87 protein-coding genes and 4 pseudogenes (1 of these 91 running past the window's edge) are annotated in these 115,343 nt (G+C 70.2%); 48 read left to right on the top strand and 43 right to left on the bottom strand.

The genetic code is table 11. The features are described 5' to 3' along the window. From E1161_RS12940 to E1161_RS12925, 4 genes and pseudogenes are all read left to right on the top strand, one after another. On the top strand, window positions 1-1,004 hold the 3' portion of the coding sequence (locus tag E1161_RS12940; RefSeq protein WP_165939773.1) for a PAS domain-containing sensor histidine kinase. 19 nt of this gene lie to the left of the window's left edge; only the last 1,004 of its 1,023 coding nucleotides appear in the window; the start codon falls outside the window, past its left edge; it ends in the stop codon at window positions 1,002-1,004. Between the two features lie 128 nt (window positions 1,005-1,132). Further along, complete coding sequence (locus E1161_RS12935) at window positions 1,133-1,609, top strand: cupin domain-containing protein (RefSeq protein ID WP_132623008.1); 477 nt, start codon at window positions 1,133-1,135, stop codon at window positions 1,607-1,609. A 158-nt stretch (window positions 1,610-1,767) separates the two neighbouring features. Next, window positions 1,768-2,037: pseudogene (locus E1161_RS12930) on the top strand (IclR family transcriptional regulator domain-containing protein); the annotation flags it as partial. A gap of 161 nt (window positions 2,038-2,198) precedes the next feature. Further along, window positions 2,199-2,735: a sigma-70 family RNA polymerase sigma factor gene (locus E1161_RS12925; protein WP_132623004.1), complete on the top strand. Its 537-nt coding sequence runs from the start codon at window positions 2,199-2,201 to the stop codon at window positions 2,733-2,735. A gap of 4 nt (window positions 2,736-2,739) precedes the next feature. Here the strand turns inward: E1161_RS12925 and E1161_RS12920 are convergent, their stop codons facing one another. Next, the gene (locus E1161_RS12920) at window positions 2,740-4,557 is read right to left on the bottom strand and encodes an Hsp70 family protein (RefSeq protein WP_235874995.1); all 1,818 of its coding nucleotides are present in this window, start codon (window positions 4,555-4,557) and stop codon (window positions 2,740-2,742) included. Window positions 4,558-4,716: 159 nt separating this feature from the next. Between E1161_RS12920 and E1161_RS12915 the strand changes: the two genes are divergently transcribed. The 3 genes from E1161_RS12915 to E1161_RS12905 all read left to right on the top strand — a co-directional run bounded on the left by E1161_RS12915 (window position 4,717) and on the right by E1161_RS12905 (window position 7,857). After that, window positions 4,717-5,253: a sensor histidine kinase gene (locus E1161_RS12915; protein ID WP_132623002.1), complete on the top strand. Its 537-nt coding sequence runs from the start codon at window positions 4,717-4,719 to the stop codon at window positions 5,251-5,253. Further along, the gene (locus E1161_RS12910; protein ID WP_235874994.1) at window positions 5,217-5,909 is read left to right on the top strand and encodes a response regulator transcription factor; all 693 of its coding nucleotides are present in this window, start codon (window positions 5,217-5,219) and stop codon (window positions 5,907-5,909) included. The genes E1161_RS12915 and E1161_RS12910 overlap by 37 nt, the downstream gene beginning before the upstream one ends. 127 nt (window positions 5,910-6,036) lie before the next feature. Beyond that, window positions 6,037-7,857, top strand: coding sequence for a hypothetical protein (locus tag E1161_RS12905; RefSeq protein ID WP_132622998.1), 1,821 nt, complete (start codon window positions 6,037-6,039; stop codon window positions 7,855-7,857). Here the strand turns inward: E1161_RS12905 and E1161_RS12900 are convergent. Then, window positions 7,835-8,782 (bottom strand): sensor histidine kinase, encoded by a 948-nt coding sequence (locus tag E1161_RS12900; RefSeq protein WP_132622996.1) that lies wholly within the window; start codon window positions 8,780-8,782, stop codon window positions 7,835-7,837. The genes E1161_RS12905 and E1161_RS12900 overlap by 23 nt on opposite strands. Before the next feature lie 155 nt (window positions 8,783-8,937). Between E1161_RS12900 and E1161_RS12895 the strand changes: the two genes are divergently transcribed. From E1161_RS12895 to E1161_RS12875, 5 genes are all read left to right on the top strand, one after another. Continuing rightward, window positions 8,938-10,101: a 4-oxalomesaconate tautomerase gene (locus E1161_RS12895; RefSeq protein ID WP_132622994.1), complete on the top strand. Its 1,164-nt coding sequence runs from the start codon at window positions 8,938-8,940 to the stop codon at window positions 10,099-10,101. Then, window positions 10,098-11,120 carry an amidohydrolase family protein gene (locus E1161_RS12890; protein WP_132622992.1) on the top strand — a complete coding sequence of 341 codons (1,023 nt, stop codon included), beginning with the start codon at window positions 10,098-10,100 and terminating at the stop codon, window positions 11,118-11,120. The genes E1161_RS12895 and E1161_RS12890 overlap by 4 nt, the downstream gene beginning before the upstream one ends. Window positions 11,121-11,349: 229 nt before the next feature. Further along, window positions 11,350-12,033, top strand: coding sequence for a 4-carboxy-4-hydroxy-2-oxoadipate aldolase/oxaloacetate decarboxylase (gene ligK, locus E1161_RS12885; RefSeq protein WP_132622990.1), 684 nt, complete (start codon window positions 11,350-11,352; stop codon window positions 12,031-12,033). After that, window positions 12,023-12,931: an amidohydrolase family protein gene (locus E1161_RS12880; protein ID WP_132622988.1), complete on the top strand. Its 909-nt coding sequence runs from the start codon at window positions 12,023-12,025 to the stop codon at window positions 12,929-12,931. Before ligK ends, E1161_RS12880 begins: the two co-directional genes overlap by 11 nt. Before the next feature lie 201 nt (window positions 12,932-13,132). Further along, complete coding sequence (locus E1161_RS12875) at window positions 13,133-14,494, top strand: MFS transporter (protein WP_132622986.1); 1,362 nt, start codon at window positions 13,133-13,135, stop codon at window positions 14,492-14,494. Between the two features lie 26 nt (window positions 14,495-14,520). Here E1161_RS12875 and E1161_RS12870 read toward each other — a convergent pair whose 3' ends face one another. The 4 genes from E1161_RS12870 to E1161_RS12855 all read right to left on the bottom strand — a co-directional run bounded on the left by E1161_RS12870 (window position 14,521) and on the right by E1161_RS12855 (window position 17,496). Continuing rightward, window positions 14,521-15,096: a thiamine pyrophosphate-dependent enzyme gene (locus E1161_RS12870; RefSeq protein ID WP_132622984.1), complete on the bottom strand. Its 576-nt coding sequence runs from the start codon at window positions 15,094-15,096 to the stop codon at window positions 14,521-14,523. Further along, a complete protein-coding gene (locus E1161_RS12865; RefSeq protein ID WP_132622982.1) occupies window positions 15,096-15,638 on the bottom strand; it encodes a thiamine pyrophosphate-binding protein in 543 nt (180 codons plus the stop codon). The genes E1161_RS12870 and E1161_RS12865 overlap by 1 nt, the downstream gene beginning before the upstream one ends. Before the next feature lie 268 nt (window positions 15,639-15,906). Continuing rightward, on the bottom strand, window positions 15,907-16,281 hold the full coding sequence (locus E1161_RS12860; RefSeq protein ID WP_132622980.1) for an ArsR/SmtB family transcription factor: 375 nt from the start codon (window positions 16,279-16,281) through the stop codon (window positions 15,907-15,909). Between the two features lie 297 nt (window positions 16,282-16,578). Next, window positions 16,579-17,496, bottom strand: a complete 918-nt coding sequence (locus E1161_RS12855; RefSeq protein WP_207920217.1) for an endonuclease/exonuclease/phosphatase family protein — start codon at window positions 17,494-17,496, stop codon at window positions 16,579-16,581. Window positions 17,497-17,907: 411 nt separating this feature from the next. Between E1161_RS12855 and E1161_RS12850 the strand changes: the two genes are divergently transcribed. Further along, window positions 17,908-19,122 carry a S8 family peptidase gene (locus E1161_RS12850; RefSeq protein WP_132622978.1) on the top strand — a complete coding sequence of 405 codons (1,215 nt, stop codon included), beginning with the start codon at window positions 17,908-17,910 and terminating at the stop codon, window positions 19,120-19,122. Between the two features lie 73 nt (window positions 19,123-19,195). Here E1161_RS12850 and E1161_RS12845 read toward each other — a convergent pair whose 3' ends face one another. After that, window positions 19,196-20,104: a hydroxymethylglutaryl-CoA lyase gene (locus tag E1161_RS12845; RefSeq protein ID WP_235874993.1), complete on the bottom strand. Its 909-nt coding sequence runs from the start codon at window positions 20,102-20,104 to the stop codon at window positions 19,196-19,198. Window positions 20,105-20,230: 126 nt separating this feature from the next. Here E1161_RS12845 and E1161_RS12840 point away from each other — a divergent pair, with 126 nt between their 5' ends. The 5 genes from E1161_RS12840 to E1161_RS12820 all read left to right on the top strand — a co-directional run bounded on the left by E1161_RS12840 (window position 20,231) and on the right by E1161_RS12820 (window position 24,613). After that, entirely contained in the window at window positions 20,231-20,890 is a 660-nt protein-coding gene (locus E1161_RS12840; RefSeq protein WP_207920216.1) for a GntR family transcriptional regulator, read from the top strand. Further along, window positions 20,887-22,092: a CaiB/BaiF CoA transferase family protein gene (locus tag E1161_RS12835; protein WP_132622974.1), complete on the top strand. Its 1,206-nt coding sequence runs from the start codon at window positions 20,887-20,889 to the stop codon at window positions 22,090-22,092. Before E1161_RS12840 ends, E1161_RS12835 begins: the two co-directional genes overlap by 4 nt. Window positions 22,093-22,255: 163 nt before the next feature. Beyond that, window positions 22,256-22,450, top strand: a complete 195-nt coding sequence (locus tag E1161_RS12830; RefSeq protein WP_132622972.1) for a hypothetical protein — start codon at window positions 22,256-22,258, stop codon at window positions 22,448-22,450. Beyond that, a complete protein-coding gene (locus E1161_RS12825; protein ID WP_132622970.1) occupies window positions 22,447-23,961 on the top strand; it encodes a sodium:solute symporter family protein in 1,515 nt (504 codons plus the stop codon). The genes E1161_RS12830 and E1161_RS12825 overlap by 4 nt, the downstream gene beginning before the upstream one ends. 106 nt (window positions 23,962-24,067) lie before the next feature. Next, entirely contained in the window at window positions 24,068-24,613 is a 546-nt protein-coding gene (locus tag E1161_RS12820) for an AAA family ATPase (RefSeq protein ID WP_132623129.1), read from the top strand. 58 nt (window positions 24,614-24,671) lie between these two features. Here the strand turns inward: E1161_RS12820 and E1161_RS12815 are convergent, their stop codons facing one another. After that, on the bottom strand, window positions 24,672-25,562 hold the full coding sequence (locus tag E1161_RS12815) for a poly(ethylene terephthalate) hydrolase family protein (protein WP_132622968.1): 891 nt from the start codon (window positions 25,560-25,562) through the stop codon (window positions 24,672-24,674). A 183-nt stretch (window positions 25,563-25,745) separates the two neighbouring features. Here E1161_RS12815 and E1161_RS12810 point away from each other — a divergent pair, with 183 nt between their 5' ends. Both E1161_RS12810 and E1161_RS12805 read left to right on the top strand, forming a co-directional pair. After that, the gene (locus E1161_RS12810) at window positions 25,746-26,333 is read left to right on the top strand and encodes a TetR/AcrR family transcriptional regulator (protein ID WP_132622966.1); all 588 of its coding nucleotides are present in this window, start codon (window positions 25,746-25,748) and stop codon (window positions 26,331-26,333) included. An 88-nt stretch (window positions 26,334-26,421) separates the two neighbouring features. Continuing rightward, window positions 26,422-27,858, top strand: coding sequence for a M20/M25/M40 family metallo-hydrolase (locus E1161_RS12805; RefSeq protein WP_132622964.1), 1,437 nt, complete (start codon window positions 26,422-26,424; stop codon window positions 27,856-27,858). Window positions 27,859-28,053: 195 nt separating this feature from the next. Here the strand turns inward: E1161_RS12805 and E1161_RS12800 are convergent, their stop codons facing one another. The 5 genes and pseudogenes from E1161_RS12800 to E1161_RS12780 all read right to left on the bottom strand — a co-directional run. After that, window positions 28,054-29,532 carry a SulP family inorganic anion transporter gene (locus E1161_RS12800; RefSeq protein ID WP_132622962.1) on the bottom strand — a complete coding sequence of 493 codons (1,479 nt, stop codon included), beginning with the start codon at window positions 29,530-29,532 and terminating at the stop codon, window positions 28,054-28,056. A 154-nt stretch (window positions 29,533-29,686) separates the two neighbouring features. Then, window positions 29,687-30,052, bottom strand: a complete 366-nt coding sequence (locus E1161_RS12795; RefSeq protein ID WP_165939778.1) for a MerR family transcriptional regulator — start codon at window positions 30,050-30,052, stop codon at window positions 29,687-29,689. A 95-nt stretch (window positions 30,053-30,147) separates the two neighbouring features. Beyond that, window positions 30,148-31,338: an SPFH domain-containing protein gene (locus E1161_RS12790; RefSeq protein ID WP_132622958.1), complete on the bottom strand. Its 1,191-nt coding sequence runs from the start codon at window positions 31,336-31,338 to the stop codon at window positions 30,148-30,150. A gap of 10 nt (window positions 31,339-31,348) precedes the next feature. Further along, a complete protein-coding gene (locus tag E1161_RS12785) occupies window positions 31,349-31,777 on the bottom strand; it encodes an NfeD family protein (protein WP_132622956.1) in 429 nt (142 codons plus the stop codon). Between the two features lie 236 nt (window positions 31,778-32,013). Continuing rightward, window positions 32,014-32,561, bottom strand: a pseudogene (locus E1161_RS12780) (aromatic ring-hydroxylating oxygenase subunit alpha); the annotation flags it as partial. Window positions 32,562-32,850: 289 nt separating this feature from the next. On the opposite strand from E1161_RS12780, the gene E1161_RS12775 reads away from it, so the two are divergent. After that, window positions 32,851-33,192 (top strand): bifunctional 3-phenylpropionate/cinnamic acid dioxygenase ferredoxin subunit, encoded by a 342-nt coding sequence (locus E1161_RS12775; protein WP_132622954.1) that lies wholly within the window; start codon window positions 32,851-32,853, stop codon window positions 33,190-33,192. Window positions 33,193-33,476: 284 nt separating this feature from the next. Here the strand turns inward: E1161_RS12775 and E1161_RS12770 are convergent, their stop codons facing one another. Next, the gene (locus tag E1161_RS12770) at window positions 33,477-35,909 is read right to left on the bottom strand and encodes a PEP/pyruvate-binding domain-containing protein (protein ID WP_132622952.1); all 2,433 of its coding nucleotides are present in this window, start codon (window positions 35,907-35,909) and stop codon (window positions 33,477-33,479) included. A 156-nt stretch (window positions 35,910-36,065) separates the two neighbouring features. Here E1161_RS12770 and E1161_RS12765 point away from each other — a divergent pair, with 156 nt between their 5' ends. Together E1161_RS12765 and E1161_RS12760 are read left to right on the top strand one after the other, a co-directional pair. Beyond that, window positions 36,066-36,548, top strand: coding sequence for an Lrp/AsnC family transcriptional regulator (locus tag E1161_RS12765; RefSeq protein WP_132622950.1), 483 nt, complete (start codon window positions 36,066-36,068; stop codon window positions 36,546-36,548). Between the two features lie 129 nt (window positions 36,549-36,677). After that, a complete protein-coding gene (locus E1161_RS12760; RefSeq protein ID WP_207920215.1) occupies window positions 36,678-37,826 on the top strand; it encodes a trans-sulfuration enzyme family protein in 1,149 nt (382 codons plus the stop codon). A 57-nt stretch (window positions 37,827-37,883) separates the two neighbouring features. Here E1161_RS12760 and E1161_RS12755 read toward each other — a convergent pair whose 3' ends face one another. The 6 genes from E1161_RS12755 to E1161_RS12730 all read right to left on the bottom strand — a co-directional run bounded on the left by E1161_RS12755 (window position 37,884) and on the right by E1161_RS12730 (window position 42,199). After that, entirely contained in the window at window positions 37,884-38,273 is a 390-nt protein-coding gene (locus E1161_RS12755; protein WP_132622948.1) for a VOC family protein, read from the bottom strand. Next, window positions 38,239-38,553, bottom strand: a complete 315-nt coding sequence (locus E1161_RS12750; protein ID WP_207920214.1) for an ArsR/SmtB family transcription factor — start codon at window positions 38,551-38,553, stop codon at window positions 38,239-38,241. The genes E1161_RS12755 and E1161_RS12750 overlap by 35 nt, the downstream gene beginning before the upstream one ends. Window positions 38,554-38,730: 177 nt before the next feature. Continuing rightward, a complete protein-coding gene (locus E1161_RS27145) occupies window positions 38,731-39,411 on the bottom strand; it encodes a hypothetical protein (protein WP_165939772.1) in 681 nt (226 codons plus the stop codon). Then, window positions 39,404-40,105: a hypothetical protein gene (locus E1161_RS12740; RefSeq protein WP_132622946.1), complete on the bottom strand. Its 702-nt coding sequence runs from the start codon at window positions 40,103-40,105 to the stop codon at window positions 39,404-39,406. The genes E1161_RS27145 and E1161_RS12740 overlap by 8 nt, the downstream gene beginning before the upstream one ends. Window positions 40,106-40,119: 14 nt before the next feature. After that, entirely contained in the window at window positions 40,120-41,772 is a 1,653-nt protein-coding gene (locus E1161_RS12735; RefSeq protein WP_132622944.1) for a WXG100 family type VII secretion target, read from the bottom strand. Between the two features lie 4 nt (window positions 41,773-41,776). After that, window positions 41,777-42,199 (bottom strand): YbaB/EbfC family nucleoid-associated protein, encoded by a 423-nt coding sequence (locus E1161_RS12730; protein ID WP_235874992.1) that lies wholly within the window; start codon window positions 42,197-42,199, stop codon window positions 41,777-41,779. Between the two features lie 162 nt (window positions 42,200-42,361). Between E1161_RS12730 and E1161_RS12725 the strand changes: the two genes are divergently transcribed. The 3 genes and pseudogenes from E1161_RS12725 to E1161_RS27580 form a co-directional block, all read left to right on the top strand. After that, on the top strand, window positions 42,362-43,138 hold the full coding sequence (locus E1161_RS12725; RefSeq protein ID WP_165939771.1) for an adenylate/guanylate cyclase domain-containing protein: 777 nt from the start codon (window positions 42,362-42,364) through the stop codon (window positions 43,136-43,138). Window positions 43,139-43,280: 142 nt separating this feature from the next. After that, complete coding sequence (locus tag E1161_RS27585) at window positions 43,281-43,913, top strand: glycosyltransferase family protein (RefSeq protein ID WP_328591251.1); 633 nt, start codon at window positions 43,281-43,283, stop codon at window positions 43,911-43,913. 228 nt (window positions 43,914-44,141) lie between these two features. After that, window positions 44,142-44,396, top strand: a pseudogene (locus E1161_RS27580) (glycosyltransferase); the annotation flags it as partial. Window positions 44,397-44,578: 182 nt separating this feature from the next. On the opposite strand, the gene E1161_RS12715 reads toward E1161_RS27580, so the two are convergent. Continuing rightward, window positions 44,579-45,358, bottom strand: a complete 780-nt coding sequence (locus E1161_RS12715; protein WP_132622942.1) for an arylamine N-acetyltransferase family protein — start codon at window positions 45,356-45,358, stop codon at window positions 44,579-44,581. Between the two features lie 185 nt (window positions 45,359-45,543). On the opposite strand from E1161_RS12715, the gene E1161_RS12710 reads away from it, so the two are divergent. The 5 genes and pseudogenes from E1161_RS12710 (at window position 45,544) to E1161_RS28675 (ending at window position 49,604) form a co-directional block, all read left to right on the top strand. Then, window positions 45,544-46,188 (top strand): TetR/AcrR family transcriptional regulator, encoded by a 645-nt coding sequence (locus tag E1161_RS12710; RefSeq protein WP_132622940.1) that lies wholly within the window; start codon window positions 45,544-45,546, stop codon window positions 46,186-46,188. Continuing rightward, window positions 46,185-47,789, top strand: coding sequence for an MDR family MFS transporter (locus E1161_RS12705; protein ID WP_132622938.1), 1,605 nt, complete (start codon window positions 46,185-46,187; stop codon window positions 47,787-47,789). The genes E1161_RS12710 and E1161_RS12705 overlap by 4 nt, the downstream gene beginning before the upstream one ends. 16 nt (window positions 47,790-47,805) lie before the next feature. Further along, window positions 47,806-48,183 (top strand): annotated as a pseudogene (locus E1161_RS28680) (alpha/beta hydrolase); the annotation flags it as partial. A gap of 19 nt (window positions 48,184-48,202) precedes the next feature. Then, the gene (locus tag E1161_RS27135; RefSeq protein ID WP_165939770.1) at window positions 48,203-48,772 is read left to right on the top strand and encodes an alpha/beta hydrolase; all 570 of its coding nucleotides are present in this window, start codon (window positions 48,203-48,205) and stop codon (window positions 48,770-48,772) included. A gap of 250 nt (window positions 48,773-49,022) precedes the next feature. Beyond that, on the top strand, window positions 49,023-49,604 hold the full coding sequence (locus E1161_RS28675) for a substrate-binding domain-containing protein (RefSeq protein ID WP_132623117.1): 582 nt from the start codon (window positions 49,023-49,025) through the stop codon (window positions 49,602-49,604). Here the strand turns inward: E1161_RS28675 and E1161_RS12690 are convergent. The 5 genes from E1161_RS12690 to E1161_RS12670 form a co-directional block, all read right to left on the bottom strand. Continuing rightward, window positions 49,540-51,381 carry a hypothetical protein gene (locus E1161_RS12690; RefSeq protein WP_235874991.1) on the bottom strand — a complete coding sequence of 614 codons (1,842 nt, stop codon included), beginning with the start codon at window positions 51,379-51,381 and terminating at the stop codon, window positions 49,540-49,542. The genes E1161_RS28675 and E1161_RS12690 overlap by 65 nt on opposite strands. A 278-nt stretch (window positions 51,382-51,659) precedes the next feature. Further along, window positions 51,660-53,168, bottom strand: a complete 1,509-nt coding sequence (locus tag E1161_RS12685) for a PucR family transcriptional regulator (protein ID WP_132622936.1) — start codon at window positions 53,166-53,168, stop codon at window positions 51,660-51,662. 395 nt (window positions 53,169-53,563) lie between these two features. Continuing rightward, window positions 53,564-54,253: a type 1 glutamine amidotransferase domain-containing protein gene (locus E1161_RS12680; protein WP_132622934.1), complete on the bottom strand. Its 690-nt coding sequence runs from the start codon at window positions 54,251-54,253 to the stop codon at window positions 53,564-53,566. A gap of 330 nt (window positions 54,254-54,583) precedes the next feature. Further along, window positions 54,584-55,213: a nucleoside/nucleotide kinase family protein gene (locus tag E1161_RS12675; protein WP_132623113.1), complete on the bottom strand. Its 630-nt coding sequence runs from the start codon at window positions 55,211-55,213 to the stop codon at window positions 54,584-54,586. Next, complete coding sequence (locus E1161_RS12670) at window positions 55,213-56,592, bottom strand: sugar porter family MFS transporter (protein WP_132622932.1); 1,380 nt, start codon at window positions 56,590-56,592, stop codon at window positions 55,213-55,215. The genes E1161_RS12675 and E1161_RS12670 overlap by 1 nt, the downstream gene beginning before the upstream one ends. A gap of 167 nt (window positions 56,593-56,759) precedes the next feature. On the opposite strand from E1161_RS12670, the gene E1161_RS12665 reads away from it, so the two are divergent. Beyond that, entirely contained in the window at window positions 56,760-57,755 is a 996-nt protein-coding gene (locus tag E1161_RS12665; protein WP_132622930.1) for a LacI family DNA-binding transcriptional regulator, read from the top strand. 53 nt (window positions 57,756-57,808) lie between these two features. On the opposite strand, the gene E1161_RS12660 is transcribed toward E1161_RS12665, so the two are convergent. The 4 genes from E1161_RS12660 to eccCa all read right to left on the bottom strand — a co-directional run bounded on the left by E1161_RS12660 (window position 57,809) and on the right by eccCa (window position 66,905). Next, on the bottom strand, window positions 57,809-58,339 hold the full coding sequence (locus E1161_RS12660) for a sigma-70 family RNA polymerase sigma factor (protein WP_235874990.1): 531 nt from the start codon (window positions 58,337-58,339) through the stop codon (window positions 57,809-57,811). Between the two features lie 505 nt (window positions 58,340-58,844). Beyond that, entirely contained in the window at window positions 58,845-61,685 is a 2,841-nt protein-coding gene (locus E1161_RS12655) for an ATP-binding protein (RefSeq protein WP_165939769.1), read from the bottom strand. A 142-nt stretch (window positions 61,686-61,827) separates the two neighbouring features. Next, the gene (locus E1161_RS12650) at window positions 61,828-62,982 is read right to left on the bottom strand and encodes a S8 family serine peptidase (protein ID WP_132622924.1); all 1,155 of its coding nucleotides are present in this window, start codon (window positions 62,980-62,982) and stop codon (window positions 61,828-61,830) included. Beyond that, complete coding sequence (gene eccCa, locus E1161_RS12645; RefSeq protein ID WP_132622922.1) at window positions 62,979-66,905, bottom strand: type VII secretion protein EccCa; 3,927 nt, start codon at window positions 66,903-66,905, stop codon at window positions 62,979-62,981. The genes E1161_RS12650 and eccCa overlap by 4 nt, the downstream gene beginning before the upstream one ends. Window positions 66,906-67,200: 295 nt before the next feature. Between eccCa and eccD the strand changes: the two genes are divergently transcribed. The 13 genes from eccD (at window position 67,201) to E1161_RS12580 (ending at window position 97,703) form a co-directional block, all read left to right on the top strand. Then, window positions 67,201-68,622, top strand: a complete 1,422-nt coding sequence (gene eccD, locus E1161_RS12640; RefSeq protein WP_132622920.1) for a type VII secretion integral membrane protein EccD — start codon at window positions 67,201-67,203, stop codon at window positions 68,620-68,622. A gap of 264 nt (window positions 68,623-68,886) precedes the next feature. Further along, complete coding sequence (gene eccB / locus E1161_RS12635) at window positions 68,887-70,311, top strand: type VII secretion protein EccB (RefSeq protein ID WP_132622918.1); 1,425 nt, start codon at window positions 68,887-68,889, stop codon at window positions 70,309-70,311. Window positions 70,312-70,379: 68 nt separating this feature from the next. Then, window positions 70,380-70,691, top strand: a complete 312-nt coding sequence (locus tag E1161_RS12630; protein WP_132622916.1) for a hypothetical protein — start codon at window positions 70,380-70,382, stop codon at window positions 70,689-70,691. A gap of 252 nt (window positions 70,692-70,943) precedes the next feature. Further along, window positions 70,944-71,231, top strand: a complete 288-nt coding sequence (locus E1161_RS12625) for a WXG100 family type VII secretion target (protein WP_132622914.1) — start codon at window positions 70,944-70,946, stop codon at window positions 71,229-71,231. A gap of 167 nt (window positions 71,232-71,398) precedes the next feature. After that, entirely contained in the window at window positions 71,399-71,782 is a 384-nt protein-coding gene (locus E1161_RS12620) for a hypothetical protein (RefSeq protein WP_132622912.1), read from the top strand. A gap of 81 nt (window positions 71,783-71,863) precedes the next feature. Then, window positions 71,864-74,779 carry a proline-rich domain-containing protein gene (locus tag E1161_RS28355; protein WP_132622910.1) on the top strand — a complete coding sequence of 972 codons (2,916 nt, stop codon included), beginning with the start codon at window positions 71,864-71,866 and terminating at the stop codon, window positions 74,777-74,779. 241 nt (window positions 74,780-75,020) lie between these two features. Then, window positions 75,021-75,458: a YbaB/EbfC family nucleoid-associated protein gene (locus E1161_RS12610; RefSeq protein WP_132622908.1), complete on the top strand. Its 438-nt coding sequence runs from the start codon at window positions 75,021-75,023 to the stop codon at window positions 75,456-75,458. Then, window positions 75,448-75,780: a hypothetical protein gene (locus E1161_RS12605; RefSeq protein ID WP_132622906.1), complete on the top strand. Its 333-nt coding sequence runs from the start codon at window positions 75,448-75,450 to the stop codon at window positions 75,778-75,780. Before E1161_RS12610 ends, E1161_RS12605 begins: the two co-directional genes overlap by 11 nt. A gap of 80 nt (window positions 75,781-75,860) precedes the next feature. Then, complete coding sequence (locus tag E1161_RS12600; RefSeq protein WP_132622904.1) at window positions 75,861-88,859, top strand: WXG100-like domain-containing protein; 12,999 nt, start codon at window positions 75,861-75,863, stop codon at window positions 88,857-88,859. Between the two features lie 96 nt (window positions 88,860-88,955). Continuing rightward, window positions 88,956-92,372 (top strand): hypothetical protein, encoded by a 3,417-nt coding sequence (locus tag E1161_RS12595; RefSeq protein ID WP_132622902.1) that lies wholly within the window; start codon window positions 88,956-88,958, stop codon window positions 92,370-92,372. After that, entirely contained in the window at window positions 92,369-93,337 is a 969-nt protein-coding gene (locus E1161_RS12590; RefSeq protein WP_132622900.1) for a hypothetical protein, read from the top strand. The genes E1161_RS12595 and E1161_RS12590 overlap by 4 nt, the downstream gene beginning before the upstream one ends. Further along, window positions 93,334-96,729 carry a right-handed parallel beta-helix repeat-containing protein gene (locus tag E1161_RS12585; protein ID WP_132622898.1) on the top strand — a complete coding sequence of 1,132 codons (3,396 nt, stop codon included), beginning with the start codon at window positions 93,334-93,336 and terminating at the stop codon, window positions 96,727-96,729. Before E1161_RS12590 ends, E1161_RS12585 begins: the two co-directional genes overlap by 4 nt. A 101-nt stretch (window positions 96,730-96,830) precedes the next feature. Continuing rightward, a complete protein-coding gene (locus E1161_RS12580) occupies window positions 96,831-97,703 on the top strand; it encodes a macrolide 2'-phosphotransferase (protein ID WP_165939768.1) in 873 nt (290 codons plus the stop codon). A gap of 229 nt (window positions 97,704-97,932) precedes the next feature. On the opposite strand, the gene E1161_RS12575 is transcribed toward E1161_RS12580, so the two are convergent. The 11 genes from E1161_RS12575 to E1161_RS12525 are packed head-to-tail and all read right to left on the bottom strand — an operon-like array spanning window position 97,933 to window position 109,399. Continuing rightward, window positions 97,933-98,487: a GNAT family N-acetyltransferase gene (locus E1161_RS12575; RefSeq protein ID WP_235874989.1), complete on the bottom strand. Its 555-nt coding sequence runs from the start codon at window positions 98,485-98,487 to the stop codon at window positions 97,933-97,935. Window positions 98,488-98,527: 40 nt separating this feature from the next. Beyond that, on the bottom strand, window positions 98,528-99,988 hold the full coding sequence (locus tag E1161_RS12570; protein ID WP_235874988.1) for an ABC transporter ATP-binding protein: 1,461 nt from the start codon (window positions 99,986-99,988) through the stop codon (window positions 98,528-98,530). Next, a complete protein-coding gene (locus tag E1161_RS12565) occupies window positions 99,985-100,782 on the bottom strand; it encodes an ABC transporter permease (protein WP_207920211.1) in 798 nt (265 codons plus the stop codon). The genes E1161_RS12570 and E1161_RS12565 overlap by 4 nt, the downstream gene beginning before the upstream one ends. Continuing rightward, entirely contained in the window at window positions 100,779-101,717 is a 939-nt protein-coding gene (locus E1161_RS12560) for an ABC transporter permease (protein WP_235874987.1), read from the bottom strand. The genes E1161_RS12565 and E1161_RS12560 overlap by 4 nt, the downstream gene beginning before the upstream one ends. After that, a complete protein-coding gene (locus E1161_RS12555; RefSeq protein WP_132622894.1) occupies window positions 101,714-103,240 on the bottom strand; it encodes an ABC transporter substrate-binding protein in 1,527 nt (508 codons plus the stop codon). The genes E1161_RS12560 and E1161_RS12555 overlap by 4 nt, the downstream gene beginning before the upstream one ends. 11 nt (window positions 103,241-103,251) lie before the next feature. Further along, complete coding sequence (locus E1161_RS12550) at window positions 103,252-104,067, bottom strand: class I SAM-dependent DNA methyltransferase (protein ID WP_132622892.1); 816 nt, start codon at window positions 104,065-104,067, stop codon at window positions 103,252-103,254. Continuing rightward, entirely contained in the window at window positions 104,052-105,317 is a 1,266-nt protein-coding gene (locus tag E1161_RS12545; protein ID WP_132622890.1) for an MFS transporter, read from the bottom strand. The genes E1161_RS12550 and E1161_RS12545 overlap by 16 nt, the downstream gene beginning before the upstream one ends. Continuing rightward, entirely contained in the window at window positions 105,314-106,321 is a 1,008-nt protein-coding gene (locus E1161_RS12540) for a dipeptide epimerase (protein WP_235874986.1), read from the bottom strand. Before E1161_RS12540 ends, E1161_RS12545 begins: the two co-directional genes overlap by 4 nt. After that, complete coding sequence (locus E1161_RS12535; RefSeq protein ID WP_132622888.1) at window positions 106,318-107,367, bottom strand: PLP-dependent cysteine synthase family protein; 1,050 nt, start codon at window positions 107,365-107,367, stop codon at window positions 106,318-106,320. Before E1161_RS12535 ends, E1161_RS12540 begins: the two co-directional genes overlap by 4 nt. Beyond that, the gene (locus E1161_RS12530; RefSeq protein WP_235874985.1) at window positions 107,364-108,143 is read right to left on the bottom strand and encodes a hypothetical protein; all 780 of its coding nucleotides are present in this window, start codon (window positions 108,141-108,143) and stop codon (window positions 107,364-107,366) included. Before E1161_RS12530 ends, E1161_RS12535 begins: the two co-directional genes overlap by 4 nt. Next, the gene (locus E1161_RS12525; RefSeq protein ID WP_132622886.1) at window positions 108,140-109,399 is read right to left on the bottom strand and encodes an ATP-grasp domain-containing protein; all 1,260 of its coding nucleotides are present in this window, start codon (window positions 109,397-109,399) and stop codon (window positions 108,140-108,142) included. The genes E1161_RS12530 and E1161_RS12525 overlap by 4 nt, the downstream gene beginning before the upstream one ends. A 94-nt stretch (window positions 109,400-109,493) precedes the next feature. Between E1161_RS12525 and E1161_RS12520 the strand changes: the two genes are divergently transcribed. After that, window positions 109,494-110,891 carry an alpha/beta hydrolase gene (locus E1161_RS12520; protein WP_132622884.1) on the top strand — a complete coding sequence of 466 codons (1,398 nt, stop codon included), beginning with the start codon at window positions 109,494-109,496 and terminating at the stop codon, window positions 110,889-110,891. A gap of 85 nt (window positions 110,892-110,976) precedes the next feature. Beyond that, the gene (locus E1161_RS12515) at window positions 110,977-111,603 is read left to right on the top strand and encodes a maleylpyruvate isomerase family mycothiol-dependent enzyme (RefSeq protein WP_132622882.1); all 627 of its coding nucleotides are present in this window, start codon (window positions 110,977-110,979) and stop codon (window positions 111,601-111,603) included. Between the two features lie 174 nt (window positions 111,604-111,777). Here E1161_RS12515 and E1161_RS27130 read toward each other — a convergent pair whose 3' ends face one another. Next, window positions 111,778-111,948: a hypothetical protein gene (locus E1161_RS27130; protein WP_165939767.1), complete on the bottom strand. Its 171-nt coding sequence runs from the start codon at window positions 111,946-111,948 to the stop codon at window positions 111,778-111,780. Window positions 111,949-112,086: 138 nt separating this feature from the next. After that, window positions 112,087-113,403: an FAD-binding protein gene (locus E1161_RS12510; RefSeq protein ID WP_132622880.1), complete on the bottom strand. Its 1,317-nt coding sequence runs from the start codon at window positions 113,401-113,403 to the stop codon at window positions 112,087-112,089. A gap of 291 nt (window positions 113,404-113,694) precedes the next feature. Here E1161_RS12510 and E1161_RS12505 point away from each other — a divergent pair. After that, a partial coding sequence (locus E1161_RS12505; RefSeq protein WP_408011986.1) for a bifunctional metallophosphatase/5'-nucleotidase occupies window positions 113,695-115,343 on the top strand: 1,649 nt, incomplete at its 3' end.

Below are 115,343 nucleotides of genomic sequence, written 5' to 3'. Positions count from 1 at the left end.
AGGACGTCGGAGACCAGCACCTGGCGACGGCCTCCGCGGACGGGATCGTCGCGGTCGACCACCGAGGATTCATCCGCTCGTGCAACCCGGCCGCCGAGGTGATGTTCGGCCGACCGGCGGAAGACCTCGTCGGAACCCCGTTCGGCTTTCCGGTGGTCGCCGCCGAGACCAGCGAAATCGACTTGCTCGCACCCGGCAGACCACCGCGGGTGGTCGAGATGCGGGTGACCAGCACGACCTGGCAGGGCGAACGCATCCACGTCGCGGCCCTGCGCGACGTGACACGGCGCAAGGAAGTCGAGCACGACCTCGAAAGCGCCTTGGAACGCCAGACGGCGATCGTCGCTGTCGCCGCCCACGAGCTCCGCGCGCCGGTCGCTGCGATCAGGCTGCTCGTGCACCTCCTCCGCGACCACCTCTCCACGAACGACGACGAGCACGGCGTCGAGGTGGTGGACCAGGTGATCCATCGCGTGGACGGCCTCCAGGCGCTCATGCGCAAGCTCCTCGCGGCGTCGCGGATCGACGCGGAGGAATCTCGCTCCTTCCCCGAACGCGTGGCGGTGCTCGCGCTCATCCTCGAACGACTCGCTGACTGGGGGGACAAGGCCCAGCACGTGAAGGTCTCGTGCAGCCCGGATCTCGCGGTGCTCGTGGATCGTCAGGACTTCTCCGAGATGCTCACCATCTACCTGGAGAACGCGTTCACCTACGGAAGCCCGCCCATCGAGGTTCGGGCCGCCGAGCAATCGGGCCGGGTGGAGCTCCGGGTGTGCGACCACGGGCCGGGCGTGCCGGCGGAGTTCGTGCCCCACCTCTTCGAGCGCTTCAGCCGCGAGCCGAGCGCCCGTCGGGGAGTGGAAGGAACCGGTCTCGGGCTGTGGATCGTCCGCAACCTCACGGAGGCCAACGGCGGAAGCACGTGGTACGAGCCAACCGACGGGGGTGGGGCCTGCTTCTGCCTCCGCCTCGAGCTACCCCGGCATCCCGATTCGACCGGGTAGGAATCGGCCCGATCCGTGGTACCTCCGTTCAGCCGTCCCACATCGCACTGTTGATGTCCCACACGGCTCGAACGTGGCAGGGTCGGCAACAAGGCCGACCACCATGCAGGAACAGCGAGGAGAAGTCCTTGTCGAGCAACGAGAACCGGCCCGGCGGCACCGCGGACTGGCATCGGAGGCTGGAGCACGTCCGCGGCGGCGGGCTCACCTCCGACACCAACCAGACATCCGGGATGCGGCGCTTCGAAGCCATTTCGGGCAAGACCGTCGGCTCGGAGAAGCTGTGGATGGGCCGCACGCACGTGGGACCGGCCACCAATTCCGGCGACCACCACCACGGCGAGGCGGAGACCGCCATCTACGTCGTCTCCGGTCACCCCGTGTTCGTCTTCGCCGAAGGCCCTGAGGAGGTCCGCGTCGAGACCGAGCCGGGCGACTACATCTTCGTGCCGCCCTACGTCCCGCACCGCGAGGAGAACCCCTCCACCGACGAGGAGGCCGTGGTGGTCATCGCCCGCAGCACCCAGGAGGGCATCGTGGTGAACCTGCCGAGCCTGTGGGCCGAGGTCGACCCGAACCCCGGGGGCGGCCCAGGTCGGAGCTGACCGGGGAACAGCGCTCGGGCACCCAGTCGGTGGACCGGTGAGGGCCGTCCTGCGCTGCTTCGAGAAGGGCCGAGGCCGACCACCACCGCCGTGGCCACGACCCTGCTGGTCTTCGGCACCGAGCCGGCCACCATGCGCGAGCCGTTCCTAGCGCAACACCCCGAACACGACCAACCCACGCCGAGCTCGCCTCCGAACTCGCCCGTATCCGGTCGAGGGGTCACGCGTTGAACAACGAGGAACGTCTCGTCGGCGTGCGATCCGCAGCCGCCCCGGTGCACGACCAGACCGGGTACGGCATCGCCTCGGCCGTCGTCCAGGGACCCACCGTGCGCCTCGGCGACGACAGGATGGACGATCTGGTCGGCGCGGTCGCCGTCACGGCCCGAGAGCTGTCGTCGCTCCACCGGACGTCGGGTGGGGGATAGCCCTACCCCCTCGCGCGGGGCAGCCTCCCCCGAAAGTGCGGGACAGCACCGGGGAACGGAGGGACAGACCCGACGATTCCTGCCGCGAAACGCGAAAGCATTCCTCTTGGTCACGGCCGGGTAGGGCTTCCCGGATCATCCGTCGAGAGAGGAATGGCGAAATGGACACCAAGAGCACCATTCGGCCCGTAGCTACCGACATGGACGGTGTCATCCGCGAGCACGGTGCCGCGCTGCTCTCCTACGCCACTCGCTTGACGGGGGACAGGTACCTCGCCGAGGACATCGTGCAGGAGACCTGGCTGCGGGCGTGGCGGCACGCCGACCGGCTCAGCAACGGCAACGGATCGGTGCGCGGCTGGCTGCTGCGCGTCGCCCACAACGTCGCCGTCGACCAGCACCGCAGCCGCAAGGCGCGACCCACCGAGGTGGCGTTCGAGAGCGAGGAGTTGGCGAACCGGGCCGTGCAGTCCGCGCCCAGCGACGAGGTCGAGAGCCGGATGGTCGTCGACGAGCTGCTGGACCACCTCTCCCCGGCGCACCGCAGCGCGGTCGTCGAGGTCTACGTCACCGACCGCACCACCGCGTCGGCCGCGACCGCCCTCGGCGTCCCGGTCGGGACGGTGAAGAGCCGCCTGCACCACGCGATCCGGTCGCTGCGCACCCGGTTCGCGCCGCGCGTGCTCGAAGCCGCGTGACGCCTCAGCTCAGCGCGTTGCAGGGAGTCGCGTCGGGCACCTGGGCTTCGATGCGCACGTCGGCGAAGGTGATGTCCATCCGACGCTGGGACCACACCAGGAACGGCGTGTTGACCCGCCGTTGGTCGAGCCCACGGTTGACGAAGCACGAAAGCGGGATCTTCACCGTGGTGCGGTGTTCCGGCTGGAGGTTGGCGAACAGGTGGCTGGCCGGGACCTCGGAGCGGCAGGGGAACTCGCAGTGCATCCCGATCTTCGTGGTCTCGCCGATCGGCGGGGTGTGCACGATCGCGTCGAAGACCAGCGCCCCGCCGTTCGCGGAGTAGGGCGTGAAGTCGAGCGGGGCGCGTGGGCTGTTGGTCTGCAAGTACACCTGGGCGGGCTTGTCCTCCATCCAGGACACCCGCAGGCCTTCGTTGGCGGGGTCGGCGACGGCCTTGATCACCGTGCCCTGCTCGGTGCCCTCGTCGAAGATGTAGGAGCCGCCCCAGTTGACGTCGGATCCGAGGTATCCGGCGAAGGGTTCGAGCACCTTGCCGTCGTAGACCGGCAGCGGACCTCCTGGCGGAGCGGGCTTCTCGGCGACCCCGCCTCTGGTCGCGGCGGAATCGCTGCCGGTGGTGGCGAACACGGTCACGCCCACGCCGATGACCAGGGCTGCCAGGGCCGCGACGGCGGGCACCAGCCAGTTCTTCGTGCGCGCGGGCTCCTCCGGAACTGGCTGGGGGCCAACAGGTTCCGGAGCCGCTTCGGGCGCGGGAGCGGGTCGCGGACGCGTCGCGGTGCGCGCCGCGCCCAGCGCGACGGTGAACTTCGGGTGCAGCGTGACCCGTACCGGCTTGTTGAACTCCTGGGACAGCATCTGCGCGACCAGCGGGACGCGGGACGAACCGCCCGCGAGCAGCACCGCCGAGAGGTCGTCGGCGCTCAGCCCCGCCGAGGTCGTGGTCCGGTGCAGCGCCTCGGCGGTCAGCTGCACCGACGGCCGGATCATCTCGTTGAACTCCAGCCGCGTGATGGTCACGCCGCGCGGGCCGGAGGGCAGCGGGATCGTGAGGTTCACGTCCGGCTCGGTGGAGAGGTCTTCCTTCGCGCGCACGCACATCGCCTGGATCGTGGCGAGCGCGGACGCCGCCCTGGGCTCGGTCGCGTCGAGCCGGCTGATCGCGCCGTCGAGCCGCTGGTCGATGTGGGCCAGCAGCGCCTCGTCGAAGTCGATGCCGCCCAGGTGCTCGATCCCCTCCGGAGTGCCGAGGATCTCCATGCGTCCGGCGCGCATGCGCAGGATCGTGGTGTCGAACGTACCGCCGCCGAGGTCGTAGACGGCGACGACCTCGCCGTCTTCGAGCCTGCGCTCGGTGGAGTAGTGGGTGGCGGCCGCTTCCGGCTCGGTGATCAAGCGGAAGTCCTCCACGCCTGCCAGCCGCGGAACCTCGGTGAAGTGCTCCTGCCGGTAGGGGCCCCAGATCGCCGGGTAGGTCAGCGCGACGGATTCCGGCGCTGCGCCCATCTCCCGGGTCACGATGTCGAGGACGTCGCGCAGCTGCGCGGCCATCAGCGCCGCGGGCGAGTAGGCGGAGCCGCCGAGCACGAGCGGTGTGGGATCGCCCAGCCTCCGCTTGAAGTTCCGGGCCACCTGAGCCGGGTCGGACACCGCGCTCAGCGCGGAGTTCCCGGTCAGCAGCGCACCGTCCGGAGCAGGGTGCGCAACTGAGGGGATGACCACCTCGGATGACAACGACACCATGCGGGTACCGCCCTCGCCGCTGACCGCAGCGGAGGTGAACGAAGTCCCGAGGTCGATGCCAACGCCGTAACGCACCTTGTGTGCTCCCTTCGCGTCAGCAAAAGATAATCACAACTCAGCTCGCGTCAACCCTATGGGAGCCGGACAACCGTGGGGATAGCCCTACCACCGCAACGGGCTGGCACCCTTTTGCCGGGCAGCCGTTCGCGCGAGGCTGGGACGATGGTCGGGAGTGTGGGCAGGATTGACGTGCGGGGCGGCAGGTGGCTGCCCGGCTGGCTGCGCGTGCCCGGCCGAGGTGCCGCCGAGTACCGGTTCGAGCTGGAACGTGCGCTCAACGACGGCCCCGCGGCGGGGCTGTCGGCACTGGCGGTCGAACTGGACCTGTGCTCCGCCGGGGTCGCGGATCTGCGGGTTTCCTCCCGGATCGAAACCCTGAGGGAAACGGTCATCTCGCTCATCGAGAACCTGCGCCAGCTCGGCGGGGCGATCCACCCGCCGGTGCTCGCCGAAGGCCTGGAACCGACGTGCCTGTCCCTCGCCGAGCGCTACGACCTGCTGATCCGGCTGGATCTTCCGGCGCACGAGCTCGGCCCGCAGGCGCGAGTGCGGACCGGTCTCCTCGTCGCGGATCACCTGGCTAGTCTTGAGCCCGGTACGACCGTGCGGGTGCGAGTGCGAGGCAGGAGGGTCGTGCGCGTGCGCATAACCGAGCAACGGCCGGGTTCGTCGGCGTGGCGCAACCTGCGGGCGGTGCTGCTGTGCGGGTAGCCATCGCCGAGGACGGCGCGCTGTTCCGGGAGGGGTTGGTGCTGCTGCTGCAGGCCGCCGGGCACGAGGTCGTCGGCTGCGTCGGCGACGGTGATTCGCTGCTGGGAATCGTGGCCACCGAGGAGGTGGACGTGGCGGTCCTCGACATCAGGATGCCCCCGGAACCCGACGGAGGGTTGACCACCGCCGAGAAGATCCGGGCGCGCAGCCCCGGAACGGGCCTGCTGCTGCTGTCGCACTACGCCGAGACGCACTACCTGATGCGCGTGCTGGAGATCGGCGCCGAACGCATCGGCTACCGGCTCAAGGAGCGCGTCGCGGGCGTTCAGGTGCTGGCCGACACGCTGGACCGCATCACCGCCGGTGAGATCGTGATCGAGCCGACGCTGGCGAAACGCCTGGTCGAGGCGCCCGCCAAGCGGGCCGACAGCCCCATCTCGTCGCTGACGGACCGGGAAGTGGACGTGCTGCGCCTGATGGCCGAGGGCCACGCCAACAACGCGATCGCCAAGGAGCTGTTCGTCTCCGCCAAGGTCGTCGAGAAGCACACCGCATCGATCTTCACCAAGCTGGGTCTTCCGCGAGACCAGGCCATGCACCACCGCAGAGTCCTGGCCGTCCTCGCTTACCTGAGGTCCAGCCGGATCGAGGGTTAGGAGCAGTTGAGGAATCGCTTCGCTCGGCGGTGGGGGTGGCAGGGATCGAGGACCTGCGGCGGTGCGAGCTTGAGTCCCACACCTGGAACAGCGGCTCCGCCGCCCTCTTGAACAGGACCTAGCGGTGATGCGGAAGAACCGGCGCGCGCACGACGTGGTGGCGTCCGCGCCTCGGGAGCGGTTGGCCGGTGCCCTGGTCGACCAGCTGGCCGACCTCGTCGGCGGGCAGGCCGCTTACTGCGTGCCCGCGGCCGACCGGCCAGAGCACTTCGACGTCGTCGCTGCGTCCCCGGCGCAGGAGCACACCGGACCCGTCGAGGAGTCCGCCCGGGAGCCGGTGCGCGGCGGGGGAGTGCTGCTGGTCGCCGGTGCCCGGCGCTGGGGCGCCAAGGAGCAGGCAGCGTTGCGCGACACCGCGGGTTGGCTGGCGGTGACGACCGACGTTGACCGGCTGCGCGAGGACCACGCCCGGGCCGAGGAGCGCTTCCGCGCGTTGCGCGGCGAGGTGACCGCCGCGCGGGAGCGGCTGGCGCACGTGCGGGATCTGGAGCGGCGACGGCTCGTCCGCGCGATCACCACCTCGACGCTGCGCGACCTCGACGAGCTTCGTCGGCGGCTGCGCGGTTTCGGCGAGCACCTCGCCGAGGGAGGCGAGATGGCGCGGATCACCGAGCTCGGCACCGCCGTGGACGACATGCTCGAGGACTTCCGCACCGTCGTGCGCGGCGTGTACCCGGCGATGCTGCCGGACAAGGGTCCGCGGGCGGCGCTGGAGGAGCTGGCGGCGACGTTGCCGCACCCGGTCCGGTTCTCCGGCGATCTGGGCAGGCGCGTCGGTTGGCAGATCGAGTCCGGCTTCTACCACGGGGTTGCGGCGGTGCTGAACCTGTTGGCCGGCGAGGGGATCAACCGCGAGAACCCTGCCGTCGAGGTGGGATTCGGGCGTGACGAAGCGCTCTTCGCGCGGCTGCGGACTCCGATCGGCGAGCTGTCGGCGGCCGATCTGCGCGCCGCGCTGCACCAGGACGCCGAACGCCTCGCCGTCCTCGGCGGCGCGATGGAGTGCTCGGTGACCGGAGGTGTCGCGGTGGTGTCGGTGCGCCTCGCGGACCGGACGACGACCACCACCACCTCACGAGGTGAGGCCAGCGCACTGTTCCAACTGGTCACCGACTTGGTGAAGCAGGGCCAGGAAGCGGCGGGCACAGGGCCCGCCCGGGCGGGCTGGGACGCCGTGGCCGCGCGGCTGGTGCAGCCGCCGCGCCTGGCCGTGGTCTCCGACGCGGGCGGACCTGATTCGTCCGAAGTGGACAGCGCGTCACTGCTCGGCGTGACCGTGGTGCTCGCCGATGGCCCCGCCGACCGCGCGCTGGCCGAGGAGGTCGTGGCCGACGACGGTCCGCGCGGCTCGGTCGACGCGGTGCTGTGCCGGGTGCCGCCCACCTCCGGGTTCCGGGCGGCGCTGCGCAGCGACCGGCACCGGGTGGAGCTCAGCGAGACCGCGAGCGCGGACGAGCTGGCGCGCAGGTTGATCACCTGGGCACCGGTGATCGCGGCCCGGCGCGCGATCGTCTCGGTGCGCGAGCTGCTGCCGGGACTGCCCGCCGACCACTCGTTGCGGTGGTCGGTGGACCGGATCGCCGCCGAAGCCCACGAGATCACCGAACTGGACCTGCTCGACGAACTCCTGGGCGGGGAGACGCGCCTGCTGCGCGGGGTGTCCGAGGACGCCGCGCGGCTGCTCGGAGCGGAGGGCACCGACCCGCGCTCCCGCCTCGGCCTGGAGCCGGAGGCCAACGACGAGCAGGTGCGCGTCGCCGCGCAGCGAGCCGCGGAGCGGTGGCGGGCGCACGCCGTCCGGCCCGTCACCGGCGGCCGGGACGCGTCGGTGTGCGAGGTGCTGGTGCGCACCGCCGAGGGGCTGCTCAGCGCGGGACGACGCCCGTGATCGTGGTGCCCTGACCGGGCGCTGAGCGGACGTCGATTGTTCCCCCGACGGTGGCCATCCGCGCGGAGAGGTTCGGCAGTCCGGGATTGCGGTCGGTGATTGCGAACCCGGGCCCGTCGTCGGAGACCACGAATTCGAGCCCCCGCGCGGTGTCCCGGACGACGACGGTGATGGTCGCGCCGGGCGCGTGCTTGTGCCCGTTGTTGACCGCTTCCAGGCACGCGAAGTACACGGTGGACTCCACCAGCGGCGGGTAGCGGCGGTGGAATCCCTCGGTGTCGAGGGAAACGTCGGCGTGCGCGTCGAGTTCGGCGGCGAGCGCGCCCGCGAGACCTCGGGTGGACAGCGGAATCGGCAGGATCCCCGCGGCGGTGTCGGTCAGCGCCTTCTCGGCGGCGTCCAGTTTGGACTCCAGCTCGGCGAGCCGTTCCGGGGTGGCGCCGGTGTGCTCGACCAGCGCCATCGACATCTTCAGCGCGACCAGGTGGTGCTGGGCCCCGTCGTGCAGGTCGCGTTCCAGGCCGCGCCGCTCCTGCTCCATCTCGACCGTCGTCCGCCACCGGTCGTCGACGAGCTCGCGCGCGGCCGCGTCGCCGTCGCGGCGGAGCCGGTCGGTCTCGGCGGCCAGTCGCAGCGCCGTGAGCGGGGGGCCGAGGACGGTCACCAGCGAATCAACCGGCCCGGCCGACTCCGGGGCCACGGCCAGCACCGCCTGCACCTCGCCGTCGCGCTCGATCGGCCGGCTGAGCCAGCGCTCGGCGCCGTGCCCCCACTGGTGGCGCTCATCGGCGATGGTGAGCGCGCAGCCGGTCGCCCCGAGCGCGGTGCCGATGACCTGCGCTAGCGACAGCGCGTCGGGGGTGAGGTCCAGGCGGGCGAGGTGGTCGGTCACGGCCTCGACGGCTCGTTTCTCCTGAGCGCGCATCCCCCGAACGGTAGCGGTGCGTGAGGAGGTCGTCGCCGTGCGGTCCGGCTGATCAAGTGAGTCCAATCTGGCGACTAATTTTGTCGAAAAGATTGTGAACAATCGTGTCCATCGTTTAGGTTCCTCGCAACCAGATGACCCGATGGAGGACTGCCATGCCAGCCGACACCGCGCGCCGCCGCGGTTCGCAGACCGCGATCCCGTGCCTGCTCATGAGGGGTGGTACCTCGCGTGGACCGTTCTTCGACGAGCGCGCGCTGCCCGCGGACGCCCGGGCTCGCGACGCCGTGCTGCTGGCCGCCCTCGGCTCACCCGACGAGCGCCAGATCGACGGGATCGGGGGAGCGCACCCGCTGACGAGCAAGGTCGGCATCGTCGCCCCGGGCACGCGGCCCGGTGTCGACGTCGAGTGGACGTTCGGGCAGGTACAGCCCGGTGGCGCAGCCGTCGACGTGACCGCCAACTGCGGGAACATGCTGGCCGCCGTGTTGCCGTTCGCCGTCGAGACCGGCATGGTCGAACCCGCCGGCGAGCTGACCACCGCACGGGTGCTCACCCGCAACACCGGCATGATCGCCGAGATCACCGTCCGCACACCCTCCGGACCCGACGGTCGGCGCCACGTCGAATACGCAGGTGAGGCGCGCATCGACGGCGTCCCCGGAAGCGCGGCGCCGATCGAGATCGGCTTCCTCGACACCGCGGGCTCGGTCGCGAGTTCCCTGCTGCCCACCGGCAACGTCCGCGACACCGTCGAGGTCGCCGGGATCGGGCAGGTCGAGGTGACGCTGATCGACAACGGCCAGCCGCTGGTCGTCGTCAACGCCGCCCGGCTCGGCGCCACCGGCTACGAGACGCCCGTCGAGATCGACGCCGATGACGCGCTCAAGGCCAAGGTGGAGGCCCTGCGCTTGGTCTGCGGCCGCGCCATGGGGCTCGGCGACGTCACCGACATGAACTACCCGAAGATGACGCTCGTGGCGCCGCCGGAGCACGGCGGCAGCGTGTCCACCCGCAGCCTCATCCCCCGTGTCGCCCACCGGTCCATCGGAGTGCTCGCGGCCGTCACCGCCGCCACAGCCTGCGTGCTGGAGGGCAGCGTCGCCCACGACGTCGCCACCGGCGTCACCGGCACCGAACCGACGGTGTCGGTCGAACACCCCTCCGGGGAGTTCAGCGTGACCCTCGGGCTCGACCCCGCTGATCCCCAGCGCGTCGTGCGCTCGGCGCTGCTGCGCACCGCCCGCCTGCTGATGTCCGGCGACGTCCTCGTCCCGCCGTCCCCGCTCACCCCCGTCGCGAAGGAGCGTTCCGCGTGATCATCGACGTCCACGGTCACTACACCACCGCCCCGTCCGCGCTCGGCCGCTGGCGCGACGCCCAGGTGGCCGGACTCGCCGACCCGGCCCGGCGGCCCGACCCGGGTGGGCCGGTCATCAGCGACGACGAGATCCGCGAGTCGCTGGAGACGCAGCAGCTGCACCAGATGGACGAACGCGGTATCGACGTCACCGTGTTCTCCCCGCGAGCCTCCTTCATGGCGCACCACGTCGGCGACTACGAGACCTCCTCGACGTGGGCGCGCATCTGCAACGACCTGTGCCACCGGGTCGCCGAGCTCTACCCGCGGCGCTTCGCCTTCGGCGCGATGCTGCCCCAGTCGCCCGGCGTCGACCCGGCCACCGTGGTCTCCGAGCTGGAGCGGGTCGTGGACCTGGGCGCGGTCGCGGTGAACATCAACCCGGACCCGTCCGGCGGGCACTGGAGCGCGCCGCCGCTGACCGATCGCCACTGGTACCCGGTGTGGGAGAAGCTCGTCGAGCTGGACGTGCCCGCCATGGTGCACGTCTCGACCAGCTGCAACCCGGCCTTCCACACCACCGGCGCGCACTACCTCAACGCCGACACCACCGCCTTCATGCAGCTGCTGCAGGGTGAGCTGTTCAGCGACTTCCCCGGGCTGCGCTTGGTGATCCCGCACGGCGGTGGCGCCGTTGCCTACCACTGGGGGCGCTTTCGCGGTCTGGCGCAGGCGCTGGGCAAGCCCGAGCCCGAGGAAGCGTTGCTGGGCAACGTCTTCTTCGACACCTGCGTCTACCACCAGCCGGGCATCGACCTGCTGCTGGACGTGATCCCGCACTCCTCGGTGCTGTTCGCCTCGGAGATGATCGGCGCGGTCCGCGGCGTCGACCCGCGCACCGGTCACCACTTCGACGACACCCGCCGCTACGTCGAGAACGCCGGACTGCCCGCCGAATCCCTCGCCGCCATCGAAGAGGGCAACGCCCGCCGCGTCTACCCGCGCCTGGATGCCCGCCTGACCGCCCAGGGCCGCTAGGAACTGTTGAGGAGGTGCTTCGCGTAGCGGTGCGGGTAGCAGGACCTGAGCGGTTCGCGGGCTCCGTGCGCCGCTCATCATGTGTGCCGATGCACGGCGGCGCGGTGCACTCGCCACGAAACCGCTCAGGACCTGCGGCGGTGCCGGCTGAGTCCCACACCCGGAGCAGCGGCTCCGCCGCAGTGCTCACCAACTCATGACCCCGCCACCAACGAAGGAGTCCTCCACCGTGCACGAACTCGGAGTCGTCCACCGCACCGTCGAGCGCGCCGACAGCGGAGCCGTCGAGGCCCTGTCCCGGTTCGGCGTGGCCACGGTGCACGAGGCCATGGGCCGGGTCGGTCTCATGCGCCCCTACATCCGGCCGGTGTACCAGGGAGCGAAGCTCTGCGGCACGGCCGTCACCGCACTCCTGCAGCCCGGCGACAACTGGATGCTGCACGTCGCCACCGAGCAGGTGCAGGACGGCGATGTCGTCGTGGCCGGCTGCACCACCGAGAGCGAGGACGGCTTCTTCGGCGAACTGCTCGCCACCTCGATGCGCGCCCGGGGCGCTCGTGGCCTGATCATCGACGGCGGTTGCCGCGACGTCGACGACCTGCGGGAGATGAACTTCCCGGTGTTCTCCCGCGCCGTCAACGCCAAGGGCACCGTCAAGGCCACCCTCGGCTCGGTCAACGTGCCGGTCGTGGTGGCGAACGCGCTGGTCAACCCGGGCGACGTCATCGTCGCCGACTCAGACGGAGTCGTCGTGGTGCCGGCCGCCAAGGCCGCCGACGTCGCGGCCGCGGCGGCCGCGCGCGAGGCCAACGAGGCGGGCAAGCGCGAGAGGTTCCAGGACGGGGTGCTCGGCCTGGACCTCTACGACATGCGCACCGGGCTCGCCGACCTCGGACTGACCTATGTGGACTGAAGTGACCCCGGGGTGGTTGCCCTGGCACCCGGACCCGAGCGAACCGACCTTCACCGCGCCAGGTGGTGCCGTTGACGCGCACTGCCACGTCTTCGGCCCGGCAGAGGAGTTCCCGTTCGCGCCCGAGCGCAAGTACACGCCGGTGGACGCGGGCAAGGAGCAGCTGTTCGCGCTGCGCGACCGCCTCGGGCTGTCCCGCAACGTCATCGTGCAGGCGACCTGCCACGGCAGCGACAACAGCGCCCTGGTCGACGCGCTGCGAGCCTCTGACGGCCGAGCGCGCGGGGTGGCTTCGGTGACCTCCGACGTGACGCGCGAAGAGCTGGAACGCCTGCACGCGGCGGGTGTCCGGGGCGTGCGCTTCAACTTCGTCAAGCGGCTCGTCGACGCCGCGCCGACCGACGCCCTGGAGACCATCGCCGCCAAGATCGCACCGCTGGGCTGGCACGTGGTCATCTACTTCGAGGCACCGGACCTGCCCGACCTGCGGGACTTCTTCCTGTCGCTGCCGGTCACCCTCGTGATCGACCACATGGGGCGGCCTGACGTCAGCGCGGGCCCCGAAAGCCCCGAGTTCAGCGGGTTCCTCGACTTCGTCGCCCGCAGCGGCGCATGGGTCAAGGTGTCCTGCCCGGAGCGCCTGACCAAGACGGGACCGCGCGCGCTGGACGGCGAGCAGCACGCGTACGCCGACGTCGTCCCGTTCGCCAGGAAGGTCGTCGAGACCTTCCCGGACCGCGTCCTGTGGGGAACGGACTGGCCGCACCCGAACCTCACCGACCACATGCCCGATGACGGCCTCCTGCTCGACCACGTCCCGCAGATCGCCGTCACCGCCGAGCAGCAGCGAGCGCTGCTCGTCGACAACCCGATGCGCCTGTACTGGCCGGAGGAGTGACCCCGTTCTCGGACCTTCGTGCGAAAGGGGTAGCCGCGAGGCGTGAGAACCCCTCGCAACCTGCACACCGCCGTGCATTGGCACCTCAGGCGTGGCGCCCGGAGTCCAGACGGCGTCTCGGTTCCGCTCCCGCACAGCAACGCGCTACCCGCACAGCAACGCAGTCCAACCGCACACAAGTGCCTTCAGTAGGAGACCGCAGTGCCGCACTCCGCTACGAACTCGGCCAACCGGCTCGACCGGTTGCCGATCTCCAAGTTCCACAAGACCACGATCGTCGCGCTGGCGTTCGCCTACTTCTTCGAATTCGCCGACATCAACACCTTCGCCATCACCGCGCCCAAGGTGCGCGTTCTGTGGGGATCCGACGTCAGCCACATCGCCTACGTGACGTCGCTGTCGTTCGTGGGCATGTTCATCGGCTCGATCGTGGCGGGCGGACTGGCCGACCGGCTCGGCCGCAAGCGGACCCTGACGCTGACCACGACGTGGTTCTCGGTGTGGTCGCTGGCCACCGTCTTCGCCTGGGACATGTTGTCGATGGGCGTGTTCCGCGTTCTGACCAGCGCAGGCCTGTCCGCGATGACCGTGGTCGCCGTCGTCTACCTCAACGAGCTCTTCCCGCGCGCCAAGCGCGGCAAGTTCCAGGCTTACGTGATCATGATCGGCATCTGCGGCACACCGGCGACCAACCTCATCGCCTCGTTCGTGGTGCCGATGGGCGAGCAGACCTGGCGCCTGGTCTACCTGTGGGGCGCGATGGGTGTGCTCTTCCTGCTGTTCCTGCGCAGGCTCGTGGAATCGCCGCAATGGCTGGAGTCCCGCGGTCGCCACGACGAAGCCGAGACCGTCCTGCGGGACCTGGAGTCCCGAGCCACCGCCGAGCACGGCGAACTGCCCACCGCTGAGGAGCCGGTGGCGGCCGAGCCCGCCGCCAAGCCGGGCCTGCGGATGCTCAAGCAGAAGAAGTTCCTGTTCCCGACGATCCTGCTGTCGGTGCTGTGGATCACCCAGACGATCGGTTTCTTCGGGTTCTCCTCGTGGGCGCCGACGCTGCTGGCGGCCGAGGGCGTCAGCGTCGAGGATTCGATCTTCTTCGTCGCCCTGACCACCGTCGGCGCGCCGCTGGGGTCCTTCCTGGCCGCGCAGGTCACCGACCGCTTCGAGCGCAAGTGGTGCCTGGTGGTGTTCGGGCTGATCATCGCCGGATCCGGTCTGCTGTACGGGTTGACCTTCCTGCCCGTGCTGGTGGTCGTCTTCGGATTCATGGTCAACCTGTTCGAGCGCGGCTACACGGCCCTGGCCTACGCCTACTCGCCCGAGCTCTACGACACCAACGGCCGCTCGCTGGGAACCTCGATCTCCTACGGCGTGGGCCGGCTGTCCAACGCCGTCGGACCGCTGATCATCGCGGCTCTCTACAGCGGCTACGGCTACATGACCGTCTTCTACTTCATCGCGGGCACCTGGATCGTGGGCGCCCTCGCCCTGGCGGTCTTCGGCCCCGCCACGCGCAAGATCCGGTTGGAAGCCGCGGCAGCACAGGCCGCGAACCCCACCTGATCCAACGGACCCGGGCATGGCTTGGCTCAGGCGAGCTCGGCGATGAGCCAGGCCCGGAAGCGGTTGGTGAGTGCGACCGGGTCCGCCAGCAGCTTCGGGATGTCGCCGGCGTTGCCCGGTTCGACGCGCACGTGCAGGAACGCCGGGCCCGGAGTGCCGAGCAGTCGGTTGAACTCGGTGCTCAGGGTCCCGGGATCGGTGGCGCGGCCGACGGTCCACCCGCTGGCCTCGGCGATCGCGCCGAGGTCGATGCGGCCGGTGTAGGTGGGCAGCCCTGCGGTGGAGCCGTAGGAGCGGTTGTCCAGCAGGACCAGGAGCAGCGCGCGAGGCGCGGTGAAACCGCCGGTGGGGAGGACGTTCGGGTTCATCAGCAGGGACCCATCGCCCTCGACGCCGATGACCTTCTCCACCGGCGAGTCCTCGACGGCCATCGCCAGCCCGGTGGCGACCGATCCGGCCAACCCCATCGAGTCCAGCAGGTACAGGTGGTTGTCCCGGTCGGCGACCGAGGCGAGTTCGCGGCTGGTCGCCGCGCAGGTCGCCACCAGCGGGCGGTCCTCGGTGAGCTCGACGAGCTGCCGCAGGGCTTCGATCCGGCGCATCAGGCGACCTTCCCGTCGGTGTTCCAGAACGAGGCGAGGACGACGACGGGGCGGTAGGTCATCCGCGCGTGCACGCCGGCCTCGGCGGTGGCCTCCCGCCAGTCCTGCGGGGACGAGCGGCGGTCCAGCTCGAAGACCGGCAGCCCGACGGTGCGCAGCAGAGCGGGGGCGTGCTGGCTGATCGAGTGGATCATCGAGTTGTACTCGCCGAGTCCGCCGCGCGTGTTGGCGAAGATCAGCAACGGCAGGTGGTAGGAGGTCGAGAACGTCGTCAGCGCGGTCAGCGCGTTGCCGAAACCGTTGTCCTGCATGACGACCGCCCCGAAGCGGCCCGCCAGCGGTAGCGCCCCGATGATCCCGATCGCCTCTTCCTCCCGCGACAGCGGAGTGACGTGCGGGGAGACGCCGTCCGCGCCTCCGTCGGTCTCGACCAGCGCGGAGATGACCGGCGCGACGGTCACCGACGGGATGTAGCCGACCCGCTCGGCTCCCGATCCCCAGATGCCCGCCGCAGCGGCCTCGGCATAGCTCGATGTCGTCACAGGCCCACCGTTCGTCGACACGCGTCCACCGAGCGGTCATGCTAGTGGCTCGTCAAGCCGCTGAGCGGGCTCCGATCCTGCGGGCTCAGCGGACCTAACCGACGCGGACGGCCGAGAGCTAGTCGGGGCCGAGGCGTTCACCGCAGTGGTCGCAGCGGGTGCGCGGGCGGAACTCGGCCCGCGCGTGTGGCGCCAGGCGCGCGGCGGAACGGGAGCACTGCCGCGAGTTCCACGTCGCCGGGATGATCCCCGTGGAGCGGCCGAGGCTTCAGTCCGGGGAGGGTGACTCCCGCCTGGTCCGGGACTCGGCCTCGTACGTCGCGATGCGCAGGTCTTCGAGCAGGCCCGCCTGTCCGGCCAGCACCCCGGTGAGGATGCGGCGCGCGACGGTCAGCAGCTCGGCGATGTGCGGGCTGGTCAGCGAGTAGAAGACCGTCGCTCCTTCCTTGCGGGTGACCACGAGTCCGGCGCGACGCAGCACGGCCAGGTGCTGCGAGAGGTTCGCGGCCTCGACGCCGACCTCGGGCAGCATCTCCGACACCGCATGCTCGCCTTCGCTGAGCAGCTCCAGCACGCGGATCCGGGCGGGGTGTCCGAGCGTCTTGAAGAAGTCCGCTTTGACTTGGTAGAGGGGCCTGCTCACTGTTGGCCCTCCTCGCGGACTCGGGCCGCGCTGCGGCGATCGTTCGTGGTCATGCCACTGATCTTCTCGCGCCCGGCCTTGGTCGACGCCGCGCACCACCTCGTGAGGCCCGGCAGTCGCGCACTTCGGTGACCACGACCGCACGTCGCCCGCGGCGAGAGGCCTGTTCCGCGAGGCTTCATCGCGGGCTCCGAGCAGTTCTCATCCGACTGACCAGGTGGGAGGGACATCGATCAACGTTGCGACCGGAACTGCGGCTGGCCGCTGCGGCGGTGAGCAGGGTTCAGAAGCGGGCGATCACCGGGCGGTGGTCGGAGGCCGGCTCGTTGCGCCGCTGCCGCGGCTGGTCGGTGATCGACGTCGCCGCGGTGTCGATGGTGGTGGCCTCCGCGATGCGGCCGACGAGCTGGTGGCTGACGAGGACGTGGTCGATGAGCTCCGGGCGGCCGTTGTAGGTCCTGGGTGCCGCTCGTGGGCTGGGATCAGGGCGGCGAGGTTCCACAGCCGCGCTCCGTCGCCCTGGTCGGGGCGGTCGAACCCGGGCGTCCCGATCTCGGAACCAGGCGGCCCGTGCAGCAGCGTCGTGGTCGCGGCACCAGGGGTGTCGTTGAGGTCGCCCAGGACCACCACGGCCCGTTGCTGGCCGCGACCTTCGAGCAGCTGGGTGGCGTGGCCTCGGACGGTGGCGGCTTCTGCGGCTCGCCGGTTGAGCGCGTAGACCGCGTAGCGGGCGCGTTCGTCCTCGTCGCGCGGGGTGAACCGGCCGCCCGGGTAGGTCAGCAGCTTCGACTTGAGGTGGCAGGTCAGCAGGGTCAGGTGCTGTCCGTCGACCTCGACGCCGGCTCGCAGCACCGGGCGGCTCATCTGCCGGACTGTCTCGCCGTCGTCGGTGGTCTGCACGGGCTGGAGCTGATCGGGGAAGTCGGTGACCTGCGCGAGGTCGGTCAGCGGGTGCCGGGAGCAGAAGCCGACGCGGATGCCGCGGCCGTCGGGTTCGGCGAGTTCGGTGTGCCACCGGCCGTCGAGCTTGCCGAAAAGGTCCGCGAGCGCCTCGGGCTCGCCGACCTCCTGCACGGCCAGCACGTCCGGCGCGATCGAGGTGATGGTTCCGGCCAGCGCATTCAGCTTGGCCTGGTACTCCTGGTCGGAGTCGGGCCCGCCGTCGCTGCCCGGGCGGAACAGGTTCTCCAGGTTCCACGTGCCCAACGTGACCACGACGCACTCCTCGCGCAGAATCCTCCGGACGCGAAGAGCGTCGCCAGATCGCTGCGCCGCGCGCAATCCCCGCAGCACCGGGTTCGCCGGCCCTTCACCTGAGGTCCTCCCCGACGTGGTGCGAAGGCCACCACACCCCGGGAGAACACAGATCGGGAGGGGAAACGTCCGGTTTTCGGCCGAACAGTGCTGGTGGTTCGCGAGAAGCGGAGGGAGGGGTGTCGAAATAACAACTACGACAACGGTTTCGGGAGATCGGGATCTGGACGTGGGATGATCGGGACCTGGACATGGCTCACCTCGCGTGTCATGGTTTTCAGCCATGCTCGTACCGACCGGGCGGTCTGTCGTCTTGAGCTGATGCCGCTGCCGTCGTGGTCGGCGAGAGGTCGGATCAACGGAGGGGTTTCGATGCGAAGACGAACCACGGCGATCCTGCTGGCGTGCGCGTTGGCGGGTGCGACGGGACTGACCGCGCAGGCCGCGCCCGCGCCCGAGGTCGACTACATCGTGGTGCTCAAGGACGGCACCGACGCGAAGGCCAAGGCGGACAAGCATTCCAAGGAAAACGGGGCCAAGGTCGGGCACCTCTACCAGTCGGCGCTGAAGGGCTACTCCGGCCGGATGAGCGAGCAGTCGCGCGACCGCATCGCGGCGGATCCCGACGTGGCCTGGGTCGAGCCGGTGCGCCAGGTGCGCAGCACTGCGCAGTCGTTGCCCACCGGTGTCGACCGCGCCAACGCCGACGCCAGCCCGACCGCCGGGATCGACGGCACCGACCAGCGCACCGACGTCGACGTCGCGGTCATCGACACCGGCGTGGACAGCGACCACCCGGACCTCAACGTGGTGGGCGGCAAGAACTGCACGCTGCCGGTCCTCCCGCCGGAGGACGGGCACGGCCACGGCACCCACGTCGCGGGCACGATCGGTGCGCTCGACAACGGCGACGGCGTCGTCGGCGTGGCACCGGGTGCGCGGATCTGGCCGGTCAAGGTCCTCAACGACGCGGGCGTGGGCACCACGGCCGACGTCGTCTGCGGCATCGACTACGTCGCGGCCAACGCCGGGCAGATCGACGTGGCCAACATGAGCCTCGGCGGCGCGGGCACCGACGACGGGCAGTGCGGCCGCAGGAACGGCGATTCCGAGCACCAGGCCATCTGCCGCGCGGTCTCGGCCGGTGTCACCTTCGCGGTCGCCGCGGGCAACGACGCCGCCGATGCCAAGGACAGCACGCCGGCCGCCTACGACGAGGTCATCACGGTCAGCGCGCTGGCCGACTTCAACGGGCGGCCGGGTGGCGGTGCGCCGGCGACCTGCCGGGACGACGAGGACGACACCTTCGCCGACTTCTCCAACTTCGGCGCCGACGTCGACCTGATCGCACCGGGCGTCTGCATCAACTCCACCTGGCCCAACGGCACCTACAACACGATCTCCGGGACCTCCATGGCCACACCGCACGTGGCAGGAGGCGCCGCCCTCCACAAGGCGACCAACCCGACCGCGTCGCCGGAGCAGGTCAAGAACGCCTTGCTGGGAGCGGGAACGAAGGACTGGACCTGGCCGTCGCAGGACCCCGACGGAACCCAGGAGCCGCTCCTGGACGTCTCCGGCTTCTAGAGCCGCGCCAGGAGCGCCGAGCACCCTCGTTGCGGGTGCTCGGCGCTTCCGGTTCGGGCGGGAACCCGCCGGGTCACTGCCGCGGGAACGGTCCTGCCCTGCCGAGCAGCGCGGGAACCTCCTTGCCCAGCCGCTCGCCGATCCACGTGCCCGTGCGCGACAGTTCTTCCAGGTCGAGGCCGGTGCGCACCCCCATGCCGGCCATCAGGTGTTCGAGGTCCTCGGTGGCGATGTTGCCGGTGGCGTCGGGCGCGAACGGGCAACCGCCGATCCCGCCCACGCTGGCGTCCAACGTGGACACCCCGGCGGCCGCGGCCGCGAAGGCGTTGGCGTAGCCGGTGTTCCGGGTGTTGTGGAAGTGGCAGCGCAGGCGGGCGCCGGTCTTCTCGCGGATCCTGCCGATCAGCTCGCCGACCTGGGTGGGCACGCCCGCGCCGATGGTGTCGGCCAGGGCGAGCTCGAACGGGCCCGCCTCGGCGATGCGGCGCGCCAGCTCGACCACGTGATCGCTGCTCACCGGCCCCTCGAACGGACAGCCGAACGCCACGGCGATCGTGGCCACCGCGCGCACCCCGGCCGCGTGAGCCCGCGTGGCGATGTCCTCCCAAGTGCGCAGGCCCTCCTCGGTGGTGACCCCCTGGTTGCGCTCGCTGAACTCGTCGGTGGCCACGACCACCACGTTGACCTCGGTCAACCCGGTTCCCAGCGCGCGGTCGAAACCGCGCCGGTTGAGCACCAGCCCCGAGTAGGAGACGTCGTCGCGCCGCGGGGCAGCGGCCATCACCGCCTCGGCGTCGGCCATCTGCGGGACGAGCCGTGGATGCACGAAGGAGACGGCCTCGATCCGGCGCGCACCTGCTGCGATCGCCCGCTCGATGAGCTCCACCTTCGTCGCCGTGGGCAGCAGGGTGCTCTCGTTCTGCAGGCCGTCGCGCGGCCCGACCTCCACGATCTCGATGCTGGACGGCAGCGGTGCGGTCACGATCGCCTCCTTTTGTGCACAATTCATGCGCGAAGCAATGTTGTGGTTTCCGGCAACCTGGCGCAAGGCCTGTTCAGATCCAAATCGGATTGCTAGGTTGTGCACAATCCAGAAAGGGAGTGGGACGTGTCACAAGCCGCCGCCCGGGCCTACCGGGCGCTGCGCGAGGACATCCTCACCGGCATGCGCCCAGCCGGGACCCGGCTGCGCGAGGAACAGCTCGCCGAGGACTACGGCCTGAGTCGAACGCCGGTGCGCGAGGCCATCCGCCGGCTACAGGCCGATGGCCTGGTGCAGGTGGTGCCCAACCGCGGCGCCGAGGTCGTCTCGCTCAGCGCGGAGGATTTCGAGGAGATCTTCGGGTTGCGCAGCGTGCTGGAGAGCTACGCCGCCCGCAACGCCGCACTGCGCGGGGACGCCGACGTGGCACGGCTGCGCGAGCTCTGCGGCGCCATGGAGCAGCAGCTGGGGCGCCTCGACGACGACGGGGCGCACGACGAGATCACCCGGCTGAACATGGAGTTCCACCAGGCGATCCACCAGGCGGGCGGGCGGCGACTGCTGCCTGAGCTGCTGTCGAAGGTGATCGAGGTGCCGCTGGTGCGCCGCACGTTCCACCGGTACACGTCCGTCGAGCTCAATCGCAGCTTCACCCAGCACCGCGAGCTGACCGACGCCATCGAGGCAGGCGACGGCGACTGGGCGCACGCCGTCATGCAGTCGCACGTGCTGGCCGCACGGGCGACGCTGCTGCGCCCGGAACCGGAAGAGGAGGAAGCCCAGTGACGGCAAAGAGGAGCGGTCCGCTGTCGGACGTCCGCGTCATCGAGGCGGGAACGCTCATCGCCGGCCCGTTCTGCGGCCAGCTGCTGGCCGACTTCGGAGCCGAGGTCATCAAGGTCGAGGACCCGGGCGCGGGCGACCCGATGCGGGAGTGGGGGCAGGTCAAGCACGAGGGGAAGTCCTTGGCCTGGCCGGTGATCGCCCGGAACAAGAAGTCGGTGACCGCCAACCTGCGCACCACCGAGGGGCAGCGGATCCTGCGCGAACTCGTGGCCGGTGCCGATGTCTTCGTCGAGAACTTCCGGCCGGGCACGCTGGAGCGCTGGGGCCTGAGCTACGACGAGCTGCAGGAGATCAACCCGCGGCTCGTGCTGGTCCGCGTCACCGGCTACGGCCAGGACGGTCCGTACGCTTCTCGCGCAGGGTTCGGCGCCATCGGCGAGGCCATGGGAGGCATGCGGCACGTGACCGGAGAGCCGGACCGCCCGCCGAGCCGCATCGGCGTGAGCGTCGGGGACTCGCTGGCGGCGACGTTCTCGGCGCTGGGCGCGGTGATGGCGCTGCACGCGCGCAACCGCACCGGGAGGGGCCAGGTCGTCGACACCGCGATCTACGAGGCGGTCCTGGCGTTCATGGAATCGCTGCTGCCGGAGTGGGAAATCGCCGGCTACCAGCGGGAACGGTCCGGATCGGTGCTGCCGCGCATCGCCCCCAGCAACGCCTACCCGACCGCCGACGGCGCTGAGATCATCATCGGTGCGAACCGGGACACCGTGTTCGCGCGGTTGTGCGACCTGATGGGCGAACCGGAACTGGCCACCGGCGAGCGCTACGGCACCCACGACGCGCGGGGCGAGAACCAGGTGGAGCTCGACGAGCTCATCGCCGCCTGGACTCGCGGGTTCGACGCCACCGACGTGCTCGACAAGCTCCACGAAGCGGGAGTTCCGGCCGGCCGGGTGTACACCGCAGCGGACATGGCTGCCGATCCGCACTTCGCGGCGCGGCAGGCCATCGTCCGGCTGATGCACCCCGAGCTGGGGGAGTTCCCGATGCAGAACGTCGTGCCACGCCTGTCCGACACCCCGGGTGAGGTCCGCTCGCTCGGCCCGGAGCTCGGCGAGCACAACGCCGAGGTCTACGGCCAACTCCTCGGCGCCGACGAGGAGCAACTGCGCCGCTGGCGCACCGACAACGTCATCTGACCGACCGATCCCGCGTGTCCGGCCGCGCCCGGGCGCGGCCGGGTGGGCACACCTGCGTGAGAACCGCACCGGAAGAACTGAATCGGAGTCCACGATGGATCAACGAAGATCTCAGGACCGACCCAGGTACGAGCCGATCCGCATTCGATCGCTGTGGTGCGCCATGGCGTTCATCGTGCTGGCCGGGGTGCCGTTCTACCTGCCGCCCGGTTCCACGCACCCGATGGTGCTCGGGATCCCCTACTGGGTGGTGGTCTCGCTGCTGTTCACCTTCCTGTTCGCCGCGCTCACCAGTTGGACCTGCCTGCGCCGCTGGAACATCCAGGAGCCAGAAGAAGAAGCCGGAGGTGGGGCGTGAACGGCTTGAGCTTCGCCGGTCTCAGCGGAATCCTGGTGCTGGCCGCCTACGCGATCATCATGCTGGTCATCGGCTACTTCGCCGGACGCGGCCAGCCCGAGGGGGAGCAGAAGACCTCCCGCGGCTACTACCTCGGCGGGTCCGGACTCGGTTTCGTCGCCCTGTTGTTCACCCTCTACGCCTCGCAGTACAGCGGGAACTCGATCGTCGGCTACGCGCCCGAGGCCTACCGCTCCGGCTTCACCTGGTGGCAGTCTGTCCCGTTCATGATCGCGGTGATCGCCGCGTACCTGGTGTTCGCGCCCCGGCTCTACGTCATCGCCAAGCGCGAGAAGTTCGTGACCCCCACCGACTGGGTCCGTCACCGCTTCCGCTCCACACCGGTGTCGCTGCTGGTCACGGTGCTCATGCTGTGGGGTCTGGCGAACTACCTGCTGGAGCAGCTGGTGGCGATGGGCCAGGGCATCTCCGGGCTCACCGGCAACACGGTCCCGTACCAGATCGGCGTGATCGCCTTCGTCGTCGTCATGCTCGTCTACTCGTGGTCGGGTGGTATGCGAGCGGTCGCGCTCACCGACGTCATGCAGGGCATCGCGCTGCTGGTGGGCGTGGCGGTGCTGCTGGTCGGCGCGCTGTACCTGGTCGGCGGCGACCTGGGCGCGGTGACGCAGTACCTGGCCGACAACGAGCCCGAGAAGCTCGGCGTTCCCAGCAGCGAGGACTCGGTGAACTGGCTGTCGATGATCATCATGATCGGCATCGGCGCGGCGGTCTACCCGCACGCGATCCAGCGCATCTACGCGGCCCGCAGCGAACGCACCCTCAAGCGGTCGCTGGCGATCATGGCGTGGATGCCGCTGGTCACCACCGGCGTCGTGTTCGTGGTCGGCATCGTCGGGATCCGGCTGTTCCCGGGCCTGTCGGAGGACGACTCGGAGCAGCTGGTCGGGATGATCGCCAACGAGGTCGCGGGCATCAACCTGTTCTTCTACGCACTGATGATCCTGCTCTTCGGCGGTGTGGTGGCCGCGATCGTGTCCACTGCGGATTCCGCGTTGCTGAGCTTCTCCTCGGTGATCTCGCGGGATCTCTACGGCCGCTACATCGCGCCGAACTCCTCCGAGCGCAAGCAGGTCCTGGTCGGCAAGGTCGCCGGTGTGGTCGCGATCGGCCTGCTGCTGGTGCTGGCCTGGAACCCGCCGAGCACGCTGTACAACATCTTCGTGCTCAAGTTCGAGCTCATCGTCCAGATCGCCCCGGCGTTCATCCTGGGCCTCTACTGGCGCAGGCTCTCCGCTGGACCGCTGTTCTGGGGAATGCTCGCGGGCGCATCGCTCTACGGCGCCTGGACGGTCTTCGACATCGACAAGCTCCACGGCATCCCGGCAGGCCTGCTCGGCCTGGGCCTCAACATCACGATCTGCGTCCTGGGCTCCCTGCTGGTCCCCCGCCGGGAAACCCCGAACACAGACCCCCTGCCAGCAGAACCCACCCGGCAACCCGCGAGCTGACCCCGCGGCGCCAGCCCGCACCAACCGCGTCCCTCGAGGAGCGCGTGGGGCGCACATCTCGCGCGAGATGTGCGCCCTCGGTGCTTAGGGTGGGGCCGTGGTTCGAATGGTGCACCTGAACGGGCCTCCGGGGATCGGGAAGTCGACGTTGGCCCGGCAGTACGTGGACGAGCACGCGGGGGTCCTCAACCTCGACGTGGACGTGCTGCGCGGTTTGATCGGTGGGTGGCGGGAGCACTTCGCCGAGGTCGGGGAGATCGTCCGGCCGTTGGCTTTGCGGATGGCCGACGAGCACCTGCGAGGTGGGCGGGACGTGGTCTTCCCGCAATACCTGGCCCGGCCGGCCGAGATCGAGCGGTTCGAGGCCGTGGCGCGGGACAGCGGCGCCGAGTTCGTCGAGATCATGGTGCTCGACACCCGGCAGCGTTCCGTGGAGCGGTTCGCCCGGCGGGGTGGTGGCGGCGGTGACCCGGACTGGCACGAGCAGGTCAAGGAGATCGTGGCGCGCGAAGGCGGTGCCGAGTTCCTGGCCCAGGCCTACGACCAGCTCGCGGAAGTCGTTCGGAGCCGCCCGGCGGTGACGGTTCTGAGCAGCCAAGAAGGGGCAGTCGAGCGGACCTACGGCGCGCTGCTCTCCATCCTCTCCAGATGACAGCACCGCGGCGCCGGAACCCCGTTCCGACGCCGCGGTGTTCACCTGTCCGCCCGGGTCAGTACGGGCAGGTCGACTGGTAGTCCGAGATCGCCGGGTCGCCCTCCGGAGGCGGGCACAAGAACTGGTCGTAGCGGATGTCGTCGTCGAGGAACCGCTTGAGCCAGGAGATGCTGAACTTCGCGATCGTGGTGTTGTCCGTGTTGGGCGCGAAGTGACTGGCACCGGCCAGTTCCAGGTACGCCTTGCCCGGGTCGTCGGGCAGGCTCTCGTAGAACGGCTTGGAGTGCTGGGAAACCGGCGCGACCGTGTCGTTCTGCGCGCCGATGACCAGCGTCGGCGCGCCCACTCCGGAGAAGTCCTTGGTGGTGTGCCACGGGGTCAGCGGGACCACGGCCTTGAGCGCCGGGTTGTCCAGCGCGGCCTCCAGCGATCCGCCACCGCCCATCGAGTGGCCCATGACGCCGAGCCGGGCCGGGTCGATGAGGTCCTTCACGCTGCTGTCGTTGATGAGGTAGTCCAGCGACGCCTGCAGCTGCCGGGCGCGGGAATCGGGCTGGTCGTAGGGGGAGTTGGTGTCGATCGTGAACACCACGAAGCCCTGCGACGCGAGCCTCGGGCCGAGCCACGAGATGGAGTCCTGCGTCCCGGTGTAGCCGGGGGAGACCGACACCGCGGAGAACAGCCCGTCGGTGTTGTCGGTCGGGTAGTAGATCGTCCCGCCGCCGAAACCGGTGACGCTCAAGCGCGACACGGATTCCTCGTCGACCTCGAACGGTCCGCGCGGGGCGGTGATGCTCTCCTCGGTCGGGTCGGGACCGTGCACGTCGGCGGGTTCGGCCGCCTGGGCCAGCGCGACGCTGCCGCTGACCAGCCCGAGCACGGCCGTGGAAACGACCAGTAATCGGCGGAATCGGGAAAGGGGACCGGTGGAACGTGTGAATTCCATGCATTCGTCCTCTTGGGGAGGCGCCCTTCGAGCGGGCGCACCGGATGGGTCCTCGCGAAGTTCCTCAGGCCGCACGACCGTCGGAACGCGTTCGGCACACGAGCAAGAGTTCCGGAACGCGATCGACCCTAAAGTAGCTCTACCAATTGGTCAATCAACCTTTCGGGCCAGTACTCTGGCGTCATGGAACGGGTCGACGGACGGAAGCTGCGCTTCCAGCACCGTCGCGGCGAAGTGCTCGCCGCCGCGACGGAACACGCGCTGGAGGAGGGCCTCGACGACCTGTCGCTGCGCAAGGTCGCCCAGTCCGTCGGGGTCAGCCACGCGACGCTGGTCCACCACTTCGCGTCCAAGGACCGGCTCGTCGCCGAGATCGTCGACCGGGTGCTGGCCGAAACGCTGTCGCTGCCGGACATGCCGCGTGACGACCCCGATCCGCTGAGGGCGATCTGGCGCCGGGCCACCAGCGAGAGCGGTCGCAGGTACGTCCGGCTGTTCGTCGCGATCACCGGCCGCGCCATGTACGGCGACCCCGCGCTGGCCACGGCTGTCGCGGCCTCGATGCGGCAGCGCAACGACCTCATCGCCGCCGGGCTGGTCCGCTACGGCTGCCCGGAATCGGAGGCGCAGGCCGTGGCGACCTCGCTGATGTCGACCTTGCGCGGACTGCTCGTCGACCTGCTCGCCACCGGGGACGAGCAGCGCGTCGCAGCCGCATTCGACGACTTCGCCGCGGACGTCCAGCGGCGCGCCCTCAACGCCTTCAGCTGAACTTCCGTGCGGCGTGCTCCGTTCGGCCGCACGAGGCGATCTCTTCGGCCGCTTCTCCCGGTTCGTGCGGACACGTAGAACTCTGTGCATGGGTCTCACATCGGGTGCTGGTCACAGCCGTCGCGCCTTCCTGTCCGCATCCGCCGGCATCACCGGCGCCGTCGTGCTCACCGGCACCGCCGGGGCCGCGGACCTGCGGCCGATCGGAGGCGCAGCGCTGCCGCCCGGTGAACCGATCTCCCCGCAGGAGCCCGACGCGCGGCTGCGCGCGCTGCTCGCACGGGTCGACGAGCGGCGGATCGAGGACGTGGTGCGCGAGCTGGTGAGCTTCGGAACGCGGCACACCCTGTCCAGCCAGGACGACCCGCAGCGCGGGATCGGAGCCGCGCGCGACTGGTTGTTCGCCGAGATGCGAGCCTGCGCCGCCCGTTCCGGCGGGAGGATGACCGTCGAGCTGCAGTCCTACGACCAGGAGCCCGCCGACCGCATCCCGGTCACCACCCGGATCACCAACGTGGTCGCCACCATCCGCGGCACCACCGACCCGGACCGGGTGCACGTGGTCAGCGGGCACTACGACTCCCGCGCCACCGATGTCATGGACGCCGTCAGCGATGCGCCCGGCGCTGACGACGACGCCTCCGGCGTGGCGGTCGTGCTCGAACTGGCGCGATTGCTGGCCGAGGAGCCGATCGAGTCCACAGTGGTCCTAGCTGCTGTGGCCGCCGAGGAGCAGGGCCTCTACGGCGCGAACCACATGGCCGAGCGCTTCGCCTCCGACGGCGTCGACGTGCGCGCGATGTTCACCGATGACATCGTCGGAGCCAGCCGCGCCGACGACGGCACCTCGGAGCCGCACACCATCCGGTTGTTCGCCGAGGGCGTGCCGACCTCGGAAACCCCCGAGGAGGCCGAGATCCGGCGCTCGGTGGGTGGCGAGAACGATTCGCCGTCGCGCCAGCTATCCCGCTTCGTCACCGACGTCGCCGCCAACGCCGCGACGGGGATGGATGTTCGGGTCATCTACCGCCGAGACCGCTTCCTCCGCGGTGGAGACCACATCCGGTTCCTCGAGAAGGGCTACCCCGCAGCGCGCTTCACCGAGACGAACGAGGACTTCCGGCACCAGCACCAGGACGTGCGGGAGGAGGGCGGTGTCCGCTACGGGGACCTGCCGGAGTTCTGCGACTTCGGCTACATCGCCCGCGTCGCCAAGGTCAACCTGGCCACGATCTGGTCGCTGGCGCAGGGGCCGGGTGCGCCCACCGGCGTGGTCGTGCGCACCGCGGAGCTCACCAACGACACCGAACTCGTCTGGGAACGCGGCCCGGAGCCGGACCTGGCCGGGTACGAGGTCGTCTGGCGCGAGACCACCGACTCCGACTGGACGCACCGCATCGACGTCGGCGACGTCACGACCGCGGTGGTCGACCTGTCCAAGGACAACGTCTTCTTCGGCGTGCGCGCGATCGACACCGACGGCCACCGCAGCCCGGTGACGTTCCCCCGACCCCAGCGGGACTAGCCCGGCGTCGGGGTCGCCAGGTGGCCGTCCTGGCCCGAATCGTCCGGGCGGAGCAGACGTTGACCAGGGACGGTTCGGACCGGAACCGGCCCGGTGGTGCGCGGACGTGGGCAACGGTCCGGCGGTCTCCGGGAGGGTCGGGCGGGTCAGAGCTTCGCCGCCACCGCTCCGTAGACGAGGTTGATCCACCGCTCCTCAGTGGCTTCCGGTGAGTTCTCCGGTGAGGCGGTCGTGCATGGCGGCACTGCGCTCGTTGAGGCCCACGATGCTGACCCGCTTGCCGCGCGCCTCGTACCTCGTGGTGATGGCGTCGAGGGCGGCGACGGTTGAGGCGTCCCAGATGTGGGCGTCGGTCAGGTCGATGACGACCTCGGCGGGGTCGGTCGCGTAGTCGAACCGGTGGACGAGGTCGTTGCTGGAGGCGAAGAACAGCTCGCCGGTGACGTGGTAGACGACCTGGCCGCCGTCGGGGTCGGTGACGGCGGTGACCTCGACGAGGTGGGCGACGCGGCGGGCGAAGATGACCATCGCGGTGATCGATCCGACGACCACGCCGATCGCGAGGTTGTCGGTGGCCACGACCACGGCCACGGTCACCAGCATCACGATGATCTCGCCCGCAGGCATCCGCTCGAGGGTCTTCGGCGCGATGCTGTGCCAGTCGAAGGTGCCGACGGAGACCAGCACCATCACCGCGACCAGCGCCGCCATCGGGATCTGCGAGACCAGCGGACCGAAGGCGATGCACAGCACCATCAGGAACGCGCCCGCCAGGAACGTCGACAACCGAGTCCGGGACCCGGCCGTCTTGACGTTGATCATCGTCTGGCCGATCATCGCGCATCCGCCCATGCCGCCGAAGAAGCCGGTGACGATGTTGGCGATGCCCTGCCCGATGGACTCGCGGGTCTTGTTCGATCGCGTGTCGGTGATGTCGTCGACGAGCTTCGCCGTCATCAGCGACTCCATCAGCCCGACCAGCGCGAACGCCAGGGCGTAGGGAGCGATCAGCTCGAGCGTGTCGAGCGTGAGCGGCACGTCCGGGATGCCCGGGATCGGAAGCGAGGACGGCAGCGCGCCCTTGTCGCCGACGGTGGGCACGGCGATGCCCGCGGCGATCGTCACCGCGGTCAGCGCCACGATCGACACCAGCGGTGCCGGGATGACCTTGGTGAGCCTCGGGAACAGCACCATGATGACCAGCCCGGCCGCGAACAGCGGGTAGACCATCCAGGGCACGCCGATGAGCTCCGGGACCTGGGCCATGAAGATCATGATGGCCAGCGCGTTGACGAACCCGACCATGACGCTGCGCGGCACGAACCGCATCAGCTTCGCCACGCCCAGCGCACCCAGCGCCACCTGGAACAACCCGCCCAGGATGACGGTGGCGACCAGCACGCCCATCCCGTGCTCTCGGGCCAGCGGGGCCACGACGAGCGCGATCGCGCCCGTGGCGGCCGAGATCATCGCCGGTCGTCCGCCGACGATCGAGATGACCACCGCCATGGTGAACGAGGCGAACAGGCCCACGCTCGGGTCGACACCGGCGATGATCGAGAACGAGATCGCCTCGGGGATCAGCGCGAGCGCGACGACCAGGCCACCGAGGACCTCGGTGCGGGCCACCTTCGGCGACAGCCATGCGGGGCGGGACAGCGACAGCTTGGGCACGCGACAACCAGACGTGTTTCAGGCGCCGCGCATCGTCACCGATCGCGGCGGGAGGAGAGCAGGGGAGGAGGGCGACGCTGCCCGACAACTCTTCCGTTACGTTAGATGAGAGTTTCGGGAACTCCCGCACCTGGCGAGGCGGATGAGGCCGGGATCACTCGTGGTCGATGCGCTCGCGCAGCATCGCGGCGAACTCCTCGGCGAGCCGGAGCTTCGTGCGCAGCTTCTGGCACGACTGCTCGGCGGCGGCGCTGAACTCGGCCAGCCGACGCTGCGGGTCCTCGACCTCCGGGGACCCCGGGACCGGGTCGAGGATCACCAGCAGATCGCGCATCTCGTCGAGCTGGAAGCCCAGCGGCTTCATGCCCTTGATCAGCTCCAGCCGTTCGACGTCGGGTTCGGTGTAGAGGCGGAAACCGCCCTGGCTGCGCGCGCTGGGCACCACCAGGCCGACCTCCTCGTAGTAGCGGATCGTGCGCAAGGACAGCCCCGTGCGCTCGGCGACCTCGCCGATCTGCATCCGCTCACCCACGCCCGAACCACTCCTCGATCGACATCGCCCGGAGCACGCCCGGATGGCATCACGGTACGCAGAGCGGCGCTCCGGAGCGGACGTCAGGTCTGGTCAGGATCAGAGGTGGACGCCGGTCGTTGCGCGATGCCCGGTCGCGGCGTGGGGACCTGCGTGCCGAACTCGCCCGGGGCGGGGACCTCCTTGCGCGCGACGGCTTCGGCCGCGCGGACCGCCTCGGCGACCTCCGGGTTGGTGGAGGTGTCGAACCACGCCTGCACCGAGTCCTCCACGTCCTCAGCCGGGGGAGCGTCCTCGGTCTGCTCCGGCGGTTCGTAGCGGAAGACGCCCTCCTCGTCGGCCTTGCCGAGGCTCCGGGCGAAGCCCTCCAGCGACTTGCCGAACTCGCTGGGCACGAGCCACACCTTGTTGGCATCGCCCTCGGCCATCTTCGGCAGCGTCTGCAGGTACTGGTAGGCGAGCAGTTCCGGTGTGGGCTTGGCTCGTTTGACCGCCGCGAAGACCTTCTCGATGGCCTTGGCCTGTCCCTGCGATTTGAGGTACTGGCTCGCGCGGTCACCCTGCGCGCGCAGGATGCTGGACTGCCGGTCGGCTTCCGCGGTGAGGATGGCGGCCTGCTTCTGGCCCTCCGCGCCCAGGATCGCCGCCTGCTTCTGGCCTTCGGCGGTCTTGATAGCCGATTCGCGGGTTCCTTCGGCGTTGAGGATCATCGCGCGCTTCTCCCGGTCGGCGCGCATCTGCTTCTCCATCGAGTCCTGGATGGACGGTGGCGGGTCGATCGCCTTGAGCTCCACCCGCGCGACGCGGATCCCCCACCGGCCGGTCTCCTTGTCCAGGACGCCGCGCAGCTGCGTGTTGATCGAATCGCGCGAGGTCAGCGTCTCCTCCAGGCTCATGCCGCCGACGACGTTGCGCAGCGTCGTCGTGGTGAGCTGCTCGACACCGGTGATGTAGTTGGAGATCTCGTAGACCGCCGAGCGCGCGTCGGTGACCTGGAAGTAGACGACGGTGTCGATGGACACGGTCAGGTTGTCCTGGGTGATGACCGGTTGCGGGGGGAAGGAGACGACCTGCTCGCGCAGGTCGACGCGGGCGCGGACCCGGTCGAAGAACGGCACCAGCAGGTTGAGCCCCGGCTGCGCGACGGACCGGTAGCGGCCGAGTCGTTCGATCACCGAGGCGGTCGCCTGCGGCACCAGCAGCACGGTCTTGGCCACGAGCACGACGACCAGCAGGACGATGACGGCCAGCACGATCAGTGCGGTCGGGTCCATGGCTGCCTCCTCACAATTCGCCCGAAACGACGGCGGTCGCTCCGGAGATGTCCATGACCGTCACCGTCTCGCCCGCTCGATGCACCTCGTTCTCGTCGAGCGGCCGTGCCGACCAGCTCTGCCCGTCGATCAGCACCAGGCCGCCAACGGCGTCCACAGTGGTTTCGACGAGCGCCTTCCTGCCGATCAGGGCTTCGGTGTTGGTTCGGAGCTCGGCGCCCCGCATCAGCCGTCGCTTCAGCGCCGGGCGCGCGCCCAGGACCAGCCCCAGGCTCAGCGCGGCGAACACCGCGGCGTCGACGGCCAGCGGTGCGCCCAGCGCGGCGGCTCCGCCCGCTCCCAGGGCGGCGACGCCGAGCATCAGCAGCACGAGTTCACCCGAGATGACCTCGGCCGAGACCAGCACCACGCCGGCGATGAGCCACAACAGCGCGACCACATCTCCAATATGCCAGAAAGCAGCATGATCAGGCGTTCCGCGAGAAGCAGGCGCCTCACGGAGGGTGTTCACGTCGATGGGTACGAGGACTCGCTGCGTCCCGGGCTGCTCGCGGCCGGTCCGGGCGCCATCTTCATCGGCATCGGCCTAGGAGTCGGTGGCCTCGCGGTCCGCGTCCGCCACCCCTTGCTGCACCCGCCCCTGAGCCGCCCCGGCTGCGCGAGCACCGGCCAGGGTCGAGCTCGAACATCGAGCGCGGCGATGTCGTAGGCGTCGAGCTCGCTCGCGTCGCCGAGGCGCTGGGCGACGTCGGCGACCACCGTGTCGTAGGAGGACGGCGGTTCATCGGCCAGGCAACTCCAGGCGTAGCCGAGCCGTTCCCGGAGGTGGACGCGGTGGAGGCCGTACTCGTCGCGGGCATGCCGCCGAGGTTCGGCGCCGCGATGAGCCTGCCGTCCAGACCGCAGGTCCAGGCGTGGCACGGGCATCGCAGCGACCGCTGCACCTGCCCGGCCTCCTCGGTGCACAGCCGGGCGCCCCGGTGCCGGCACACCTCGAGGAAGGCGTTGAGGTTCCCCTTGCGGTCGCGGGCGATGAGCACGCTCTCCCGCCCGACCTGCACGGTCTGGAAGGCACCGGGTTCGCTCAGGTCGGCGCTGCGCACGGCGCAGGACCAACCGGCCTCGAACATCCGCGACTGATCGAGGGCGAAGATCGACGGAACGGTGTAGTGGTGGCCGGGAAGAGTGGCCAGCAGGCTTTGCGGCAACTCCGCAGCGGTCATCTCGGGGCGCCTCTCGGCTCGTTCCGCAAGGGTGTGGCTTGTTGCGCGATGTGCACTGCGTTGCTCGATCGACAACACGATGAGGGCGCGGATCGGGCGCTGTCAAGACGCTCGAGCGGATTACCACGAGGTGGACGCCGCGGCGTCGGTTGGTCGGAGCTGCCGTGGGTCAAACCGGGAGAACCAACGGGAAATCGACTCCTTCGACGTCTTGACGCGCCTCGGAGTCGACCTCCACTCTGTTGCGCATAGTGTTAATAGTTCTCTAATGCGCAACACTGGAGGTTCGATGTTCGCTGTCTGCCGCGCCGACGAGCTCGCCCCGGGCGAGTCGACCCGGTTCGTCGCCGACGTCCCGATCGCCGTGTTCAACGCCGACGGCGTGTTCTACGCGGTCGACGACACCTGCACCCACCAGGACGCGTCGTTGTCCGCCGGATTCCTCGAAGGCTGCTTCGTCGAATGTCCGCTGCACGCGGCGTTCTTCGACCTGCGCAGCGGTGCGCCCACGGGCCCGCCGGCCAAGCGGGCGCTGCGCACCCACCAGGTCCTCGTCGAGGGCGGCACGGTGTACGTCCAGCTCACCCCGCGCGAGGTCGAGCTCCCCCTGGAGGCCGAAGGCGCGGCCTGAGCCCGCGGAAACCGTCCCCGACGTGGAGCGAGCTCTGGGCGACTCCGGGCCAGCACTCGTGCGCCGACACCGGTGTCGCCGCTGGCCCACCCGGCGACCCGGCCGTCGACCTCGCCGACCCACCGATGACCGGGAACCCGCTTGTCGGCCAAGGCTTCTCGTCGAGGTACCTCCGGGCTCGAACGCCGCGTTCCCGGTCGCGATCCCCTCGGCGTAGGTGCGGCGCTCCCAATCTGCCTCGGCGAGGACCTTGAACACCGGTCCAGGTCGGCGTGCGGACGAGCTCAGCGCGGTGTGACGGTGCCCGAGGTCGCGTCCACGGTGATGATCTGCCCCGTGGTGATGTCCGTGGTGGCGTCGCGAACGCAGATCACCGCGGGGATGCCGTACTCGCGGGCCACGGTCGGGCCGTGCGCCATGGGCGAACCGGTCTCGGTGACCAGACCGGCCGCGGTCATGAACAACGGCGTCCAGCCGGGGTCGGTGGTGGTGGCCACCAGGATCTCGCCGGGCTCGATCCGCGCCGTCGCCGGGTCGTGCACGACGCGAGCGGGCCCGGTGACCTCGCCGGGAGAGGCACCCAACCCGACCAGCGCGCCGTCGGCGGCGGGTGCGGGTGGTGCCGTGGCCTCCAGGTCAGTGCCGTCGGAGAGCACCGCGATCGGAACCGCGCGGCGGCGGACCTCCCTGTCGTAGTGGGCCTTCCGCTCGGTGGCGAGAGCGCTCTGATCGGATCCGCCCACCGCGGAGCGGATCTCGTCGAGTTCCAGGAAGAGCACGTCGCCGGGCCGTTCCAGCAGGCCGCGTCGGTTGAGGTCGTCGCCGATGCGCAGCAGCTGTTCGCGCACCGCCTGCAACGAGTACAGCCAGGCGAACTTGCCCAGCTCGCGCAGCCCGGTGAGCTTGCGGGCGCGGCGCATGAGGGCGCGGGCGAGGTGGGCGCGGATCGGGCGCTGGCGGCGGGCGCGTTGGAACAACTCGTCGATCATGGCCTCAGCGCGGGCTGCGGCCTTCTCGAACCGCCGGTCCGGTGCCTGCTCGGGATCGGTGATCCGCAGGTATCCGGCGATGGTCGCGAAGATCTGCGTCGGGTCCTCCGACCAGCGCGGCATCCCGACGTCGACCTCCGCCGGTGCGCGGTGGCCGTAGCGGGCGAGGAAGTCGTCCAGCCCGATGTCGGGCAGCTCGCCCGCCCGGTAGCCCTCGGTGAGCTCGGCCGGTGGCGTGCTGCGCAGCAGTTCCCGGGCGTCGTCGTCGAGGCCTGCGGTCAGGCGCCACAGCGCGAGATCCATCTCGGTGGTGACGTTGTGCGGCAGCCCGCCGAGGACGGTGTCCAGCTCGCTCGTCGTGGCGACGCCCTTGAGCAGCGACTTCGGCAGCTGGCCGAGGAGGATTCCGATGAACAGCGGCCAGATCACCTCGGAGGCGGTCATGAAGTCCCGCTGCACCTCTTCGGCGAAGCGCAGGCGCTGCTGCGAGTTGGTGAACTCCGGAGCCCTGGCCTGGCGCTTGAGCTCCTCGGTGGCGCGGAAAGCGCGTTCACGTGCGGCGTCGGGATCGATCAGCGTGCGGATGAGCTCGAACTTCGCCTTCGGCAGGACCACGAGGCTCTTCTTCAGCAGCGGGGCGACCGGGAAGGGCAGCCCGCTCGTGGTCGGGGCGAACCGCGGGTCGGTGAGCAGGCGCTGCATGATCTCGACGTTGCGCGGGCCGTAGACCTCCAACATCTGCGGCAGCCGGGAGCGGAAGCGCCTGTTGCGCAGCAGGTCCGAGAAGTCCATGAACAGCCGACCGCCCACGGGAACGATGCCCATCGCATCGCCGAACGCGCCGCCGGAGAGGCCCGCGGAGTCCATCCACAGCTTCGCGCCGTGCGTCATCGTCGACATGCCGGCCGGGGTGAAGGGCCGCAGCATCCCCTGCATGTGCCCCATCTCGAAGTAGACCCGCAGGTCATCGGATCGGGGTGGGAGCGGGAAGAGCGTCGTGATGGCCCTCGACTGCAACAGCCACAGCACGCCGTCCCGGTCGATGGCCCACTCGATGTCCTGGGGTGAGCCGAAGCTCTCCTGCACCCGCGCGCCCGCGTCGCTCAGCGCGTCGAGCTGGGCGCGGTCCAGGCAACCGTCGGTGCGCGGCGGGGTCCCGTCGAGGACGTAGTGCTCGGCGATGACCGACCCGTCGACGACCACATCACCCAGGCCGGGCGCGGCGTCGACGACCATCTCCGCGCGCGTCCCGGTCAGCGGGTTCGCGGTGAACAGCACCCCGGCGGCCTTCGCGTCGACCATCCGCTGCACCACGACGGCCATGTGCACGTCGGAGCCGATCCCGTTGGCGTCGCGGTAGGCGACGGCCCTATCGGAGTGCAGCGAGTCCCAGCAGCGGCGGATCGCCGACAGCAGTTCCTGCTCACCGCTGACGTTGAGGAACGTGTCCTGCTGCCCCGCGAAGCTCGCGTCCGGCAGGTCCTCCGCGGTAGCGCTGGACCGCACCGCCACCCGGTCGCCCCCGAGCCGCCGGTAGGCGTCGAGGACTTCTCGTTCGGGGATCTCGCCGGTCACGTGCGCCCGGGTCGTCAAGCAGAACCCGTCGGGCACCCGGAAGCCGGCCTTGAGCAGCTCTCCGAGCCCCGCGGCCTTGCCACCCACCAGTCCGAGCATGCTCGCGTCAACCTGCGCGAGTTCGAGCAGCTGAACGTCGTTGCCGGTCACCATCACCACTCCAGTCCGAACGGCGAACACCATCACAACGCCGACCAGACTTCCCGGCACACCACGGCCGAAGGGCCGATGCCCGAATGCTAGGCCCGCGACCGGCGATCAGCCGTCAAGAAACCGTCAAAAATCCTGATGCCCCGTACGCTGCGGCCCGTGGCTGCACAGGTGGAACTGGACGTCGTGGACATGCGGTTGCTGCGGGCGTTGCAGGACGACGCCCGGATGACCAACCGCGAGCTGGCGGCGAGAGCGGGCATCGCGACCTCGACGTGCTCGGACCGGTTGGCGCGACTCCGGGACGCGGGCGTGATGTGCGGATCGGCGGTGCGGATCGAACCGAGTGCGGTCGGTCGCCCGTTGGAGGCGATGCTGGCCGTGCGCGTGCACCCGCACCGGCGTCCGCTCGTGGATCCGTTCGTGCGGCACGTCCTGGCCCAGCCCGAGACGCGGCACCTCTACCACCTGACCGGCCCGGACGACTTCCTCATCCACGTGACCGTCGTCGACGCCGCCGACTTGCAGAGGCTGGTGCTGGACGAGCTCACCGCGCGGGACGAGGTGGTCATGGTGCACACCCACTTGATCTTCCACCAGTGGCGCGGTGGCCCGCTGCTGCCGCCGGGCGCCGAGGGCTGACCGGACGATCGCCGGGTGAACGCGCGCTCAGACCGGCGCGGCCGGACCAACGCGGAGCAAACACCGCCCTCGGCCGATGTTCATCCGGAGATCCGACCGCGGCGCCGTAGGACCGCTGATCCTGGGGTGGTGACCGAACAGACGTTGTGGACCCGTGCCGTGCACGCAGGCCGTGATGACCTCACCGATCAGGGCCTGCACGCCGTTCCGCTGGACCTCTCGACGACCTATCCCAGCCGGGACAGCAGGGACGAGGCCGAGCGCCTCGACGCGATGACCACCGGAGCCCAGGTGACGGGCATGCCGATCTACGCCCGCCTCGGCAATCCGACGGTCGCCCGGTTCGAAGGAGCGATCGCCGAGCTCGAAGGCTGCGAGTCCGGTGTCGCCTTCGCCTCGGGCATGGCGGCGCTCTCGGCGTGCCTGCTCGCCACCGTGGCCGCCGGCCGTCCGCACGTCGTGGCGGCGAGGCCGCTCTACGGCACCAGCGACCACCTCATCGCATCCGGGCTGCTGGGGAACCAGATCACCTGGGCGGACCCGGCCGATGTCGGTGCCGCGATCCGACCGGAGACCGGGCTCGTCATCGTCGAGACCCCCGCGAACCCGACGCTCGCGGAGATCGACGTCCGAGCCGTCGTGGACGCCGCGGGGGGCGTTCCGGTGCTCGTCGACAACACCTTCGCCACACCGGCTCTGCAGCGGCCCACCGAGTTCGGCGCCGCCGTGGTCCTGCACAGCGCGACGAAGTTCCTCGGCGGGCACGGGGACGCCATGGGCGGTGTGGTGACCTGCGCGGAGGACTTCGCCCAGCGCCTGCGCCAGGTCCGCATCGCCACGGGCGGGGTGCTGCACCCCTCGGCCGCGTACCTCCTGCAGCGCGGCCTGGCCACGCTGCCGGTCCGCATGGAGCGCTCGTCGGCCACCGCAGCGGTTCTCGCGGAGCGGTTGCTCGCGCACCCGAAGGTCAGCGCCGTGCACTACCCGGACCCGAGCAAGCTCGGCCAGCTCGCCACCGGCGGTGCGATGCTGTCGTTCGAGTCGGGAACTCCGCCGCACGAGGTGGTTTCCGCCGTCCGACTGATCACACCGGCGGTCAGCCTCGGCAGCACCGACACGCTGCTGCAACACCCGGCATCGCTGTCGCACCACGTCGTCGCCCCGCAGGACCGCGCGGCAGGAGGCATCCCGGACACCTTGCTCCGCCTGTCAGTCGGCCTGGAATCCCCGGAGGACCTCTGGCGGGACCTCGACCAGGCCCTCGACCGAACGACCTGAGCCGTTCCGGCGGTGGGCCCGTTGGGACCTCCGGCGACACTCCAACGGACGCCCTGGTCAGGCCTTCTCGTGGGCGATCTGGATGAGGTTGCCGCAGGTGTCGTCGAGGACTGCTGTGGTGACCGGGCCCATGTCGGTGGGTTGCTGGGTGAAGCGCACGCCTTGGGCGGTGAGGCGGTCGTACTCGGCCTGGACGTCCTCGACCGCGAACGACGTGAAGGGGATTCCGTCGGCCACCAGCGCCTGCTTGAAGGGCTTGGCCGCCGGGTGCTGGTCGGGTTCGAGGACGAGTTCGGTGCCGTTGGGCTCCTCGGGCGAGACGACGGTGATCCAGCGGTGCTCGCCCATCGGGATGTCGTGCTTGAGCTCGAAGCCGAGGACCTCGGTGTAGAACCGCAGCGCCTTGTCCTGGTCATCGACCATCATGCTGTGCAGGTTGATCCTCATGCTCCCGGCCTTTCCCCAGCCACCGCTCGACGATCGGTTCGAGCGGCGCGGTGTCGATGTGGTGGAACTTGTACCGGCCTTCACGGCGCGCCCTGACCAGCCCCGCGGCTTCGAGGGCCTCGAGGTGCTGCGAGATCGCCTGCCGTGACGAGGCGAGCCCGTGCTTGGTGGCCAACCGCGCGCAGATCTCGAACAGTGTCTGCCCGTTCTGCTCGGTCAGCTCGTCGAGGATCGCGCGCCGCGTGCCATCGGCCAGCGCCTTGAACACGGCTTCATCCACACCGGGAACGATAGGCAAGTGGCGGCTTGCATGTCAATTCGGCGCTGCGCCGGTGCCGGGGGGACACGATTTCAGTGGAAATCGGAGCACGGGTTTCCACTGATATCCGGAACCGCACCCGGGCGGGGGGTTTGGAAGCGAGGGGATCAGGTCGATGACCTGGGGTTGCTGTGGGGGTCAGCGTGGGGGGAAGGTGTTGACGGGGTCTTCGTCGATGTTCTGCGATCGGGCGTGGAACGTGGACCGGTCGGTGAAGTCGACCCGGAGCCAGGAGTCGCGGGGGAGGCTGCGGCCGAGGACCGTGCCCTGGATCGCGGCGATGCGGTTCGCCGGTACCTCGAAGTAGGACACGGGGTGGTTCGGCGACGGCAGGCTCTCCGCGGCCTTCTGGGCAACCGATCTGGCTCGGCCGAGCAGGCCCGACGCCGTTTCATCCACCTTGGACACCTGGTTGCTCTTGACCACGACCGCGACGCGTTGGTCGGTGAAGGCCAGGAACGCCTCGCCGGGGACGTTGGCCACGTGGTCGACCATGCGGACGGCGTCGCGGTCGGGTTGGTCGGCGAAGGCCCACCAGTGGATCGAGAGTTCGTCGGCCCACTCGTCGTCGCGGAATGCGCCGTCGATGATCTGCTTGCTCGGCAGTGGCCAGTTCGGTTCCTGGACCAGCGACTTCCGCACTTCTGAGACCGGTTCGTGCGGGACGGTCGGCTTCTGCCCGATCACCGAAGCCGCGTAGGCCTGGGCAGGGATCTCCAGCCAGAGGAGAGTTTCTCCGTCGCTGACCCACTGCTCGGTCAGCAGCTCCTTCGTCTGCGTGCGGAGCACTTCCTGCCTTGTGAGAGGGAGGTCAGCCACGGATTCCTCGCTGGTCGTTCACGGTGTCTGCCATGATCTGAGCGCTGCGCGGTGTGTGCGCGTCGAGCAAGAAGCCGGAGCCGTCGGCGAACTCCAGTCCGAGATGTCGGTGTGGTCGCCGCTTCGGTCCGATGGTCTGGCACTTGCTGATGTCGTTGAGCGGCACTTCGAACCAAGGCGCGACCCGCCATGCCTGGATGTGCTCACCAGGCTCGTTCCGGCCGAACTCCTCTGGCTTGTGCAAGAGCTCGCGCCAACCGGGTTGTGGTTTCGGTTCTGGAGTGGAGTCTTCTCTGTGGGGAAGCAGTACCGTCAGCTGACCGGGGGTCAACACCCACAGTTTTCGCGACGAATCGTATTCATGTGGAAACTCTTGCCAGTACATCTGGACGGATGTGCAGTCCATGCTGGGACCGACGACATGCATGTCCACCTTGAAGGCGCCACGACCGCCAGCACCGGAATGATCGTCGCCACCGCCGAAGACGGCGGTCAACGCGGCGTCGCCGAGGAATCCACCGACTGCGCCGACAATGCTGCCGCGCTTCTTCTTGGGGAGCGGCCGACCGAATTCGTCATGTCCCGCGACACGGTAGCTCGTCCCCACCTGCCAACTCGCCCACAAGATCGGCGTTCCTGGCGCACACCACTGCCGTGCGGTCAACGCGGCGCCGAGCGATTCGGAAACCGTCACTGAATCCTCGTCTCCTATACCTCGAAGCCGCGGTTCTCGGCTGCTTGTCGCTCTTCGGAGCTCGACGGATCTTCGGCCTTGGCGTAGCCCGCCTTGATACCTTGCTCGATGCCGAACTCGGTGGCGGCTTGAGTGCCCTCTTGGACCATCGCATCCGTTACACGGGTCTGGCCTCCGAGGCCGAGCGTACCCAGGCCTGCCTGGACGACGTTCGTCGCGAGAGCCTGCTCACCTCTCGCGCTCTCCGTGATCTGTCCGCTCCAACTGGTCCGGACGTCGGGGTCGTTCGGATCCCTGGCTTCTTGCCGGGCGAACCGGTTTCCCGTGGTCGAAGCCATGTCCTCTGCTTCGGCTCGGTCAAGTTTGTTCTGAGCATCGGCAAGGTTCTGCTGTGCCCCGGGCCGTCCCTCGGCCACTGCTCGTTCGGCGTCTCGCACCGCGTCCTGGGCTCTGCCCAGGCTTGCGTGATCTCCACGAGTGACCGCCTTGGCCACGGGGTTCGCGTCGATCTGTCGGGAAACCCAGCGTTCGACCATGTTGCCGCCGCGGAGGTCGTTCATCTTCTCCACGACCTGGCGCAGCGGGCCGCGGCGCAGTTGGACGAGGAGCTCCTCCAGCTTGGTGACCAGGGGCTTGAGCTTGTGGAGGAGGTCGGCGACCTTGGCGCCGAGTCGGGTGCCGGTGATGGCGACCTGACCGGCCGTCATGCCGGAAGCCGCGCCGACGGAGGCTCCGGCGGTGATCCAGGAGGCCGCGAGGGCGGCGATCCACTCGATGATCAGGCCGAGGACCAGTTCCTGGATGATGTCGATGACCATCTCGACGAATGCGTCGAAGAGGTCCGCGGCGAGTTCCAGCATCTGCTCCAGGCCGAGGACATCGGCCGCGAAAGCTTTGGTGCCGCCGGTGAACTCGGTCATCTGCTTGCGGAACGCGTCGCCGGCTTGGCCCTCCCAGGCCGGGCGGGTGGCCTCGGCGCGCTGCTGCTCCTGCTCGCCGAGCTCCTCCAGCCACTTGGCGACCTGCTCCCAGCCCTCAGCGGTGGCGCGCATCTGCTCGGGGTCGCCGATGGCCGGTTCCAGCACGAACTCGACCAGCGGGCTGATCACCAGCGAGATCAGGAAGCCCAGCCCGTTGTCCACGAAGGACTGGCCGGGGCTGGTGACCAGCTGGAGCTGTTCCATCCGGGCGTTGACCGCCGCGATGGCGATGTCCGGCGGGTTGTCGGCCTTGGCGAGGTCCTGCGCGGCCGAGGCGGTGGACATGCCGTACGCGGCCGTCTGGTCCATGAAACTGCGGCGCGGTCCCCCGGCGCCGTTGACCCCGCCGATCGTGCCGGGGCCGGAACCGGCGCCGCCCAGGCCCGCGATGTCGATGCCGCAGAGGTTGTCGGCTTCCTTCTGATCGGTCTCGTTGTAGTCCTTCGCGCAGTCCGCCACGGCCTGCGAGATGTGCTGCATGAACCCGCCGGCCTTCGTGGCCAGGTCCCGGCACTCCTCCAGCGAGCCGAAGTAGGCGAAGGCCATCAGTTCGCCGAGAGGACCGAAGCAGTCATCGCTCACCCGAGCCTGCTCCAGCACCTGGGCCAGCTGGTCGAGATGCTGCGACACACCGTCGGAACCTCGGCTGTGCGCGGACAACGCCTCCGGGGCGACCTTCATCGTCATCGGGTCACCTCAGGAACGAGCCGTCTGAGTAGTCGTCATCGGGATCGACGCGCTGCGTCGATCCCGAGGGCGGCGCGGTGGGAGGTGCGGGGGAGTGGGCGTTGAGGGCGCTCTTGAACTGCTCGGCGCGATCGCCCAGCACCGGTTGCACGGTCTCGTCCACCTGCCGGGCGGCGTCCTGGGTGCCCTCGCGGATCGCGGTCATGATGCCCTGCTGCAGGGAGGTGTGCGGCTGGCGCGTGGCGCTCGCGGTCAGCTGCAGGTCCAGCACCGCGCCGGACGGGGCGACGGTCACCGTGACGCTGCCGTCGGCGCTGCGCCCCTGCCCCTTGATCTCCTGCATGCGCTCCCGGAGCTGACCGGCTTGCGCGGCCTGCTCCTCGAACTTCCGCATCATCTCCTGGACGCGCTCCGATGGTTGTGCCACGAACAGTCCCCTCGTTGTTCGATCTACCGCGCGATGGATGCTAGCCAGGGCAACGATCGTCGTGGGGCGGTTCCGGGTGATCTGCGCTGCACCTCGGGGTCGGCTGAAACCTACTTCGGAGTAGGTTGCCGTAGGCTGGCTCGGTGCGAGGGACGGTGTGTGATGGTCGGTGAGTCGCGGCCCGCGGGATTCTGGGGTCGTGCCGGGGATCGAGCGCGGCAGGTCAACCAGAGCCGGCGGGTGGTCGGAACGCTGCGCGGGGTCCGGCGGATGCTCCCCGGTTCCGGCGAGCTAGCCCTCTCCGACTCGGGGAAGCCGTCCGACCGCGTGGCGCGGCTGATGATGCAGGTCGCGGGCGATCAGCCGAGCGCGGTGCGCGAGCTCGGCCTGGTGACCGTGCAGGCGTGGCAGGCGCTGACCAGCAGGGGTGCCGCCGACGGAGCCGTGACGATCATGTTCACCGATCTCGTGGGTTTCTCAACCTGGGCGCTGCGGGCGGGTGACGACCAGGTCCTGCGGTTGCTGCGGGAGTTCTTCGGCGTCAGCCGCGAGGTCGTCGGCGGGTACGGCGGTGTGGTGGTCAAATCGCTCGGCGACGGCGTGATGGTGGCGTTCTCCGACGTCGACAAGGCGATCGAGGCCGCCGCGGCGCTGGGGTCGGCGGTCAGCGCGCTCCACCACGACGGCTACCGCCCGTCGCTGCGCGTGGGCCTGCACCGCGGTTGGCCGCGCAAGGTCGGCAAGGACTACATCGGGGTGGACGTCAACATCGCCGCGCGCGTCGCCGACGCTGCCAACGGCGGGGAAGTGTTGGTGACCGAGCAGGTCCTGGAGGCTGCCGACCGCGAGCGGTACGTGGCGCGCAGCCGTCGCTTCCGGGCGAAGGGAACGCCGAAGGGCCTGGCCGTGTACGCCGTGGTTCCCCGTCACGAGCGGTGACGAGCCGGGTGTACCGTCGAAACTGGGCAGCATTCTGTCCAGTTTCGACGTCGAGCCCGAATGGGATCACTTGCGCATCGTCCTGACCGCAATGCCCGTCTACTCGCACCTCGTTCCGCTGCTGCTTCCGGTCGGCCCTTAGCTGCGCGGTGCCGGGCACGACGTCCTCGTCGCGACCAGCGAAGCCATGGCGGACACCGTCGAGCAGGCCGGTTTGCGGCCCGTGGTCCTGCCGGACCTGGTCACCACGCGCGACCTCGCCGCGGATCCGCAGCGCTTCGGCGCGAAGGGGCTCACCGACGACGCCGAGCGGCGGGGTGCCGAAACCATCGGTGTCACCTCAGAGGACTTCGGCGGCAACTTCATCGGCGTGCTCGGACTCCACTTCGGCGAGAAGCTCCTGGAGCACCTGGAGCGCCCGGACCTGATCGTCCGCGAGGCGACCGAGTTCGGCGGCTACTACGCGGCCGAGAAGTGGGGCATCCCCAACGCCGTGGTCGACATCAGCCCGATGGCGCCGTTCGGCGACGTCCTCGACGAGATCAACGCCGGTCGCCGACACTTCGGTCTCGACCCCGTCGACGACCCGTGGCAGCCGATGAGCGCCTTCCGGCCGGAGTTGTGCCCGAGGCCTTCTACCCGGACGGCGCGCGGCTGGGTTCCGCGCACCACTACCGGATTCCCGACGGTGACGCCGAGCGGCTCGACCCCGCCGTCGCCGATCTCCCGGACCGCCCGCTGGTGCTGGCAAGCCTCGGGACCAACGCGCCGATGATGCTCGGCGAACGTCCCCAGCTGCTCGACACGATCACCGAAGCGCTCGGCAAGCTCCCGGTCACGGGTGTGGTCGCGCTCGGCGCCAACCGCGACCCGGGGGAGTGGACCGGGGTGCGCGCTGAGAACGTGCACCTGACCTCGTTCGTCCAGCAGCAGACGTTGCTGCCCGCTTGCGACGCGTTCATCACCCACTGCGGTTTCAACAGCACCCCGCGAATCGCTCTACGCCGGGGTGCCGATGGTGGGGCTGCCGATGTTCGCCGAGCAGCCCAGCAACGCCGCTCGCATCACCGAGATCGGCGCGGAGCTGGCGTTCACCATCGAGGACGTGACCGTGCCGCTGCTGCACGAAGCGGTGTCGCGGGTGCTGGAGGAGCCGTCGTTCCGCAGCGCGGCCCGCGGAGCGCAGCGCCGAGCCCTGGCGCTGCCGCCGCTCTCCCAGATCGCTGCGGACCTGGAAGAACTGTCCAGGGCCTGTTGAGGGAGTGCTCGGCGGTGCGGGCGGTAGAACCTGAGCGGCTTCGTGGACTCCGTGCGCCACGACTCGTGCATGCGATGCACGGCGTCGCGGCGTGCTCGCCACGGAGCCGGTCAGAACCCTGCGGCGGTGCGAGTTGGGTCCCACACCTCAAGCGGCGGCTCCGCCGCATTCCTGGTGCTGGTCTAGAGGCCGGTCAGTTCGTCGTCGTTGAGCACGATGTCGAGCGAGCGGAGGGTTTCCGCCCGGTCGTCGACCGGCGTCGCTTCCTGCGAGCCGTCGGGTCGTTCGACGACGAGGGTGTCGCCGATGAGCTTGCGGCTGATGCCCTCGTCGAGCCGCATCACGACGAGCCTGCCGGTGAACGGCGAGTCCGGGTGCGTGGCGGTGTAGTGGTTGTAGACCTCGTAGTCGATGAGCCGTTGCGGCTGGTCGTCGAAGGCGTGCAGCGGTTCCCAGCCCTCTGAGGTCTCCTTCTCCAGCGTCCACAGTCGACCGTCGCGGGACAGCCGGTGGTTCCAGCCGGCCTGGTCGACCACCGAGCCGTCGACCAGCCTCATCGGGCGCAGCACGCCCGCGCCGAAGCCGACGTCGGCCAGGTGCTCGGCACCGTCGACGGTGACGACGAGGTTCATGTGGGTTCGCGGGCCGTTGCGGTGCGGCTGGACCCGCGCGGCTCGGCGGGACACGGCGTAGCCGAGGCGCTCCAGCACGGCGGCGAACAGCAGGGAGTGCTCGAAGCAGTACCCGCCGCGTTGCCTGCGCACCAGCTTCGCCGTGATCGATCCCAGGTCGAGGCGCGGTGTGCGCCCGAGCGCCGGATCAACGTTCTCGAAGGGGATCGCGCGCACGTGCGCCTCGTGCAGCGCGGTGAGCGCCTCGGCGGACGGCGGTGCCGCCGGCTGCCCTGTGCGGGCGAGGTACGCGTCGAGGTCGAGCGAATCGACGTCCCAGGGATCGGTCATGGTCACAGCCTCACACTTCCAGCGCGGTGGAGGTCAACGGTGTCACCCGGAGTTCCGGGAGCCGGGTGAGCAGCTCGCTGAGGCCGTCGATCTCCTCGGGTGGAGGCGCGCGACCAGCTGCTCGTTGGCCTTCCGCGACGCCCTCCAGACCACCAGTTCTGCACGGTGGAGCGTAGAGTGCAATAATGCACTCCGTGGTAGATGGTGCAAATTCTGCTCGGAAGCGTCGGGTCCACACGGCTCACCGGCTGACCGCCGCAGCGCGTCGCCGCACGGCCGAGGACGGGCTGTCCGGGTTCACCGTGGACGAGGTCTGCGACGAGGCGGGCATCTCCAGACGCACCTTCTTCAACTACTTCGCGTCCAAGGAGGACGCGGTACTGGGGTTCACGACGCTGTGGGACCAGCACGAGATCGAGGAGCGGTTCACCTCGGGCGGTGACCCGGGCGAAGCGGGGGTCTCGGCGAGCCTGCTCGACGACTACGCCGCGCTCCTGGTCGACCGCTGGACCGAGGTCGGACTCACGCCCGAGCACGTCGCGGACCTGGTCGCGGCCATGGACCGCGAGCCCCGGCTGCTGTCGCGAGTTCTCGAGCACGTCCAGACGCGCGAACGCGCCGACGTCGAACTGGTGCGAGCGAGAGAAGGACTCCCCGAAGGGGACCTCCGAGCCTCCGTCGCCGTCCAGGTGGTCTGCGCGCTCGCGGGCGCCTGCATGGGTCAGTTCCTCGACCCAGCCAACTCCGAGCCGCTGAACACGATCATGCAACGCCGCTTGGTAGCCGCTCGCGAGGTTTTCGCCGCCACGCTCACCGGAGGGACCCGATGACCGAGACCGAACCCAGGTTACTGCTCACCAAGCGGCGGATCTGGATCATCTTCAGCGCGCTGATCGCGGGCATGCTGCTGGCCAGCCTCGACCAGACCATCGTGTCCACCGCGATGCCCACCATCGTCGGCGACCTCGGCGGCGTCGAGCACCAGGCGTGGGTCACGACCGCCTACCTGCTGGCCACCACCATCGTCATGCCGGTCTACGGGAAGTTCGGCGACGTGCTCGGCAGGCGCGAGCTGTTCCTGATCGCCATCGCGCTGTTCACGGTCGCCTCGATCGGCTGCGCCGTGGCCGGCGACTTCTGGACCTTCGTGATCTTCCGCGCCGCGCAGGGCCTCGGCGGCGGTGGCCTGATGATCCTCTCCCAGGCGATCATCGCCGACATCGTGCCCGCCAGCGAGCGCGGCAAGTACCTCGGACCGCTCGGCGGCATCTTCGGCCTCGCCGCGATCGGCGGCCCGCTGCTCGGCGGTTCCTTCGTCGACCACCTGTCCTGGCACTGGGCGTTCTACATCAACATCCCGATCGGCATCGCCGCGTTCGCCATCACCTACTTCGCGCTGACCCTGCCCAGCAAGAGGGCCACCAAGCCGCTGGACGTCCCCGGCGTGGTGCTTCTGGCGCTGGCCACCACCAGCCTGATCTTCTTCACCGACTTCGGCGGCGACTCCGCGCACGGCTGGAGCGCACCCGAGACCTGGCTGTGGGCAGCGGGTCTGGTCATCGCCGCGGCGCTGTTCGTGCTGGTCGAGTCCCGGGCGAGCGACCCGGTCATCCCGCTGTCGCTGTTCTGCAACCCCATCTTCGCCAACGCCACCAGCATCGGCCTGGTGCTCGGGCTGGGCATGTTCGCCGCGCTGGGCTTCCTGCCCACCTTCCTGCAGATGTCCACCGGGACCTCGGCGGCGGTGTCGGGCATGGCGATGCTGCCGATGATGGCCGGTCTGATGCTGACCTCCATCACCTCCGGTGCGCTGATCACCAAGACCGGCCGCTACAAGATCTTCCCGGTCCTGGGCACGCTCATCACCGCTGGCGGGATGCTCGCGATGACCACGCTGTCGGCCGACACACCCGTGTGGCTGCTGTGCGCGTTCCTGTTCGTCTTCGGCGCCGGACTCGGGCTGATCATGCAGGTCGTGGTGCTGGTGGTGCAGAACTCAGTCGACCCAGCGCTGATCGGTACCGCTACCAGCACCAACAACTACTTCCGCGAGGTCGGCGGCGCGCTGGGCGTCGCGGTGTTCGGCACGATCTTCTCCACCCGGCTGACCGAGAACCTCACCGGGATCTTCGCCAGTGCTGGTGCGTCCGCGCAGCAGGCCGAGCAGTCCGCGGTGTCGCTGTCGCCGAACATGCTGCAGCAGCTGCCCGAACCCGTGCGGGACGCGATCGTCACCGCCTACGCCGACGCGCTGGCGCCGGTGTTCTGGTACCTGGTGCCGTTCATGGCCATCGCATTCCTGCTCTCGCTGCTGCTCAAGCAGATCCCGCTGTCGGAGGTGGCCGGGCTGGTCGCTCGCGGTGAGGCCATCGGTGGTGAGGAGGCCGAAGTGCTCGAAGCGCAGCAGCGCGCCACCACCAAGACCCGTTGATCGCGGAGGCAATCGCATGGCTGAGATGGATTTTCGCGTCCGGCTGCTGGGCAAGGCGCTGAGCCTGGCTCCCAGCGTCACCGGCATGACCGACGAGCAGCTGATCGCGCGGCAGCGGAAAACACTGCCGCGCAACAGGATCATCGACTTCGTGCTCGGTTCTCGCGCTCCCGGCACCGTCACCAGCGACCTCACCGCCGCCGGGGCCGACGGCCGCATCGGGATCCGGGTGTACCGGCCGACGCGGGAGACCGGACCGCTGCCGCTGATCGTCAACATCCACGGCGGAGGCTGGGTCAGCGGGAACCTCGACATGGGGGACTGGCTGTGCGGCCGGGTCGCCAAGGAGGTCGGGGCGGTCGTGGTGTCGCTGGACTACCGGCTCGCCCCCAACCCACCGGTTCCCGGCGGCCGTGGAGGACTGCTACGCCGCGCTCGTCGACGTCGCCGGACGCGCCGCCGAACTCGGCGCCGACCCGGACAGGATCGCGGTCGCGGGCGACAGCGCGGGCGGCAACCTCGCCGCCGTGATGTGCCTGCTCGCGCGGGACCGCTCCGGCCCGGAGATCGCCTTCCAGGGCCTGATCTACCCGGCCACCGACATGACGCTGAGCAGCCAGTCGCTGGAGGACAACGCCGAAGCTCCGGTGATCACCACCCGCGAGGCGCGGAAGATGCGCGACACCTACCTCGGCGGGCAAGACCCGGCGAACCCGCTGGTCTCACCGCTGAAGGCGGCGACGCACGAGGGGCTGCCGCCGGCGCTGATCCAGGTCGCCGAGCACGATCCCATCCGCGACGACGGCCTGCGCTACGGCGAGGCGCTGCGAGCAGCCGGGGTCCCGGTCCGCACCACCACCTACGTCGGCATGCCGCACGGGTACATGTCGTTCCCGAACGTCTGCCGCAGCGCCACGCAGGCCCTCGCCGAACTCTGCTCGGAACTCTCGACAGCACTCGTGCGACCCCGCGTCACCGACTAGGGGCGGCTGAGCCGCTGCTTCCGGTGCGGCACTCAACTCGCACCGTCGCGGTTGTGAGCACCGCCAAGCAAAGCAACCCCGACGAACTTGCGAACGGGTCGGGGCGCGCCCGCGCGGGAGGTGCGGACGCGCCCCGAGTCTTCACCGGTGAGGTCTCACCAGCCCACGGCCACCACCAACAAGATGTGAGTGCGCACTCGAGTCTCAGACTTCTTCGACCCCGAACGGAAGTCAACATTCCGGTCCCGGGCTGTCCGCTTCTCGCCAGCGACGACGCCGGAGATCCCGGTCGCGGCAGCGGGGGACTTCACCCGCGCTTCCGGGGAGGCGGGGGGAAGCCGGGATCGACGCCGTCTTCGCCGCCTCCGACCTGATGGCCGAGGGGTCGCTGCACGTGTCGCGCCAGAGCGGTTCCCGGGTGCCGGACGAAGTGGCGCTGGGGCTTCGACGACATCACCAGGGCTGTCACACCGAGCCGCCGCTGATCACCGTGCGCCAGCCCATGGACGGCGTCGGCCGCCACCTCGCGGCCCACCTGCTGCGCCTGATCGCCGGCGAGGCAGTCGAGCCGGCGATCACCCTGACCGCCTCGTCGTCCGCGAGTCCACCTGAGCGCCGCGGGAGCATCAGCGGTCAGTTCGGTCGAACTGACCGGGCGAGGCTGATCACGGGCGCACCAGGTCCGCCCCGCTCCCGGGCCCCGATGCGATCGAAGTCCGGGCGAGGCCGTGGTGGCCCCGCCGGGACTTCGATCGCCGGTGATCAGGTCACGGGAAGTTCGCCAGGTTCGACGGCGTGGTCGCCGGCGGGGTCACATCACCCGTGTCGTTGATGATGTGGGTGATCGATCCCTTCTCGTTGAGCGAGACCGTCGCCATGCTGTGGAACTTCACGCCCGGCACCGCCGGAACCTCGAAGGCGTGGTGGTTCTTCACCTCGGGGTTGGTGTTGAAGAAGCAGTAGCTCCCCAGGCCCCAGGCCTCGTGGTTGGTGACCTGGTCGCCCACCTTGTAGGCGGCCCAGCCCTCCAGGCCGTTGTCGTTCATGTACGAGGCCTGGTCCGGAACGTCGTAGGGCATCTCGTTCTGGAAGAAGATCGTCTTGCCGTTGTTGCCGTTCCAGATCACCTGGTACTTGTTGTAGTGCTCGACGAACAGGCCGGTGGCCGTCACGTCGTCACCGTTGACCAGCACACCCGTGTCGCCCGGGTTGACGTCCCAGCCGAACGAGCCCTCGTTGCCGTGGTCGGCACGCCAGGCCCAGATGTGGTCCATGACCGCGTTCTTGCTGTTGACGATCAGGCTGTTGGTCGCCTTGCCGGCGACGGTGCCGCCGAGCCGGAAGAACACGTCCTGCAGGATCGTCGGGTTCTGCGAGTGGTCCGCCGAAGCGCCTTCCTCGCCGACGGTCAGCAGGCTCGGCGAGTTCTGGGTGCCCGCGTCGAACAGCACGCCCTTGATGCGCACGCCGTCGACGTCGGCGACCTCCATCGCCGTCTTTCCGGTGTCGGGCATGAGTGTCGGGTAACCGATGCCCAGCACGATCGTGTCCGGGTTGGTGATCTTGATCGTGTCGTCCAGGTGGTACACGCCCGGGGTGAAGAACAGGTTGCAGCCCGAGGCCAAGGCGGCGTTGATGTCCGCGGCGGTGTCGGTCGGCTTGGCCACGTAGAACTGGCTCATCGGCACCGACTTGCCGGGGGTTTCACCGTTGGCCCAGCTCGGACCGGTGGCATCGGTGCGCACGTCCGGGCGGAACACCTGGAACTTGCCCGCGTCGTCGACGTACAGGTACGGCACGTCGGCCGACACCGGGGTCGACTCCAGGGTGGTGTGCGGCGGGGTCGGGAACGCGGAGGGCGGGGCGCCCTGCACGCCGGAGAACGTCATGTTCCAGACGCCGCCGTCCCAGGCACCCAGCTGCGAGTCGCGGGTGTACCACTGCTGCTGCGACGAGGACTCCGTGGTGCCCGAGACCTTGGTGTCGGCGAGGTAGCCGCCACTGGCCCAGCCGTAGCTGGCCGGGTACAGGTCCAGGTCGCCCTGGATGTCCATGCGGCGCATCGGCGCGGCCTGCGACACGCCCCAGCGGTTGGCGCCGTTGGGCTTGACGGTCATGTTCTCCGCCGAGCGCCAGAAGTTCTGGGTCGCGTTGCCCTCGTCGGACTCGTTGAACGCGTCGACCGTGATGTTGCCGTTGATGGTGACGTCGCCCGGGTTCTTGCCCAGGCCCGCCACGGAGGTGTAGTAGCCGACGTTGTCGTTGACGGCGTACTCACCCGGCTTGAACAGGTGCGCGACCCGGTCCTCGGACATCTGGTCGGCCAGCGTGTCCTTGAGGTTGTTGAAGTCGTCGTCGAGCTGCTGCTGGATGCTCTCCGGCGACATCGACGGGTCGAAGATCCGCACGTTCGGACCGAAGTCCGGCGTGTCGGTGCCCGCGCATGCCTGAGGTCCGGGTGCCGGAGCCGCGGGCTTCGCGGGTTGGGCGTGGTTCGCGCCGGGCATCGCCGCCGCACTGGGCGCGACGGCGGTGACGGCGGCGACAGCGGCCATTCCCGCGAAGAACGGGAACCGGCGTCGCCCACGCCGTTGTGAGACGGGAATCATGTTTCAAGCACCTCCGGAAAAGGACAATGCGACGAACGCACCGCATGAGAGCGCTCTTAGATCGGGACCCTAGACCGATCAAGAGCATTTCCGGAAGGTGGTCGTCGTGAAACCGCCAGCGCTGCAATCAATTCCCGTTTTCCCAGCTGAGGTGTCCGCCGTGGGCAGGTCGGGAATCGCGGTTGCGCATTCACGAACCCGGTTGCGCTTCCCCTTTTTTCGATTTCCGCCCGCAAGGTGGGAAAGGAGCGGGGGCACGTTTTCGAGCCCATTGCGGTTCAATTCTCGGGTCCCGATCTTCCATCCCCGGATCCGCGCGCCCTCCCGGTCGTCAGGTCGAGCGCGCGGAACGCGAAGTGCAGGTCGTAGCTCAGCGAGGGGGAGTTCAGCAACGACCGCTCCAGCAGCTGCTCGGCGCTGACCAGTCGCTTGCGGACCGCCGCGGCGGAGATGCTCAGAGCCTCGGCTGCCAGGCTGGTCCTGGTGTCGGCGAGCAGCCAGGCCTGAACGGTCTCGACCAGTCGCGGTGAGTCCCGCAGTGGCGCGAGCAGCACCTCAGCCCAGCGGAGGACTTCATCGCCGCGCAGCAGCTCGTCGATGTCGCGCGTCGAGTGCGGTGCCTCGGGGCCGCCGCGCAGCCGCAGCGCGAGGTCCAGGTGCGCCTGGTCGGGGAGCCGGTGGAGGTCGCGGCCCAGCAGCGAACCGATCTTGTGCAGCCTCGCGCTGAGGGTGTTGCGGTGGATCTTCAGGTGGCGGGTGGCCTGCTGGTGGAACGCCAGCCAGGACACCAGGGTGCTGCGCAGGTCGTCGCGCGACGGGTCTTGGGGGCGCGCGGGCTCGAACCCTTCCAGCGGCGCCAGCACCCGCCGCGCCCAGTCCTGCCCGTGACCGGCGAGTTCGGCGGCGAGGTCGTGGCTGCGGCGGAAGGTCGCGAACCGCTCGGCGTTCCCGCGCGCGTGCGCCAGCGCGTGGAACGCCTGCTGGTAGCCGGTGGGGAAGTCCCGCAGCGGGAGCACCGTGCTGATGCCCGCGCTGATCCGGCCGATGTCGGCTCTCGCCCTCGCCACCAGCTCCCGCAGGCAGGCCCGCTCCTCCTCGTGGCTCATGGGCGCGACCGCGGTGATGAGGTGCCCGCTGTGCACCGGGCACTTGATCACGAAGGCCCGGCCGCCGGTGATGCGCGTCAGCTCGTCGGCGATCGCGTCGCGCTCGCCCTTGTCGATGGCGCCGACTTCGACGACCCATGCGCGCATCGGGTCCGGCAGCGCATCGCCGAGCGCCTCGGCCGTGCGATGCGCGGTGGCCAGCCCACCGTCCATCAACAGGTGTAGAACGGCCTCGCGGACCTGGTCGTTGGCCGCATCGACCCGCCTGGACCGCTCGTGCGCGTGCTGGGCTTCCCATGTCAGGGCCAACACGCGGAGGGAGTCGGTGCGCCTGGGTTCGGAGGTGAAGCGGTCGATCGTCGATCCGGCCAGCGCCAGCGTCGGCGCGCCGGGTTCGCCGCTGATGGCGAACGCCGCGAGCTGGTCGTGCCCGTCGCGCTCGACGACGGACCGGTGCTCGCCCAGCCGCACGCGGTGCGCGGTGTCGACGACCGCTTCGGGCAGGGCGCGGGCGGGTGCGCTCGCGATGGGCTTGCCCGCCGCGTCGAACAGCGCCGCGGAGCCGCCGACCTCGTCGGCGAAGCGGGCGAGCAGCCGGCGCAACCCACCGGGCTCGACCGCTTCGCGCTGCATGTCGCGAAGCCGTCCCAGGCAATCCCGATCGTCGCCGGACAGCGCCAAGGCACACCCCTTCTCTCGTGAGGTCGAGGGAGCGATCTGCGGGGCAGGGGCTCCTGGTGCAGCAATCAGATCCCGATTCCCGGCGCTGACTGTGCGAGAACGAACTGGCTTCCAGGTGATCAACGAGAATACCCTGGAGGCGTCGCCGCAGTGCCGGGCGAACGGCGCACGGGAGTCGGCCCGACGTCCCACCGTCGGCGACCGGTCGAGGCCGCGCCACCTCACCCTGGGGGTCGGTGTTCGCGAGCAGCAAACACCACGCTGAGGCGAGGGGGGAGAGGAAGCCCCTCGCCTCAGCGCTTCCCCCGGCCAGATCAACCCCGAACGAGACCGGTCCCGACACGACGCGCGTGTCGGGACCGGTCTCGTTCCAGGACGGGTGAAAAGAGCTGCGGTCAGAGCACTTTGAGGACTCGCTGGGCGAGCGGGGCCGAGGAGGCCGGGTTCTGGCCCGTGTAGAGGTTGCGGTCGACCACCACGTTGGGGGACCAGGGCGTGCCTTCGTCGAAGGTGACACCGAGCTCGTCGAGGCGGTCCTGCAGGAGCCACGGGGCCTTGTCCGCCAGGCCGGCCTGGATCTCCTCGGAGTTGGTGAAGGCGGTGATCGCGTAACCGCGGAACGGGGACTCGCCTCCCTGGGCGGTGGCCAGCAGCGCGGCCGGGCCGTGGCAGACGATCGCGAGGGGTTTGCCGGAGCTGAGGGTTTCGGTGAGGACGCGCGCGGAATCGGTGTTGACCACGAGGTCCTCCATCGGCCCGTGCCCGCCCGGGTAGTACACCGCGTCGTAGTCGGCCGGGTTCACGGTGGCCAGGTCGATCGGGTTCTTCAGCTCGGTGGCGCCGTCCAGGATCGCGGCGACGCGGTCGGCGGCTTCCTGCCCGCCGTTGGCGTCGGCGCTCAGGCTGCCTCGGTCGACCGGGGGCGCCACCGCGCCCGGGGAGGCGATCACGACCTCGTGGCCAGCGCTGGTGAACGCCTCGTACGGTGCCGCGAACTCCTCGGCCCAGAACCCCGTGGGGTGCTTCGTGCCGTCGTTGAGAGTCCAGTGGTCCGCGCTGGTGAGCACGAACAGGATCTTCGCCATGGGGTTTCGCTCTCGAACTAGAGGTGTGCGGGTTCCGCCCCCGACGGTATGCGCGGGATCGGCACCCGTGCCATTCGAGGAAGCGATGCCCCAGATCACAACCCCGGGCCTGGGTCCTGTTGGAGCGGACGGCGGTGAGGCTGCTGTTCCACCTGGGACTCGGCTGGCACCGCCGCGGCTTCTCGGGGCTCAGTGCCGAGCACGCGGCGCGACGCCGGTGGGGTGAGCGGAACACTTGAGGAGTGGGCGTCCACGAACCCGCTGCGCTTCCCCTTCGGGGGTCCCGCCACCCGCACCGCCAAGCCAAGCGATCGCTGAACAGCTCCCGGCCTAGGAGACGGTGGTGACCAGGAGGTCCGCGCGGGTGCGGGTGGGGGTGATGAGCCGGGCGTTGCGCATGTCGCTGCGGTGCACCCAGTCCACGGCCTCGGCGCGGCTCTTGCCGTGGTGGACGTGGCGTTCGACCAGGCGGGAGACGAGCTCGTCGTCGGTCTGGTGCAGGAACCAGGACTCGTCGAGCAGGGGCCGGACTCCGGACCAGGGAACCTGGTCGAGCAGCAGGTAGTTGCCCTCGGTGATGACCAGCGGGACGTCGGGGTCGACCGGGATGGCGCCCGCGTAGGACTCCTCGACCTCGCGGTGGAACCGCGGTGCGTACACCGTCTCGGTGCCCTCGCGGATCCGGCGCAGCAGCGCGACGTATCCGGCGGCGTCGAAGGTGTCCGGTGCGCCCTTGCGGTCCCGCCGGCCGAGGCGGCGCAACTCCGCCTCGGCCAGGTGGAAACCGTCCATCGGCACCACCGCGGCCGCCGAACCCAGTTCGCCGAGCAGCTTCTCGGCCAGCGTGCCCTTCCCGGAACCGGGCCCGCCGGCGATGCCCAGGATGCGGCGCGAGCCGGTCGAGGCCAGCGCGCGGGCGCGTTCGAGCAGGCCGGGCAGACCGCCGTGGTGCCGGGGGATCACGCTCGCTCCCCCTTGCGCAGCGAGCTCTCGATGTCCTCAAGCGTGCGGTTCTTGGTCTCCGGCAGGTTCCGCCACAGGTAGGCCAGGCCGAGGATGCCCAGCAGACCGTAGATCCAGAACAGGCCGGTCGGGGTCAGCGCGTTGATCAGCGTCAGCACCGAGATGGAGATCAGGAAGTCCAGGCCCCAGTGCGTCACCGTGCCGACACCGGCCGCCTTGCCGCGCACCGCGGTCGGGAACACCTCGCTGTTGATCAACCAGATCGCCAGGCCCAGGCTCGCCGCGAACGCCGCCTCGTAGAGCATCAACCCGACGGTGAGCAGCAGTCCCAGCCCGTGCACGCTGGGCAGCAGGTACAGCGCGCCCAGCCCGAACAGCACCAGGACGACCACGCTTGTGCCGCCCAGCAGCAGCGGGCGGCGGCCCACCTTGTCGATGAACAGCAGCGCGATCATCGTGAAGATCATGTTGGCGGCGCCGATGCCGACCGAGGACAGGATCGCAGCCGAGTCACCGAGCCCGGCCTGCTTGAGGATCGTGGGCGCGTAGTAGATGACCGCGTTGACGCCGACCAGCTGGTTGGTGGCGGCCACCGCGAAGCCGAGCAGCACGGCGGGGCGCAGCTTCGGGCTCAGCAGGTCCCGGTAGCTGAACTCGCTCTCCTCGCGCATCGCTTCGGACATCTCCGCCAGCGAGACGTCGGCGTCGGCCGCGGAGTGCGTGCGCAGCAGCGCCTTGCGGGCGTCCTCGGTCCGGCCGCGCGAGAGCAGCCAGCGCGGGCTCTCGGCCAGCGTGAACAGGCCGATCAGCATGACCAGCGACGGCACCACGGCCAGTCCGACCATCCAGCGCCATCCGCCGCTGCCCGCGAAGGCGTAGCCGACGAGGTAGGAGGCGAAGATGCCGATGGTGATCATCAGCTGGTTCATCGACACCAGCCGGCCGCGCAGCGTCGGCGGGGCGATCTCGGCGATGTAGGTCGGCACCACCAGCGACGAACCGCCGATGGCCAGGCCCAGCAGGATTCGCGCGAGGACCAGGGTCGAGGTGTCCGGTGCCAGCGCCGACAGCAGCGCGCCCGCGGTGAACACGGCCGACAGGACGATCAGGGTGACCTTGCGGCCGATGCGGTCGACCACGGGTCCGGCGCTGATCGAGCCGGCGATTGCGCCGAGCAGCAGGGACGCGACCACGAACTGCTGCATGCCGTCGGACAGCGAGAACTCCGGGGCGATGTAGAGCAGCGCCGCCGAGATCACGCCGGTGTCGTAGCCGAAGAGCAGACCGCCGAGCGCGGCGATGGTCGACGCACCGAGCACGGCCCCGCGCCGGGTGCGAGGGGGCGCGGACGTCTCCGGGGCCCTTGTTGTGGTCATGGGTGATCTCGTCCTCCCCGGACCCGCAGCGGTGCGGGTCGATGTGCGCGCCTCGGCGCGTCCTCCGCTTCGAGTGATCGGCACTGTAAAGCGAAGTTAAGCGCTTGCGCAAGCGTTTGCCGGGTATGCTTCCCATCACCCGGTCGAGCCCGAAGGAGTGCTTGTCGATGGCGACCATGGCCGACGTAGCGCGCGTCGCGGGAGTGTCCACCGCGACGGTCTCGCACGTCATCAACGGCACTCGCACGGTGCGCGAGGAGACCCGGCGGGTCGTTCAGGCCGCCATCGCCGAGACCGGGTACAGCCCGAACACCCTCGCGCGCTCGCTGGCCACCGGCGGATCGCGTTCCATCGCCGTGGTGATGTCGGCGATCTCCAACCCCTACTTCGGCCAGGTGCTGCAGGGCATCGAGTCAGAGGCGGTGCGGCAGGGCTACACGCTGCTGCTGGCCGACCCGCGCGACGACCCCGACCACGAGCTCACCGTGGCGCGCAGCATGCACGAGCGCCGGGTGGACGGGGTGATCCTGGCGCCGTCGGCCGAACCGGCGCGGGCGCTGGAATACCTCGACGCGCAACGGGTTCCGGTGGTGCTGACCGACCGGCTCAGCGATGAGCGCTACGACCAGGTCGGACCGGACAACGCCGAGCCCACCGCGATGCTGGTCGACCACCTCGCCGAGCTGGGGCACACCCGGATCGCGATGGTCTCCGGGCTGGGCGGGCTGACCACGACCGAGGAGCGGCTGCGCGGCTACCGGGACGGCTTGGCGCGCAACGCGATCGGCTTCGACGAGCAGCTGCTGGTGGAGGGCGCTTCGGAGAGCGAACGCGCGACGCGGGTCACCGCCGGGCTGCTGGCGCGGCCGAACGCGCCGACGGCCGTCATCGCGGCCAACAACAGCATGACCATCGGTGCCATGCGGGCGATCAGCGAGGCCGGCCTGCGAGTCCCCGAGGACGTGGCGCTGGTGGGATTCGACGATTTCCCGTGGGCGGAGTGGTTCTCGCCCCGGTTGACCGTGATCGCCCAACCGAGCTCGGAGATCGGCACCACTGCCGCCCGCTTGTTGTTGCGCCGAATAGCCGATCCTGATTCCTCGCCGCAAACACATAGATTGGAGTCGAGTCTCGTCCACAGGAATTCGTGCGGCTGCCCTTGAACCGTTTCCGGAAGCCCGAATTCGAACTCGGTGGGACGGTCGCCATAGCATTCTCACATCGCAATGTGGCGCGAGCGGTTTCCGCCGGCGCGGAAAGGGTCTCGGGAACGGGGGTCCATGGTGGTTCTGAGGTTCCGCAGCGCGTGGTGCAGCCGGGATTTCACCGTTCCCGGCGGAATGCCCAGCGAGCTCGCGGCCCTGGTCGCGGTGTGGTCGGCGAAGTAGACCTCGTAGAGCACCGAGCGGTGCGCTGGGACCAGCTTGTTGACCATGGTCGCCACCACGACTCTGTTCACCACGGCATCGGCGTGGTCGGTGTCGTGGTCGGCGGAGCCGCTGCCTGCGGATTCGTCGACCTCGGTGGGGCGTGCGCGGCGGGCGCGGACGCGGTCGATGGCGATGTTGTGCGCCACCCTGGTCAGCCAGCCCCAGACCGAGCCGCGCTCCGGCGTCAGGGAGTCCGCGTGCTGCCAGGCGCGGAGCATCGTCTCCTGCACGACGTCCTCGGCGTGGTGCGGGTCGGAGAGGATTCTGCTCACGTACGACAGCAATCTCACGTAGTAGTCGTCGTAGAGCGATTTCAACGTCGTGTCAGCTTTTCGAATCGTGTGCTCACCACCTCGGTTCGTGGAGGAGGCGTGGGACCGTTCGAATGCGATCGCGGATCGTGGATCTCCGACTAGCGTCATGTGGCTTCTTCATTCGGTTGTCTGCCCCGCTGGTGAATCGTCCACAAATCCGGGGGAGATGGGAGGGGACGACCGGAAACGGGATCTCCGGATGGCAGCGATGAGCTTGCCCGTTAGCTCGAACGGGGGTAATCCGGGAGCTCACTTAGGTTTTTCTGCGTGGTCCTCGCGTAGCGCTCAGATGAGCACATCATTGGTCGATTTGCCGTGTTCCGTCCCCATGTGCCGGACCAACCAGTCGGTCGGGAAGATAAAGCTCCTATGAACGAAGGGTGACGGAGCTGTGTCGGTGACACGGCGTGAGCTCCTCGGCGCGCGGGATCGCGTTGAGCGCCGTGCGCGACCGGTCCGACGCGTGGTGACCGCGGGGAAATGACGCTGCGGCGCCAGATCCGAGGCGTCACGCGGATCTGGAGCCGCTGCGCCTCTCCTCGCCGTCGTGCCGCGTCGCCTCGACCGCGATCTCCACGCGGGACCGGACCCCGAGCTTGGCCAGGATGTGCGAGACGTGGACCTCCACCGTGCGCCGGGAGGAGAACAGCGCCGCCGCGATGTCCGGGTTGGGCAGCCCGGCGGCCACCAGGTGGGCGATCTGCCGCTCCGTCGGCGTCAGCGACTCCCAGCCGTTGGTGGCGCGGTGTCGCCGACCTCGGGCGTGCCGCACGCCGTGCGGGCGCATCCGCGCATCCGCGCGCCGCAGGTCCCAGGTCGCGCCGAGATCCCGGTAGATCTTGACGGCCCGTCCGTAGGCGGTGCGCGCCTGCGCCGACTCGCCGCGCTCGGCCAGCACCACCGCCATGTCCTCCAGCGCCCGCGCGTACCTGGGCGGCTGGCTGGTCTTGCTGTAGAGCTCGATCGCGGCCCGCAGCGCCGTCGGGTCCCGCTCCAGCAGGCCTCGGCAGTGCTGCGAGGCGGCGACGATGTTGGGCACCGCGCCGACCGCGGCGTCCTCGGCGCACGCATCGTTGGCGCGGCTCGCGATCTCGGTCTCGCCGGTCTCGATCGCCAGCCGCACCAGGCTCGGCAACCACAGGTAGCGGGTGCCGAACCGCTTTCCCTCGGTCAGCGCCTCCTCCAGCAAGCGCACGGCGCGCCGCGGATCCGACTCGGCCTCGGCGCGCATCGCACCCGCCAGCAGCAAGAACTCCGCGGCCGAACGGGTGGCCGGGTTCTGCTCGCAGCCGGCGTCCTGCAGGCTGCGCAGCAGCGTCGGCCTGTCGTCGCGGTGACCCGCCAGCAACGCCGAAAGCCCGTGCAGCCAGCGACGCCCCGGCTCGTCGAGCCGGTCGGCGAGCTCGGTGGCGGCGTCCAGCTCGGCGGTCGCGTCCTCCCACCGGCCGATCGTGTAGTAGTGGTTGGCCGCCGACAGCCGCACCGTGGCCAGCCGGGCCGGGGTCGCGGACCGCTCGGCGATGGCGAGCATCTCGTGCAGCGCGCCTTCGGCCTCTGCCGTCTGGCCGAGGCCGAACAGCAGCACCATCCGGTTGCCGAGCACGGTCAGCCGCAGATCGGTGTTCTCCGGTGCGTCGCCCAGGGCGGCGCCCGCCTGCTCGTAGCAGATCACCGCTTCGGCCAGGTCGCACCGGCGCGCCATCGCGGCTCCGCGCACGTGCAGGGCGAGACCGAGCGCGAAACCGTCGCGGGCGGGGCGCGCTTCGGCCAGCGCGCGCTCCACCGCCGCGCCCGCGGCCTCGAAGTGTCCGCGCGAGAGCATGACCTGCCCGAGCACCGCGTGCATCCTCGCCAGCCAAGGGCGGTCGAAGCCCGGTGTGCGCAAGGCCTTCTCGACCACCTCGGTGGCCAGGTCGTCGAGTCCGAGCACGGCCAGCGACCACGCCAGGTACCAGCTGAGCTCCGCGCAGGACGGGTCGTGGGTGTCGGCCAGCGCGCGTTCGCTGAGCTCGCGTGCCTGCTCCGGGCGGCCCAGCTGCACCATCGCCAGAACCCGTGCCGTGCGCAGCGGTTCACGCCGGGGGTCGTGAGTGGACAGCAGCGGGATCGCGCTGGCGAGCAGCGCTTCGGCGCAGTCCGGCGCGCGGTGGGCCAGCATCCGGCTGTTGTCGACCAACCAGTCCAGCCCCCAGTCGTCGATCTCGGCGTCGTCGACGGAGATCGAGGCCAGCAGCTGCTCACCGGTGCGCTCCACGGGAGCGCCGGAGGACGCCAGCGCGCGGGCGGCCTGGTGGTGCAGCGCCAGCCGCAGGGCGGTCGGCGTGGTCTCGTGCAGGGCCTGGCGGACCAGGCCGTGCTGGAAGGTCAACCTCGACCCCGACTCAACCAGCAGACCGGCGTTCAGAGCCTCCTCCACGCAGCCCACCATGGCCACCACCGGGCGCTCGGAGACGGTGCGCAGGTCCGTCACCGAGAACGTGGGACTCAGCAGCGCGGCCATCCGCAGCAGCCCGATCGTGTCGCTGCCGACGAAACCCAGCCGGGCCGCGATGGCCTCGGCCAGCGAGCGCGGCAGCGCGCCGTCGGTGATCTCCAAGCTCAGCTCCGCGCGGGTCCCGTCGGCGTCGAGGTGGTTCTCACGCGCGAGGGCCAGCACCACTTCCCGCACGTAGCGGGGGTTCCCGGCCGCGCGTCCCAGCGTCTCCAGCAGCGCAGGCCCGACCTCGGCGGCACCGGTGAGGTGCGCGGCCAGAGCCGCCGTGGCCGCCTCGCCCAGGGGCGGGACCGAGATCCGGACCGCCGCGCGGTCCTCGCCGCGCACCACGCCGAGCTCGGCGCGGCTGCCGGACGGGCGGATCGCCGCCACCAGCAGCAGCGGGAGGTGCTCTGTGAGACGGCTCAGCCGGTGCCACACCAGCAGGCTGGACTCGTCGGCCCACTGCACGTCGTCCACGGCCAGCACCACGGAGCTCGCCGCGCACAGCTCCTCGACCAGCGAGATGAGCCGCTCGGCGATCGCCGGGACCCGGTCGTCGCTGGCCAGGCGCAGGCGCTCGTGAATCGCGAGCACCTCGGGGTCGTCGGACTTCGGGTGCACCGCCAGGCAGTCCAGCAGCACGCGCAGCGGGAAGCGCTGGGAGAGCTGGTCGGCCGCGGCGTGGTGCACCGCGCATCCGAGGCGCTCGGACTCGGCGAGCAGGGCGCGCAGCAGCGCCGTCTTGCCGATGCCCGGTTCACCTTCGAGCCAGAGCACGTTGCCGCGTCCGGCCACCACCTCGCCGGCGAGCTCGCGCAGCTGTGCCAGTTCCGAGTCCCGCCCGAAGACCTCCGCTGTTCCGCCCGACGTCATACGCGCCCCTGCCTGATCCCGGACCGGTGCCGACCGGTCACCGGTGTCGTGCGCGTTCGCACTCCTCGGTTGGGCCATTCGCGGTTCGCGACCGATGTGCTCGGCCGCAGCGGACCTGATCGAGTCGTGCTCGCGCACGTGGTCAGCCACCGCTCTTCGGGGCGCCGTGCCACGCAGACCGCCAGCCCCGCTCGCGGGCTCGCGGCAACAGCACCGCGCCGATCGCACCGAGCACCGCCAGCAGACCGACCGAGCCGGTGACCAGCAGCGTGACGAGTCGCGGCAGCGGATCGGCGAACGGCGTCGGTGGCAGGTGAACCGGTGGAGCGGCCGCGGCCATCGGCTTCTCGCCGGACTCGGCGGGAAGTACCGAGGTGACCGCGGCGGTCGGGTTGATCACGCCGTAGCCGCGCTGCGGATCCGGGAGCTCGGCGGGCGGGTGGTCCGCGGTGTCCTGCAAGCGTTCTCGCACCTGCGATGCTGACAGCTGCGGGTGGTAGGCCCGCACCAGCGCGGCTGTGCCCGCGACGAACGCGACGCCGATCCCGCCACCGGAGGCCACCAGCTGGCCGGTGCCGCGCGGGGCGATGCCGACCACCTCGTTGCCCGGCGCGACCAGCGCGGGCGGGCCTGCTGCCTGCTGGATCGGATCGCCCTCGCCGGTGATCCCGCTGACCGCCAGCGCCTCCGGGAACGCGGCGGGGTAGGGGATCGCGTCCTCACCCACGTCCACATCGGACGGTGCGATGACCAGTGCGTCCTTGCTCAGCGCGTACGACACCGCCGCGCGCAGCCCGCCGTCGGCGGCGGCCGTGCCGACCGACACGGCGATCACCTCCGCGCCACCGTCGGCGGCCGAGCGGATCGCCGAGGTGAGCTTGCCCACCTCGACCGCCGTCGGGTCGTTGGTGATGCGGATCGGCAGGATCCGGGCGCCCGGCGCGATGCCGGTGAACCCGGTGCCCGCCGCCGGACGCGCCGCGATCACCCCGGCCATGAAGGTGTCCCGGCCCGCGCAGTCGTCGTCTCCCGCGCCGCCGCTGAGGCTCTGCCCGGACAGCACCGCCCCTGACAACGCCGGTGCCGCGGCGCTGACACCCGTGCCGATGACCGCGACGGTCACCGACTCGCCGGTGGTCAGTCCCCACACACGTCTCGGGTCGAGGCGCTCCAGGGCCCAACCCCCTTGCGGCACGACGTGATCCGCCGGTTGCGCGCACTGCTGCTGTTGCGCTGCGGCCGGAACCGGTGCCATCGCGAGCACCACCCCGGCCACCACCGCCACCGCCGCCCTCACGTCCTGCCTCCCGCCGGACGCGGCTCCAGCCAGCCCGCCTGCATCAGCGTCGCGCTGCGGCGGGTCACCAGGTGCGCCCGGCCCGCGGGCAGCACCTGCGCGCGCATCCCGTTGAGCAGCGGCATCTCCGTGGGCGGGCAGGAGAACGCCAGGTCCGGGGTGTTGGACTCCTGCATCCGCCGAACCACCGAATCCATCGACAGCCGCGAGGAACCGGCGGCGCTGCGGGTGAGGATCACGTGCAGACCGATGTCGGCGGCCTGCGGAAGCAGGTCCAGCAGCGAGTCCAGCGGACCGCCCATGGTGCTGGCCAGCAGGTCGTAGTCGTCGACGAGGATGAACACCTCCGGACCCGACCACCAATCGCGCCGCTGCAGCTGCTGCGGCGTGACGTCTGCGCCGGGCAGCCGCTCGCGCAGCTCGTTGGCGGCGGCGCCCACGATGTCCTTCGCGGCGGTCGCCGAGAACGCGAACCCCCGCCGGTAGGCGTCGGGAACCGCGTCCAGCAGCACGCGGCGCGAGTCGACCAGGATCAGCTCCGCTGCACCCGGCGCGTAGTTCTTCGGGATCGCGTCGGCGATCAGCCGCAGCAGCGCGGTCTTGCCGCTCCCGGTGTCGCCGAGGACGGTCAGGTGCGGCTGGGTGGAGAAGTCGTGCCACACCGGCTGCAGGTCCGCTTCGCCCCAGCCCAGCGCGACCCGGAGCTTGCCCTGCGGCTCGGGCAGCTTTTCGGCGGGCAGCACCGACGGCAGCATCCGGACCCCGGCGGCGTCCTCGCCGTCCCAGTTGTCGGCCACCGCCTCGGCCAGCATCCGGGCGCCCTTGGCGAGGTCGTCGACCCGGCGCAGGCCGTCCAGGCGCGGGACCGCGGACAGGAAGTGCAGCTTGTCCATCGTCAGACCTCGACCCGGCTGGCGCGGAACGCCCGCCGCCGCGCGCATGTCGATCACCGAGTCGATCGAGTCGCCCAGCCGCAGCTCCAGCCGGGTTCCCAGCTGGTCGCGCAGCTGGCTGTGGATGTCGGCCCAGCGTCCGGTGGTCAGCACCAGGTGGATGCCGTAGGTCAGGCCGCGCGAGGCCAGCGAGCGGATCGTCTGGTCGTGCTGCTCGAAGTCGCTGCGCAGCGTGCCCCAGTTGTCGACCACCAGGAACACGTCGCCGAAGGAGTCCTGCGGGATCTTGCCCCTGCGTCGCAGCTCGCGGTACTCGGCCATGTTCTCCACGCCGTGCGCGGCGAAGATCTCCTCGCGCTCGGCCAGCACGCCCTGCACCTCGGCCACGGTGCGGCTGACCCGCTCCTTGTCCATGCGCCCGGCGATGCCGCCGATGTGCGGCAGCTCGCCGAGGGTCTGCAGGGTGCCGCCACCGAAGTCCAGGCAGTAGAACTGCACCTCGGCGGGCGTGTGGGTCAGCGCGAGACCGGCGATGAGCGTGCGCAGCATCGTCGACTTGCCCGCCTGCGGGCCACCGGCGATGCCCACGTGCCCGCCGACCCCGGACAGGTCCACCATGTACAGCTCGCGGGCCTGGTCGAAGGGCTTGTCGATGACGCCGACCGGGACCTGCAGGTTGCCGCGACCCGGCCAGCTGATCGGGGTCAGGCCGTTGTCGGCGTCCGGGACCAGCGGCGGCAGCAGCTCGTCGAGCGTCGGCGGCTCGTCCAGCGGCGGCAGCCACACCTGGTGCGCCGGCGGACCCTGGCCCTTGAGGCGGCTGACCGCGACCTGCAGCAGGGTCTCGGTCGTCGCCTCCTCTCCGGTCTCGGGTTCCGGCTCCGGGACCTGCGCGGTGGGCGCGTCGGGCAGCCGCGCCGCGCCGAAGGTCACCACCTGACGGCTGATCTCGGCCTTGCGCTGCTCCGCGGTGCGCCGCTTGAACGGCGCCGAGACGTAGGCGGCCTTGAACCGCGACAGGGTGGCCACGTCCGAGCGCAGGTAGCCGTTGCCCGGCGCGCTCGGCAACTGGTAGGCGTCGGGAACACCGATCACCGACCGGCTCTCCATCGCCGAGAAGGTGCGCAGACCGATCCGGTAGGACAGGTGGCTCTCCAGCTTGTGCATCCGGCCGTCGTCGATGCGCTGCGAGGCCAGCAGAAGGTGCACGCCCAGCGACCGGCCCAGCCGGCCGATCATCACGAACAGCTCCGCGAAGTCGGGGTGCGAGGCCAGCAGCTCGCTGAACTCGTCGACCACCAGGAACAAGCTCGGCATCGGAGCCAGCTGAGCGCCTGCAGCGCGGGCCTTCTCGTACTCCAGCAGCGAGCTGTAGTTGCCCGCCGAGCGCAGCAGCTCCTGGCGGCGCACCATCTCACCCTGCAGCGCGTCCTGCATGCGGGTGACCAGCGGTGCCTCATCGGCCAGGTTGGTGATCACCGCCGAGGTGTGCGGCAGCTCGTCGAGTCCCAGGAACGTCGCGCCGCCCTTGAAGTCCACCAGCACGAAGTTGAGGAACTCCGAGGAGTGCGTGATCGCCATCGCGACCACCAGCGTGCGCAGCAGCTCCGACTTGCCCGAACCCGTCGCGCCGATCAGCAGGCCGTGCGGGCCCATGCCGCCCTGCGCGGACTCCTTGATGTCCAGCTCGATCTTGGCGCCGTTCTCGGCGATGCCGATCGGCACCCGCAGCCGGTCCTGCGGCGACGTCCGAGCCCAGGTGCGGGCGGCGTCGAGCTTGTCCATCTCGCCGACCTCCAGCAGCGCGGCGAGGTCGAAGTCGGTGACCATCGGCTCGACGATGTCGGTGGTGGCGCTGAGTCGGAACGGGGCCAGTGTGCGCGCCAGCGAGGTGACCTGCGACAGGCTCAGCGAGTCCGGGGTGCCCAGCTCGGTGCGCACCTCGGCGCCGGAGCGGTTGAGCCGGATCATGTCGACCTGCTCGCTGGCCAGCTCCAGGCGCAGCGTCGTGCGCTGCGCGGGACCGGACATGTCGAGGTTGAGCACGGTGGCGTTGCGGTAGCCGGCACCGGCCAGCCGGGACTCCGCCGGTGTGGTGATGCCGTCGAGGACGACCACCACGAACGGCTCGTCGCGGGTCGGGCTCGCACCGGCCTCGAAGCGGCCCCGGTCGTTGAGGTCCGGGCCGACGATGGCCTCCAACTCGGTGAGCGTGCTGGTCAGCATCCGCACGTGACCGGCGCCGTCCTGCTGGCTGGCGTGCTGGGCGTGCGGCAGCCACTTCACCCAGTCCCACTCGGAGGCTCGGTCCCCGCTCGCGCACACGGCGATCTTGAGGTCGTCGGGGGAGTGGAAGGTCACCAGCTGCGCCAGCAACGCACGCAGCAGGCCGCGTGCGGCCTCGGCGTCACCGCGCATCTGCACCTGCGAAAAACCGCGCAGGAAGAGAGCTGTCGGCAAATCGTCCACAGTGGTGTAAGCCTTGATGAACCGGCGCAGCGCCCGAGCGGACAGCGGCTCCAGGTCCTCCACCGGCTTGGACTGCACCGGCGTCATCTTCATCGCCAGCCGCTGCGCGGACCGGCCGATGCGGACCTCGGCGAAGTCGGCGTGCGACAGGCGCCGCTCCCACAACCGACCGCTCATCGCCACCGACCACAGGCCCGACGGGTCGGGGTGCCGCCACGACAACGCCTTCCGCTGATCGGCCGCGACCTGGCGGACCTGCTTGCGCACCTGGCCCAGGTAGCGCAGGAAGTCCCGGCGCTCGCCCTTGAGGCGGCGCTTGCGCTCCCCGATGTTGCGTCCCATCTGACCGAAACCCATGGCCAGCATGGACACCGCCATCAGCGCCACCACGATGAGCCCGATGCCGCCGAAACCGCCTGACCCACCGCGGCCCATGAACATCAGCATCATGGCCCCGGACCCCAGCGCCATCGGCAGGTACATCAGCAGACCGCCGAAACCGCCACTGACCTGCTCGGGTATGACCGGCGGCTCCTGCAAGGACAGTTCGCCGCCGGGCATCGTGGGGGGCTTCTGCCTGGCCGGTCGCCGAAACGGCGTCACACTCAATGCGATCAGATCCTTTCCCTGCTACCCCTCATCCCCTACACGGTTGGAAGACTCCGAACGGGTCAAAGCGGCAGCGGGAAACCGGCTGACCGAGATGTCGACCATCGTCCGGAACTGCGCGGAGCGGGTCGGGTTCGGCCGATCGGCGGTGCGCAACGCGCCCGGTGCACGTGGAGGGGCTGCCGCGTGAACCGGGCGTTCGTCAATTTGGTTGAACTGTTCCTAGGCCGAGGACCGTGTGGTGGGTATGACGGGAACGACGGCTCAGCCCGCGGTCGCCGCGGGCGAGGTGTGTCGACTGACGATTCAGGGCCCCAGCTCGCGGGTCGAGCTCGCGGTACCCGCCCACATCCCGCTCGCGGACCTGCTGCCCACCTTCCTCGACCACCTCGGGGGAGGGCTCGGCAACGCGGGTCTGGAGCACGACGGTTGGGTCCTGCAGCGGCTCGGTGAGCCCGCCCTGCAGGAAGATCTCGGCACCGCCGCCCTGGGCCTCTACGACGGCGACATCCTCTACCTCAGGCCGCGCAACGACCAGTTGCCGCCGGCCGACTTCGACGACCTCGCCGACGGCGTGGCCACCGGGATCCGCGACCAGCGCCGCGATCTGTGGCGTCCGGAGAGCACCCGTCGCGCGTTCCTCGCGCTGCTCGGCGCCTCGCTGGCTCTCGGGCTCGTCCTGCTACCCACCGTCGGAGCCGGGCAGTGGGTGGCGATCACCGCCGGTAGCGTCGCGCTGCTGCTGCTCGGCGCGGCCACCCTGGCCTCGCGGGCGCTCGGCGACCGGGCCGCCGCGGAACTGCTGTTCTCCGGCAGCGCCGCGTTCGGCGCCGCCGCAGGTTGGGCGCTGCCGATGATCGGCCGACCCGTCGCCGCGATGAACCCGCAGCTCGTGGCGCCCTGCCTGACCGCGGCGGCGGTGTGCACCAGCGCCATCGTGCTCGGCCGCTTCCTGGTCGGCGGCGGATTCGGCGCCGGGTACCTCGCCGCGATGTTGGCGACCGGCCTGACCGCGCTCGTCGGCCTGCTCAACACCTTCGACATGCTCTCCGCGGGCGGTGCCGCCGCCGTCGTGCTCGCCGTGACGCTGCTGGTCGGAACCCGCGTTCCGCGCATCGCCGCCTGGATGGCCGGGATCAAGGTGCCGCCGCTGCCGACCTCCGCCGAGGAGTTCCAGGAAGGCATCGACCCGGAACCCGGCCGCGAGCTGATGAACCGCACCGCCGCGGCCGACTCCAGCCTCACCGCGCTGTGCTTCGGACTCGGCGTCGTCATCGCGGGCTGCCTCGGCATCCTCGCCTTCACCCCGGGGTGGGCGTCGCCGACCCTGGCCGCTCTCGCCTCGCTGCTGCTCCTGCTGCACTCCCGCGAGTTCGTCAGCTCCCGCCAGCGCGTCGCCGTCATGGTGCCCGGCTTCCTCGGACTCGCCGCGGTGATCTCCGCGATGTGCATGCTGATCCCCGGCACGTGGCGGATCGTCATCATCGGCGGACTGGTCCTGCTCGCCGGACTCCTGCTCGCCGGAGCCCGCAGCCTGCCCGGCCGCAAGGTGCTGCCGCACTGGGGCCGCGCCGGCGACTGGGCGCACACCACCATCGCCATCGCGATCATCCCCATGACCTTCGCGGTCTTGAACCTCTACGCCCTGGTGAGGGCCTCATGGTCGTGAAGAGGGGTTTCCAGTGGTCTCCTCGCTCAGCAGCGGAACCTCAGACGCCTCCTGGCTCCGGGATCCGAGGCGTGTGCATGACCAATGCACGGCGCTTCGGCCGTCCTCCCCAGAAGACGTCTGAGAACCCGCGGCGGCGCCGGCTGCGAGGGTGGGGCAACGGCTGCGCCGTTGCGATGTCTCATGTGGTTCGTGAGCCGCTCATCGCGGCTGCGGGTCCGGGATGTGCGCGGAACTCTCACTCCCTGCTGCGGGGAGGTCGTCGTGCACTCGCGAAGTGATCAGGTCCAAGCGCACTCCTTCATGTCGGCGCGGGTCGTCTCCGCGCTGGTGCAGGCCGAACCCGACGCGCCCGACCCGCCGCTGCGGCGGACCCCGCTGGGCTACGTGATCGGCCTGATGCTGTCGATGCTCATCGTCGCCGGATTCGCCGTGGCCGGTGTTCTCGGCTTCGGAGGAGCGACCGACTGGTCCAAGCCCGGCAAGCTCATCGTGGAGAAGGAGACGGGGAGCCAGTACGTGCTGGCCTCTGACGGAACGCTGCGCCCGGTGCTCAACTACGCGTCGGCGCGGCTGCTCGGGGCGAAGGAGGTCGCGGAGGTGTCACGCTCGACGTTGAGCGACGTCCCGCGCGGCACCCCGATCGGCATCGTCGGCGCCCCGGACGGGATCCCGGCAGGCGGCGCGGGCAGCGCGGCCCAGGCGTGGCTGGTCTGCGCGACCACCACCCGCGACGCCGCCGGGGCACCGCACGCCACCGTCACCCTGCACGTCGGTGACACCTCCGACGTGGAACCCGCGCGGCAGGACGAGGCGGTCCTGGTGCGCTCCAGCAGCGGCGACCAGTACCTCGTGTGGCAGGACAAGCGGATGAAGCTCAGCGCGCCGTGGGTGGCCGCGGTGCTGGGCTACGACGCCTCCACCGCACTGCCGGTGCGAGACGCGTTCATCAACGCCATGCCCGCCGGACCGGACCTCGGACCGCTGCGGATCCCCGGAGCGGGACAGCCCGGCCCGTCGCTCGGTGGCCAGCCCACCCGCATCGGGCAGATCTTCTCCGTCAGCGTCGTCGGCCGCCCGCAGACGCTCCACATGCTCACCACCGGCGGACTGATGCCGGTCAACGGCACCACCGCCGCGCTGGCGATGGGCGACCCGGCCGGTGGCGGGCAGCCGAGCCCGCGCGTCCTCTCGCCCGCGGCGATGGCCTCGGTCGGGCAGACGCCCTCCTCGCCGCTGATGTCGCAGCTGCCGGACAAGCCGCCGTCGCTGCTGCCCACCGCCGGAACGTCCGACTCCTCCGACCTCGGAGCGCCCTGCGCCCAGGTCGAGCCCGGACCGCGCGGAGCCAAGTCCACATTGGTCAGCGGATGGCCTGACGGCGGCGTGGTCGTCGGTGGACCGGGCATCGAGCGCGACGAGTTCACCGCCGACCGCATCGACGTCCAACCAGGCGCGGGTGTGCTGGCCCGCACCCTGCCCGCGCCCGGCGTGCCAGGCGCCGGCCTCTACCTGGTCACCGACTCGGGCGCCAAGTACCCGGTGCCCGGCCAGAGCGCGGCCGAAGCCCTCGGCCACCGGCTGACCGACGCGGTTGCGGTCCCTGCACACCTGCTCTCGCTGCTGCCGACCGGACCGGTTCTCGCACCGGAGCGAGCCGCAGGTGGTGGTGTGCAAACAGCACCCTGACATGCCGTCCCTCGTGGACGGCGCGCAGTAAGGAAAGTCGAAACCCGCACAGTCGCAAGGAGAACCCGATGACCGCACCAGGCGCCCAGTACGGCCTCAACGACTCGCAGCTGCAGCAGATCATCGAAGCGACCAACCAGTCGCTGTCGCAGATGCGCCAGCTCAACAACCAGGTCCAGGCGCAGGCTTCCTCGCTGGGCCAGGCCAACGTGTCCGACTCCGGTCGCATGCTGGTCGACAAGTTCGGCGTGTGGGCCGGCGACTTCTCGCGCATCGAGAACGAGCTCAACCAGCTCAACCAGCGCGTGATGGACGTCCGCAACGCATCGCTGCAGGCGGCCCAGCAGGCAGCGGACAGCGCCTCCGGCGCCGGCCTCTGATTCCTTCTTCATCGGAGCAGCTCGTGCTGCATGGCGGTGCGGGTGGCGGAACCTGACACGCCGTCTGGACTCCGGGCGCCGCTCCTGATCTATGCCAATACACGGCGTCGCGGCGTCCTCGCCAGACGACGTGTCAGAACCCGCGGCGGTGCGAGCTGCAAGGGCGGGGCAAAGAGGAAGCGGCTCCGCCGCTTGCCTGACGGTGCTCCGAACACCCTGTGATCGACCCACTTACCCAGAACGGAGATTGAGATGACGCAGTTCAGCGTGCAGCACGGGGCCTACGAAGAGGTCAACATGGGGCTGCAGCAAGCCGTTCGTCAGATGGGCACCATCCTCGACGAGCTCAACGGCTTCCTGAAGAACATGGGCGAGGCCACCCAGGGCAAGGCCGCGCCGCTGTGGGCCGAGAAGCAGCAGAAGTGGAACCAGGCCTACACCGAGATGAACACCCGCCTCAGCAGCGGCTACACCTCCTCGAACAACGCCGCCCAGGCCTTCCAGGACGGTGACAACCGCAGCGCCCAGATCATGGCCTAAGACGGGTTGATGGGCGCTCTGCTTGGCGGTGCGAGCTGAGTCCCAGACCTGAGGCAGCGACTGTCGTCGCCAAAGGCCGATGATCGTTCGAAATTTCGGGTGCGGGTCGCCACGCGCAGCGGCCCGCACCCGATTCCCCTTTCCCTCCCTGAGAAAAGGAGAGTCTCGTGGCTGACGAGACGAAGACGAAGTTCGACAGCGGTCAGTACGAGAAGCTGATCAAGAACGTCGACACCCACGAGGACGAGCTGCGCAAGCAATTCCTGGGCGCCAGCTCGGGAATCCGCCTCGCCGCCGATCTCGGGGAGCGGGTCCACGCGGGCAACCCGGAGTGGCCGGCCATCGCGTCGCTCAACGAATCCCTGGGCGCGCTGGGAAAGTCCACCGAGACCATGAACGAGAAGACCAGCAAGGACTGGCGCAAGTTCACCGAGGCCCTCAACGACGCCAAGCGCGTCTTCGAGGACACCGACGACCTCGCCAGCTATTCGGCGACCGAGTTCGTCCAGGACTACCCGGACATCTCCGGCACGCAGACACCGGCCGCTTGATCCAGGTTCCCAGCAGCTAGCCCACGACCCCCGTTGATCGACCTCATCTGACGGCATCAACCCTGGAGCAGGAGAAAGCCCATGCCCGAGAACGCGGACCTGTCAGGCCCCAGCAGTGACTGGACGTTCTTCCAGGCCCTCAACGCGTTGACCGGAAAAGGGCCGGACCTGAAATCCATGGCCGAAGGCGTCAAGTGGTTCGAGGTCGCCGGTGGCGGGGACGGTGGTGCCGGCGGCAAGGACGCCGACTTCACCGGGGACAAGCTCGAGGAAGACCTGACCAACCGGGTCGCGCCGACCGAAGACCTCACCTACACCGCGTTCGACCGGGTCTACTACCGGGTCAACCGCAACACCGCGGCGGCCGACGCGTGGACCAAGGCGATCAACGACGCCGGGACCATCGTCGCCGAGATGTCCTCGGGCAAGAGCGGCACCCTCGACCTGCCGACCCTGCGCCAGGCGCAGGACCTCGTCGGCAAGTACGAGAAGTGGCTGGAAGCCACCGGCAAGGACTTCCGGACATGGGCCAAGTCGCTGGACTCAGAGGACTCCGGGTTCAGCGGCAAGGCCGCCTCGGTCATCCAGGGGCGCATGGACCAGAACGCCGACAAGCTGGAGGGCTTGCACGAACAGCTCACCATCGACCGCGGAGTCGCGGTCTCGGTGGCGCTGAAGAACCTCGGCGACAAGATCGAAGCGGCGGTCAACGGACTCGCCCAAGCCTTCTACGACTTCCGCGCCCGGGCGCTCTACCTGCCCAACAACAAGCGGGTCGACTACGAGAACCAGCTCTACGAGTTCCTGACCAACGGCGTCGGCCTGGTCCAGGGCGCGCCGAACTACCAGCTCGACGGCAAGAGCACCTCCGAAGCCCAGGAGTACATCAACACCTCGCTGGCCAGCTTCAAGGAAGGCAACCTGGTCACCGCCGGTCCGTGGGACAAGATGAACACGGAGATCACCAACGCCGCGCTCACCGAGCTCAAGACGCTCGACACCGCGGCGGCCGCGGCGCTCAAGCCCCTCGAGGAGGAGCTGAAGTACGCGCAGTCGGCGATCAAGGAGCTCACCGAGCCGGAGACCAGCGCCCCGCGCACCCCGTCGACCACGCCGCCGCCCGGAGGCGACACGAACGTCCCGCCGCCGCCCGGTGGCGACACGAACGTCCCGCCGCCCGGTGGTAGCACGAACGTCCCGCCGCCCGGTGGTGACACGAACGTCCCGCCGCCCGGAGGCGACACGAACGTGCCCCCGCCCGGTGGTAGCACGAACGTGCCACCGCCCGGTGGTGGTGATGGTCTCGGTGGCCCCGGTGGTGGCGATCTCGCCAACGGTGGTGCCGGTGGCCTGGGCGGTGGCGACGGCCTCGGTGGTTCCGGTGGCGGTGATCCGGCCAACGGCGGCATCGGCGGCATCGGCACCGGTGATGGTCTCGGTGGCCCCGGTGGTGGTGACCTCGCCAACGGTGGCCTGGGTGGTGGCGACGGTCTCGGCGGCGACTCCGGTCCGGGAACCGGTGACAACGGTGCGAACGGCGGTGCGCCCGCGCCGATGGTCGGTCCCGGCGGCCTCGGCCTGGCCGGTGGCGGCGGCGCGGGCAACAAGCCAGGCACCAACCCCAACGGCGATCCGGCGAACGGCGGTGCGGGCGGCTTCGGCGACTTCGGTCAGAACGACCCAGCCAACGGAGGCGCTGGCGGCCTCGGCGACGGACAGCAGCCCGGTCTGGTCGACAGCGGCCTGACCGAGAGCTCGTTCAACCCCGCCAACGGCGGTGCCGGAGGCTTCGGCGACACCCCCGGTCAGCAGGACCAGGACCGCTCCGGCGGGATGGCCGGTGTTCCCCTGGGCTCCAACGGCAACCCGATGCCTGGCGCCGGTGAAGGCTTCGGTGATCTCGCCAACGGTGGTGCCGGTGGTTTCGGTGACGCGGGTTTGCCTGGTGGCGCGGATTCCGGTTCGGGCGCGGGTCTGGGCGTGGGTGATCCGGCCAATGGTGGTGCTGGCGGGTTCGGTGCCGACGACGGCTTCGGTGCCGGCGCGGGCCTGGGTGATCTCGCCAACGGTGGTGCCGGTGGTTTCGGTGACACGGGCTTGCCTGGTGGCGCGGATTCGGGTCTGGGCGTGGGTGATCCGGCCAACGGTGGAGCCGGTGGTTTCGGTGACGCGGGTCTGCCTGGTGGCGCGAATCCCGGTTCGGGCGCGGGTCAGGGTCTGGGTGATCCGGCCAATGGTGGTGCCGGTGGGTTCGGTGATCTGCCCGGCGGCCAAAGCGGTTTCGATCCAGGTGGCCTCGGGTCGGACGCCGGCGCCGACCTGGGGGACCCCGCCAACGGCGGCCTGGGCGGTTTCGATCCCAGCGGACTCGGGTCCGGCGCGGGCGCGGGCCTCGGCGACGTCGCCAACGGCGGAGCAGGTGGATTCGGCGACGGCGCAGGCGGTCTCGGCTCCGGCGGTTTCGACGGCGTGTCCGACCCGGTCGAGGGCTACGGCTTCGACAGCGTCTCCGGCGGCTTCGGCTCGCCGGACGGTTCGGCCGACGGTCTCGGCGGCTCGGGCAGCGGCTCCGAACAGCAACGCGGCGGAGCGGGTGGCGGCACCACCGGCTTCGGCATGGGTTCCGGTGCGGGCTCCGGGCTCGGCGGCTCGCAGTCCTCCGCGCTGCCGCCGGGCATGAGTCAGCTCAACGGTCCCTCCACCCAGCAGGGAACGGGCGGAATGCCGTTCATGCCGCCGATGATGGGCGGGATGGGCGGCCAGCAGGGCGACAAGAACGAACGTGAGCGCCAGACCTGGCTGTCCGAGGACGAAGACGTCTGGGGCACCAACGCCGAGGCGGGCATGGGCGTCATCGGGCTGCCCGACGAAGCGGACTTCGACGTCGACGAGCAGGTCGCCGCCGGTCCCGTCCGCCCGCCGCGCCAGCCGCAGCCGCAGCAGACGCCCGCGGAGCAGGAGCAGACCACCCAGGCAACGGCGTCCGGGCAGGGCTGAGGTGCGGATGGAGAAGTGGACTTCCGTGGCGGTGCGGGGTAGCGGAACCTCAAACGCCTCCTGGCTCCGGCGATCCGCGGACTCGTGCATGTCCGGTGCACGGCGCCGCGGCTGTGCTCCCAGGAGACGTCTGGGAACCCGCGGCCGTGCCGTTGAGTCCCAGACGCCTCAATCACCGGCCACCACCGCATTCTGAGAACTCTTCGTCGAGCAGGTACTGGGAAGGAGGGAGTGACCAGCGATGTCATCTCCCCTGTTCAACCAGATGGAAAACGCGCTGGCCGATCTCCGGGAGCAGCAGGAGCGCATCCGCGAGGCGCAGGAGCGGGCCGAGGAGGAGACCACGACGGTCTCCAGCAAGGACCGTTCGATATCCGCGACGGTGGACCACCGGCAACGGCTCACCGGTCTGAGGTTCTCCGGTACCCGCTACCGCACGATGGCGCCCGCCGAACTGGCCAACAGGATCGTCGAGCTGGTCCGACAGGCCCAGGACGAGGCGAGCCAGAAGTCCATCGCCACCTACAGCGCGATGGCACCCGCGGGTTTCGGTGCGGCGCTGACCGAGATGGTCAACGGCGAGTTCGACCTGGACAAGATGTTCGACGAGGCGGTGCGAGAGGCGGACAGCATGTCCGGCGCCGCCGACGAGGGGGAGAGGACCGATCGTGGCAAGTGAGGACAACGACCTCGTCGCAGCGGACATCGAGGCGCTCAAGCGAGGTGGCGTCGACCTGACCCGCATCGCCGAGACCGCGAACTCCATCTACGCCGACCTCGCCCACGACTGCAACGCCTTCGCCATCGAGGGCGACGACGACATCGCCAAGACGCTGCGGACGAAGTACGAGCCCGGTGAGAAGGACGGGCTGGAGTTCCTCCGCATGCTCGGCATCACCATCGGCACCGACGGCGAGAAGGTCGTCGACGTCGGCAAGACCTTCGACGACATGAACGAGACCGCGAACAGCGAGGTGAGCAGGGGCGGCAGGAAGGCGTGAGCACAGGCCCGGTGTGATCGACGAGTCACGCCGAGGTCGTTCGCGCACGAACGAGAGCGTGGGGGCTGACTATGGCGATCATGGTTCCGGAAGAGGTCGGAAACCTCTTCATGGTCCTGACCGGTGAGAAGTGGCCGCAGATCAATGAAGATCAACTGCGGAAGCTGTCGGATTCGTGGCGCAATACCTCCGCACGGCTGCGAAGCGAACTCACGCCAGAACTCGCCCAAGCCATCAAGCTCATCCGATCGGAGTTCTACGGCAAGGCGGCGATGCGCTTCGCCGACCGGATGGCGCCGTACGTCGAGAGCAACGGCTACATCGAAACCGCAGCCAGCGGGTACGAGCAGATCGCAGGTTTTCTCAAGCAGCTCTCGGTGCAGACCGAGTACGTCAAGCTCGTCAGCCTGCTGTCGCTGATCGAACTGCTCGCCGAGATCGCCTGGGCCATCGCGATGGCCGGCCCCACCTTCGGCGCCAGCATGGCTTGGCTCGCCGGACGCTACGCCATCGTCCGCTTCCTGCTGAAGAACATCTGGGGCAGGCTGCTGATGCGCGTCATCCAGGCGCAGGTCTTCGGCATCGCCTTCCAGGTCGCCATCGACGCCGCCGCCCAGGGCATCCAGATGGCCAAGGGCACCCGCGACGACTGGGACGAGGACTCCACCAAGCAGGCCGCAGCCGTCGGTGCGCTCGGCGGTGCGCTGTCCCTGCCCTTCGCCGCGCTCGGCGGCGCGATGGGCAACATGCTGGCCAAGGGCCTGGTCAAGGGAGTCGGCGACAAGATCGACGACGACATCCTCAAGGCCGCTGCGGAGGCCGCGGCCAAGAACTTCGCTGACGACTTCCCGAAGGCGCCATCGCTGGCCAAGTTCGCCACCCAGGTCTCCGACCACATGAACACCCACATCGCCCGCGACCTCGGTGCCGCCACCCCCGGCAACTACGCGGGCATGAGCCTCAGGGGCATGTGGGCCGAGAAGTTCGGCCGCGGCCTGGCCGACGCGGTCGAGGAAGGCCTGCACGAGTTCTTCACCGAAGGCCTCTACAGCGCGATGACGGGCAAGGGCTTCCAGGCCAACCCGTACTCGTTCACCGCGGGCATGTCCGCCGGTCTCTCGGAGAACCTGGGCAGCGTCATCGGCGCCGGGTTCTACGGCAACCTCACCCCGGGCAGCGGCGAGAACCCGTTCCTCGCCGCGCAGCGCGAGGGCGACGGCCCCGACTCCGACACCTCGCCGCTGCTGGGCGGCGACGGTGACCTGGACACCTCCGACATCGACGGCGACTCCCAGAGCACCTCCTCCGGCGGTCTCGCCGAGGTAGGGGGCGTCGCAGGTGGCGGGTCCGATGGCTCCGAGGGACAGGGGAACCAGGGCGGGGGCAGCCGCGGGTCGGACGGCGGTGGAACGAACCCGTCCCCGCTCGGGCATTCCCAAACGCAGGGGTCGGGCCAGTCGGACGGGCAGGGCACCCAGTCCGGCCCGGGTTCGAACGGCCAGTCGTCGATCACCGAGTCGCAGACCCAGGTCCCGCCGCAGCCGGGATCGGACACCAGCGGTTCGCCGGAGTCGGCGGAGACCGTCAGCGTCGGCGCCGGTGGTGCCGACGGCTCGCTCGGGAACCCGGGGACCTCGCAGTCGAACTCCAGACCGGGAACCTCCTCGGAACTTCCTCCGTCGAGCTCCTCGTCGGACTCCAAGAGCTCGCCCGGCCTTCCGCCGTCGAGCTCGTCGTCCGACGCGGACACCTCACCAGGGCTCCCGCCCGCCGGTCAGCAGCCGAACACCGATACCACCAGCGGTCTTCCGGCGTCCACATCGGACATGACATCTTCCAGCCAGGGTGATGCGCAGGGCTCTGCCGGTCAGGTCAACGACGGGGGCTCCACGCCGGCCGCCCAAGTCGGAGGTTCCAACAGCGCCCAAGCACCGGTGAACTCCGGTGCTCAGCAGTCCGGCCAGACCGACCCGCACACGCCCGACCCCGTCGCGCAGGGCACCGGAGCGACCTCGCAGCCGAGCTCGTCGGGCACCAACCCGGCGCAGCCCGACCCGCAGAACAAGGCGCCGCAGCAGAGCGGTTCGGACCCGACGGCACCGCAGCAGTCCTCACAGGACTCCGATTCAACCCCTATCACCACACCGGAGAGCCCGCAGGAGGTCGCGCAGAGCGACAGCGGGACCCAGTCGACGATGACACCGGTCGGCACCGCCGCGGACTCCACCGCGCAGATCGACCAGACCGGCCAGGTCGAGCCGAACTCGACGCAACCGCAGACCGACCTGGCCCAGCCCCGGGTGAGCGGGACCGGCCAGTCCGGTGACAGCAATGCCTCGACCACGCCCGAGAGCTCGACCGACTCGCAGACCCGGACGCAGACCGGCGGTCGAACGCAGCTGGACGGTCTGGCTCAGTCGAACGGCCAGCCTCCGCTGAACGGACAGGTCCCGGACGCGAACGGCCAAGTTCAGCGGAACCAGCAGACCGGCAACGGTGCTGTGATCGGCCAGCAACCCATCGGCGGGATGTCCGGCACGGGGCAGACCGGGCAGACGCAGACGTCGACCGGCACCGCGTCGAACTCGACCGCTCAGCCGAGTTCGACGTCATCGCAGAGCCAGTCGCAGTCGGGCGCGAACTCGTCGACCACGCGCGGTGTCACGACCGGCACCGCTCAGGGCGGCACGTCGTCGCCGTCGGTCACCGACGTGGCCGCCACCTCCCAGACCGCGGTGCCGGAGATGCCCGGCTCGCCCGCCACCGAATCCTCGGATGCCACGGTCACCGTCGACTCCAGCGGCAACGTGGTCGAGAACTCGCAGGACCAGGGGACAGCCGAGAACCAGGACCCGGCGCAGGACCAGCGGACCTCGCAGGACCAGGAGACGTCGCAGGACCAGGAGACGTCGGAGGACCAGGAGACGTCGGAGGACCAGGAGACGTCGGAGGACCAGGAGACGTCGGAGGACCAGGAGACTTCGGAGGACCAGGAGACGTCGGAAAACCAGGAGACGTCGGAGAGCACTGCGAACCAGCAGTCCCGGAGCCAGGACACCGGTCGGGAGCAGCTGTCCACTCTGGACCACGACACGAACGACGACCAGAACGCTGCGGGTCAGGACCAGACACAGCAGAGCGCCGACACGACCGCGAACGACGACCCCTTCGCGGCGTTGGACCAGGACTCGCAGCTGGACCTGGCGCTGACCGACCCGTCGCAGGTCACCCCGGCGCCGGTGTTGCCAGACACCGCGCGAGCCGCGGATTCCTTCGCCGCCGACATGGCCGCGCACGTCGACGGGACGCCGCGTCCCGCGGAGCTCACCCGCGACGGCGTCATCTCCACCCACTCCCGGTTGCTGCCCAGCGACGGCGTGTGGTCCCCGAACCAGAACGCGCCGCTGGCGGCCAACGTCGCCGCCAAGATCGACGTCGCCCCGCCGGTGCGGGCGCGGCTGCAGCAGCAGTTCCAGCAGCTGGTCGACACCCGAGGCGAGCTCGGCCTGCTGCAGATCCTCTCCAGCGGACGCAGCTTCCAGGTGCCCACTCGCGACGGCGTGCAGGACGTGTTCGTGCGGATGGACCCCGACATCGTCGTGCCGGTCGCCACCTCCGAGACCGCCGTGCACAACACCCCGTCGCAGAGCAGCAAGCACGAAGGTGCCAGCCGGTCCATCACCAGCCACGGGATTTCCCGCAAGTTGCGGCAGAACGCGGTCGTCGGCTGGGTGGACTCGGCGATCGAGGTGGCGGCGACCTCGCTGAACCTGCGCGTGCTGCCGTTCCTCGGCTGGGGCGAGAGCCGCAGCAACACCGTCTCGGACAAGACCGGCAACACCAGGGAACGCACCGCGAAGCTCGGCGAACACCACAAGGCGTTCGACGTCAACTTCCAGGTCCAGTGGGAATCCGACGGCAACCGCGGCAGCTCCCGGTTCGACCCCACGGTCCGCTTGGCCTACCCGGAGACGGTCCTCGAGAAGCCCGGGCAGGCACCCGTCCCCGCCGACACGAACCGGACGACCACCGCCCCCGCCGTGCCGGGCACCCGGAACGACCAGCAGGACCAGAACAACACCGCTCAGAACGCCCCGGATCCGCGCGGCCCGGTGCCGGTGCCCGCCGACGTGCAGCAGCTGATCGCCAACCTCGACAGCTACGCGGGCATCGGCGACCTCCACCGCAACGTCATGTCCACGCTGCCCGACTGGGTGCGCAAGGACACCACCCTCAGCGACGGCGTGGCCACCAAGGTCGACACCGCGCAGTTCGTGGAGCAGACCTCCGAAGGCCTGGTCAACGGCATCGACATCAGCCAGCGGACCACCTACCCCAAGTGGCTGCGGATGCCGGGCAAGAACTGGTCGAAGCACCCCGAGGTCGAGGTGAGGGTCGAACCGCAGGTGCGCGGTTTCGAGAAGATCGGCGACCCGCAGCCGATTCGCACCGGCGAAATCCTGCGCAACACCAAGGACACCAGCGTCTCCAACGGCATCGGGTCGCGCGCCGTCGGCGGCATACGACTCCGGGGCCTGTTCACCTCGGGTGAGGCGAAGATCGACGGCCACGGCAGCCCGCTGCAGATCGGCCCCATCGGAGTCCTCTCGCTGACCTCCAACCGCAAGGAGTCCCAGACCGGCCGGGAAGCGGGCACCAACAAGGACAAGTCGCTGGAGAGCGACGGTGCCCAGCGTTACCGGATCGATCTGTCGCTGGCCGCGGAGATCACCTCGCGGCCGGGTGGCAAGGCCGGATCCGACCCGGTTGCGGTGCAGCCCACCGACGGCGCCACCTACGTGTGGGTGCGCAACGAGGACGTGCCCGAGTTCGAGCGACTGCTCAACGACGCCCTCAACCCCGACGGCACGAGCCCCACCGCGCAGGCGACCACCGTGCCCGAGCAGAGCGAACGCATCCGCACCGTCATCGACGGCGAGGGCATGTTCAAGAACGTGGTCCGGGTGGGCGGAACCGGTCAGCTGCGCGACCAGGCCCGCCAGCACATCCAGCAGCAGCTCACCTCGCGGGGCGTGGACACCAGCACGGTCGACTGGAACCAGGTCAACCGCGACCTGAGCGGCTTCGGCCCCTACAAGGTGATGACCAAGTTCGACGACCTCACCGGAGACGGCAAGCCGGTGACCGTCGACGTCACGGCCGGCGGGCGGAAGTTCCACTTCGAGCTCACCGCCGACCTCGGCGACGTGACGGGACGGCGCACGCTCGACAACGACGTCAAGTTCAGCGCGACCCGCAAGCACGGCAGCGGCTGGAAGACCGGGTTCAAGACCAGCTTCGGCGTCGGCGCGCTGCTGGCGGGCATGGTTCGCACCACGATCCGGCCCTCCGGGTACGGATCCAACAGCTACGTCGGTGGCATCGCCGGACTCGGCGGCAGCTGGACCCGCGGCAAGTCCAGCGGACACGGCGACAGCCTCGAATCCGAGCAGCGCATCAAGTACGAGGGCAAGGCCGACCGGGTCACCCGCGACATCACCTGGAAGCTCGAGGCCACCGACACGTCCGCGCGAAACCCGTTCAGCCGCGGGACGACGCCGACCAGGAAGCAGGTCCCGGGGCACGCGGACTACCGGGTGGCCAGCTTCATGCTCGACGCCGATGAGGGCTGGAACCCGGGCGACCCGGCGCCTGCCGCCACGCGCGACCTCAACGACGGCAACCGCGTCGACATGAACAACACCGCCGTCGTCTCGGTGGTCGACCTCTACCGCAAGGCCAACGACGCGTTCCACGAGATGCAGCGCGACGCCGTCCGCAGCGCCAAGGAAGGCGTGTTCGAGCGGTTCCGCCGCTGGATCGCGCACGGCGGCAGCACCGATCCCAAGCACAGCAACCCGAAGTACCTCGTCGACGTCGACCCGCAGTGGTGGCAGACGAGGCTCGCGGGCATGTTCCACGCGCCGCAGGTTCGCGATGACGGCGCGCACGGCGGCGTGCTCTTCGACCGCGTGCAGCGCGGCGCGTTCGAGATGCGGGTGCACAACGAGCGGCCGCTCGGCCCGGTGCCCGGCAACTCGACGTGGGAGACCACCAACAAGACGGGCGTGTCGGTCTCCCACGGCACCAGCAGCGGCACCGAGGGCGAGGTCGGGCTCAACTTCTGGGGCAGCATGGCCGACGCCGGCGCGGGCGCGTCCATGTCGACCGGTCGTGGAACCGATGATTCGCTCGGCGGCTCCACCAAGTCCGCCTCCCAGGTGAAGACGCCGATGCAGCTCTACACCGGCGACCTGGTGCTCTCGGTGCGCGCCGACGCCTGGCAGCAGCTGTTCGGGCAGCCGAACCACCGCTGGGACGCGATCAGCCCCTACCCGACCGGGGCGCAGAGCGACCACGTCGAGATCGTCGTGCCCGACGGCCTGCTCTACGTCAAACCGCAGAACCCGGTGACCACGCACCCGGACGGTCGGCTCACCGAGGACCTGCCGCTGCTGCGCGACCTCGGCAAGGGCTTGGACCGCTCCGTCGTCGTCTCCGCATTCACCCGGGGTGCGCCGGATCCGGCGAGCCCGACCCAGCTGGATCAGTCGCAGGACGCTCAGACGCAGCAGCAGGACCGCTTGTCGGACGACGCGATCCGCGCGCTCTGGCACGCCGCGCCCGAGCTGTTCCCCGGCTGGACACCGCAATCCGGCCGCCCGGCGCCGCTCTTCGACGCCACCAACGCGCTGCGCGCGCTCGACAACCCCGCCGACGTCCGCGAGATGCTCAACGGCGGCTGGCAGCGCACCATGTTCCGATCCAGGTGGTTCGGCTCGGACTACTACACGTTCACCGCGACCGCCGAGCAGCTGCCGGGAGCGGAGGTCATCGACCGCGGCGACGTCACCACGGGCGGCTACGCCGAAACCCAAGGCGTGCGCGGACAGGGCCAGGACTCATCGCGCGACGTCGCCACCTCGCTGGCGCTGACCGCGTGGCCCATCGTCCCGACGACCGCCGACGGCGGGGCCATCGCCCCCATGCCGGTCGTGGGCTGGTCGAACCAGGGTGGAACGGAGCAGGCCAACGAGGTCGACACGTTCCGCCAGGACCGCTCGGACACCGACGACCACGTCAGCGTGCGGGCACCCGTGAGGATCAACTTCACGGTGCACAAGTTCCGCGTCCCGCCGCTGTTGCTGTCGACCTTCACCGAAGGCTCGCTCGGGTCCAGCGCCTACCGCCACCCCGAACTGCGCGAAGTGACGCTGCCCCCTGAGTTGTCCCAGGCTCAGGGCGAGGTCGACCTGAGCCTGCCCGAGTTCCTGCTCGACCAGCCCACCGACCACACGCCAACCTCGACCGGTCGCGACATCACCGCCGCCGCCAAGCAGACCCCGTCCTTCCAGCTGGCCAAGAGCACCAGGGACCCGCAGCTCACCGCGCAGGTGGTGGACGCCATCGTCGACGCTCGCGGGCACAAGGACCTGGTGAACCGCTGGTTCGGCGAGGGAACGCCGAACCGGGGCAAGATCGACACGCTGTTCTCGCCGGACATGATCGTGCCGAACATCGGCAACGACCGCCTGCTGCTCAGCGACGGCTACACGACCTCGTTCAAGGTGCACGACCGGTTCCTCTCGGTGGACTACGAGGTGCAGGTCAAGCCCCGGCTGACCGATCCGCGATTCATGCACTCCTGGACCGAGGCGCAGCACGAGGAGAAGCACGGTCAGGAAACCGGCCAGTCCTCCAGCGACGCCAACGCCCGCAGCGCTGACGCGGGGCTGGGCCTGATGGCCATCCACGGCACCAACTGGAGCAACGCCGAGAACTCCGCCTCGCGAGGCGTGGCGGGCTCCGAGACGGCGGCCGCCGCGCTGGAGCAGAGCCACACCTCCCGCACCCATCAGCAGGACTGGCGCCGCTACACCGCGATCCCGCACTACGACGTGGTGATCCGCTCCAAGCCGCACTTCGCGCCGTCCTGGTCCGAGCACCGGATGGAGGGTCCCCACGGGTTCACCGGCACACCGGTGGAGTTCGACGTCCGCGAGGGCGAGCACACCCCGTTCGACAACCCGCCCCGGAACGCCCCCGCGACGGTGGGGACCGCACCGGTCCCCACCGCCCAGGACACGACCGTGCAAGGAGGCACCGCTCGGACGCCCGAGCAGGCGCAGCAGGAGATCCAGACCCTCGAAGACCAGATCGCCGAGCTGACCTCGCAGTACGACCGGGTGACCAGCAGGATCAACCAGCTCGCCGACGCCGCGCGGGCCATGGTCGAACCGCACCTCGACGGCGGGCCGCGACCCGATTCGCGCCAAGTCGAGATCATCCGTCGCGCGGCCAACGAGGTCACCGAGCCGGACGTGCAGCGGCTCGTCCAGCTCGGCAGCAAGATCGCCGAGAACGAGTTCGAGCTCCAAGACCTGCGTCGCGAGAACCCCGACATCGCTCCCGGAGTCCCGCCGAACACCGCTCCTAACACCGGACTACGCCCGGACGAGAGCAGGACCGACACCGACGGCCGACGCTTCGACCGGTCCGGCAACCTGCTCGAACGAGGTCAGGACGGGCAGTGGCGCAAGCAGGATTACTTCGCGCTGCCCTGGCTGGACGACAACACGATGGTGCTGGGCGTCCGGCCCCTGACCAACCCCTACACCGGCCAGCCCAACCACATGGGCGGATTCCCGACCGTCCCGGGCAGCAACGCCAAGCAGCACCACGGCACCGGCGGCGACATCGTCGGCGGCGCGCTGTCGAACCAGATCACCCAGGACCTGCACGGCACCTACCAGCTCACCGACCACGATGGCATCGCGCACTCCAAGCCGGGCAGCGGGAAGGCGAAGGCCGACGCGCACTACGTCCCCGCGAAGCTGGAACGCACCGGGAGCACGCGATCCACCACCGACACCCAGGAGACCGGGCGCAGCGTCGAGATCGATGTCCGCGGCCTGGGCGTGACGAAGCAGAGCACCGGCCGCGAGATCCTCGCCGCGGTGGCCTACGCCTCCGGCATCGACGACTTCGGGTCGCAGCGCGCCGCGGAGTTCTTCGCCGACGCCTCCAGCGCCCAGATCGCCGAGTCCATCCGCGACCGGCTGCCGGACGCAGCACCGCAACCCGCGCCGGTCCAGCAGCCGGTGGTCGATCAACCCGCGGACGTCGACGAGCCGTTGCCGAAGTTCGAGGTGGCAGCCGAGCGGTGGAAACCGCTGGACAACGCCTTCGTCTTCAGCCACACCGATGGGCAGCCGAGCGTCCAGCGCGGTCCGGGAAGCGGCATCCGGCAGGAGGTCCGCTTCAGCCTCATCCCGGAACCGGGTCGCTGGAACCTGGAGACGAAGCTGCACCTGCGTCCCGCTGACGGCGTCAACCCGGTTGATCTGGCGCTGGTGCGCGCCAACACCGCCGCGGGCATCGAGCAACTGGTCAACCAGCAGGCCCACCTGCTGCCCGGCCCGGACGTCGAGGCCCACGCCAACGTGATCTTCGTCGACGACCCTGCCGATGCGGACGGCGTCGTCGACGTCGTCCCGGGTCGGCCGGATGACGTGGAGAATCCGATGGATCAGCATCGTTGGGCTGTGGGTGCGAGTCCGTCGGAACTCACGCACGAGGTGATGCACTTCTTCGGTGTGCGGGACGCCTACCCGCACCCGCGTCAGCTGCTGAACACTTCGGACAGTCCGGTGCCGGGTGATTTGATGGACACCCGCCGCGATGGTGTCGGTTACCGGGTACTGGAACGGCACATGCAGCAGATCATGGACGTGGCTTCGCCGCATCTGCCTGGTTCGCTGGTGACCGATGGTGTGGTTCCGTCCTCGTCGGGCACCACGACGTCCTCCCAGCGCGAAACGAACCCGGCCGACGTCTCCCCCGGCGTCTCGCCCGACGACCGCTACCGCAGCTCGTACGAGTCCTCGCGCTCGCACCGCTCTTCGCGGTCCCACCACTCGTCGAGGTCGCACCACTCCTCGTCGAGCCACCACACACCGCCGTACTCGACCTACACGGCCGCACCGGCACAACCGGCCGGACCCGTGCGGCTCGACAACCCGCAGCTGCGCGCGAACCCACCGCGCCCGCGCTGGATGTACCGGGGCGACACGCGCCCGCCGGAGGAGATCTTCCGCAACGGCATGACCTCGTGGGGCCGGGATTACAACCTCGTCAGCCACGTGCACGGTGGTGACGCGGCGCGCAACTCCGGCTACGTGTCCGTCACCCCGAGTTCCGTTGCCGCGCACCAGTTCGTCGTACCCGACGGCGGCGAACCCATCCGGCACAGCGGTCGCTGGTACGTGCCGATGTCGGGGCAGATCTACCAGATCGAGTCCTCGGGCAACATGATTCACATGGCCTCGCAGAACTTGCCGCAGGATCTGCTGGACCGCATGCAGTACCAGACCGAGTGGGATTCCGTCCGGCACGTCGACCGGCGCAACATCCACTCGGCGATGACGGTGCGCGGCTATTTCCACCAGGGGCCCGACGGCCGCCGCACGATCCTGCCCGGCACGACGCCGCAGCTCACCAACGTGGAGAACCGCTACTACGAGGAGGGCTACCGGGGCTACGACCCGCACGCCGACTCCCGCAGCGGCTTCACGCGCCACACCGATCTCGGACTCGCCGAACCGCCCCTGCCCAGTCGTTCCTCGCACGAGTCGAGCCGAACGGTCCCGTCCTCCTCGACGTACCCGACGACCTCCAGCTACTACCCGACGACCAGCTCCTCCTCGTCGACCTATTACGCGCCGTCGAGCAGCAGCTCGTACTACTACTACGACCGGCGGCCGGGGCTCCCGCCCTCCCAGGCCGGACCGATCGGTAACAGGACGAACCGTTCCCACGATGCCGCACCGGCCTCGTCCGTGCCGCGCGACCAGCACTTCGCCACGATGCTCGACACCTACCGGGCCGCGCGATCCGCGGTGTCCTCGGGCGTCAACCCCGTCCAGTACCACGCCGACGGCGTTCCCGGCGGTGCCAGCAGCCGGCCCGACGCGCGGTTCGGCACTGAAATCGAGTTCACCGTCCCCGAAGAGCACTTCGACGTGGCCGTGCAGGAACTCGGCACCGCCTTCCGCGACGCCGGCCTCGGTGACTGGCGCGACGGTCAGGAACTGGGGTCCGGCCTGGTCAAGAAGGCGCCCGACCGCTGGCGACTGGTGGACGAGGACACCCTCGACAACGGCATCGAGGCGGTGTCCGAGAAGCTCGGCGGCGACTCGCGCTCCTGGCAGCGCTTCGAAACCGCAGCCGACATCATCCGCTCCGTCGTGGAGAAGTACGGGGGCTCGGTCGACGAGGGCGGCGGGCACGTCAACGTCAGCTTCGACGGCGCGAACTTCACACCTCGAGCCAGCATGGCGCTCGCCGGACTGGCCAAGGCACGCGAGCAGTCGCTGTACCGGATGGCGAACTCCACGATGGGCGGACGCCAGCGCGAACTCCGCGCCGTCGGTGCGTTGCCCGTTCCTCCCCGCGCCGAGGCCCTGCAGACCCCGGAGGACGTTCGCACCCTGAACTCCAGCCGCAACGAAGGACTCAACTTCGAACACGTCCAAGGCGGCCCCAACGACCGCTGGGAATTCCGGATGTTCCCCAGCAGCACCCACAAGGGGGAGTGGCAGGCTCGCGTGGAACTCGCCTCGGCGATGGTCGCCGCAGCGCAGGACCCGGCCACCCACGACCGCATCGAGGCGCTGCTGTCCAACCCGAGGCTGCTCGGCGACGAAACCGGTGACCGCTCGGAGGAAGCCCAGCTCAGCGACCTGCTGGACCTGCTGGACGTGCTGCCGCTGAGCGAGTCGGCGGAACAGCAGATCGTCGAGCTGTTCGCGGCCACCGAACCCTGGCAGCGCAGCGGCGCCACCGACGACTTCCAGACCTTGGCGGTGCCCACCCGCGACGGGCTGCACTACCCGAGCCCGAACGAGGACGTGTCGGCGCTGGTCCAGCAAGGCCGTGATGCCAACCCGAACCCGGACGAGCAGGTCATCCGCGTGACCCCCAGCGAGGACGGCGACCGCGTGACCCTCTGGGACGGCGAGGACCGCACCCCGCGCGACTTCACCAACTACGTGCGGCTGCACCCAGGATTCGACCAGGACCGCAGGGTCGTGCTGGAGACCGGGAACACCGACGTGCGCGCGATCCAGGACGTCTCCCGGCTGCTGGGCAACGCCGAGATCCGGCCCCGCCAGGAATCCGCTCCGAACACAGGATCGGCCGACATCTCGCCCGGTCTGCCGCCGTCGGATGGCGGGCATTCGTCGCGTCGTTCGCACGAGTCCTCGCGGTCTCACCACTCCCACCACTCGTCGCGTTCGCATCACTCGTCGTCGAGTCGTCCGTCGTACTCGACGTACACGGCGGTTCCGTCGTCCGTGGCTCAGGTGAGCAGTTCGTCTTCGCTGTCGGCGGGCCAGGTGAGGTTGGACAATCCGCAGTTGCGCGCGAGTCCGTCGCGTCCGTCGTGGATGTACCGGGGTGATACGCGTCCGCCGGAGGAGATCTTCCGCGACGGCATGACGTCGTGGGGCCGGGATTACAACCTCGTCAGCCACGTGCACGGTGGTGACGCGGCGCGCAACTCCGGCTACGTGTCGGTGACGCCGAGCGCGACTGCGGCGCACCAGTTCGTGGTTCCCGACGGCGGTGAGCCGGTCCGGCACAGCGGTCGCTGGTACGTGCCGATGTCGGGGCAGATCTACCAGATCGAGTCCTCGGGCAACATGATTCACATGGCTTCGCAGAACTTGCCGCAGGATCTGCTGGACCGCATGCAGTACCAGACCGAGTGGGATTCGGTCCGGCACGTCGACCGGCGCAACATCCACTCGGCGATGACGGTGCGCGGTCATTTCCACCAGGGTCCGGACGGGCGGCGGACGATCCTGCCGGGCACGACGCCTCGGTTGACCAACGTCGAGAACCGAGGTTACGTCCCGGGGTACCGGGGTTATGACCCGCACGCCGATCCCACCAGTGGCTTCACCCGAGACACCGATCTCGGACTGGGACGTTCGCCGAGGCGGCGGCGCTCACCGTCCTACGAAGACGAGTACGACGGCTACCCGTCCTCGTCGTCCTACTACCGGGGTCGGTGACCGACCGGGCTCACCACAGCCCGTGAACGCGTTGAACCTCCTCGCGCTCGCCATCCGTGGAAGTAAACGGGGCCACAGGGAGGAGGCAGGCGGCACATGGGCGCATTGGTCGTCGAGCGAACGGGTGCAGGTGTGGTCGTGCGCGCGGAGGGATCGGGTGCACCGATACCGCCACCACCGTTCACCCTGGCGGACGGGCGCACGCAGGTCTGCATCGACGAGTCCGCGCTGCCCGCTTTCGACCAGCTCGACCCCGAGGTGCTGGCCGCCTTGCGCGCCGAACTGCGCCCCGACGGCGTCGGCCTGCCCGCCATCCGGCTGCTCTCGCCCCGGGCGGGCCTCGCCGCCCCGAACGGTTCCCGCCCGCTGGCGCTGAGGCTGTCCGAAGCCCTCGACGTCGAGGTCGTGGCCCCCGACGGCGAACTGGTCATGCTCCCCGGCGGCGAGCTCTTCTCGGCTGGACAGCAGACCGGATGGGTCCGATTCCGGCCCGGCCGGGCGAAGCTGCACGACGGCCCCAGCTATCCCATCCCGGAATGGCAGGACGGGCTTTCCACGAGCCTGCGGACCCGGCCGATCGACCCGCGGATCAGCGTCACCCCCATTCCCGCCGGGATCTGGGTGCGCACCGCCGGTCAACCGGGCAGGCCGCACTCCGACATCGGGTTCCGGGTCCCGCTGTCGCGCGATCGGCTGGCCATCGTCGTCGGCGCACCCGGTGAGCCGCTGCCGGCGACCGAAGCCCTCGCTGCGCTCGTCGGTGGGTTCCCCGCTCAACTGCGCGAGACGTTCGGGCTGATCGGGTACGGGCCCGAGCCGGTGAGCGTCCGGCCCATCGCGCAGCAGCTCGCCGAGCTGATCGGGCAACCCGTGCACGGCTGCCACGCCGTGCCCCAGTACTTGCCCGAAGGCGGGCAGACCTGGCTGGTGCCCGACGAATCGGGCCGGCCCAGCTGGCTCCCGTTCGTGCTGGAGAGCATCTACCAGCCGGGAGTTCCGCCGATCCCGCGAAACTGGTTGTCGCCGATGTCCGGGCTCACCGGCGCCGGAACCGGAACGTTCTGGCTTCAGGACGGTTGGCTGGTCGACGTGCTGCCGGCCGGTCTGCTCGTGCGCCCCGTCCGCGTGCCGGTCGACCCGGTCGCGTCGAGGCTCCCCATCTCGCCGGACGCCGTCAACTTCGTCATCAGCTCCGCGGGCGGACCACCGCCTCAGCGCGTCCTGGCCGCGGTGGAACGACTCGCAGGTGAATTGCCCGCTGCTGCGCGGGAACGCCTGCGACTGATCGCCACACCCCACGCCGAACCCGATTACCTGGGTCGGCTGGCGACGTCGCTGAAGGTCGACGTGCACCTGCTCGGCACCGCAGGCCCCGGCCCCGCCGTCGAAAGCGCGGTGAGCGCGCCGCTGGCCGCGCACCCCTGGGAAGCGTCCACCGGTGTCGTGCCTGCGGGAACCGGTGGCCAGACCGCCGCCTGGATTCCCGCGCCCCCGTCAGGGGCCTCCTCCTCGGCGGCCCAGCCCACCACGCAGTTGCCGACGGTAGCGCAGCAGAGTCCTGCGACGCCCGCTCCGGGCCATCCCGCCACCACCCCGGTTGTCGCGGCACCGCAGCCGAATCGGCGCCAGCCGACGGAGCCGTTGCGCATCGGCTCGCCGGTCGTCGTCGACGCCGAGGGACGGATGCGGCCCATCGGTGACGGGTGGCGTTCGGGCCAGGTCGACGCGTCGCCTCCCGCCGCTCCCGCTGCGGAGATGGCGGCCGTTCCGCCGGCTCCCGTGGACCTGGGGCCGGCCACACCGCTTCCGCAGTTGTCCGAACAGCAGTCGACGCGAGCACCAGCCCCTTCGGCGCCGGACGCCCAGCAGCCCTCGCACCAGGGACCGGGCGAGCCGATCACGCCGACGCGTGCCGCAATCGTCGAAGCGGAAGTCCCGCAGTCGGTCGAGACGCGGAAGCTTGTCGTCGCGAGCCCGGTCGCGGTGCCCGTCACGGCGACATCGGTGCAGATCCCTGCCGTCGCGTCCAGCACCCCGCTCCCGTCGATGGAGCACGCGGCACCAGAACCAGGACCTGAGCCGGAACCGGCCGCTCCGTTGCGCTCGGACGTGGCACCGGAAGCCCCGGCACCCGTGGCACCGCCGCCCGTGGCACCGCCGCCCGTCGCACCGGCGGCCGGGCCACCACCCGTGGCACCGCGAATGTCGGCGGCCCCGGTTCCCGCACCGCCCGCGCCGAGCCAACCATCGCCCCCACCGGTGGCACCCGCAGCGCAGCCGACACCTCGCCCGGCCACCGCCGCGCCCGGCCCGGCTCAGGCAGCCCCCGCTGCCGCGATCAACCGGATCCCTGCTCCTGCTGCCACATTGGCGGCGGCCCAGCGACGGCCCGCACCGGAGCAGATCTTGTCGGCTGTTCCGGTGTCGACGACCGTTGTGCCCGCCGAGCCCGCGGCGTCCGCTGCGCCGCTCGTGGTTTCCGACACGGTCGAGTCGGCAGCAGCGGAGGACGCGACGAACGAGGGGGCCCAGGACGACGCCACCGATTCGCAGTCGGCTGCGGAGCAGACGACAACGTTGAACCCGGCCGACAACCGAGCAGCGTCCGTGCACTCCGCACACCACCAGGAGACCGCTGCGGCGGAGCAGGTGTCGTCCGTCGAGGCCACCGAGACGAACGCCGATGCGCCCGAGGCCGTCGCGGAGGCCGAGACCGATGATGAGGTCACCGCAGCCGCGTTGAAGCCGCTGCTGCTGGTCGACCACGCCAGCACCGAGGAGGACCGGCAGCAGTTCAAGAAGTCCCTCGGCTGGAAGTACGACGCGGCCACGCGCTCGGTGACCCGGCTGCTCGCCGAGCGGCCGGGACTGCGAGGCGGCATGCCGGTGGATGACGCGATGCTGACCGAACTCGCCGCAGTGCACGTGTTCGCGACCTCTGACCAGCGTGAGTTCGTCAACGCGATCCGCACCGGCGATGTGGCCTCGCACTACCCGTTCATCTCCTGCCTGGCGGGTGGTTTGCGGCGGCTTCCGTCGCTGCAGGGACTGGTCGTGCGCGGCGGCCCCGGCGACGCCGAAACCGTCGAGGAGTACGTGGTCGGAAGCGAACTCGTCGAACCCGCACCGATGCTCGGGGTCTCGGACGAGTCGGCCCCCGTGCCCGGCTCGGTGGAACTGCTCATCTGGTCGGTGACCGCGCGGCGGCTCGGAGGTCTCGCCTCCGACGAGAACTCGGCCGACGTCGTGTTCCCACCCGCCACGTCCTACCGGGTGCTGGCGGTGGAAGCCGACGCCGGTCGTGTGCTGCTCACCGAGGTCGGGAAGAAGCAGCGGTCGGAGGAGGCCCGCAAGCGGCACGACGCCCGCGTCCTGGAACGCCTGACCGAGGCCGCGAAGAACCGTGACGAGCGGCCTGCCGCTGATGTCGCCGCCCCCGACCGCGAGCGGTACTCGGTGCTGCTCGGCGAGCCGACGAGCCCGTTCGCCAAGGCAGCCGGAGTCGATCGGTGAGCCCGGAACCACCCGAGGTGCACCGGTTGCTGCTCCAGCTGGCTGGCCGGATTACTGATGGCGAGCTGGCCGTGCTGCGCACCTGCCTGGCCGACGAAGAGCTCGACGAGGTCGCCGACACGTTGATCAGCGCCGTCGGCCTGGGACTGGCGCTGACCGAGCCGGAGGTCGAACTGCTCATGGATCTGGCGCAGGCCCACGGCCTCGACGCCGCCGCGCTCGCGGAGGCACCGCGTGCCACCGACCCACCGCCGTGGCGGTTCACCGCGGAATCCGCCGCCGACGCTGACGAGGCCGCAGCGCGGTCCGCCGAGCGGGTCGGGGGAGTGCGGGCGCTGTGGCGCAGCGGCCGGGTCTCGGCGGAGACGACGACAGAAACGGTGTACCTCGTCGAAGCCGAACAGGACGCCGACCTCGTCGAGCTCACCGCCGAGATCCAGCACGGGCTCACCGGAGCGGGTGCCGAACCGCGAGTCGAGGTCTTCCACACCGACGCGGCCCCGACCCAGTACCACGAGGCCGCGCTGGCGACGTCCACACTGGTCTGGAACCCGGCTCCGCCCGCGCGGCTGGCGCGGGTCTTCGACGGTGCCGACACCTCCGGCGAACCGTTCTTCCGGCCCGATCACCCGCGCGCGGAAGCGGCGGAACGGCAGCGCATGCTCGGTTACCTGCGCTCGGCGCCGATCGCGATGGCCACCAACCAGGTCATGCCCGACGTGATCGATCCGAACCGCACCGTGCCGCTGAACTTCCGCTCGGACGGCACGTGGGTCTGGAACGACGCGGTGCACTACTACCTCGACCGCTACCACCTGGCGCCGGATCCCGACCTGGTCTCGCACGTGGTGGCCGCGAACACCGAGCCTCCCGCGCTCGGCCGGGTGGACCTCCACCGCGCGATGGGGGTTCTCACCGAACTTTCGGAACTCGAATCGGCTGGCGAACAACTGGGGCGAGAATGACCAACACACGATCGATGCTGTCGGTCTCCGCGACGGCCCCGGACTCGTTCCGCACCATCGGCGACGCCATCGCCGCGGCGACCACCGGCGACGTCATCTCAATCCAGCCGGGCACCTACACCGAGTCGGTGGTGCTCAGCCGCGACGTCACGCTGTCGGCGGCGGGAGCGGAAGGGGGCGTGCGCATCGAGTCCACCGGTGACCCGGCCGTCGTGATGGCAGCCGAAACCGCGGTGCTCTCGGGCTTGGTCCTGATCCACAGCGGCGCCGATACCTCGGCCATCGACGTCTCCACCGGCCGGTTGAGGCTGGAGGAATGCCGCGTCGAGGCGTCGTCGGCGGCAGCGCTCTACGTGCACGGCCAAACCGAGGCCAGTGCCAGCGGAACCGAGTTCACCAACCCCGCCGGGGCCGGGGTGATCGCCATCGACGGCGCCGAGGGCCACTTCGGGAACTGCACGATCAGCAACGTCAAGGCCGCCGCGGTCGTCATCCGCACCGATGCCGACCCGCAGTTCGTCGGCTGCACCATCACCGACGCCGAAGGCAGCGCCGTGCTGGCCGCGGAACGCGCCCGGGGCGCCATGCGCGACTCCCGGATCGTGCGCGCCGGCAACCCCGCCGTGGTGGTGGAGGGAAACAGCTCCTTCAGGCTGAGCGGCACGTCCATCACCGAGCCGGCCGGTGTCGGCCTGCTCATCGCCTCCCGGTCGACGCCGGTGATCGAGGACTGCACGATCGCCTCCTCCGCGGCGCAGGGCGTCGTGCTGGTGCAGCAGTGCGAGCCCGAGATCCACCGGCTGCGCATCGACAAGCCCGCCGGGTACGGCGTGCACGTGCTCGAAGGGTCACAGGGCGAGTTCGGCGAGTGCACCATCGTGGACTCCCGCGACGCCGGGGTGTGGATCGCCGGGGCGTCGCCGTCGTTCTCCTCGCTCGACGTGACAGGTGCCGGTGGCGCCGGGGTGGTCGTGACCGAGAACGGCACCGGGATGTTCCGCGAGCTGACGCTGCGACGGCCGGCCGGTCCCGGCATCGAGGTGCGCGGTTCGAAGGCCACCATCTCCGGTGGTGCTGTCGCGGACGCGACCGGTGATGCGGTCCTGCTGGCAGCGAAGGCGCAGATCGAGGTCGAGGACGTCGCCATCTCCGGCGCCGGGGGCGCCGGGGTGCGCGTCAGCGAGCAGAGCTCCGCCGACCTGCGCGGTGTCACCGTCGCGGGCAGCGGGGGCACCGCGGTGCTGGTCGTCGATGGCCAATCGGTGCTGCACAGCTGCGACCTCTCCGGCGCTGGAGAGCACGGTGCGAAAGCGTCCGGAACCTCATCGGTGGCCCTGGAGCAGACCCGCATCCGCGGCTGCGAGGGCAACGGCCTGGAGTGGGCGGCCGGTTCCTCCGGCGTGCTCGACCGCTGCGAGATCTCCGGCAACGCCGCCGACGGCATCGTCGTCGGCTCCACCGAGTCGATCAGCGTTCGCGACACCGTCACCAAGGACAACGGCGGCGCCGGTGTGCGGTTGCAGGTCCGCCGCGACAACGTGCGGCTCAGCGGAATCACCAGCGCTCAGAACGGTGATCCGGAGAGCGACTCCGGCGAAACCGCACCCGAATCCGAGGACGACCAGCACTTCGGCAGCTCCCGCAGCGCTGACGCGGCGCCGTCGAGCGAGTCCGGCTACGACCCCGAACCCATGAAGGCCAAGCGGAGCTCGGAAGGCCGGTTGGGAGAGCTCCTCGGTGAGCTCGATGCGCTGGTCGGCCTCACCGGCGTCAAGCGCGAGGTGGAGGTCCTGACCCGCCTGGAGCAGATGGCCGAGAAGCGCGCGGCGGTCGGGCTGCCGATGCCGCCGATGAGCAGGCACCTGGTGTTCGCGGGTTCGCCCGGTACCGGTAAGACGACGGTCGCGCGGCTCTACGGGCAGATCCTCAAGGAACTCGGCGTGCTGCGCGCCGGCCAGCTCATCGAGGTCGGCCGCGCCGACCTGGTGGCCAGCGTCGTCGGTGGTACCGCGCTGAAGACCACCGAGCGCTTCGAGAAGGCCCTCGGCGGCGTGCTGTTCATCGACGAGGCATACACGCTCTCCGGTGGAGGTGGCGGCGGCGCCGACTTCGGTCAGGAAGCCGTGGACACGCTGGTCAAGCTGATGGAGGACCACCGCGAGGACGTGGTGGTCATCGTCGCCGGTTACACCATGGAGATGCGCAAGTTCCTGGCCACCAACCCCGGTCTGGGCTCCCGGTTCTCGCGGACCATCGAGTTCGCCGACTACAGCAACGAAGAACTGGTCACCATCGTCGAGGGCATGTGCCGCGCCAACGACTACCGGCTGGAGTTCGAGACCCGCGAGGCCGTGCTCGGCCACTTCTCGAAGTACCCGCGGGACGAGGCGTTCGGCAACGGCCGCACCGCCCGCAAGGTCTTCGAGGAGATGATCGGCCGCCAGGCATACCGCCTCGCCGACGACCCCGAGCTCAACCCCGTTGCGATGACCCGTCTGCTGCCGGAGGACATCGGTGCGCTGCCGGGCAGCGGTGTCGGAGCCGGTGCGTCCACCGCGGACACGGCCAAGGTGGAGAGCCTGCTCAACAAGCTGCACCACATGGTCGGCCTGGCCGACGTGAAATCGGAGGTCGGCAACATGGTCGACCTGCTGGCCTCGGCCAAGCAGCGCCAGGCCGCCGGACTGCCGGTGCCGTCGCTGAGCAGGCACCTGATCTTCGGCGGGCCGCCCGGTACCGGTAAGACGACGATCGCCCGCCTCTACGGCGAGATCCTCGCCGCGCTGGGCATCCTCCAGCGGGGGCAGGTCGTCGAGGTCGGTCGTGGTGACCTGGTCGGCGAGTACGTCGGCCACACCGCCCACCGCACCACCGAGGCGTTCGACCGGGCGCGCGGCGGCGTGCTGTTCATCGACGAGGCGTACACGCTTTCCTCGCAGCGCGGCTCCAGCTCCGACTTCGGTCAGGAGGCCATCGACACGCTGGTCAAGCTGATGGAGGACCACCGCGACGAGGTCGTGGTGGTGGCGGCCGGGTACGAGGGGCAGATGGAGGAGTTCCTGTCCGCCAACCCCGGTCTGTCCTCGCGCTTCTCGCAGCGGGTGCGCTTCGCCGACTACAGCAACGACGAGCTGGTCACCATCGTCACCCAGCACGCCGCTGCGGCCGGCTACGAGTGCACCGGCCCGACGGTCGCGGCGCTGCGGGCGCACTTCGTGTCGACGCCGCGGGGCCCCTCGTTCGGCAACGGTCGTTACGCGCGCCAGGTCATGGACGCCGCGGTCACCCGGCACGCGAAGAGATTGCGGCGCACGGCGTCCCCGACGTTGGAGGACCTCTGCCTGCTGCTGCCCGACGACGTTCCCGCCGCGGGCGAGGTCGCCAGCGGCTGACCCGGAAGCCGAGTCGCTCGGAGCGCGGGCGGTGCGGGCGCTCTCGCGGTCGCACCGCTCGCGTCTGAAACCACGTGGACAGGTCGGCTAACGTCGGAGTGGTGCTGGCAGGACTCGCGGAACGTCATGGCCTTCGGGTCCGGGTCGAGGAGATCGATGAGACCGGCTGGGACTTCCGGGTCGGACATGCGGTGGACGCCGACGGGACCCGCTGGGTGCTGCGCGCACCCCGGCGCGGCGAGGTCGGCGACCTGATCGAGGGCGAGCGGCGCCTGCTGGAGCACCTGCGCCCACGCCTGCCCGTCGCCGTTCCCGACTGGGAGATCTGCACGCCCGAGCTCGTCGCCTACCGCAGGCTCCCGGGACGACCTCTGGGGCCGGAACACCCGAGAACCCTGGAGTACCAGTGGTGGCGCGAGCCCGCCGAGGAGTTCTTCGACGACCTCGGTGCGGTGATCGCGGAACTGCACCGCACCGAGGTCGACGAGGTCGCACGGCTGGGCGTGCCGGTCTCGGGCGCTCGGGATCTCCGGGAGGAGACCGACGATCACCTGAGGCTGGCGCAGAGCATGATGGAGGTTCCCGAGAAGAAGGTGGCGCGCTGGCGATCGTGGATCCACGACGACGTGTACTGGTCACGGGCCGCGGATCTGCGCCTGGTTCACGCGGATCTGCACCCGGGGCATTGCCTGGTGGGTGATTCCGGTCGTCTGACAGGGGTTCTGGACTGGACGGATGCCGCGGTCGACGACCCGGCGCTGGATTTCGTGGCCGCACACAACGCGTTCGGCGAGCGCGGTCTGTCGCGGCTGCTGGCGGGTTATGCGCAGGCCGGTGGGAGCGTACGAGCTGAATTCCTGTCGCATGTTCGGTTCCTCTCCGAGTTCCGGTTCTCGATCTCGCTGGGTGTGTACGCGGTAGAGTCGGGACGTGGTGGATTCCTGGAGATCGCGCAGCGGCGCCTTCTCGGTTGAGCGCCTGTGTTTTCCCACTCTGCACTTGTCAAACAGCAAGTCGCCGAACGAAAATCTCGCCCGTCGAACTGATGTTTCAAGTGTGCCGCGCTGCGTTCGAAAACGCTAGCGAACACCCATCGCTGGATGGGGTGGCAAATCGATCACGCGCTGAAACCGGTTGGCGCGAGGAACGTTTGCTCACCCCACCGTGGAGTGATGCGCAGGGTGAGGTCGAGGTGGCCAACGGTCAGACGACCGGGATCGGGATCTCGAAGTGCACGGCCGGGCTGTGGGCCGGGTCGGTGCGGCCGTCGTGGATCTCCTTGGCGACGCTGCGCCAGAACGGCTCAGCGCCGGCGATGGCGACGTTGGTGTGCAGGTAGATCGACTCGTAGCCGGGTGTCAGCGCGACGAACCGGCAGGCCATCTCGACCAGTTCCCTGGCCAGTCCGCGGCGCCGGTGCTCGCGGCGGACGTAGACGCGGAAGATCTGCGCGGTCGTGCCCGACGGGTATCGCTCGGCGAGCCAGGGAGCGTGCGGCGGGCTCTGCGGGCCGTCGGCGCGGACGGAGGTGGTGGCGACGACCTCGTCGTCCAGCGCGGCGACCAGCAGCGCCTGCCGGGGGTCGTCGAAGTAGGCGGTGTCCATGTCGACGACGTCGTCGTGCCAGCGAGGGTCGTAGCCGTAACCGAACTCCTGGTAGAAGGTGTCGAGCATGACCGACCTGGCGCCGGCCGCGTCCGCCCGGGTCGCTTCGCGCACCACGTAGCGGCCGATCTGTCGCTCCCCGAGCTGGATCACGTGTACCTCCTCCGACGAGAAACCATTTTGAAAATCATATTCAATTAGCTGCCCGCCATGTCTCCCGACCTCCCGCTCCGGCGGTGACGAGGGACCTGGTGACCTCGTGCCGCGGTGAGGCCAGGACTTCGGCGGCGGGTCCCTGCTCGACCACCCGGCCCTCGTCGAGCACCAGGACGCGGTGCGCGAGCCCGGCGACACCGGCCAGGTCGTGGGTGATGACCAGCAGCGCGCACCCGGTGTTGTGCTGCAGCTTGGCCAGCACGTCCAGCAGGTCCGCTCGTCGTCTCGGGTCCAGGCCGGAGGTGATCTCGTCGCAGATCAGCACGTCCGGCTCGGCGAGCACCGCGCGAACCAGCGCGGCACGCTGCAACTCCCCGCCGGACAGGCCCGCCGGTTTCCGCCTCGCGGTCGATCCGTGAATTCCCAGCTGCGCCAGCTCATCGGCGGCTCGCGCCCGCGCCTGGTCACCGGGGACGCCCCGCAACCGCTCCGCGGTCCGAGCGACCTGGTCCAGCACCGGGGTGAACTCGCTGAACGAAGCGCGCGCGTCCTGGAAGACGTGCTGCACGCGGGCGAGCTGCTCCCGCGAACGCCGGCGCAGCACCGGCGACAGCCGATCACCGCCGAGCAAGACCTCTCCCGACCGGTACCGGTGGAGTCCGGAGACGCACCGCGCGAGGGTGGTCTTCCCGCCGCCGGAACGGCCCAGCACCGCGAGCCTCTCGCCCGGCGCGACCTGCAGCGAAACGCCGTGGAGGGTGTCGGTCCCGCGATGGCCGGCGGTGAGGTCCCGCACGGACAGGACCGGGTCCGCCGCCTGCGGAGGTGCTGGTGCGATCGCCGTCGCTTCGCCGATGCCGTCCACATCGGAGGGACGAACGCGGCCGCCCTCCACGAGCAGGACCTGGTGCGCGAGGTCGCGGACCAGGTCGAGGTCGTGGGTGAGCAGCAGGATCGCGACGCCCTGCTCCGCGACCGCCCGCAGCTCCGCGGCCAGCTGCGATCTCGTGACCGGGTCCTGACCGGTCGTCGGTTCGTCGGCGATGAGCAGCTTCGGGTCGCCGATGAGGGCCTGGGCCAGCACGATCCGCTGCTGCTGACCACCGGAGAGCTGATGCGGGTAGCGCCGCAGGAACCGCTCGCCGTCCGGGACCTGCGCGCGCCGGAGCGCGTCCAGGACTCGGTGCCGGACCTGCTGCTTCGGCGCGTGCAGCCGGGCGACCTCGGCGAGCACCGAACCGATGCGGCGCACCGGGTTCAGCGCCGCCGACGGCTGCTGCGGGATGAAGCCCACCTGCCCGTCGATGCCGACGTCACCGGAGATCACCGCGCCCGGCGGTTCCTCGCCGAGCAGAGCGAGCGCGGTGGTGGTCTTGCCGCTGCCGGACTCGCCGACGAGCGCAGTGATCTCGCCGCCTGCCAGGCTGAACGTGGCGTTCGAGACCAGCTCGCGGTCGCCGAGGGTGACGGTCAGGTTCCGCACGTCGATGGCGGTCACCGGGCCTCCAGGAAGGTCGTGTCGGACTGCCGGAGCCAGCGGTCGAACAGCAGGTTCACCCCGACCGACAGCGCGATGATCAGCAGCGCGGGCAGCACGACCGCCCACGGCTGCAGGAACAGTCCGGTGCGGTTGCGGTCCACCATCGCCGCCCAGTCCCCGGCCTGCGGGGAGAGCCCGACGCCGAGGAAGCTCGCCGAAGCCACCAGGTAGATCGCCCCGGTGAACCGGGTTCCCATGTCGGCGGCGAGCGTGCGGCGCATCGCGCGGGCGACGTAGCCCACCGCGATGCGCGCGCGGCTCTCGCCCTGCAGGCGCATCGCCTCCACGGCGGGCCGTGCCGCCAGCGAGAGCGCGGCGGCGCGGGTGATGCGCACGACGTCCGGGAGGTTGATCAGCGCTACGACCGCCACCAGCACCCACGGTCGGCCGGGTGACAGCGCCGCCAGCAGCAGCAACATCAGCATCGACGGGACCGCGAGCAGCAGGTCCAGCGGACGCATCACCACCTCGTCCAGCAGCCGGTTGCGGGTCATGCCCGCGAGCAGCCCCAGCGGGAGGGCCAGCAGGTAGGTGCAGGCGGTGGCCGTCAGGGCTGTGAACACCAGCGACCGGCCGCCGAGCAGCACCTCGTCGAGCACGTCGCGGCCGACGAAGTCGGTGCCGAACAGGTGCCCGCCGCCGAGCACGAACGCCACGTCCTTGGCGGGATCGTCCGCGGCGAACAGCGGACCGAACAGCGCCACCAGCACCGGTACGGCGACCAGCGAGCCGGGGATCAGGTACCTGCTCATCGGTGGGCCTCCGCGGTGGGGGACAGGATGCGGGCGGCGACGTCGGCGCCGAGGTTGACCAGCACCGTCGTGCTCGCGAAGACCAGCGCCAGCCCCTGCAGCACCGGCAGGTCCCGCGCCGAGACAGCCTCCAGCAGCGTCGTTCCGAGCCCCGGAACCACGAAGATGGCCTCCACCACGATCACGCCACCGATCAGCCAGTCCGCGGTCCGGGCCAGCTGCTGCACCGCCGGGGCCGCGGCGTTGGGCAGCGCGTGCGCGAACCGGATCCGGGCAGGTGAGAGCCCGAGACGCCGGGCGTGCTGCACGTAGGGGGAGCGTTGCGCCTCGATCATCCCGGCGCGCACGAGGCGGCTCAGCGAGCAGATCGGCCGCAGCAGCAGCACGACGACCGGCAGCACCAGCAGATCGGGCCGGCTCAGCAGGGAACCGCCCACGGCCGTCGGCGGGAACCAGCCCAGCTGCACGGCGAAGACCGTCACCAGCAGGATCGCCATCGCGAACTCCGGTGCCGCGTACAGCCCGAGCGTGGTGCTGGTGATCGCCCGGTCCAGCCGGCCGCCTTCCCGGCGAGCGGCCAGCATGCCGACACCGGTCGACAACGGCACCAGCAGCACCAGCGCCAGGCAGGCCAGCAGCAGCGTCGGCCCGGCGGCCGATCCGATGACCTCGGCGACGCTGCGCGGACCCGCCAGCGAGGTGCCGAGATCGCCCTGGGCAGCGGCGCGGACCCAGTCCGCGAACCGCTGCCACCTCGGCCTGTCCAGGCCCAGCTGTTTCCGAAGTCCGGCGATGACGGACGGATCCGGGTTGTCCCCGGCGATCGTCACGGCCGCATCGCCGGGGAGCGCTTCGGTCAGCAGGAAGATCCCCACGACCACGAGGAACACCTGGACGACGCCGAGCAGGACGCGGCGAAGCAGGTAGTGGATCACGCCAGCCACACCTTGTCGAAGCGCGCCCAGTCCAGGGTGTTGGCGGGTGCCCGGTCGTCGACCCCGCCGACGTTGGCGGCCGAGGCGACGATCCAGTCGGACACCCCCCACCACACGAAGCCGCCCTCGTTGAACAGCTGCTCCTGCATGCGCCGGTAGACCTCGGCGCGGCGGCTCTCGTCCAGGCTGGACTGCGCTTCGTCGTAGAGGGCGTCGAACTCCGGGCGCCGCCACGCGGTGTTGTTGGTCGTGGAGCCCGACAGCAACCGCTGGGAGAAGTGCGAGTCCAGCGGCATCCCGCCGGACCGGTAGCTGGCCAGGACGCCGCTCTTGTTGATGTCGGACCAGTAGGTGTCCTTGTTGCCCAGCCGCACGTTGAGGTTGAGCCCCACCTTGCGCGCCTGGTCGCTGATGGCCATCGCCGCCTCCTTCAAACCGGTGGAGGCGTCGGAGGTGTTGAAGTCGATGGTCGTGCCCTCGGCCCCGGCCTGCTTCACCAGCGCTCGCGCCCGCTCCAGGTCCTGCCGGCGTTGCGGTAGTTCGGCGTAGTAGCGGTATCCCTTGCCGTAGAGGTCGTTGCCAACCTGGCCGGAGCCCTGCAGCACCGAGCGCAGCAGCTCCTCGCGGTCGATGAGGTGGAACATGGCCTGCCGGAGCTCGAGGCGGTCGAACGGCGGGCGGTCGACCTTCATCGCCAAGCCGTGGAAGTTGCCCAGCGGCAACCGGTGGACCTGGAGCTGACCGCTGGACTCGTGGGTGCGGGCGCTGGTGAGGGTGAGGTCGTGGGCGTAGTCGATCTGCTTGCCCAGCAGCGCGTTCACCCGCGCTGCCTCGTCGTTGGTGACCACGATCTGCAGCTCGTCGACCAGCGGAGCGCCGTCGAAGTACCCGGGATTGCGCGCCGCCAGGAAGGAGCGGCCCGGCTCGAAGGAGACCAGCTCGAACGGGCCGGTTCCGTTCGGCTTGCTGAAGTCGGTCGTGCCCTCGGGGATGATGTAGGCGCCGAGGGTGGCCAGTGCGTTGGGGAACTCGGCATAGGGCCGCTTGAGCCGGAACTCGACGGTGCGGTCGTCGATCGCGCGGCTGTGCGCCAGGTCGATCACCGAGAGGGTGGACTTGGCGCGGCGGCTGCCGCCGGGTTCGGTGATGCGGGCGTAGCTGGCCAGCACGTCGGCGGCGCGCAACGGGCGGCCGTCGTGGAAGTTCGTTCGCCGCAACGTGATCCGCCAGGTCAGCAGGTCGGCGGAGGGCTCCCAGCGCTCGGCCAGCCGGGGCTGCGGGGACATGTCCGAGCCGTAGTCGGCGAGCTTGTCGTAGAGGGCCTTGGCGCGGGCGATCTCGATGTAGAGGTCGGTCTCGTGCGGGTCGAGTACCTCGGCGGCGCCACCGCCGGAGAACGCTGCGCGTAACCGGCCACCGGGTTTCGGCGCTCCCGCGGTGGTTCCGCCACCCGGGGCGCAACCGCTCAGCAGGACGGCACCGGCGGTCAGTCCCAGGAAGCCGCGGCGGTTCAGGTTCTGCATGGGGATCTCCTCTAGCGTCGGCGTGCGATCAGGTGCAGGCGGTCTCCGGACATCCGCTGGGACAGCTCCGCGTCGGCCTGCCACCGGGTGTCGGTGCGGGGGCCGGGTTCGTCGAACAGGGCCAGGACCTCGAATCCGCAGGTGTCCGCGAAGTGGCGCAGTTCCTGCGGGAACAGCAACCGCCAGGCGGAGCGCTGGACGAGCTCGGAGCCGTCGTGCCGCCACACGCGCTCCCGCCGCAGCAGCTGTTCGGCGTGGTCGATCCACAATCGCGTCCGGGACCGGTAGGTCGATCCGTCGTGGGTGAGCTCGCGTTCGGAGGCCTCGTCCAGCAGTTCGGTGTTGCCCAGGAAGAACGCACCGTTGCGGGCTTCGGCGATCAGCAGCCCGCCGGGACGGAGGTGCTCGTGGCATCGCCGCAGGAACGACACCAGCTCCTCGTTGCGGTGGCAGTACAGCAGCGCGCTGTCCAGGCAGGTGATCACGTCGAACGCCCGGCCCAGCGAGAACTCCCGCATGTCGGCGACGACGAATTCCGCCTCCGGGCAGTGCTCCTGGGCGTGCGAGACCATGTCCGCGGAGGTGTCGATGCCGGTCACCCGGTACCCGATGCGCACCCAGCACCGCGCGTCCCGTCCCGTCCCGCACCCCACGTCGAGCAGGTCCCGGCCCGGGCGTTGGGGTTTCAGTGGAGATCGGGGTTCGGATTTCCACTGAGATCCGGTGAAGCGGGTGATGACGTCGTGGACGAAGGTGGCCGCGGTGTGGTTGGGGTCGGGGAACCAGGCCTCGTAGACCTCGGGGTTGTCGGTCAGGAAGTTGCGCATGCGGATTCCTCGTTTCGGGGGCCGATGCCGGTGCGGTGGTGGACGGCGAGGACGGCCAGTGCGGAGGCGAGTCCGATGAGGACGCACAGGGCGGACGGGAGCCACGGCAGGCTCGGGGCTGCGAGGTCGGTGGCCCAGCCGATGAGGGCGTTGCCCGCGGCGGCCGTCAGACCGGAGGCCAGGTAGAACACGCCGAAGTAGGTGCCGGACAGTGCCGTGCCTCCGAACGACGGGATGAGCTCGTAGACGAACGGTTGCGCCAGCATCACGCCGACGGACAACCCGAACGCGGTGACCAGCACCGGAGTCAGCCGCAGCAGCGCCTCCCCGGGCGAGTCCGGGGGCGCGCCGGGCAGCAGGCCCGCGGCGACGGCGGTGACGGCGAACGACCCACCCATCAGGGCCAGTCCGGTCGCGATGGAACGCCCCCGGCTCCACCGCTCGGAGAACCGGGCGGTGATGCGCACCTGCAGCAGCAGGCTCGCCGCCGTCGACACCAGGAAGATCACCGACACCGCCGCGGGCGAACCGGTGAACTGCTCGGCATGCATCGGAAGCACCAGGTAGAGCTGGTTCTGCAGGGCGAACATGCCGGTCAGCGCTCCGGTGAAGGCCAGGAACCGGCGGTCGGTGAGCACGCCACGCCAGTCGGTCAGAACCGAGGTTCCCGAGCGCTCCACACGCCGCACCGGCAGCACCAGCACCTGCGCGACCGTCAGCAGCGCGAAGATGACCGCCGCGATCACCGCCGAGAGCCGGAAGTTCACCAGCAGCAGGGCGCTGCCCAGCAGCGGACCGAGCAGCATTCCGGTGTTGGCGAACACGTTGAACAGCGAGAACACCTCGGCGCGGCGGTCACCGGCCTCGGTCGCGAGGTAGGCGCGCACCGCCGGGTTGAACAGGGCACCGGCCAGGCCGCTGAGCACCGAGGCACCCAGCAGCACCGGCACCGAGGAACCGAAGGCGAACAACCCGAAGCCCACCGCGCGCAGCGCGCATCCGGCGACGATGACGCCGCGCGCGCCGAGCCGGTCCGCGGCGGAGCCACCGACCAGGAACAGTCCCTGCTGGCTGAGGTTGCGCACGCCCAGGATCACCCCGACCACCGCCGCCGACATCCCGAGGTCGTGCCCGAGGTAGCCGGCGAGGTAGGGGATGAGCAGGTAGAAGCCGGTGTTCACGCCGAGCTGGTTGACCAGCAGCACCTGCACCGCCAGCGGGTAGGTGCGGATGAGTCGCCAGGTCTTCAAGCGGGTCGAACCCCCAGTCCCGTGGTGTCGGTGACCCGCAGCAGACCGTCCTCACCGCCGATGCCCGTCCACGGATCACGGGCAAGCAGCAGGTGACCGTCGAGGTCGACCCAGCGGGCCAGCCCGGTCAGGTGCACGGCCGGGGCGATTCCCAGCGAACTGGCGACCTGGCACCCGAGCATCACGTCGATGCCGAAGTCCCGTGCGGTGTCCACGAGTTCCCGCGCAGCCCGAATCCCACCGCACTCGGGCAGTTTGATGTTGATCCCGTGCACCCGCGAGCCCAGCGCGCGCACGTCGTCGACGGTTCGGGCGTCCTCGTCGGCGATCACCGGGATCGGGGAGTCCACTGCCACCTGGGCGAGCACGTCGGGTGTGCCCGCAGCGATGGGCTGTTCCACCGCGTCGACGTCGAACCCGGCCGCAGCGCGCAGCATGTCGGCTGCCCGCTCGGGCTCCCAGGCGCCATTGGGGTCCAGGACCAGCCGGACGTCCGGCAGCGCGTCGCGGATGGCCTTGACCCGGTCGAGTTCCTCGGGCTCCGCGCCGATCTTCACCTTGAGCAGCCGGAACCCCTGGGAGGCCAGTTCGCAGGCCGACGCCACGGCGCGGTGCGTCGGGGTGATGCCGATGGTGCGGGCCGTGGGCACCGGCCAGCTCGGCGCCGTCCCGACCAGGTCGTAGACGGCGACGCCGCGCGTGCGGGCCACCAGGTCGTGCAACGCGGCGTCCACCGCCGACCGCACGCCGGGGGAAGCCGAGATTCCCGCCACCAGCGCGGAAGTGGGATCGAGCGGGGCGAGCTCCCGTTGCGCGGCGACGAGCTCCCGCTCGATGCGGTCCACGTCCAGTCCGTAGTAGACGCTGGTCACCACTTCGCCGTGGCCGACGACGCCGTCGTGCTCCGCGGTGACGGTGACCGCGCCCCGTTCGGCCATCACCGATCGCGAGATCCGCAGCGGTTCGCGCAGCGCGAGTCCACCCACCCGCCACCTCAGCTTCACGCGGGCACCTCCAGCTTCACCAGCGGGTCGCTGATCACCCGGCAGCGCGTCCACCCCGTGGCCTCGACCTCGGGGTCGGTGACCTCCACCGGCCGGGTCGCCGTGGTGCCGTCGAGGAGTCCTCGTGCGCGGCAGTAGTCGTCGTCGAAGACGGTGCCCAGGTAGCGCTGCGGACCGTCGGGGAACACCGTCACGACGTTCGTCCCCGGCTCCACCCGCGACGCCCACGCCGCGACCAGTGCCACCGCGCCGGTGCTCCAGCCACCGGTGACGAAGGAGTCGCGGGCCAGGGTGCGGCAGGCGGCGACCGCCTCGGCGGGGCCGACCCAGTGCACCTCGTCGAAGAGCTCGTAGGCGACGTTGCGCGGGTGGATGCTGCTGCCGAGGCCGCGCATCACGCGAGGACGCGCGGGCTGACCGAAGATCGTCGATCCGACGGTGTCCACGCCGATCAGCCGTGCCTGCGGCCACCGCTCGCGCACCGCGCGGATCGCACCGGAGCTGTGCCCGCCCGAACCGACGCTGCACACCAGCACGTCGACGCGGTCCAGACATCGGGCGATCTCGGCTCCCATCTCGTCGTAGCCGGCCGGGTTGTCGGGGTTGTTGTACTGGTCCGGCCAGTAGGCGCCGGGCAGGTCGCGGCAGATCCGCTGCACCCGGTCCAGTCGCGACTGCTGCCAGCCGCCCACCGGGTGCGGTTGGTCGACGACCTCCAGCCGGGCTCCGTGGGCCCGCAGCAGCGCGCGCATGCCGGGTTCGAGCTCGCTGTCGACGACCAGCACGATCGGATGTCCCAGCGCGTTCCCTGCGAAGGCCAGTCCCACGCCGAGAGTTCCGCTGGTCGACTCCACGACGGGCGCTCCGGGGCGCAGCTCGCCGCGCCGGCGGGCGCCGCGCAGCATCGACAGGGCGGCGCGGGCCTTCATCCCACCCGCGCTGAGGCATTCGAGCTTCGCCCAGAACCCCGGGTGGGGACGCGGCAGCGGCGCCGACACGCGAGCGAGGGGCGTCTCCCGAACCAGGTCGAGGAGGTCGGGGTTCACGAAGCCACCTCCGAGTAGCGGTAGAGCACGCTCGGGCCACCGTCGAGCCAGAAGAACGGGTACGGCTCGGCGGACACGGCCGTGACGCCGTCGCCGAGGAAGTGCGGCAGGATGCCGCTCCCGGTCTGGGCGAAGAACACCAGCGGTCCTCCGGTCCGGCGCGCGTGGTCGAGCAGGGTCTGGAAGGTTGCGCTGCCCAGCACCATCCCGGAGGCCATCACCGCCTCGCAGTCGGCCAGCGCGCCCTCGGCGTCGGTGATCACCGGCTCGTCCCACTCGGTGCGGCCGCCTTTGCGGTCGCAGGCCACGTAGCTGATCCCGCGTTCCCGCAGGCGTTGCAGCAACGAGTTCACGACGCCCACGACCAGCACCCGGCGGACCCCGGGGGGCAGCAGGCCCACGACGTGCTCCGAGCGGTGCAGCGATTTCCGCAGCGAGTCGCCGCGTTCGAGGTGCACGGCCTCGGCGTGCTCGTGGTGCGGACGCAGGTGTTGCAGGTGCGCGTCCAGGGCGGCGATCCGCACGGCGGGCAGCGGGTGCCGCAGGAGCTTGCGGACGGGTTCGCCGACGCAGTCCAGCACGACGTCCTCGCCGACCTCGCCGGGCTCCACCGCGCAGGACCCGACGGCGTCACCGACGCGGAGGCTGAGCACGTGGTTGCGGTAGGACCTCTGCCGAGAGGCGTGCCGGACCCCTTGTTGGGTCAGGAAACCCACGCTGACCTCAGAATCCGCTACGGGGAGCGCGGTCTCGACCAGGTCGTCCAGCGCCGTCACGCGGCGTCCTCCGCGTAGCGCACGTCCAGCCCGGAGATCAGCAGCTCGGCGTGCGGACGCGCCGCGCCCGGCCGGTCGCTGGTCACCATCACGTGACCCAGGTAGTTGTTGTTGCTGGTCGCGGGCCCGGCGCGGTGGCCAGCGGGCTTGAGCGCCCACTCAGCCACCGCCGGATCGCGCAGCGCTTCGGTGCCTTGGATCTCGGCGATCGGACCGGTGCGCGGCGGCAGCAGGAACGAGATCGCCGCGCTCGACGCCCCGGTGTCCACCGGGCTGAGCGCGGGCTCCTCACCCAACGCGACTTGCGCGTGCACCGCGGCGAGGTCGATGCCGGTGACGCGGCGGATCAGCTCGGTGATCTGGTTGCCCGCCGGACGCGGGTTGACCTCGACGATGCGCGGGCCGTCGGCGGTCAGCTTGATCTCGGTGTGGCAGACGGTGTTGTCCAGGCCCAGCGCCTCGATCGCGGCCACGGCGGTCGCGATGACGCCGTCGCGGGTCTCGTCGTCGAGCGGGGCCGGGAACATGTGACCGGTTTCGACGAACCACGGTGCGCCGGCGACGCTCTTGTCGGTGACTCCGACGACCGTGGTCCGTCCGCCGGAGGTGACCGTCTCCACGCTCACCTCGGCACCGGTCAACAGCTCCTCCAGCAACACCACGGGACTGCGTTGCTGGCCACGAGCGTTGACCGGAAACCCCTGCAGCTCGGCGAAAGCCGCGCGCAGCTGCTCGACGTCGTCGACCCGCCGCACGAACATGCCCGCGCACAGGTCGACGGGCTTGAGCACCAGCGGGAAACCCATCGCCGCAGCGGCCTCTTCCAAGCCGCGCAGCGTCTCGGCGAGCGCGAACGCCGGTCCGGGCACTCCGGCCTCGTGCAGCGCGCGCCGCGTCCGGTCCTTGGCGCAGGCGCTCTCGACGGCTTCCGGCGCGGGACCGGGAAGTCCCAGCCGCTGAGCGATCTTCGCGGCGGTGGGCAGGTAGTAGTCGCACGAGGTCGCCACCCCGTCGAAGCCCAGCACCGGTCGCAGCCGTTCCAGGTGCGGGAGCAGCACTTCGGCGTCGTTGGTCTCGCAGGTGAGCACGTTGTCCGCCCCGAGCAGCGGATGCGGACCGTGCCCGGGGGTGGAGCGCAGGTAGTGCTGGAGATCTCTGGTGACGAAGCTGAACCGGTGGCCTTCCTCGTTGATCGCTCTGGGGAGCAACGTGCTCATCGCCCCGACCCAGCTCTCCACCAACAACAGGTGACTCACACCGACTCCTCCCAGCCATTGCGCCTGACGCTCGGCGATGATAATCGTTTTCATTAAGTCTGACAACTGGCCGTAGGGATGTGAACCCGAAGTGATGAGAACGCTTCGACCGGTGGTGGCGCTGGCGCTGCTCGCCCCCTTGCTCACCGCAGCGCCTGCGGCGGCCGAGCCGCCTGAGTTCGGTGCATGCCCCTTCGAAGGTGCCGAGTGCGCGGAGCTGTCGGTACCGCTGGGCGAGGGGGACCGGTCGATCTCGATCGCGATCTCGCGCGTGCGCGCGACCGGCACGCCCGCCGAACACCGGGGTGCGCTGCTGGTCAACCCGGGAGGGCCCGGGGGTTCTGGGCTGGAATACGCGGTGAGCAAGGGTGAGAAGCTGCCGGAGTCGGTGCGGCGCAGCTACGACATCATCGGGTTCGACCCGCGCGGCGTCGGCCGAAGCGCTCCGCTGGACTGCGGTGAGCTGGGCGGACTGTTCGAACACCCCGCGCCCGAGCCGGTTCCGGACGGTCGGCGAGCGGAAACCGAACACCTGCACCGATTACGCGGGATGGCCGAGGACTGCCTGCGCCACAACCCGGACGCGGCGTGGATGAGCACCGCGAGCACCGCCCGAGACGTGGACCGCATCCGTGAAGCGCTCGGGGAGCCCAAGCTCAACTTCCTCGGCGTCTCCTACGGCAGCTACCTCGGCGCCGCCTACGCCGCGCAGTTCCCCGACCGCGTCGGGCGGATGGTGCTCGACAGCGTCGTGAGCCCGGACCGCTGGCACGACTTCGACGTCCGGCAGGCGTTCGCGATGCTCGACCAGCGCGACACCCTCTTCGAATGGATCGCCGCCCACCCGGAGTTCGGGCTCGGCGAGGAGAAGCAGCAGGTCCGCGAGGTGCATTCGGCGGTACGGGCAGGGCTGACCGGGGATTTCGGCCCGGCGGAGTTCGACAACCTCCTCTACAAGACCCTCTCGCGCACCGAGCGCTGGGAGCCCTTCGCTCGTGACCTCAGCGCCCACGTGCACGAGGGCGCTCCGCTGAGCCCCGCCCTGCCCGAGAGCGACCCGGATTCCCGCAACTACGAGGCGGCTCTGCGCACCGTCAAGTGCGCCGACAGCACGCGTCCCACCGAGGACGAGGTCATCGGGTCCCTCCGGGCGCTGCGCGCGGCCGACCCAGAACCGATCGTCACCGGCCTCGAAGCCACCACCTGCGCCTACTGGCCGGAACCGGTCGAGCCCGCCCGGTTCGGGCACCCGGAGATGCCGCCGGTGCTGCTCACCCAGGCCGAGCACGACCCGACCACCCCGCTCGACGGTGCCCGGCGGATGCAGGCCAGGCTTCCCGGCGCGCGCATGGTGACCCTGCGCGACTCCTACTCGCACGGCGTCTTCGCCAGCCAGCGCAACTCGTGCGTCGACGACGCGGCCGCGAACTACCTGCTCACCGGCGAACTCCCGGAGGATGGCCTCCACTGTCAGGGGCCGGGGCTACCGTGAACCCGCTCGAACCGGATGCACGCCGAGACCTCGGTCGTGACGGGCTCCGGTGCGGGCGTGGCGCACCGGGAACTGGAGGTGGTCGATGCGCAGCGCCGACACGATGGCGATGGCCGTCGCCGAACGGACCGACCTCGCGGAGTACCTCGGCACGCTCACCCGCCAGCAGTGGGAGGCACCGAGCCTGTGCGCGGGCTGGCGGGTGCGCGACGTGGTCGCGCACGCGATCAGCTACGACGACCTCACCTGGCCCGACGTGCTCAAGCGCGCTGCCAGGGCGGGGTTCACGCCGGAGGCCATCAACGATCTCGGCGTCGCCGAGACCCGTGCCCGCAGCACCGGCGAACTGCTCGACCGGCTGCGCGCCAACCTCCGGCCCACCGGCCCGATCACTTTCCTGGGCGGCATGATCCCGCTGGTGGACGCTCTGATCCACCACCAGGACATCCGCCGTCCGCTCGGCCATCCGCGCGAAATCCCACCGCAACGGTTGCGAACGGTTCTGGACCTGGCGTTCAAAGCCCCACCCGTCGGCGCGAAGAAGCGCGCCGCCGGCCTGCGCCTGGTGGCCGCGGACCTCGACTGGACCCGCGGCGAAGGCCCCGAAGTCCGGGGACCCGGCGAAGCGCTGCTGATGGTCCTCGCCGGGAGGGCGGCCGCCTTCACCGAGCTCACCGGAGAGGGCAAGGCCATCCTCGCCGCCAGGCTCTGAGCCGCTGGCAGCCAGCTCTCAGCCGCGCGGTGGCGGGATGGTCGGAACCTCGGAGGCGGTGGCGTTGGCATCCGGCGCCAGGCGGACTTGCCCGGGTAGTGCTCGCGGGTGATGCGGCGGGCGGGCAGCGCGGGTACTGCAGCACCTCCCAGACGCCCGGCGTCGGCGAGGTCGTCACGGTGCGGTTCTCCGGATCGACGCAGCGCGCGCCGGGGAAGCCCGCCCCACCAGCGGGCACAGCATTCCCGGCCGCGCGCTGATCGGCGACCTGCGCGCGTTCCAGCGCTTCGCCGGGCTGTGGGACTCCCGCACGTCGGTGAGCACGTCGGCACTCCAATCGACCATCCGAGCTCGGGCCCATCCCGGTGGACCGCGACGTGCTGGAAGTGCCCGCCAGCGACCTGCGAGTGCTCGCCTGCACCGCCCTGGAAGAGGGCGCGGCGGAGCGGTTGCGGCTGCTCGACGTCGTCGGCACCGAGACGCTCACCTGAGGCACTGGTCCTCCTGCGCGAAGGACATCTGGCCGGGGCGGGCGAGCACCAGGGCGTGGGAGGCGGGGTCGAGATCGGTGCCGATGGGGTAGAGGGTTCCGCCGAGCTCGGCGGCGCGGCGGTGCCAGCGCTGGTTGCGGCGAAGCCGGTCCGGTAGCCAGAACGGATCGGTCTGACCCGCGGCGTCGGAGAGCATGTCGAACAGCCACACCAGCTCGTCGTCCGGAAGTCGCAGGCCGGGCCGGGTGAAGGACGAGCGGCGGTGCGGGATCAGCAGCCCGATGCTGGTTTCGCTGAGATCGAGTTCGGTGATCTCCGGTGCCGTGGCGGTCAGGAACTCGTCCAGCGCCGAATCGGGCATGAAGTAGTCCGCCCACACCTTGTGCACACGGTCCCAGCCGGCCGCCACGAACGGCTCGTAGCGGTTGTCGGTGCTGGTCGCGAACTCCCAGTAGGTGACGTCCCGGACCTGCGCGGTCACGTCGAGCCCGCGCAGCAGGTGCGCGTCGTCAGGTGGCCGGTCCGCGCGGTGGTAGGCGGTGCAGCGGAGCTGGTAGCGGTGGCGATGCGGAGCGAACCAGCGGATCAGCAGGTCGTCGACCTCGCCGCGCCCGACCAGCACGCGAGTTGCGCGCACCGCGTCCTGCAGCGATGGGAAGTGCAGGTCGTACACCCTGGCCAGCGGCGGAACCGGGGTCAGCGCCAGCCGCGCGCGCGTGATGATCCCCGCGCAGCCGAGCCCGCCGAGGACCGCGTCGAACAGTCCGCGGTTGCGCTCCGGTGTGCACCACCGCACGGCTCCCGGCGGAGTGACCACCTCGACGGCCCGCACCCGGTCGATGATCGCCCCTTCGCTGTGCAGGCTGGAAATGCCGCCGACGCTGAGCACTCCACCGGTGCTCAGCTGGAGGTATCCGGTGGGCCCCGAGGTCAACCGGCGTCCGCGCAGCCAGGCGTGCCAGACGACGTCGTGCAGGAGCACTCCCGCCTCGACGTCGGCGTGCTCGTCGGTCACCGCGTGGATGAGGTCGAGGCTGCGCATGTCGACCTGGATCCCGCTGGACGGGCACAGCGCCTGTCCGCCGGTGGTGTGCAGGGTGCCGTGGGCGCGCAGCGGGACGCCGTTGCGGCAGCACCAGGCGGCCGCGACGGCGATGTCGGCGGTGGTACGCGGACGCAGGATCGCGGCGGGTCTGCGGTCGACGAGGTTGCCGAGGTCGGAGGCGTGCAGCTCGTCGCCCTCGGTGACCAGGGCTCCGCGCCCCGGCAGTTCCGGGAAGGTGGAGAGATCGGGCGCGCCCGAATCCATCCCGCTCACCCCCACGTGAACGACGTCCGCCAGCCGCCCTGTCCAAAACGGAGTCCATCCTGAGGGCCAGGGCTTTCCCCATGCTTTCTCCCCTGGTCAGACCGGTTTCAGGGGTTTCGCCGAGCCCGGGGCGACGTGGGTGTCTGCTTCCAGACATTCACCTGGTGGTGCTGGTCTTGGACATGTGCGCGGGAGAGGATTCCGCTGGCGACCCTCCGGCCCGTCCGGGAAGTGGCGGAGGGCATTCATCGGAAGGAAATCGGTGTGAGGACAGCTCGGTTCAGCCGTCCGGTGGCGCTGGGGACCGCCGTGCTGGCCGCGGCGGCGGTGACCGCGGCCCCAGCCGGGTCGACGGCCCCGGCAGCGGCGGCGGCCCCGTCGACCACGCAGGTCCGGCTGATCACGTTCAACGACCTGCACGGCAACCTCGAACCCCCGGCGGGCTCGTCCGGCCGCGTCACGCTGCCCGACGGTACCGCCGTCGACGCCGGCGGTGCGCAGTTCCTGGCCACCCACGTGGCGCGGCTGCGCGGAGAGGTGGAGAACTCGCTGGTGCTCTCGGCAGGCGACAACGTCGGTGCCTCGCCGGTCAACAGCGCGCTGTTCCACGACGAGCCCACGATCGAATTCCTCAACCAGCTCGGCGTGTCCACTTCGGTCGTCGGGAACCACGAATTCGACGAGGGATTCGAGGAACTGCGACGGATGTCCGATGGCGGTTGCCACCCCGTCGACGCCTGCCAGTTCCGGAACCCGTTCCCCGGCGCGGACTTCGAACAGCTCGGCGCCAACGTCACCTTCGCCGACGGTGGTCCCGCGCTCAGGCCGTTCGACGTCCAGAACGTCAACGGCACGCGCGTCGGCATCATCGGGGCGACGCTGGAGGAGCTTCCGTCGGTGGTCGCCCCCGGAGCCATCGAGGGTCTCGAGTTCGGCGACGAGGTCGAGGCCATCAACCGCACCTCGAAGATGCTCGACACCATGGGCGTGAAGGCGCAGGTCGTGCTGCTGCACCAGGGCGACGGCACCGAGGGCGGTGGGCCCGACGACTGCAACCTGACGCCGGGACCGGCGAGCGAGATCGTCAAGGCCGCGTCGCCGAACGTCGACCTGATCTTCACCGGGCACAGCCACGCCCAGTACAACTGCACCGTCGCCGACCCGGCGGGCAACCCGCGCCAGGTGCTGCAAGCCGCCTCCTACGGCCGGCTGCTCTCGGTCGCCGACCTGGCCATCGACCGCGTCAGCAAGGACGTCGTGCGCTCGGAGACCAAGGCGCGCAACGAGGTCGTCACACGTGACGTGCCCGCCGACCCCGCAGCCCAGGCGCTGATCGACGAGGCCGCCACGAAGGCGGCCCCGATCGCCAACCGGCCGGTCGGCAGCATCACCGGCGACCTGCCCCGCACCCCCGCCCCGTCCGGGGAGTCGCCGATGGGCGACGTCATCGCCGACGCGCAGTTCGAGGCGACCGCGGCCAACTCGCCGCACATCGCCATCACCAACCCCGGCGGCATCCGCGCGGACTTGCTCTTCCCCGGCTCACCGGTTGGTGAAGGCGACGGCGTGGTCACCTACGGCGAGGCGTTCGCTGTCCAGCCGTTCGGCAACATCATGCAGACCATGACGCTCACCGGCGCCCAGCTCAGGGCCGTCCTGGAGCAGCAGTGGACCCCGGAGGAGACGAACATCCTGCAGGTCTCGGCCGGTCTGCACTACAGCTACTCGGCGGGTGCGCCGATCGGTTCGAAGGTCACCGAAATCAGCATCAACGGTCAGCCGGTCGACCCCAACGCGCCCTACCGGGTTTCGGTGAACAACTTCCTCGCCGGAGGCGGCGACGGGTTCTCCGAACTCACCAAGGGCACAGAGGTCGTCGGCGGACCCGTCGACCTCGACGCCTTCCTCGCGTACCTCAACGCCCACCCCGGCATCACCCC

It is taken from the genome of Saccharopolyspora aridisoli (genome assembly GCF_004348445.1).
In the GTDB taxonomy this organism is placed as follows: domain Bacteria; phylum Actinomycetota; class Actinomycetes; order Mycobacteriales; family Pseudonocardiaceae; genus Saccharopolyspora; species Saccharopolyspora aridisoli.
The sequence above is the reverse complement of the archived record's forward strand: the minus strand, read 5'-3'. Positions and strand labels throughout refer to the sequence as shown.

Excerpts from the sequence above, each read along its gene's own strand:
- E1161_RS12870 (WP_132622984.1), bottom strand. The coding sequence starts at position 15,096 with ATGCGCCGGATCGAAGCCCTGCGGCAGCTCGTCGAGCTCACCGAGGAC.
- E1161_RS12630 (WP_132622916.1), top strand. The coding sequence starts at position 70,380 with ATGACCGCACCAGGCGCCCAGTACGGCCTCAACGACTCGCAGCTGCAG.
- E1161_RS12925 (WP_132623004.1), top strand. The coding sequence starts at position 2,199 with ATGGACACCAAGAGCACCATTCGGCCCGTAGCTACCGACATGGACGGT.
- E1161_RS12670 (WP_132622932.1), bottom strand. The coding sequence starts at position 56,592 with ATGACCACAACAAGGGCCCCGGAGACGTCCGCGCCCCCTCGCACCCGG.
- E1161_RS12520 (WP_132622884.1), top strand. The coding sequence starts at position 109,494 with ATGAGAACGCTTCGACCGGTGGTGGCGCTGGCGCTGCTCGCCCCCTTG.
- E1161_RS12880 (WP_132622988.1), top strand. The coding sequence starts at position 12,023 with ATGTGGACTGAAGTGACCCCGGGGTGGTTGCCCTGGCACCCGGACCCG.
- E1161_RS12595 (WP_132622902.1), top strand. The coding sequence starts at position 88,956 with ATGGGCGCATTGGTCGTCGAGCGAACGGGTGCAGGTGTGGTCGTGCGC.
- E1161_RS12815 (WP_132622968.1), bottom strand. The coding sequence starts at position 25,562 with ATGGAATTCACACGTTCCACCGGTCCCCTTTCCCGATTCCGCCGATTA.
- eccCa (WP_132622922.1), bottom strand. The coding sequence starts at position 66,905 with ATGCCCGGCGGCGAACTGTCCTTGCAGGAGCCGCCGGTCATACCCGAG.
- E1161_RS27130 (WP_165939767.1), bottom strand. The coding sequence starts at position 111,948 with ATGGTCGATTGGAGTGCCGACGTGCTCACCGACGTGCGGGAGTCCCAC.
- E1161_RS12690 (WP_235874991.1), bottom strand. The coding sequence starts at position 51,381 with ATGATTCCCGTCTCACAACGGCGTGGGCGACGCCGGTTCCCGTTCTTC.
- E1161_RS12725 (WP_165939771.1), top strand. The coding sequence starts at position 42,362 with ATGGTCGGTGAGTCGCGGCCCGCGGGATTCTGGGGTCGTGCCGGGGAT.
- E1161_RS12550 (WP_132622892.1), bottom strand. The coding sequence starts at position 104,067 with ATGCGCAACTTCCTGACCGACAACCCCGAGGTCTACGAGGCCTGGTTC.
- E1161_RS12895 (WP_132622994.1), top strand. The coding sequence starts at position 8,938 with ATGCCAGCCGACACCGCGCGCCGCCGCGGTTCGCAGACCGCGATCCCG.
- E1161_RS12665 (WP_132622930.1), top strand. The coding sequence starts at position 56,760 with ATGGCGACCATGGCCGACGTAGCGCGCGTCGCGGGAGTGTCCACCGCG.
- E1161_RS12905 (WP_132622998.1), top strand. The coding sequence starts at position 6,037 with ATGCGGAAGAACCGGCGCGCGCACGACGTGGTGGCGTCCGCGCCTCGG.
- E1161_RS12565 (WP_207920211.1), bottom strand. The coding sequence starts at position 100,782 with ATGAGCAGGTACCTGATCCCCGGCTCGCTGGTCGCCGTACCGGTGCTG.
- E1161_RS12680 (WP_132622934.1), bottom strand. The coding sequence starts at position 54,253 with ATGGCGAAGATCCTGTTCGTGCTCACCAGCGCGGACCACTGGACTCTC.
- E1161_RS12900 (WP_132622996.1), bottom strand. The coding sequence starts at position 8,782 with ATGCGCGCTCAGGAGAAACGAGCCGTCGAGGCCGTGACCGACCACCTC.
- E1161_RS12655 (WP_165939769.1), bottom strand. The coding sequence starts at position 61,685 with ATGACGTCGGGCGGAACAGCGGAGGTCTTCGGGCGGGACTCGGAACTG.
- E1161_RS12850 (WP_132622978.1), top strand. The coding sequence starts at position 17,908 with ATGCGAAGACGAACCACGGCGATCCTGCTGGCGTGCGCGTTGGCGGGT.
- eccD (WP_132622920.1), top strand. The coding sequence starts at position 67,201 with ATGACGGGAACGACGGCTCAGCCCGCGGTCGCCGCGGGCGAGGTGTGT.
- E1161_RS12810 (WP_132622966.1), top strand. The coding sequence starts at position 25,746 with ATGGAACGGGTCGACGGACGGAAGCTGCGCTTCCAGCACCGTCGCGGC.
- E1161_RS12805 (WP_132622964.1), top strand. The coding sequence starts at position 26,422 with ATGGGTCTCACATCGGGTGCTGGTCACAGCCGTCGCGCCTTCCTGTCC.
- E1161_RS12715 (WP_132622942.1), bottom strand. The coding sequence starts at position 45,358 with ATGACCGATCCCTGGGACGTCGATTCGCTCGACCTCGACGCGTACCTC.
- E1161_RS12555 (WP_132622894.1), bottom strand. The coding sequence starts at position 103,240 with ATGCAGAACCTGAACCGCCGCGGCTTCCTGGGACTGACCGCCGGTGCC.
- E1161_RS12755 (WP_132622948.1), bottom strand. The coding sequence starts at position 38,273 with ATGAGGATCAACCTGCACAGCATGATGGTCGATGACCAGGACAAGGCG.
- E1161_RS12790 (WP_132622958.1), bottom strand. The coding sequence starts at position 31,338 with ATGGACCCGACCGCACTGATCGTGCTGGCCGTCATCGTCCTGCTGGTC.
- E1161_RS12830 (WP_132622972.1), top strand. The coding sequence starts at position 22,256 with ATGGCGTTCATCGTGCTGGCCGGGGTGCCGTTCTACCTGCCGCCCGGT.
- E1161_RS12610 (WP_132622908.1), top strand. The coding sequence starts at position 75,021 with ATGTCATCTCCCCTGTTCAACCAGATGGAAAACGCGCTGGCCGATCTC.
- E1161_RS12735 (WP_132622944.1), bottom strand. The coding sequence starts at position 41,772 with ATGACGATGAAGGTCGCCCCGGAGGCGTTGTCCGCGCACAGCCGAGGT.
- E1161_RS12770 (WP_132622952.1), bottom strand. The coding sequence starts at position 35,909 with ATGGTGACCGGCAACGACGTTCAGCTGCTCGAACTCGCGCAGGTTGAC.
- E1161_RS12710 (WP_132622940.1), top strand. The coding sequence starts at position 45,544 with ATGCACTCCGTGGTAGATGGTGCAAATTCTGCTCGGAAGCGTCGGGTC.
- E1161_RS12775 (WP_132622954.1), top strand. The coding sequence starts at position 32,851 with ATGTTCGCTGTCTGCCGCGCCGACGAGCTCGCCCCGGGCGAGTCGACC.
- E1161_RS12705 (WP_132622938.1), top strand. The coding sequence starts at position 46,185 with ATGACCGAGACCGAACCCAGGTTACTGCTCACCAAGCGGCGGATCTGG.
- E1161_RS12515 (WP_132622882.1), top strand. The coding sequence starts at position 110,977 with ATGCGCAGCGCCGACACGATGGCGATGGCCGTCGCCGAACGGACCGAC.
- E1161_RS12820 (WP_132623129.1), top strand. The coding sequence starts at position 24,068 with ATGGTGCACCTGAACGGGCCTCCGGGGATCGGGAAGTCGACGTTGGCC.
- E1161_RS12795 (WP_165939778.1), bottom strand. The coding sequence starts at position 30,052 with ATGCAGATCGGCGAGGTCGCCGAGCGCACGGGGCTGTCCTTGCGCACG.
- E1161_RS12625 (WP_132622914.1), top strand. The coding sequence starts at position 70,944 with ATGACGCAGTTCAGCGTGCAGCACGGGGCCTACGAAGAGGTCAACATG.
- E1161_RS12585 (WP_132622898.1), top strand. The coding sequence starts at position 93,334 with ATGACCAACACACGATCGATGCTGTCGGTCTCCGCGACGGCCCCGGAC.
- E1161_RS12600 (WP_132622904.1), top strand. The coding sequence starts at position 75,861 with ATGGTTCCGGAAGAGGTCGGAAACCTCTTCATGGTCCTGACCGGTGAG.
- E1161_RS12510 (WP_132622880.1), bottom strand. The coding sequence starts at position 113,403 with ATGGATTCGGGCGCGCCCGATCTCTCCACCTTCCCGGAACTGCCGGGG.
- E1161_RS28355 (WP_132622910.1), top strand. The coding sequence starts at position 71,864 with ATGCCCGAGAACGCGGACCTGTCAGGCCCCAGCAGTGACTGGACGTTC.